This is a genomic window from Paenibacillus sp. 05T425 (genome assembly GCF_056396205.1).
In genome coordinates this window covers 1-115,343 of sequence record NZ_JBFTLA010000004.1, presented here as the reverse complement: position 1 = coordinate 115,343, position 115,343 = coordinate 1, and the positions used below count along the sequence as shown (strand labels likewise).

General features: G+C 52.0%; 97 protein-coding genes. 26 read left to right on the top strand and 71 right to left on the bottom strand.

What is annotated here, in order from left to right; all coding sequences use genetic code 11:
- Positions 1-42 precede the first annotated feature (42 nt).
- The 4 genes from AC1DF0_RS09565 (at position 43) to AC1DF0_RS09550 (ending at position 7,487) form a co-directional block, all read left to right on the top strand.
- Positions 43-1,221 (top strand): glycoside hydrolase family 130 protein, encoded by a 1,179-nt coding sequence (locus AC1DF0_RS09565; RefSeq protein ID WP_442048297.1) that lies wholly within the window; start codon positions 43-45, stop codon positions 1,219-1,221.
- Between the two features lie 222 nt (positions 1,222-1,443).
- Positions 1,444-3,243 (top strand): ABC transporter ATP-binding protein, encoded by a 1,800-nt coding sequence (locus AC1DF0_RS09560; protein WP_477573773.1) that lies wholly within the window; start codon positions 1,444-1,446, stop codon positions 3,241-3,243.
- Complete coding sequence (locus AC1DF0_RS09555) at positions 3,240-5,057, top strand: ABC transporter ATP-binding protein (protein ID WP_477573772.1); 1,818 nt, start codon at positions 3,240-3,242, stop codon at positions 5,055-5,057. The genes AC1DF0_RS09560 and AC1DF0_RS09555 overlap by 4 nt, the downstream gene beginning before the upstream one ends.
- Positions 5,058-5,414: 357 nt before the next feature.
- Positions 5,415-7,487 carry a transglycosylase domain-containing protein gene (locus tag AC1DF0_RS09550; RefSeq protein WP_477573771.1) on the top strand — a complete coding sequence of 691 codons (2,073 nt, stop codon included), beginning with the start codon at positions 5,415-5,417 and terminating at the stop codon, positions 7,485-7,487.
- A gap of 261 nt (positions 7,488-7,748) precedes the next feature.
- Here the strand turns inward: AC1DF0_RS09550 and AC1DF0_RS09545 are convergent, their stop codons facing one another.
- The 4 genes from AC1DF0_RS09545 to AC1DF0_RS09530 are packed head-to-tail and all read right to left on the bottom strand — an operon-like array spanning position 7,749 to position 12,795.
- Positions 7,749-8,828 carry a substrate-binding domain-containing protein gene (locus AC1DF0_RS09545; protein WP_475823743.1) on the bottom strand — a complete coding sequence of 360 codons (1,080 nt, stop codon included), beginning with the start codon at positions 8,826-8,828 and terminating at the stop codon, positions 7,749-7,751.
- A 14-nt stretch (positions 8,829-8,842) separates the two neighbouring features.
- Positions 8,843-10,129 carry an ABC transporter substrate-binding protein gene (locus tag AC1DF0_RS09540; RefSeq protein WP_477573770.1) on the bottom strand — a complete coding sequence of 429 codons (1,287 nt, stop codon included), beginning with the start codon at positions 10,127-10,129 and terminating at the stop codon, positions 8,843-8,845.
- Entirely contained in the window at positions 10,126-11,997 is a 1,872-nt protein-coding gene (locus AC1DF0_RS09535) for a cache domain-containing sensor histidine kinase (protein ID WP_477573769.1), read from the bottom strand. Before AC1DF0_RS09535 ends, AC1DF0_RS09540 begins: the two co-directional genes overlap by 4 nt.
- A gap of 36 nt (positions 11,998-12,033) precedes the next feature.
- Positions 12,034-12,795 carry an SDR family NAD(P)-dependent oxidoreductase gene (locus AC1DF0_RS09530; protein ID WP_442048304.1) on the bottom strand — a complete coding sequence of 254 codons (762 nt, stop codon included), beginning with the start codon at positions 12,793-12,795 and terminating at the stop codon, positions 12,034-12,036.
- A 207-nt stretch (positions 12,796-13,002) separates the two neighbouring features.
- On the opposite strand from AC1DF0_RS09530, the gene AC1DF0_RS09525 reads away from it, so the two are divergent.
- Positions 13,003-13,953, top strand: a complete 951-nt coding sequence (locus AC1DF0_RS09525) for an ArsR/SmtB family transcription factor (protein ID WP_442048305.1) — start codon at positions 13,003-13,005, stop codon at positions 13,951-13,953.
- A 64-nt stretch (positions 13,954-14,017) separates the two neighbouring features.
- On the opposite strand, the gene AC1DF0_RS09520 is transcribed toward AC1DF0_RS09525, so the two are convergent.
- From AC1DF0_RS09520 to AC1DF0_RS09500, 5 genes are all read right to left on the bottom strand, one after another.
- Positions 14,018-14,902, bottom strand: a complete 885-nt coding sequence (locus AC1DF0_RS09520; RefSeq protein ID WP_442048306.1) for an ABC transporter ATP-binding protein — start codon at positions 14,900-14,902, stop codon at positions 14,018-14,020.
- Between the two features lie 3 nt (positions 14,903-14,905).
- Positions 14,906-17,791, bottom strand: coding sequence for an ABC transporter permease (locus tag AC1DF0_RS09515; RefSeq protein ID WP_477573768.1), 2,886 nt, complete (start codon positions 17,789-17,791; stop codon positions 14,906-14,908).
- Between the two features lie 93 nt (positions 17,792-17,884).
- A complete protein-coding gene (locus AC1DF0_RS09510) occupies positions 17,885-18,907 on the bottom strand; it encodes an efflux RND transporter periplasmic adaptor subunit (protein WP_477573767.1) in 1,023 nt (340 codons plus the stop codon).
- Positions 18,894-19,586 carry an ATP-binding cassette domain-containing protein gene (locus AC1DF0_RS09505; protein ID WP_475823750.1) on the bottom strand — a complete coding sequence of 231 codons (693 nt, stop codon included), beginning with the start codon at positions 19,584-19,586 and terminating at the stop codon, positions 18,894-18,896. Before AC1DF0_RS09505 ends, AC1DF0_RS09510 begins: the two co-directional genes overlap by 14 nt.
- A 364-nt stretch (positions 19,587-19,950) precedes the next feature.
- Positions 19,951-20,901 (bottom strand): AEC family transporter, encoded by a 951-nt coding sequence (locus tag AC1DF0_RS09500; RefSeq protein WP_442048310.1) that lies wholly within the window; start codon positions 20,899-20,901, stop codon positions 19,951-19,953.
- 288 nt (positions 20,902-21,189) lie between these two features.
- Here AC1DF0_RS09500 and AC1DF0_RS09495 point away from each other — a divergent pair, with 288 nt between their 5' ends.
- Positions 21,190-21,993 (top strand): AAC(3) family N-acetyltransferase, encoded by an 804-nt coding sequence (locus AC1DF0_RS09495; RefSeq protein ID WP_477573766.1) that lies wholly within the window; start codon positions 21,190-21,192, stop codon positions 21,991-21,993.
- Positions 21,994-22,023: 30 nt separating this feature from the next.
- On the opposite strand, the gene AC1DF0_RS09490 is transcribed toward AC1DF0_RS09495, so the two are convergent.
- From AC1DF0_RS09490 to AC1DF0_RS09420, 15 genes are all read right to left on the bottom strand, one after another.
- On the bottom strand, positions 22,024-22,314 hold the full coding sequence (locus tag AC1DF0_RS09490; protein WP_475823752.1) for a hypothetical protein: 291 nt from the start codon (positions 22,312-22,314) through the stop codon (positions 22,024-22,026).
- A gap of 67 nt (positions 22,315-22,381) precedes the next feature.
- Positions 22,382-23,326, bottom strand: a complete 945-nt coding sequence (gene cysK, locus AC1DF0_RS09485) for a cysteine synthase A (RefSeq protein ID WP_337098336.1) — start codon at positions 23,324-23,326, stop codon at positions 22,382-22,384.
- Between the two features lie 31 nt (positions 23,327-23,357).
- Positions 23,358-25,184 carry an ABC transporter ATP-binding protein gene (locus AC1DF0_RS09480; RefSeq protein ID WP_477573765.1) on the bottom strand — a complete coding sequence of 609 codons (1,827 nt, stop codon included), beginning with the start codon at positions 25,182-25,184 and terminating at the stop codon, positions 23,358-23,360.
- On the bottom strand, positions 25,168-26,922 hold the full coding sequence (locus tag AC1DF0_RS09475; protein WP_442048314.1) for an ABC transporter ATP-binding protein: 1,755 nt from the start codon (positions 26,920-26,922) through the stop codon (positions 25,168-25,170). The genes AC1DF0_RS09480 and AC1DF0_RS09475 overlap by 17 nt, the downstream gene beginning before the upstream one ends.
- A 25-nt stretch (positions 26,923-26,947) precedes the next feature.
- Complete coding sequence (locus AC1DF0_RS09470; protein ID WP_442048315.1) at positions 26,948-27,862, bottom strand: carbohydrate ABC transporter permease; 915 nt, start codon at positions 27,860-27,862, stop codon at positions 26,948-26,950.
- Between the two features lie 261 nt (positions 27,863-28,123).
- Positions 28,124-28,990 (bottom strand): carbohydrate ABC transporter permease, encoded by an 867-nt coding sequence (locus tag AC1DF0_RS09465; RefSeq protein ID WP_477573764.1) that lies wholly within the window; start codon positions 28,988-28,990, stop codon positions 28,124-28,126.
- Positions 28,991-31,273, bottom strand: coding sequence for a DUF5696 domain-containing protein (locus AC1DF0_RS09460; RefSeq protein ID WP_442048316.1), 2,283 nt, complete (start codon positions 31,271-31,273; stop codon positions 28,991-28,993). It lies immediately after the preceding gene.
- On the bottom strand, positions 31,270-33,429 hold the full coding sequence (locus AC1DF0_RS09455; RefSeq protein ID WP_477573763.1) for a YIP1 family protein: 2,160 nt from the start codon (positions 33,427-33,429) through the stop codon (positions 31,270-31,272). Before AC1DF0_RS09455 ends, AC1DF0_RS09460 begins: the two co-directional genes overlap by 4 nt.
- A gap of 37 nt (positions 33,430-33,466) precedes the next feature.
- Complete coding sequence (locus AC1DF0_RS09450) at positions 33,467-34,354, bottom strand: carbohydrate ABC transporter permease (protein WP_442048318.1); 888 nt, start codon at positions 34,352-34,354, stop codon at positions 33,467-33,469.
- Positions 34,354-35,493: a carbohydrate ABC transporter permease gene (locus AC1DF0_RS09445; protein ID WP_477573762.1), complete on the bottom strand. Its 1,140-nt coding sequence runs from the start codon at positions 35,491-35,493 to the stop codon at positions 34,354-34,356. The genes AC1DF0_RS09450 and AC1DF0_RS09445 overlap by 1 nt, the downstream gene beginning before the upstream one ends.
- Positions 35,483-38,470, bottom strand: a complete 2,988-nt coding sequence (locus AC1DF0_RS09440; protein WP_477573761.1) for an extracellular solute-binding protein — start codon at positions 38,468-38,470, stop codon at positions 35,483-35,485. Before AC1DF0_RS09440 ends, AC1DF0_RS09445 begins: the two co-directional genes overlap by 11 nt.
- A gap of 27 nt (positions 38,471-38,497) precedes the next feature.
- Positions 38,498-39,613 carry an ABC transporter ATP-binding protein gene (locus AC1DF0_RS09435; RefSeq protein WP_442048321.1) on the bottom strand — a complete coding sequence of 372 codons (1,116 nt, stop codon included), beginning with the start codon at positions 39,611-39,613 and terminating at the stop codon, positions 38,498-38,500.
- A 77-nt stretch (positions 39,614-39,690) separates the two neighbouring features.
- Complete coding sequence (locus AC1DF0_RS09430; RefSeq protein WP_477573760.1) at positions 39,691-41,064, bottom strand: ABC transporter substrate-binding protein; 1,374 nt, start codon at positions 41,062-41,064, stop codon at positions 39,691-39,693.
- Between the two features lie 257 nt (positions 41,065-41,321).
- Complete coding sequence (locus AC1DF0_RS09425; RefSeq protein WP_442048323.1) at positions 41,322-41,909, bottom strand: thioredoxin family protein; 588 nt, start codon at positions 41,907-41,909, stop codon at positions 41,322-41,324.
- Between the two features lie 161 nt (positions 41,910-42,070).
- On the bottom strand, positions 42,071-43,396 hold the full coding sequence (locus AC1DF0_RS09420; protein ID WP_442048324.1) for an ABC transporter substrate-binding protein: 1,326 nt from the start codon (positions 43,394-43,396) through the stop codon (positions 42,071-42,073).
- 336 nt (positions 43,397-43,732) lie between these two features.
- Between AC1DF0_RS09420 and AC1DF0_RS09415 the strand changes: the two genes are divergently transcribed.
- The 3 genes from AC1DF0_RS09415 to AC1DF0_RS09405 are packed head-to-tail and all read left to right on the top strand — an operon-like array spanning position 43,733 to position 47,160.
- Positions 43,733-44,098: a 4Fe-4S binding protein gene (locus tag AC1DF0_RS09415; RefSeq protein WP_442048325.1), complete on the top strand. Its 366-nt coding sequence runs from the start codon at positions 43,733-43,735 to the stop codon at positions 44,096-44,098.
- A gap of 38 nt (positions 44,099-44,136) precedes the next feature.
- Positions 44,137-45,501, top strand: coding sequence for an ABC transporter substrate-binding protein (locus tag AC1DF0_RS09410; protein ID WP_477573759.1), 1,365 nt, complete (start codon positions 44,137-44,139; stop codon positions 45,499-45,501).
- A gap of 18 nt (positions 45,502-45,519) precedes the next feature.
- A complete protein-coding gene (locus AC1DF0_RS09405) occupies positions 45,520-47,160 on the top strand; it encodes an FAD-dependent oxidoreductase (protein WP_477573758.1) in 1,641 nt (546 codons plus the stop codon).
- 444 nt (positions 47,161-47,604) lie between these two features.
- Here AC1DF0_RS09405 and AC1DF0_RS09400 read toward each other — a convergent pair whose 3' ends face one another.
- The 8 genes from AC1DF0_RS09400 to AC1DF0_RS09365 all read right to left on the bottom strand — a co-directional run bounded on the left by AC1DF0_RS09400 (position 47,605) and on the right by AC1DF0_RS09365 (position 55,022).
- On the bottom strand, positions 47,605-47,790 hold the full coding sequence (locus AC1DF0_RS09400) for a YezD family protein (RefSeq protein WP_337098354.1): 186 nt from the start codon (positions 47,788-47,790) through the stop codon (positions 47,605-47,607).
- A 51-nt stretch (positions 47,791-47,841) separates the two neighbouring features.
- Positions 47,842-48,192 (bottom strand): 4Fe-4S binding protein, encoded by a 351-nt coding sequence (locus AC1DF0_RS09395; protein ID WP_477573757.1) that lies wholly within the window; start codon positions 48,190-48,192, stop codon positions 47,842-47,844.
- Positions 48,189-49,823 (bottom strand): FAD-dependent oxidoreductase, encoded by a 1,635-nt coding sequence (locus tag AC1DF0_RS09390; protein ID WP_477573756.1) that lies wholly within the window; start codon positions 49,821-49,823, stop codon positions 48,189-48,191. The genes AC1DF0_RS09395 and AC1DF0_RS09390 overlap by 4 nt, the downstream gene beginning before the upstream one ends.
- A gap of 50 nt (positions 49,824-49,873) precedes the next feature.
- A complete protein-coding gene (locus tag AC1DF0_RS09385) occupies positions 49,874-50,527 on the bottom strand; it encodes a nitroreductase family protein (protein ID WP_442048330.1) in 654 nt (217 codons plus the stop codon).
- A gap of 195 nt (positions 50,528-50,722) precedes the next feature.
- A complete protein-coding gene (locus AC1DF0_RS09380) occupies positions 50,723-52,213 on the bottom strand; it encodes a methyl-accepting chemotaxis protein (protein WP_477573755.1) in 1,491 nt (496 codons plus the stop codon).
- Between the two features lie 36 nt (positions 52,214-52,249).
- Positions 52,250-52,816 (bottom strand): GNAT family N-acetyltransferase, encoded by a 567-nt coding sequence (locus AC1DF0_RS09375; protein ID WP_442048332.1) that lies wholly within the window; start codon positions 52,814-52,816, stop codon positions 52,250-52,252.
- 185 nt (positions 52,817-53,001) lie between these two features.
- Complete coding sequence (locus tag AC1DF0_RS09370) at positions 53,002-53,382, bottom strand: 4Fe-4S binding protein (protein WP_442048333.1); 381 nt, start codon at positions 53,380-53,382, stop codon at positions 53,002-53,004.
- The gene (locus AC1DF0_RS09365) at positions 53,379-55,022 is read right to left on the bottom strand and encodes an FAD-dependent oxidoreductase (RefSeq protein WP_477573754.1); all 1,644 of its coding nucleotides are present in this window, start codon (positions 55,020-55,022) and stop codon (positions 53,379-53,381) included. The genes AC1DF0_RS09370 and AC1DF0_RS09365 overlap by 4 nt, the downstream gene beginning before the upstream one ends.
- A 271-nt stretch (positions 55,023-55,293) precedes the next feature.
- Here AC1DF0_RS09365 and AC1DF0_RS09360 point away from each other — a divergent pair, with 271 nt between their 5' ends.
- Positions 55,294-55,617: a YtxH domain-containing protein gene (locus tag AC1DF0_RS09360; RefSeq protein ID WP_442048335.1), complete on the top strand. Its 324-nt coding sequence runs from the start codon at positions 55,294-55,296 to the stop codon at positions 55,615-55,617.
- Between the two features lie 4 nt (positions 55,618-55,621).
- Positions 55,622-55,822: a hypothetical protein gene (locus AC1DF0_RS09355; protein ID WP_337098363.1), complete on the top strand. Its 201-nt coding sequence runs from the start codon at positions 55,622-55,624 to the stop codon at positions 55,820-55,822.
- A 72-nt stretch (positions 55,823-55,894) separates the two neighbouring features.
- On the opposite strand, the gene AC1DF0_RS09350 is transcribed toward AC1DF0_RS09355, so the two are convergent.
- The 3 genes from AC1DF0_RS09350 to AC1DF0_RS09340 are packed head-to-tail and all read right to left on the bottom strand — an operon-like array spanning position 55,895 to position 57,410.
- Positions 55,895-56,680: a sigma-70 family RNA polymerase sigma factor gene (locus AC1DF0_RS09350; RefSeq protein WP_442048337.1), complete on the bottom strand. Its 786-nt coding sequence runs from the start codon at positions 56,678-56,680 to the stop codon at positions 55,895-55,897.
- A complete protein-coding gene (gene rsbW, locus AC1DF0_RS09345; protein WP_442048338.1) occupies positions 56,677-57,126 on the bottom strand; it encodes an anti-sigma B factor RsbW in 450 nt (149 codons plus the stop codon). Before rsbW (AC1DF0_RS09345) ends, AC1DF0_RS09350 begins: the two co-directional genes overlap by 4 nt.
- A 35-nt stretch (positions 57,127-57,161) precedes the next feature.
- Positions 57,162-57,410 (bottom strand): hypothetical protein, encoded by a 249-nt coding sequence (locus AC1DF0_RS09340; RefSeq protein ID WP_442048339.1) that lies wholly within the window; start codon positions 57,408-57,410, stop codon positions 57,162-57,164.
- Positions 57,411-57,533: 123 nt separating this feature from the next.
- Here AC1DF0_RS09340 and AC1DF0_RS09335 point away from each other — a divergent pair, with 123 nt between their 5' ends.
- From AC1DF0_RS09335 to AC1DF0_RS09325, 3 genes are all read left to right on the top strand, one after another.
- Positions 57,534-60,260 (top strand): CHASE3 domain-containing protein, encoded by a 2,727-nt coding sequence (locus AC1DF0_RS09335; protein ID WP_477573753.1) that lies wholly within the window; start codon positions 57,534-57,536, stop codon positions 60,258-60,260.
- Positions 60,257-61,120 (top strand): CheR family methyltransferase, encoded by an 864-nt coding sequence (locus tag AC1DF0_RS09330; protein WP_477573752.1) that lies wholly within the window; start codon positions 60,257-60,259, stop codon positions 61,118-61,120. The genes AC1DF0_RS09335 and AC1DF0_RS09330 overlap by 4 nt, the downstream gene beginning before the upstream one ends.
- A gap of 166 nt (positions 61,121-61,286) precedes the next feature.
- On the top strand, positions 61,287-62,360 hold the full coding sequence (locus AC1DF0_RS09325) for an SDR family oxidoreductase (protein ID WP_477573751.1): 1,074 nt from the start codon (positions 61,287-61,289) through the stop codon (positions 62,358-62,360).
- 81 nt (positions 62,361-62,441) lie between these two features.
- Here the strand turns inward: AC1DF0_RS09325 and AC1DF0_RS09320 are convergent, their stop codons facing one another.
- The 3 genes from AC1DF0_RS09320 to AC1DF0_RS09310 all read right to left on the bottom strand — a co-directional run bounded on the left by AC1DF0_RS09320 (position 62,442) and on the right by AC1DF0_RS09310 (position 65,327).
- Positions 62,442-62,828, bottom strand: a complete 387-nt coding sequence (locus AC1DF0_RS09320; RefSeq protein WP_442048343.1) for a winged helix-turn-helix transcriptional regulator — start codon at positions 62,826-62,828, stop codon at positions 62,442-62,444.
- A gap of 20 nt (positions 62,829-62,848) precedes the next feature.
- Positions 62,849-63,658, bottom strand: a complete 810-nt coding sequence (locus tag AC1DF0_RS09315; protein WP_477573980.1) for a sugar phosphate isomerase/epimerase family protein — start codon at positions 63,656-63,658, stop codon at positions 62,849-62,851.
- Positions 63,659-63,842: 184 nt separating this feature from the next.
- Positions 63,843-65,327 (bottom strand): HEAT repeat domain-containing protein, encoded by a 1,485-nt coding sequence (locus AC1DF0_RS09310; protein WP_477573750.1) that lies wholly within the window; start codon positions 65,325-65,327, stop codon positions 63,843-63,845.
- A gap of 132 nt (positions 65,328-65,459) precedes the next feature.
- Between AC1DF0_RS09310 and AC1DF0_RS09305 the strand changes: the two genes are divergently transcribed.
- Positions 65,460-66,329 (top strand): AraC family transcriptional regulator, encoded by an 870-nt coding sequence (locus AC1DF0_RS09305; RefSeq protein WP_477573749.1) that lies wholly within the window; start codon positions 65,460-65,462, stop codon positions 66,327-66,329.
- A gap of 115 nt (positions 66,330-66,444) precedes the next feature.
- Entirely contained in the window at positions 66,445-67,248 is an 804-nt protein-coding gene (locus AC1DF0_RS09300; RefSeq protein WP_477573748.1) for an acyltransferase domain-containing protein, read from the top strand.
- An 86-nt stretch (positions 67,249-67,334) separates the two neighbouring features.
- Here AC1DF0_RS09300 and rsbW (AC1DF0_RS09295) read toward each other — a convergent pair whose 3' ends face one another.
- The 6 genes from rsbW (AC1DF0_RS09295) to AC1DF0_RS09270 all read right to left on the bottom strand — a co-directional run bounded on the left by rsbW (AC1DF0_RS09295) (position 67,335) and on the right by AC1DF0_RS09270 (position 70,765).
- Positions 67,335-67,775, bottom strand: a complete 441-nt coding sequence (gene rsbW, locus AC1DF0_RS09295; RefSeq protein WP_477573747.1) for an anti-sigma B factor RsbW — start codon at positions 67,773-67,775, stop codon at positions 67,335-67,337.
- On the bottom strand, positions 67,772-68,104 hold the full coding sequence (locus AC1DF0_RS09290) for an STAS domain-containing protein (RefSeq protein WP_442048348.1): 333 nt from the start codon (positions 68,102-68,104) through the stop codon (positions 67,772-67,774). The genes rsbW (AC1DF0_RS09295) and AC1DF0_RS09290 overlap by 4 nt, the downstream gene beginning before the upstream one ends.
- Before the next feature lie 40 nt (positions 68,105-68,144).
- A complete protein-coding gene (locus tag AC1DF0_RS09285; RefSeq protein ID WP_477573746.1) occupies positions 68,145-68,726 on the bottom strand; it encodes a hypothetical protein in 582 nt (193 codons plus the stop codon).
- Between the two features lie 115 nt (positions 68,727-68,841).
- Positions 68,842-69,984 (bottom strand): PP2C family protein-serine/threonine phosphatase, encoded by a 1,143-nt coding sequence (locus AC1DF0_RS09280; protein WP_477573745.1) that lies wholly within the window; start codon positions 69,982-69,984, stop codon positions 68,842-68,844.
- A gap of 152 nt (positions 69,985-70,136) precedes the next feature.
- Positions 70,137-70,535 (bottom strand): YflT domain-containing protein, encoded by a 399-nt coding sequence (locus AC1DF0_RS09275; RefSeq protein WP_337098376.1) that lies wholly within the window; start codon positions 70,533-70,535, stop codon positions 70,137-70,139.
- A gap of 65 nt (positions 70,536-70,600) precedes the next feature.
- Entirely contained in the window at positions 70,601-70,765 is a 165-nt protein-coding gene (locus AC1DF0_RS09270; protein WP_475823783.1) for a DUF1328 family protein, read from the bottom strand.
- 165 nt (positions 70,766-70,930) lie between these two features.
- Here AC1DF0_RS09270 and AC1DF0_RS09265 point away from each other — a divergent pair, with 165 nt between their 5' ends.
- From AC1DF0_RS09265 to AC1DF0_RS09250, 4 genes are all read left to right on the top strand, one after another.
- Entirely contained in the window at positions 70,931-71,809 is an 879-nt protein-coding gene (locus AC1DF0_RS09265; protein WP_477573744.1) for an alpha/beta fold hydrolase, read from the top strand.
- Between the two features lie 120 nt (positions 71,810-71,929).
- Positions 71,930-72,607 carry a GntR family transcriptional regulator gene (locus tag AC1DF0_RS09260; protein ID WP_477573743.1) on the top strand — a complete coding sequence of 226 codons (678 nt, stop codon included), beginning with the start codon at positions 71,930-71,932 and terminating at the stop codon, positions 72,605-72,607.
- Between the two features lie 22 nt (positions 72,608-72,629).
- The gene (gene uxuA / locus AC1DF0_RS09255; RefSeq protein WP_477573742.1) at positions 72,630-73,712 is read left to right on the top strand and encodes a mannonate dehydratase; all 1,083 of its coding nucleotides are present in this window, start codon (positions 72,630-72,632) and stop codon (positions 73,710-73,712) included.
- Positions 73,712-74,578 (top strand): SDR family oxidoreductase, encoded by an 867-nt coding sequence (locus tag AC1DF0_RS09250; RefSeq protein ID WP_477573741.1) that lies wholly within the window; start codon positions 73,712-73,714, stop codon positions 74,576-74,578. The genes uxuA and AC1DF0_RS09250 overlap by 1 nt, the downstream gene beginning before the upstream one ends.
- Before the next feature lie 77 nt (positions 74,579-74,655).
- Here the strand turns inward: AC1DF0_RS09250 and AC1DF0_RS09245 are convergent, their stop codons facing one another.
- On the bottom strand, positions 74,656-77,640 hold the full coding sequence (locus AC1DF0_RS09245; protein WP_477573740.1) for a hypothetical protein: 2,985 nt from the start codon (positions 77,638-77,640) through the stop codon (positions 74,656-74,658).
- A 181-nt stretch (positions 77,641-77,821) separates the two neighbouring features.
- On the opposite strand from AC1DF0_RS09245, the gene AC1DF0_RS09240 reads away from it, so the two are divergent.
- On the top strand, positions 77,822-77,947 hold the full coding sequence (locus tag AC1DF0_RS09240; RefSeq protein ID WP_477573739.1) for a DUF6254 family protein: 126 nt from the start codon (positions 77,822-77,824) through the stop codon (positions 77,945-77,947).
- A 64-nt stretch (positions 77,948-78,011) separates the two neighbouring features.
- Here AC1DF0_RS09240 and AC1DF0_RS09235 read toward each other — a convergent pair whose 3' ends face one another.
- Both AC1DF0_RS09235 and ssuE read right to left on the bottom strand, forming a co-directional pair.
- Positions 78,012-78,308: a 4a-hydroxytetrahydrobiopterin dehydratase gene (locus AC1DF0_RS09235; protein WP_442048358.1), complete on the bottom strand. Its 297-nt coding sequence runs from the start codon at positions 78,306-78,308 to the stop codon at positions 78,012-78,014.
- A gap of 31 nt (positions 78,309-78,339) precedes the next feature.
- Positions 78,340-78,903: an NADPH-dependent FMN reductase gene (ssuE, locus tag AC1DF0_RS09230; RefSeq protein WP_475823789.1), complete on the bottom strand. Its 564-nt coding sequence runs from the start codon at positions 78,901-78,903 to the stop codon at positions 78,340-78,342.
- A 238-nt stretch (positions 78,904-79,141) separates the two neighbouring features.
- Between ssuE and AC1DF0_RS09225 the strand changes: the two genes are divergently transcribed.
- On the top strand, positions 79,142-79,552 hold the full coding sequence (locus AC1DF0_RS09225) for a hypothetical protein (protein WP_475823790.1): 411 nt from the start codon (positions 79,142-79,144) through the stop codon (positions 79,550-79,552).
- Between the two features lie 104 nt (positions 79,553-79,656).
- On the opposite strand, the gene AC1DF0_RS09220 is transcribed toward AC1DF0_RS09225, so the two are convergent.
- The 3 genes from AC1DF0_RS09220 to AC1DF0_RS09210 all read right to left on the bottom strand — a co-directional run bounded on the left by AC1DF0_RS09220 (position 79,657) and on the right by AC1DF0_RS09210 (position 81,905).
- Positions 79,657-79,944 (bottom strand): HesB/YadR/YfhF family protein, encoded by a 288-nt coding sequence (locus tag AC1DF0_RS09220; protein WP_442048361.1) that lies wholly within the window; start codon positions 79,942-79,944, stop codon positions 79,657-79,659.
- 280 nt (positions 79,945-80,224) lie between these two features.
- Entirely contained in the window at positions 80,225-81,127 is a 903-nt protein-coding gene (locus AC1DF0_RS09215) for a sugar phosphate isomerase/epimerase family protein (protein ID WP_442048362.1), read from the bottom strand.
- The gene (locus AC1DF0_RS09210; protein ID WP_442048363.1) at positions 81,096-81,905 is read right to left on the bottom strand and encodes a phytanoyl-CoA dioxygenase family protein; all 810 of its coding nucleotides are present in this window, start codon (positions 81,903-81,905) and stop codon (positions 81,096-81,098) included. The genes AC1DF0_RS09215 and AC1DF0_RS09210 overlap by 32 nt, the downstream gene beginning before the upstream one ends.
- Before the next feature lie 176 nt (positions 81,906-82,081).
- Here AC1DF0_RS09210 and AC1DF0_RS09205 point away from each other — a divergent pair, with 176 nt between their 5' ends.
- Entirely contained in the window at positions 82,082-82,885 is an 804-nt protein-coding gene (locus tag AC1DF0_RS09205) for a helix-turn-helix domain-containing protein (protein WP_475823792.1), read from the top strand.
- Here AC1DF0_RS09205 and AC1DF0_RS09200 read toward each other — a convergent pair.
- The 8 genes from AC1DF0_RS09200 to AC1DF0_RS09165 form a co-directional block, all read right to left on the bottom strand.
- Entirely contained in the window at positions 82,864-83,748 is an 885-nt protein-coding gene (locus AC1DF0_RS09200) for an ROK family protein (RefSeq protein ID WP_442048365.1), read from the bottom strand. The genes AC1DF0_RS09205 and AC1DF0_RS09200 overlap by 22 nt on opposite strands.
- A 43-nt stretch (positions 83,749-83,791) precedes the next feature.
- A complete protein-coding gene (locus tag AC1DF0_RS09195; RefSeq protein WP_477573738.1) occupies positions 83,792-86,065 on the bottom strand; it encodes a GH32 C-terminal domain-containing protein in 2,274 nt (757 codons plus the stop codon).
- 16 nt (positions 86,066-86,081) lie between these two features.
- Positions 86,082-87,599, bottom strand: a complete 1,518-nt coding sequence (locus AC1DF0_RS09190; protein WP_442048367.1) for a glycoside hydrolase family 32 protein — start codon at positions 87,597-87,599, stop codon at positions 86,082-86,084.
- A 72-nt stretch (positions 87,600-87,671) separates the two neighbouring features.
- A complete protein-coding gene (locus AC1DF0_RS09185) occupies positions 87,672-89,276 on the bottom strand; it encodes an ABC transporter substrate-binding protein (protein WP_442048368.1) in 1,605 nt (534 codons plus the stop codon).
- Positions 89,277-89,377: 101 nt separating this feature from the next.
- A complete protein-coding gene (locus tag AC1DF0_RS09180; protein WP_442048369.1) occupies positions 89,378-90,274 on the bottom strand; it encodes a carbohydrate ABC transporter permease in 897 nt (298 codons plus the stop codon).
- A gap of 15 nt (positions 90,275-90,289) precedes the next feature.
- Positions 90,290-91,219 carry an ABC transporter permease gene (locus AC1DF0_RS09175; RefSeq protein WP_477573979.1) on the bottom strand — a complete coding sequence of 310 codons (930 nt, stop codon included), beginning with the start codon at positions 91,217-91,219 and terminating at the stop codon, positions 90,290-90,292.
- 144 nt (positions 91,220-91,363) lie between these two features.
- A complete protein-coding gene (locus AC1DF0_RS09170) occupies positions 91,364-92,368 on the bottom strand; it encodes a LacI family DNA-binding transcriptional regulator (protein ID WP_477573737.1) in 1,005 nt (334 codons plus the stop codon).
- A 299-nt stretch (positions 92,369-92,667) separates the two neighbouring features.
- Positions 92,668-93,636 (bottom strand): VanW family protein, encoded by a 969-nt coding sequence (locus tag AC1DF0_RS09165; RefSeq protein ID WP_442048371.1) that lies wholly within the window; start codon positions 93,634-93,636, stop codon positions 92,668-92,670.
- 146 nt (positions 93,637-93,782) lie between these two features.
- On the opposite strand from AC1DF0_RS09165, the gene AC1DF0_RS09160 reads away from it, so the two are divergent.
- Positions 93,783-94,970 (top strand): hypothetical protein, encoded by a 1,188-nt coding sequence (locus AC1DF0_RS09160; protein WP_477573736.1) that lies wholly within the window; start codon positions 93,783-93,785, stop codon positions 94,968-94,970.
- A gap of 159 nt (positions 94,971-95,129) precedes the next feature.
- Here AC1DF0_RS09160 and AC1DF0_RS09155 read toward each other — a convergent pair whose 3' ends face one another.
- Positions 95,130-96,995, bottom strand: coding sequence for an ABC transporter ATP-binding protein (locus AC1DF0_RS09155; protein ID WP_477573735.1), 1,866 nt, complete (start codon positions 96,993-96,995; stop codon positions 95,130-95,132).
- Between the two features lie 449 nt (positions 96,996-97,444).
- Here AC1DF0_RS09155 and AC1DF0_RS09150 point away from each other — a divergent pair, with 449 nt between their 5' ends.
- Positions 97,445-99,208 carry a glycoside hydrolase family 2 protein gene (locus tag AC1DF0_RS09150; protein ID WP_477573734.1) on the top strand — a complete coding sequence of 588 codons (1,764 nt, stop codon included), beginning with the start codon at positions 97,445-97,447 and terminating at the stop codon, positions 99,206-99,208.
- A gap of 58 nt (positions 99,209-99,266) precedes the next feature.
- On the opposite strand, the gene AC1DF0_RS09145 is transcribed toward AC1DF0_RS09150, so the two are convergent.
- Positions 99,267-100,199: a nucleoside hydrolase gene (locus AC1DF0_RS09145; protein ID WP_477573733.1), complete on the bottom strand. Its 933-nt coding sequence runs from the start codon at positions 100,197-100,199 to the stop codon at positions 99,267-99,269.
- Between the two features lie 147 nt (positions 100,200-100,346).
- Between AC1DF0_RS09145 and AC1DF0_RS09140 the strand changes: the two genes are divergently transcribed.
- Entirely contained in the window at positions 100,347-101,111 is a 765-nt protein-coding gene (locus AC1DF0_RS09140) for a helix-turn-helix transcriptional regulator (RefSeq protein ID WP_477573732.1), read from the top strand.
- On the opposite strand, the gene AC1DF0_RS09135 is transcribed toward AC1DF0_RS09140, so the two are convergent.
- From AC1DF0_RS09135 to AC1DF0_RS09085, 11 genes are all read right to left on the bottom strand, one after another.
- A complete protein-coding gene (locus tag AC1DF0_RS09135; RefSeq protein WP_477573731.1) occupies positions 101,106-101,693 on the bottom strand; it encodes a hypothetical protein in 588 nt (195 codons plus the stop codon). The genes AC1DF0_RS09140 and AC1DF0_RS09135 overlap by 6 nt on opposite strands.
- Before the next feature lie 52 nt (positions 101,694-101,745).
- Positions 101,746-102,978, bottom strand: a complete 1,233-nt coding sequence (locus AC1DF0_RS09130) for an MFS transporter (RefSeq protein ID WP_477573730.1) — start codon at positions 102,976-102,978, stop codon at positions 101,746-101,748.
- Between the two features lie 24 nt (positions 102,979-103,002).
- On the bottom strand, positions 103,003-104,037 hold the full coding sequence (locus AC1DF0_RS09125) for an ROK family transcriptional regulator (RefSeq protein WP_477573729.1): 1,035 nt from the start codon (positions 104,035-104,037) through the stop codon (positions 103,003-103,005).
- Positions 104,038-104,495: 458 nt separating this feature from the next.
- Positions 104,496-105,542, bottom strand: a complete 1,047-nt coding sequence (gene rhaS / locus AC1DF0_RS09120; protein WP_477573728.1) for a rhamnose ABC transporter substrate-binding protein — start codon at positions 105,540-105,542, stop codon at positions 104,496-104,498.
- Between the two features lie 70 nt (positions 105,543-105,612).
- Positions 105,613-106,605 (bottom strand): ABC transporter permease, encoded by a 993-nt coding sequence (locus tag AC1DF0_RS09115; RefSeq protein ID WP_442048381.1) that lies wholly within the window; start codon positions 106,603-106,605, stop codon positions 105,613-105,615.
- 2 nt (positions 106,606-106,607) lie between these two features.
- Positions 106,608-107,645, bottom strand: a complete 1,038-nt coding sequence (locus AC1DF0_RS09110; protein WP_477573727.1) for an ABC transporter permease — start codon at positions 107,643-107,645, stop codon at positions 106,608-106,610.
- Complete coding sequence (locus AC1DF0_RS09105) at positions 107,642-109,162, bottom strand: sugar ABC transporter ATP-binding protein (RefSeq protein ID WP_477573726.1); 1,521 nt, start codon at positions 109,160-109,162, stop codon at positions 107,642-107,644. The genes AC1DF0_RS09110 and AC1DF0_RS09105 overlap by 4 nt, the downstream gene beginning before the upstream one ends.
- A gap of 835 nt (positions 109,163-109,997) precedes the next feature.
- On the bottom strand, positions 109,998-110,324 hold the full coding sequence (locus AC1DF0_RS09100) for an L-rhamnose mutarotase (RefSeq protein ID WP_442048384.1): 327 nt from the start codon (positions 110,322-110,324) through the stop codon (positions 109,998-110,000).
- Positions 110,308-111,969 (bottom strand): response regulator transcription factor, encoded by a 1,662-nt coding sequence (locus AC1DF0_RS09095; RefSeq protein ID WP_442048385.1) that lies wholly within the window; start codon positions 111,967-111,969, stop codon positions 110,308-110,310. Before AC1DF0_RS09095 ends, AC1DF0_RS09100 begins: the two co-directional genes overlap by 17 nt.
- A 16-nt stretch (positions 111,970-111,985) precedes the next feature.
- On the bottom strand, positions 111,986-113,812 hold the full coding sequence (locus AC1DF0_RS09090) for a cache domain-containing sensor histidine kinase (protein WP_442048386.1): 1,827 nt from the start codon (positions 113,810-113,812) through the stop codon (positions 111,986-111,988).
- A gap of 4 nt (positions 113,813-113,816) precedes the next feature.
- Positions 113,817-114,848, bottom strand: coding sequence for a substrate-binding domain-containing protein (locus tag AC1DF0_RS09085; RefSeq protein ID WP_477573725.1), 1,032 nt, complete (start codon positions 114,846-114,848; stop codon positions 113,817-113,819).
- Between the last annotated feature and the right edge of the window lie 495 nt (positions 114,849-115,343).

The window sequence follows — 115,343 nt, the reverse complement described above, 5'->3', positions numbered from 1 at the left end:
CCGACTAAAAAATTGGCAATTAATGAAACGGAGGCCATCCTAATGTTAAATTTTGAACAACGCAAGCAGCTTCTTACGGAGCGTTATGAATCTCTCGTCGGTCGCAAAAACAGTCCGATCGAGCTCGGCAACGGCATTTTCGAACGTTACGAGCACCCAGTTCTAACGGCTGAGCATGCACCGCTTCACTGGAAATACGACTTCAACCCGGAGACGAATCCGTATTTCATGGAACGTATCGGCGTTAACTGCGTCTTCAACCCAGGAGCAATCTTCTTGAACGGCAAGTTTTTCCTTGTCGCCCGCGTAGAAGGCAATGACCGCAAATCGTTTTTCGCGATTGCCGAGAGCGATAACGGCGTAGACGGCTTCCGTTTCTGGGATCATCCGATTCTGCTGCCGGAGACATCCAATCCGGACGTTAACGTCTACGACATGCGTCTCGTTCAGCATGAGGACGGCTGGATCTACGGCTTGTTCTGCACCGAGCGCAAAGACCCGGAAGCGCCAAGAGGCGACCTCTCCAGCGCCGTTGCGCAATGCGGCATCGCAAGAACGAAAGATTTGAAGACGTGGGAGCGCCTTGACGATCTGAAGACGGCTTCCAACCAACAGCGCAACGTTGTGCTGCACCCTGAGTTTGTCGACGGCAAATACGCGTTCTATACGCGTCCGCAAGACGGCTTCATCGATACGGGATCCGGCGGCGGCATCGGCTGGGGCTTGTCCGACACGATCGAGAATGCCGTTATCGATCGCGAGATCATTATCGACGAGCGCCACTACCATACGATCAAGGAAGTGAAGAACGGCCAAGGACCCGCTCCGATCAAAACGGACAAAGGCTGGCTTCATATCGCTCATGGCGTTCGCAACACGGCTGCCGGCCTTCGTTATGTCATTTACGCGTTCCTATCCGAGCTTAACGATCCTAGCAAAGTGACGCACCGCCCAGGCGGTCATCTAATTGCGCCGGAAGGCATCGAGCGCGTAGGCGACGTATCCAACGTAACGTTCTGCAACGGCGTTATCGCGCAAGAGAACGGCGATGTGTTCATCTACTACGCATCCTCCGATACGCGCTGCCATGTCGCTGCGACAACTGTTGATCGTCTGCTAGACTATGTGATCAACACGCCGGAAGATCCGCTCCGCTCGTACGCATGCGTGGAGCAGCGTATCGAGCTCATTGACCGCAACTTGCAGCTGGCATCGAAGTAATACGGTTTAACATAACGAAACGAGCCTATCCTCGCTTTTATTAGCAGGATAGGCTCTTCCTTTTATCAGCATAAAATCCCCCTCCGCCTCCGCCCCTAGATGTAGACCGCTCTATTCCATAGGCCGATTGTCAATCGATTCCATATACGAAATAATAGAGAAAATAACATATATGTAATCCATTATTCATCAGCTACATTCACGGTTGGAGGAGGAAACGTATTGACCACCCAAGAGCAAGCTACAGAGTTAGATAAGCCTATATTGGTAGTACTTAAAATGCTGCGCTGGGCCAAAGCCTACTGGCTCGCCTACTTAGGCATTATTGCCATCGTCCTAGTTGCATCGTTGCTTCCTGTCGGCTGGGCCGAAGCGATGCGCCTATTGTTCGACGCGACTTCGCAGCTCAATATGGACGGCTTGCTGCAAGCCTCGATTTGGTTCGGCTCCCTGTTCGTTATCGAGGTTGCCGTCTCATTCCTGCAAGCGCTGCTCAATCAGCGGCTAAGCAATCGTACCACGCTCGATATGCAGCGAGGACTGCTTGGCGGGCTTTTCACAATGAAGCTTTCTCGTTATATGAAATGGCATACGGGCGATAAGCTCCAGCGGCTCAATAGCTCTGCACCGACCGCGCAGGAGGGAATCAATAAACGTATCCCCGAGCTCATTCACAACGTCCTTTCGATTCTGTTCCTATTCGTCTACTTAACGATTCTGTCTTGGGAGCTGATGGCCGGGGCGATCGTCGTCGCCTTGCTGCTTCCGCTGCTTAGCAATATGCTCGCGAAGCCGATACGCAGATGGCAGGACAAGACGAACGAGGGGCATGGCGAGCGCGACGCTATGCTGCTCGATCAATTGCAAGGCGCTGAGGTTGTCCGCAGCTATGGACTGCGCCCTTCCTTCAACAAAGCGTGGAGAGACAAGGTCGAGACGACAAGGCATCGTTGGCTGCGAACCGAGCTGCTGCGCGCTGTGAACGGCTGGGCTGTGTTTATCGGTTTTTGGCTTGGCCAAGTGTATATATTCAGCATGGGAGCTTCGATGGTCGTTAATGGGAGTCTCGCCGTAGGCGCCATAGCCGCTTTCATGTTGTCGTATGAACGGCTCGTTTTCCCTCTTGCGCATCTTATTCAGACTTGGTCCTCCGTCTCGGACTCCGTCGCACATGCAAAGCGAGTCTATGAGATGATCGATCCTGCCGAGGCAGAAGCAGCAACCGTTATGGATGCCACCTTGCCTTCAGCCGCCGCCTTGCCTCAGCAGGGCGATATCGTCTTGGATCAAGTCACATTCGCCTACAACGATCAAGACATTGTCCTCAATCAACTCTCGCTCACCATTCGGCAAGGTCAGGTTACTGCCATTGTCGGTCCTAGCGGGAGCGGCAAGAGTTCTCTCATTAAGCTCATTCTCGGTCTTCATTCCCCTTCTTCGGGAACGATTCGATATGGTGCACATGACCTGAACGAACGCAACGCTGAGTCGTGGAGACGGCTAACCGCCTATGTCCCTCAGGACGCCGCACTGTTCGATGCAACAGTCATGGATAATATCCGCATCGGCCGACTGGACGCTACGGATGAAGAGATTGCCGAGGCGGCTCACTACGCAAACGCCCATCCTTTTATAGAGGCGCTGCCTGAGGGGTATGCAACCCGTCTTGGAGAGAGAGGACAGCGCCTATCCGGAGGCGAGCGGCAACGTTTGGCACTGGCAAGAGCGTATTTGCGCAATCCTCGTATTTTGCTGCTGGATGAGCCTACCTCGGCATTGGACGGCATTAACGAGCGTCTCATGCAGGATGCGCTTCAAAGCGTAATGCAAGGAAGAACCGTACTCGTAGCGGCACATCGGCTATCAACCGTTGAGGACGCGGATTGTATCGTTTATATGGAAAATGGCAGCATCATAGAGAGCGGGACGCATGCCGGGTTGCTGCAGTTAGGCGGCAAGTACGCTGCGCTTGTCAAAGCGGGCGACTGGTCCGACCTGCGAGAGGAGAGTATGGCCCGATGAATTCACCAATCCCATTACGTACAACACCAACGCTCAGGCAGCTTATTGCTTTGCTGTGGTCGAAGCTGGGCAAAGGGAAAGTTCCTTTTACAGCGTCGGTCATCTTAACCCTCGGCGAAACGGTTGTCATGCTGCTCGTTCCACTGCTGATGGAAATATACTATAACCGACTAGAGCTAGGACAGTTAACCTATATTAACAATCTAATGATCATTTCTACCATTATCGTGATCGTCCTTCTCGGTCTCACTATTCTTGGATTCTACAATAAGCAAAATAGTATGAGCGCACTTCAACGCGACGTTAGTCTAGAGCTCGCCGACGAAGCGCAACGGCTGCCGCTGCAAGACGCCTCGGCATCGCACTCCGCCGACCTGGCCCAGCGGATATGGGCCGATGGAGACCGAACAAGCTGGATTCTCTCCACCTTGTTCCACGGCATCGGCAGCCAAGCGATTATGCTTGTGCTCGCCGCCATCTACATGCTGTGGCTGCAATGGGAGATTGCTTTGGCACTGTTCATCCTTATGCCGATTGGCATTGTTGGCAGCCACTTGCTTCGCAGAAGGCTCGGCGTCATCGGCCTTGCCGTAGCGGAGCAGGAAGCTGCCGTGCGGCAATGCCAGCAGGATGCGCTGCAAGGCATGGAGACACTGCGCGCCTTCGGCGCCGAAGGCTGGATGATGGACCGCTTCGTGGAGGAACGCCATAAGTTGAACAGGCTGTATATGCAGCGCATGTGGTGGAACGAGCTTGTGAACGGACTCACCGTCTCGCTCTCCCTTCTTCTCACCTGGGGTTCTGTACTCGCAGTCGCTTGGCTAGCCGTACAAGGAAAGCTTCAGATCGGCGCGTTGATGGCCTTCTTCGTGCTCGTCTGGAGGATCTACAATCCGCTCGTCAATATCGGCAGAATGTGGGGCGAGGTACAGCAGAACTTAGGGCAGACAGCACGTATATCCGCCCTTTGGGGGGCGAAGAAAGAGCCTAGCCATGCCGTCGATAGCTTCAGCGGCAAGCAGCAGCATGACATACGCTGGAGCAACGTATCGTTTCGTTACGATGAGCATGCAGGCGTTCATACCGATCAACAAACAACCGATTCAAACACCAATGCCGACATGTCCGCAGCCGGTCAACATTTGCTGCAGCGCTTCAACCTGGAGCTGCGTCCCGGTTCATTCACCGCTATCGTTGGACCAAGCGGGTCCGGCAAGTCAACAGCTGCCAAGCTTGGCGCGGGGCTGTTATTTCCCGACGAGGGTGAAGTAACCATTTGCGGTGCGAATCCAAGCCACCATGCGGAATTAGCTAGGCAATACGTCGCTTATGTTCCCCAATCCCCGTATCTGTTCGCGGGTACGATCCGCGATAATTTACTCGTCGGCAAGCCGAATGCTTCAGACTCCGATCTCGTTGATGCAGCCGTTGCCGCAGCCGCTCACGATTTCATCATGGCTCTGCCGGACGGCTACGATACGCCATTGAAGGAGCATGGCAGCTCTTTAAGCGGCGGACAGAAGCAGCGGCTGGCCATCGCCCGCGCCATGCTCTCAGCGCGGCCCATCTGGATCTTCGACGAGGCCACCTCGGCGCTCGACACCGATACGGAGCGCTACGTGATGGACAGTGTTCGCAAACGCACACTGCTGCAGGGAAGCACGCTGCTCGTCATCGCCCACCGGCTGACGACCGTGCAGGACGCAGACTCCATTATCGTCATGGAGAACGGCTTAATCGCCGAGCAAGGCGACCACGAGCAATTGCTGATGCTCACAGACGGCACCTATCGCAAGCTGTGGAATAAAACTTAACGAGCTTATTCGGACTGGGAGGGAGCAGCTCTATTAGCTGCTCCCTCCCGTTTCTTAACGGTCCGTTGATGCCCACCCCAGCTTCACACCCGCTTCGCTCCATAGCAACCTAAACGCCTCCCCCCTCAACATTTCGCTGCACTTTATGCAACTGATCACCTCTACACGGCGCTTCTACAAGTCCTCGTTGCATATTGTGCAACGGACCCTCCAATATGGAATTATGCAAGTTCGCCCATTCACGCCAAATTACGGCTACTCGTCCCCTCCCCCTGCCGAACGTACTAAAAATCGCTCCCCCTCCCGAAAGGTATAAAGAATGAAAGACAGCATGAATACGATCATGGGGGAACAGGGATGGAGACAGTAAAGAAAAAAACATACACAAGAAAAAAGGTCATTAACATCGTAACCGTTTTGTTTTTGGTTATCTTTATGATGGCTGTAGCCGCATGGGTAGCTTTCCGGATGCTCGTCGGCGCTCAGGATATTGGTCAGTTGGAGACTCCTCTTCCGGCTGCGACCATCGTTTATGACAAGGACGGCAAAGAAGCGAGCCGAATATCGTTTAATAAAATAGAGGAAATAGATTACGCAAGTATTCCGGCCCATCTCGTCCATGCGGTTATTGCCATCGAAGACAAGCGGTTTCTAACGCATGACGGCATGGACGTCCGGGCAATCGGACGCGCTTTTTGGACGAATGTATCAGCGGGCGGTACGATGCAAGGCGGGAGCACGATTACGCAGCAGCTTGCGAAAAATGTATTTTTGTCTCAAGAGCGAACATGGTCGCGGAAATGGAACGAAGTGCTTTTGGCCAAAAAAATCGAGGAAAACTACAGCAAGGAACGTATCATGGAAATGTATCTGAATCAAATTTACTACGGAGAAGGAGCCTGGGGAATTAAACGGGCTGCATACACCTATTTCGGCAAAGAGGCCGATCAGTTGACCGTCGCCGAGGCAGCTTTGCTGGCCGGTCTTATTAAAGCGCCTTCGGCACTTACACCGTATAAACATTTAGAGAAAGCCACAGAGCGGCGAAACCTTGTTCTGGAACAGATGAAGGAGCAAGCGTTCATCGACGCCAATACTTACAATGAAGCGGTTAAGGAGCCGGTTACGCTATTAAGCGCTAAGCCTAACCGCGTCGACGATATCCGGTTTCCCTATTATGTGGATCAAATGATTCGTGAAGCAATGACGCAGTACGGCTTATCGGAAAATGAAGTGCTCCTCGGCGGGCTACGTATCTACACCGAGTTGGATCAAGGCATGCAGCAAGCAGCCGAGCAAGTGTATGCGGAGGAGTCGTTGTTCCCGCAAAGCACGGAAGATCAATTGATCCAGAGCGGCGCATCTTTGATTGACCCGAGAACAGGCGGAATTAGAGCGCTCATAGGCGGCAGAGGCGATCAACCGTTCCGCGGCTTTAACCGCGCTTCGCAGCTTAAGCGCCAGCCTGGCTCTACGATCAAGCCGATCGCCGTCTATACGCCGGCATTGGAAGCGGGCTATCGTCCGATGGATACAATCGTTGACGAGCCGATCAATATTGGAGGTTATGAACCGCAAAATGCCGGCGGGGGCTATCACGGGAACGTTACGCTGTACGAAGCGCTCATTAACTCTTATAACATCCCGGCTGTTAAGCTGTTGAACGAGCTCGGCATTGACAAAGGTCTGGATGCGGCCGGTCGCTTCGGCATCCCATTGACCCCGGAGGATCGAACGCTCGGTCTTGCGCTTGGCGGTCTGCATGAAGGCGTATCTCCGATGCAAATGGCGGAAGCGTTCGGCGTATTCGCTAATGATGGCGTGAAGATGCAGGCACATTCGATAACGCGTATCGAATCCGCAGACGGCGTTCTGCTAGCCGAGGCAGCTAAGCCGGAAGGCACGCAGGTAACGGAGCCCGGAATTGCTCGGACGATAACCGCCATGCTCGAAGGTGTCATTCAAGAGGGAACAGGCACCGCCGCTGCATTGCAGGGACGCCCGGTTGCCGGCAAATCGGGTACGACCCAAATGTCGGGAGCAACCGAGCAAGGGGCCAAGGATAACTGGTTCGTCGGTTATACGCCGCAGCTTGTCGGGGCTGTGTGGTTAGGCTACGACCATAGCGACAGTATGCATTATTTAACGACAACATCGAAGGCGGCGGCTGCCGTATTCCAAGCTTTAATGGAGCAAGCGCTCAAGGATGAGCCTGTGCTGGCCTTTCCGCCCGCGCCTTCCGATATGTGGGGCAAGAAACAGAAGGAAGAGAAAAAGGAGTCTAATTCTGAAAAACCATCCAAAAATAAAGAAAAGAATAAAGAGAAACGAGATAGGAACAAGGAAAATAAAAACGACAATAAAAAATCAGACAAAAACGATAAGCAGAAGAAAAAAGAGCGTGAGCGTGAACGAGACCGCGATCGCTAAGCTCGTAACGGCATTTCGTCGAACTAAAAAGAGTAAATGGTGAAAAGGTCTGCGTATAGCGGCATTTCATCAAACTATTCAGCCGATTTTTGGCTATATTGCCAAAACCGCTTTATTAGTGGCCCTAAATCAAACTATATGAAGCAGTAATTGCGCAAACCCTACATTAGTTGCCCAAAATGCCTTTATAGCGCCGTATGCAAAAAACAGTGTTGGCCGAAGCAGCTGCTTCATGGCCAACACTGTTTTTCCGCGCAGCAGCTACTGCTGCTTCACTCCGCTCTTCACATGCGCAGTCGAATCGCGATACAGCAGCTCGCTCGAGAGCAATATTTTCTCGATCGGCGCTCCCTTCTTCACGATTCGTTCCATCAATCGCTCGACCGCGCGCCTTCCAAGCGCCTCCTTCGGCACATGCACGGTCGTCAGCGCCGGCTCCATCCGATAGGAGTCTTCGATATTATCGAAGCCTGTAACGGAGATGTCGTCAGGCACGGATATGCCAAGCTCCTGCAAGGCTTTGACCGCGCCGATAGCGATCATATCATTGGCGCATACGAGTGCGGTAGGCAGCTTACGGAGTTTCTTGCGCTTCATGGCCCACTGCTTAATCTGCTCCTCGAACGCCTCATGCTCATATCCTTCAACTCTTAGCAAATAATCGTCGCGCTGCTGCTCGGCGCCCTCCTGCTCCTCAATCGCATTGCGGAAACCGAGGAAACGGTCTTGGAAGCTGCGCGAATATCGGATATCGCCTACGAAACAGAGCTGCTTATGGCCGATGCCGATTAGATTCTTCGTCAGGCGATACATGCTCTCGAAGTTGTTGGCGAATACCGCATCGCTTGGAATAAGCATATCCTCATGATCGACCAGCACCATCGGCAAGCCGATTCGATGCACCTCAAGTAACAGCGACGTCGAGATTTCACCTACGCCGACCAGTCCTAGAATACCGTTCGGGTTCAGAAAATGAAGGAAATGCTCGACGCTTTGCTCGGATACGATCACCATGCCCAGCCCATCCTCTTCCAAGCAGGTAGAGATGCCGTCGAGGATCCGCCCCCAATATAGCGACTCCTTCGTCTGAAAGCGGATATTAGGCATAAGGACGAGCACCGATTGTTTGCCAGAAGCCGGCACCTTAGGCAGCTGCTCCAAGTTCATCGACTTCACGTATGCATTCTTTTGGGCAAAATACCCGAGCTGGGATGCGGCACTGATCACCCGCTCCTTCGTGGCGTCGCTAACGCCCCCCTTGCCCGAAAGCGCTTTGGATACGACAAACTTTGATACGCCTAAGTGATCGGCGATTTGCTGCATAGTTACCTTCTTTGACATCGGTTATGCTCCACCTAACTTTTTGATATGTTGCGCGCTTCCTTCCAGCGCTTGTTGTACTCGTCGAATGCCGATTGCAGGCTAGGAGCCGCAATCCATTCCTGAATGTAATCGCCGGACCAGAACGTCATCTGAGCGGCGGAGGCAATTTCGAGCAGAGTATCGTTCGGGACGCTTTTCTCCAGAAACTCGATGTTGAACGACAGGAACTCCTTGAATTGCGGCAGCATCGGCTCCTTCGAATTATCGACGGGCAAGAAGCCGGAATCGTCCACGTATCCTGATTCATGGACAAAATAATCGACCCATGCCTCGGCCAGCTCCTTGTTCGCGCTGAACTTGCTGACGCCTACGAACCAGTCGGGACTTAGCGGTGCGAACCTCTTATCGCTATTGTCGTAAGGGAACGGGAATAATCCGATGTCCTCTGCATCCGCACCTGCAGCGACGACTTGATTAATGACCCAATTGCCCATCAGATACATGCCGGCGTTGCCCTCGGCAAGCTCGCGCTTGGAAGCTTCCCACTGGTTGGACAGCAGCTGCTCCTCGACATACCCTTTATCAATAAGCGTCTTAACGATCGTAATCGCTTGACCCCAAGCATTGTCGATCGTCCACGGCTCATCGGTCAATACCATTTCGTTCAAGTATTCCGGATTGCCCGTCATGTAGCTGACGAGATCCTCCCCCCATGTCATGAGCGGCCACTGCGCGCCATAGTTCAGGAAGACGGGCACAACGCCAGCTTGCTTCAGCTTCTCGCATGCCGCATAGAACTCATCCAGCGTCGTCGGTACCTTCGTAATGCCTGCCAGCTTGAACGCTTCTTTGTTGTAGACGATTCCTGTCGTCGATGCGCCAGTCGCAATGCCGTACCTCTGCCCGCTATATGCCTTGAAATCGGCGAACCGTACATTCTCGAACAAATCCATGCTGAGCGGTTCAAAATAATCAGGCAGCGCCTCATTCTTAATGCTGTTCGGCACTAGCAGCACGTCGCCGATCGTCCGCGTCGACAGCCTGACCATAATGTCGCTGGCATAATTGGTAATGCCTTCGAACTTGACCGTGACGCCCGGATGCAGCTTGGCGAAGTCATCGGCATATTGCTGGAATACGCCGTTCTCGATCAGATCGACGCGATTGGTCAACACCTGAAGCGTAACGGGCTCCGTCTCTGTCTTCGACTTGTCGGTTGGGGCGATATTGTCCGGATTGCCGGATGTCCCTTGCCCGCATCCTGTAACGAATACGCCTAATAAAATTGAGATAACGAACAGAAGAGCGTATTTATTCATTCCGCTTCTCTCCCAGGTTCAAATGGAAGCTGCAGCACGACTTCCGTACCGTGCCCTAGCTGGCTGTACACTTTCAGTCCATAGCTGATGCCGTAATGGAGCTTAATTCGTTCATTCACGTTCTTGAGTCCGATGCCTCCGGACGTGCGCATAGACACGACCTCATCGCCGCCTGCGAGCGAGCGGTTAAGCCGCTCGAGCGTATCGTCATCCATGCCGACGCCGTCGTCCTTAATGTGGACAAGCATCCCCTGCATCGTCACCTCGACATGAAGGGCAATCGTCATGAGCGGCTTGGAGTCGTCCATGCCATGGTAGATCGCATTTTCCACGATAGGCTGCAGCACAAGCTTAATGATCGGATATTGCTCCAATGGCTTATCCAAGCCGCATTCGAGGACGAACCGGTTCGGATATCGGTAATTCAGCAGCTCTACGTAATTCCGAACATGGCCGAATTCTCTCGACAGCGTCACCTCTTCATGCAGATCGCTTATGCTGTAGCGCAGCAGCTTGCCTAATATGGATATCATATCAGCGGCCACCTGATCGTCGTTCAGCTCTGCAGCCATTCGGATCGATTCCAAACTATTGTACATAAAATGCGGATTGATCTGACTCTGCAGCGCTTGTAGCTCCGCTTCCTTCTTCTTCGTCTCCATCTCGTAAATGTCGCTAATGAGCTGACTGATTCGCACGATCATCCGATTGAACTGATTGCCGAGCTGACCAACCTCATCGCGCGACTTAACCGGAAACTGAACGTCGAAGTCTCCTTCCTGCACCGTCTTCATAAGCCTCATCATCTTGCGTAGCGGGTTCGTAAGCGCGAAGGAAAAGAATGTCGAGATGAGCAGCGCCACCAGAATGGTAATGAAGGTAGCGATCCAGGTCACGTTGCGAATGACGACCGCATCCTTCGTCAGCTCGCTGACCGGTATGGAGGTCATCACTTTCCAGCTTGTATTGGGCGATGTCGTATAAATGTTGAGACGCTTCACGCCTTCTTGCTCATCGTAAAAGCTGCCCTTGGCTCCGACCGCTTGCAGGACGGCAGGGTCGTCCTTAATGTTGGTTGAAATGCGCTGCCGGTCGCTATCGTAGATAACGTTGCCGCTCTCGTCGATAATAAGCGACTGGCCATTGGTCACCTTGTCCAGCTCGATGATTTGGTCCTCGATTACGCTAATATTGGCGTCAACCGCAATGACCCCGATCGGCTTAAGCGACTTGTCGATAACCTTGCGGACAACCGAGAACGCATATTTCTCGCTTTGCAGATTGCTCGTATACTTCTGCGTGCTGAACAGCATCGCCTCTCCTCCCGATGCCTCAACCGCTTCGCGCCAGTAGTCGTAGCTCTCCTTGACGTTAGACCGGATGCCGCCCGCTGCCGCTTGGAAATAGCTGTTGCCGAACTGATCGAAAATATATACAGAGTTTGCGCCGCGCTTAATGGTATTAATGAAAGAAATATTGCTTTCGATACCCCGCTGAATGGAGAGCAGCGTGTTGAAATCCTCAGGAATCGATTTGCCGCTTTCTCCAGCCGCCTGCTTCCGCTGCTCGTAATAGCTGTTTGAGCGAATCAAATTTTGCTTTATATCGTCCTGATAGGCCGGAATTGAAGTGATGCGTATCATATCCTCAATGTAGTCGTCGACCCGCACCATCATGTTTTCGAGCATTTTCGTCGAGTATACAATCGTCTTCTGCTCGATCGACAGCGAATAATTCGTATAAGAGATATAGCCAATGAAGGCTAAAGGCAGCGTAACAACGAGCAGAAAGACGACTATCAGCTTGCGCTCCATTCTCATATCGCCAAAAATCGACCCGACGCGCCAGAAGCGCCTGTTCAGCCTCATTGCTCGATTCCCCCGTTGCTTTGCTTAGATGTTAAGTTAGATGGCCGGCATTACGTTTCCGCCGTTCACAGGGATGTATGCGCCTGTTATGAAGCTCGCCATATCGGATGCCAAGAACGCAACCGCATTGGCGATTTCCTGATCCGTTCCTCTACGCTTGAGCGGCACCGTCTGTTCATAGCTCTCGCTATGCTCCGTATGATTCTCCCGGTCGCGGTCGCTGATCGTCCAGCCCGGCGCGATCTGATTGACCGTAATCTGGTGCTCCCCGACTTCCTTCGCAAGCACGCGGTAGATACCGTCCATGCCGCGCTTGCCAGCCGTATAGGCCGACTGCCCTGCGAAGTTCTGCATCGCACACTCGGTGTTGATTCCGATCATGCGGCCTTGCTTGCGCTCGATCATTGCCGGCACGAACGCCTTAGCCAAATAAACGCTTTGCATGACGCATGATTCGAACTGGCTGACGTAATCAGCCGTTGCCTGCTTCAGAATGCTCGTCCACTCGTATTGAATGACGGCGTTTGCGACTACGATATCGACATGCCAGCCCTGCCCGTCCAAATAGTCCTTCATATCGCCCATTTGCTTCTCGCTCGTCACGTCAGCCTTTACGATGAGCGCCTGCACGCCAATTTCCGACATTTCCCTTTGAAGCTCTTTTGCCTTTATCTCGTTACTGTTATAATGAAGAACAATGTTAGCTCCGCATTTGGCAAGCGTTCTAGCCATCACGCGTCCCAGATCGCCGGTCGCTCCTGTTATTAATGCGGTTTTGTTTGTGAGATCAAGCTTCATATCGTACGGACACCGTCCCTTTATTAGTTAGTAAGTAATTTGTTATATATTTTATTATTAGTTATGCTATCAAAAAGTCAATGTTTTTATGTTCTAATCTCACTCTTTCTGTTCCCCTCGCGTTTCCTTACATCCATCGAGGATCGATCTACCGAAACTCAAACGCCCTATTACCGACAAATATATCATTTTTTTGGAGGAATTCCATTGAAAATCGAACTGTCCGAAGAGCATCTGCCTATCTTCGAGGCAATCTCCAGCAATGTTCGGATTCAAATCGTCCATTTGCTTTCTAAGAAATCGATGAATATCCGCGAGCTTGCCGAAGCGCTTGGACTAAGCAGCGCCATTATGACGATGCATGTCAAGAAGCTCGAGAAAGCGAACATCATTAAGTCCGAAATGACGCCCGGCAAAGGCGGCGCGGCGCAGAAAGTATGCTCGCTTGCGATGGACGGCCTGGAGATTGAATTTCCGCATAAGGAGGTCATTCCCCGCGAATCGAGAAGGAGCGAGGTATCCATCGGTCACTACACCGATATCAATATCGTTCCTACCTGCGGCATCTGCACGCCGGAGAAAGTAATCGGCTTGTTCGACGACCCGCGATATTTCCTCGATCCCGAGCGGGTCCATGCCAAAATATTATGGTTCACGCAAGGTTATATCGAATACAAGCTGCCGAACTTTCTACTCCACAGCGAGCAGCCGGAAGAGCTTGAAATATCGATGGAAATATCGTCGGAAGCACCCTTTACGAACCGGAACTGGCCGTCCGATATTACATTCATATTCAATGACGTGAATGTAGGCATGTGGACAAGCCCCTCGGACTTCGGCGGCAAAGGCAAGCTTAACCCGTCTTGGTGGTTCGAAGAGGTCAACCAGTACGGACTGCTTAAGCGGCTCTTCATCCGGCGAGACGGCACTTATATGGACGGGGTCAAGCTGTCGAACGTGACGATCAACGACATCGATATCCGCAGCAAAAACTGGACGTTCCAAATTGCCGTGCTGGAGGACGCCAACCATATCGGCGGCGTCACGCTGTTCGGCGACGGATTCGGCAATTACAGCCAAGACATCGTCTTTAAGCTTTTTTATACGAAGCTTACCCCAGAGGATCAGCCCCAGCAGCCGCTTGCTGATAACGAATAAATGCAACAATGGCAGTCAAGAGTCTCGAACACGAGCTCCTGACTGCCATTGTTTTCGCTTAGGATTATTCCTTTTCCTTCGCTTCCGGCGGCAGAAGGACGATACGTCCTTCTCCCAACTCCAGACGCAGCTTATTCGAGTTTTTGACGCCGATCGATTCCAGGTAGCCCGCAGGCACCTGCAACCTTCCAGCCTTGTCAAGAATCGCATACTCGACATGCGTTTCTTCTGCTTCAGCCTCTTCGAGCTCGGCAAGCTCTTCCGCGTATGAGCGTCTCCGCAGCATTTCGGACGAGATTTTACCATCTCTTATCGCCGCTACGCGGTCAACTTTCTTCGCCAGCTCCGGATCATGCGTGACGATTACGATCGTAATGCCGATCGTCCGATTGAGCTCGCGGAACAGATCAAGGATTTGGTTCGACATCTTGGAATCCACCGATCCGGTAGGCTCATCGGCAAGCAGCAGCTTCGGATGGTTAGCCAGCGCGATTGCAATGGCAACCCGCTGCTGTTCACCTCCGGAGAGCTGATACAGCTTATTGTTGGCGCGGTGGCTTAAGCCTACCGCGTCGAGCAGCTCCTTCGCCCGCCAGCGCTTGCGCGCACCCGTAAGCAGGATCGGCAGTTCCACGTTCTCCTGAGCCGTTAAGTACGGAATGAGGTTTCGAGCGTTGTTCTGCCAGACGAAGCCGACGCTCTCCCGCTTGTATTTGACGAAATCCTTCTCCTTGAACTTCAACATGTCTTTGCCGTCGACCATCAGCTTGCCGGCGGTTGGGCGGTCTAGACCGCCCAGCATATTAAGCAGCGTCGACTTGCCGCTGCCGCTGTTGCCGATAATCGCCATCAGCTCGCCGCTCTCGACGTGCAGATCAAGCCCTTGCAGCGCGAACACTTCCAAATCGGCCGCTTTGTATATTTTCACTAGTCCCTCGCAATGAATCACTCGTTAGTCCTCCCCTAGCTTGATCGCTTGATGAATACGCAGACGGGACAGCATATAGGCTAGAATAACGAGGCCTACTAGGAGCATGATGCCGACCAGCGTATAAATACGAACCAAGTCCGAAGCTTCGAACATCACTTTGAATGGCGGAACGAGACTGCTCGGATTGAACGCGATTTGGAAATTCGGCACATACAGCTTGCTCGCCAAGTTGCCGATGCCAATGCCGATAAGTACGGCTACGCCAGACGTGAACAGCTGCTCTACGGCCAGCATCGTAATAAGCTGGCGAAGCGATAGTCCAATCGCTCGCAGAATACCGTTCTGCAGCGTGCGGCCGCGCAATGAAAGCACCCAATACAGCAGGAAGCCGATAAAGCTGACGAGAATCGAGAGCACGAAGCCGAGCGTCAATACACCGTTAAGCGCCATTAGGAACGGATCGTTTTTGGCGGTTGCCAGCTCCTCGCGCGTGTTGACGATTTTCGTAATCGACATCTTCTGTTCAGTGATTCCTTCATAGAATTCGGCGGTCGGCGTTGCCGTATCGAGCTTGATCCACACATCGTAAGGCTCAAGCGCAAGCTGCACCTGAATTCTAGGCAGATGGCCGACGATAAGCATCGGACCGTTACTAAACGACTCTTCCTTGCTGGCATCGACACTGCCGACCGGCGGGTTCGGATTGAACGTCGGGAAGTATTCGATAATGCCATACACCTTGAACGGCTGCTGCGGCACATCCTCCCAGCCTACCCATATCGTGTCGCCTGCCTTCACATTCTTCTGCTTCGCCAGCGTGCTTGAGATAAGAACCGCCGTAGGATCAGCGGCAATCAGATTTAAGTAATCATTCAACGGATAGTCCAGCAAGCTGTCTCTGAACCAAGTCGTATTGCCAAAGTCGAACGTATCGATGCCCATCAGCTTCGCTACGCCCGATTGATCGTTGACGGAGAAAGCAGCTTCGTTCTTCGTGAACACTTTGGCTGCATGCTCTACGCCCGGAAGCTTCGTGAATGGATCGAATGAAGGCTCTAAGTAATGAATGACCGGATCCGTTACCGTTGCCGCCGCACCGCCCGAAGGTGCGCCAGGCGGTGGCGGTGGCGGCGCATCGTTGATCCACTGCTGGGTAAGCACCATCTCCGCCCCATTGCCGTATTGAATGCGGTCTTCCGTATTATTGTTGATCGTTCTTGCCGCCGAAGCGCTGAACACGCCCGTTGCAATCGTCATAATAAGGAAGATCATTAGAAATTGATACTGGCTGCTTGAGCGCCCGACCTGAATGAGCGTCGCGTAGACCGAAGGCGGCCACCACTTCTTCCCGATCCAATAAACAAGCCGCAGTACCCATGGGTACAGTCGAAGCAGCAGCAAGCCGCCGCCCATGATGAATAAGGCAGGAACGACGAATTGCAGCGGATCGATCGTCAGATCGCTAGCATTCAGACCAAGGCTTTGAAGATCGGCAAGCCTTTTCTTGAACGTATTAAGTCCATACAGCGCCAATGCGATGGCAATGACGTCAAGAAAGATTTTGTGCCATAGCGGCGACTTCGTCAGCCTTGCCATCTGCTGCTTGTGACCGACAATCGTTACTCTTGTCGCAAGAATAATCGGGATGAGCATAATGACGAAGCATGCCCCTGCCGCGATCGCGCCGTATTGGTAAGCCTCATTCGTTACCCGAACAGGCAGTCTTACCCGCTGCACGAATTCCAAAAATCCGCTTGATGCGCCCAGCACCTCTGTGAGCACCATGCCCAGCCACGGCCCAAGGCCAAATGCAATCCCGCTTAGCAGCAAGCCCTCCACGGCATAGGAGGTAACGACCTGCCATCTTGCCGCGCCACGGCTGCGCAATACGGCAATTTCATTTTTTTGACGATCTGCAATCAGGTTCGAAACCATGAACATATAGAAACCAAGCATAATGAGTACCGGAACGTTAAGCGACCACATAAGCGTACGCAACTGTTCGGCTCTCTCCATATAGGTCGCGATCGCTTCAAGCGCCCTTGATTCGGATACCATTTGGTACATCGTCACGTTCTTGAGCATCGTATCGCGAATCATGTTGCTCGTCGCAATGAAGTCATCCACATGCTGGAGCTCCATCTTCGAGTAATCGACGACTATGAACCAGCCTGCTCCTGCTATTGGGATAATGTTGTCCTTCAACATCTGTTGGTAAGCGAACTGATCATTGATGACGAAGCTGTTCGTCAAGTCGCTTAAGTCGGTATCTCTGAAGTAAGCATCGTCATCCGCAAGCTTCTCGAACGTGCCTACGACCTTCAGCTTGATCGGCGCCGTTATTTTGTCGTCTTCAATAATGAAGATCGAATCAATGACGGTCTTATACTGAATGAGCGCTCTCTCCGTCAACAGCACCTCGTACACGCCGTCAACCGGCTGCGCCGAAGGCATACGCCCGTCCGAAATCTTGATGTGTTTCTCAAAGTCGGTGAAGGAGCGAAGCGCCACGCTCTTCACGTTACGCTTCGTATCCGGCTCGGGATCGTTCTGAGGCCGGATCTTGAACGACTTCGATTGCAGGTCGGTGACAACCTCCTGAATAGGAAGCTGGAAGCCCGGAGCTCCTTCCTCCTTAATAAACTTGCTGACGCGGTTGTAAATTTGATTCATCTTCTCGGGCGTTTCTTTCGTGAAAAACAACTTGGAATAATGAGTCCCGGGATAAGTGCCCGTCTTCGTCTGCATCGTCTCCAGGTCCTTGACGAGCATGCGGGACAGAATCGCTTCCGAATAGATCGGCATGCTGCTGACCAGGGCGACGGACATTAACAAGCCGATGAATAAGCTTGCGACGAGCCACTTGTTCTGGACCATCTTGCGTAATATCATGACAAACAAAGCCACTCGAAAACCTCCCACAAAAACAAGCGTTCACGGGCTAACGCCGTGTTACATCGGCAAAGCCGTCTCTCACCTTACATTCTTCGTCACATCAAATTACTGCAACACAACGATAGTCCCTTCTTCAAGACCTTTCGTAATTTCGATCTCTGTCGATCCTTTAATGCCTGTCTCAACGTCGATCTCGCGTACTTTATTGTCCTCGTCCAGCGTCCGAACGAACGTTCTTCCTAAGAAGTTGCGCAAGCCGCTGCGCGGAATCTTCAATATATCCTCGCGGTGCTGCAGGATGATCTTCACGTCCGTTAATGAGCCGATCTTAGCGCCTTCCGGCAATGTTGGCATTTTGATATACACGGTCTTGGAATACCGCTCCAGCAACTGAGGATTAAGCGTCTCCGGCGCAGATGAAGGCGTTTGCACGACTTCCGCGTCAATGGTCTGCGAACCGAAGATCACTTGTGCCGGGTAGCCTACGTCTACGCTGCTCATTGAAGTCGCATCCTCGACACGAAGCGCTACACGCAACTCATTCGGATCGGAAATAATGACAAGCGTTTGATAAGGCTCGACATAATCCCCTTCCTTCAATTCCTCAACGAAAGTGACTTGACCGTCCATACCCGCAACGAGCTGCTTGCTATTGAACGTGCTTAGAAGCCGTTCATACTTAATCGTATCGATCTCGAGCTGCAAGCTAGCCAGCTTCTGATCGTCCGTATTGTTATTTAGCGTAGCATTCTTCACCCATATCTTCGTCTTTGCAAGCGCAAGCTCCAGTTCCTTCAACTGCACATCGAGTCCATCGAGGTTCAATTGAATGAGCACATCGCCCTTCTTGACCTGATCGCCTGCATTAACGTTTACCTTTAGAACTCTTCCGCCTTGACCATTGAACTGGACAAGCTCTGTATTCGTCGACTCTAAACTTCCGCTACCGTTTATTTCCTGAGAAATACTGCCTTTCTCCACGGTCACTGTACGGTAATTTTCTTCGGCTGGCTTGACTAGCGGCGGCTTCAGCGCCTCTTCCTCTGCAGGCAGCAGCGAGCAACCCGTTAACGATGCGCCGAGCAATAGCGCACAAGATATACCTAGCAAAGGTTTAAGCTTTTGCAACAATTTGTCCATCCTCCAATTCGTAGACATGATCAACGATTTCCATAATGGCAGGGTCGTGCGTCGTCATAATAATCGTCATTCCGGCGTCCTCGACCAGGTCGCGAAACACCTTCATTATTTGCAACCCCGTTCTGCTATCCAGCTCGGCCGTAGGTTCATCCGCAAGCAGCAGCTTCGGCTTATGAGCGATTGCCCTGGCAATAGCTGTACGTTGCTGCTCGCCGCCCGACATTTCGAAAGGACGATGGTGCATGCGCGACTTCAAGCCGACTTGATCAAGCGCTTGCACGGCTGCGTCCTTGCGTCCGCTCGCCGGAAACCCTGATACACGCAATATAAACTCGACGTTCTCGTAAGCGGACATTAACGGAATGAGCGCGAAGGACTGGAAGATCAGTCCCATCTCCGTTCGCCGCACTTGATCACGTTCCCGATTCGACATAGCCGTCAGGTCGCGCCCTGCAAAATGGATCTGTCCTTCCGACGGACGATCAAGCGCGCTAAGCAGGTTGATTAGCGTCGTTTTGCCCGAGCCTGAGCGGCCCTTGAAGGCAATCAGCTTGCCGGAAGGAATGTGTAGGTCAACACCCTTCAATACCGTAACAGCTCCCGTACCCTTTCCGAAGGTACGTTTTAAAGCGTTTGCATGAATCATAGCGTCTGTTGCAGCCTGCATCGTTCTACTTACCTCCACATTCCGAGATTACTAGACATTATTTTGCTATAAAACGCTTTCAGTATTGTCGTTTCCATTTTAAACCTATTCTAGTAATCCAACAAGCTAAAATAGCCGCCCTTGAAGTATAAACGATCGATTAACCAAAATACATGTCACAATGCTGTATATTTATGTCATAATAGAGGTTTTGTTAGGCCCACTCCCCCTCTCCCATCCCTGTGAGTACATCCTATCATCGCTTAAATTGGAAATAAATAAGAATTTCCCAGCTTATCATGTGTTTTTTTAACCACTTATTCAAAAAAAAAAGCCGCCAAAGGGTGTGGACGCTGCCCTTGATTGCTTCGATTGCGGGTGTTAATCATATTTCCAGATTCAAAAAGAAGATGACGACCGTCACGGTAATCATACTGATAAGAGTAGATACGAATACCGACTGCGAGGCGAACTCGGCCTCATTGTCGAACTCTACCGCCAGCAGAACGCTGCTAAGCGAAGTCGGAACAGCCGACGATACGATCAGCGCCGCAGCCATCAGCTTGTCAAGCTCCATCGGCTTAATGAGACCCATCGTCCATACGATCAGCCAAGCGAGCAACGGACCCGCGACGAGACGAAGAATACCGGATATGCTGACGTCGATCGCAAGCGAGCGGCTAATTTTCCACTCCATATTGCCAAGCTGTACGCCTAGCGTAATGAGCGCCGTACCGATGAACGCCTTGGATAAATAGTCGATCGGGGTTGCGATCGGTCCAGGAATCGGAACGTGGAAGCCTCTTAGAAGGAAGGCGAGCGGAATGATATAGATGATAGGCATAGAAAGAATCGTCTTCATAATAGCCCGCATATCCGCTTTGTGAGCGTTAACGTTATAAATGCCGTACGTGTTCGGCACAAGCGATTGCATCATCATGATAAGCACCTGAATGGCCAGCGTTCTCTCGTTGCCGGAGAAAGCCAATTGATTCAGCGGTATGCCGTAGTTCGCGCTATTGTAGAACAAGACGCTGTTGCGCATCGCGCTTTTCATGCTTGGCTTATAGCCTCTGGCACGCACAACCGCCTCTACGATGATATATTGCGCCGCCATGAAGACGACGAAGAAGGCGAGCACCTGATAAATGACTTTAGCTGAAATTTCCGTCTTATAGAGGAGATCGAACATAATCGCAGGCGAGAACAAATAGAAGTTCAGCTTGGACAACGTCTTAATATCGAGCGAGAAAGCCCTTTGGATAATGATGCCCAGACCGATCATAATGCCCATCGGCAACACGTTCGTCAGTAATATATGTATGAAAATATCCATAGCTGCATCTGCTTCTTTCTATTAGGTACTCGCATGCCTCCATAACCTGGGAAACAGCGACCGCGCATGGCGTGCATATATTATTCTAGGGGCAGCGGTCTGATTAGGCAAGGATTCGGGTTACAATAATCCGGTTGCCGTGCTCCGCCGTTTCTCGTATACTGGTAAATACGAGAGTTATTCATACAATTTATGGGCAATGCTTTTCCGGCTCTATCGGAGACAACCCCTCTAATCCAGAGGGGTTGTCTTTTTTTGTGCCCAATTCAAGAATGGAGGAGCTTATTCATGAAGGAAACTAGCACCGCTCGATCAATCCTAACGAAGGAACAGCTTACCCGGCAATTGATAGACTGCGGCGTAGCGGAAGGACAATCGATCATCGTCCATACGTCCTTAAGCAGCATCGGTTTTGTCGTAGGAGGGGCCGAAACGTTAATACGAGCGCTCCTTGAGATCGTCGGAGAGGAAGGCACGCTCATCATGCCTTCCCAAACGTGGAAAAATCTCGATCCCGAGAGCGGCGTCCACTGGGAAGAACCGGCCGAATGGTGGCCGATCATAAGGGAGAACTGGCCCGCGTACGATAAGCATATTACGCCGGCCATCGGCATGGGCGCGGTCGCCGAGATGTTCAGAAAGTGGCCGGAAGCCCATCGCTCCGATCATCCGGCCAGATCATTCGCGGCCATAGGCAAGCACGCCGAATACATAACCAAGGAACATGATTTAAGCAATATATTTGGAGAAGGCTCCCCGATCGCCAAGCTTTACGAGTTGGATGGTTTCGTGCTCCTTATCGGGGTCGGCCATGACAAAAACACGTCCTTGCACTTGGCCGAAACGCGGGCGAGCTTTCCATCCAAGCGGTTCGTCGACGAGAGCAGCGCTATCATGACAAACGATGGACGAAGATGGACGACCTACAGTACCCAAGCCGTCGTTGATGACGATTTTGTCCCGCTTGGCTTAGCGTATGAGCAACAGCACGGCATCCCTATTCATAAGCTCGGTGACGCCTCCGTTCGATTGCTCAAGCAAAGGCCGCTTATCGACTGGGCCGTTGACTGGATGCAACTGCATCGACGCTAATGCAGGCAGCGATGCACTCATCCAGAGTCGCTACCCCACAGCCGGCGCCGCAAGCGACCAGAGGTAGAGCAGCAGGCCGAAAAGAAGCGCGTATTGCTTCGACTTCCGATTCCGCTTATTAGGCCTTGCCACGATAAACAATCCGATGAAGAAGCCCAAGGGTAGCTTAATGTCGTTCAAACCTAAGGAAAAAGCGCCAATAAAGGAATATACGAGCAGCTTCAGAAACAAGCCGTTCTCATCCTCCTGGCGCTTGCGGTAAATTAAATAGACGACGAATACGCATAGCGCTAATGACAATAGCCATACCATCATCAACATCACCCATCCCTCCTACGCAGTAACTGAATGACTACTACTTACTACTACGTATGGGGGAGGGTGGAAATTACAATTGTTGTTCTTCTTGATACAATACCGTCGACAAATAGCGCTCTCCGTTGCTTGGAATAACGGCGACGACTCGTTTGCCTTTGCCAAGCCTGCGGGCAACCTCGAGTGCCGCATGGACCGCGGCTCCCGAGGAAATACCGCCGAGAATGCCTTCCTCGCGAGCGACGCGGCGCGAAGCCTCGAAGGCTTGCTCGTTCGTCACTTGTATAATTTCATCGTACACATCGGTATTCAATATCGAAGGGACGAAGCCGGCTCCAATGCCTTGAATCTTATGCGGACCGCTCGCTCCGCCCGACAAGACGGGAGATGCGGACGGCTCGACCGCTACGATATGAATGGACGGGAAGCGCTCGCGAAGCACCTCGCCCGCGCCCGTAATCGTGCCGCCCGTGCCGATGCCGGCCACGAAGGCGTCCAGCTGTCCGTCAAGCGATTCGATCGCTTCGATAATTTCCGGCCCCGTCGTCTCGCGGTGGATTTTCACATTCGCTTCGTTATCGAACTGCTGGGCAGGATAGTAATGCGGGTTGCGTTCCCGTATTTCCTGAGCGACCCGAATCGCCCCTTTCATCCCTTCCGCGCCAGGTGTAAGCACTAGCTCCGCGCCGAAAGCTTTAAGCAGGCTGCGCCGCTCCAGACTCATCGTCTCCGGCATAACGATGATCGATCGATAGCCGCGGGCTGCCGCGACCATCGCGATGCCGATACCCGTATTGCCGCTTGTCGCTTCGATAATCGTATCGCCGCGCTTCAGCTTTCCTTCCTTCTCCGCCTCGACAATAATGCTTAGCGCAATCCGGTCCTTCACGCTGCTGCCGGGATTGAAAAACTCCAGCTTCAAATAAATTTCCGCGCTATCCTCCGGAACGATTCCATTCAGCTTGACGATCGGCGTTCCGCCGATTAGCTCTGTAATGTTCTGTACGGCTTTCACCATGCTCTTCCCCTCCAATTTCACAGTAATTTGATCAACCAGCCTCATGCATCGATTTGCCTTGCGAATGCCGATACAGCTCCTCATAATAGCCGCCGATATCGACCAATTCCGTATGCGTGCCTTCTTCCACGATCTCGCCTTTCTTCATGACGATAATACGATCGGCTTGCATGATCGTCGATAGCCGGTGGGCGATAACAATCGTCGTCCGTCCAGCCGATACGAGCTGAAGCGCCGACTGGATCAACTGCTCCGTATGCGAATCAAGATTGGCGGTCGCTTCGTCCAAAATTAATATTTTCGGCTCGAACACGATAATGCGGGCGAAGGAGATTAGCTGCCGCTCCCCTGCGGACAGGCCGCTGCCGCGCTCCGACAGGCGCGTATCGTAGCCGTCTTTCATTTGCCGGATCAATGAATCGGCCCCGACGAATTCGCATGCTTGAATGACGGCTTCGCGAGTGATCGTTTCATCAAATAATCGGACGTTATCGAGTATCGTACCGGAGTATAAGTACGGCTCCTGCTGTACTAGACCAATGACGCGATGCAGCGATGCTTGCGGAATATCCCGAATATCGGTGCCGTCTATCGTCACTTTTCCTTCAGACACGTCGTAGAACCGGCATAGCAAACTGATTAGCGAGCTTTTGCCAGCTCCGGTCGTGCCAACGATGCCGATCATGCTGCCAGCCTTAATATGAAGATCAAGATTACGTATAACGGGACTGCCTCCTCCGTAACCGAAAGTTAAGCCGTCAAAGCTAATATGTCCCTCAACGGAGGCAGGATCGAGCGGTTTAGCGCCCTTCCGATCGTCCACTTCCGGGTCGATCGCGAAGATGCCCCAAATCCGGTTCACGGCCACCGTCGCCGATTGCAGCGTATTCCACTGCTGCGTAATCGTATTAATCGGTTGGAAAAATTGGCGAATATACGTGATGAACGCATACAAGACGCCGAATTCAAGATCCGATCCGAGCACCGCTTTGCCGCCGAGCCAAGTGACGAGCGCTATCGAAATATTGCTTAATATTTCGAAGGATCGGTTGAACAGCACGTTCGTGCGAATCTCGCGCACGTTCGCTTGGAAGTAAGAATCATTCCGTTCCTTGAACTGCTTGCCTTGCTCCTTCTCTTGGTGGAACACTTGGATCAGGTTCATGCCCGACAAGTTCTCCGCCGTGAACGCAACGAGGCGGGACAACCGCGTCCGCGCCATCTGGTACGTCTTGCGCATGTAAGATCGGAAGCCGATCGCGATAAGCGCGATAACGGGAAGCAAAATCAAGCAGTACAACGTGAGCTGAACATCGAGCTGGAACATGAGCACGATGATGAACACGAGCGTCATGCCGTCTCTCAGCAGGCTAAGCAGCACTTGATTGAAAAACTGGTTGATCGCCTCCGTATCGCTCGATACATGCGTAATCAAGCTGCCGCTCGGCACGCGGTCGAAGTAGGACATGGACAGCTTCGAAATATGCTCGAACAGCTGCTTGCGAATGCGCGCAACAATGCTTTGTCCTGCGTACTGCAACACGTTGTTCTGCATGTAAGTGAACAGCAAGCTAAGCAGCGACAGTCCAAGGTAGACGCCGCCAATGACCAGCAAGCCGCTATAATCGCCATTCCCCCCGATCAGCTTATCGTCTATGGCGATCTTTACAAGGTACGGCTGAAGAAGCTCCGCCGCAATCGCAATTATCGTGAACAAGAATACACCGAGAAAAGCGAGCCAGTGAGGCTTCGCATAACCCCCAAGCGCCCGAAACGTCGATATATATTTTGGTTTCGCTGCCGGCTGGCTAAGGTCGGCCTTCTGATCCATCTGCCAGTTGTTAATGGCCTGCGGCATGCTGACTTCCCTCCTCTTGTATCGCATGAAGCGTTTTGTACAAGCCTTCCTGCGCAAGCAATTGCTCATGCGTCCCGCGCTGAACGATTTCTCCGTCGTCCATCACAATGATTTCATCCGCATGCTTAAGCGCGCTGATACGATGGGCGATTATAATCGTCGTCTTTCCTTTGCGGCCTGCCCGGATCGTTTCAATAATATCCGTCTCCGTCACTGCGTCTACGGCGCTGACGCTATCATCGAGTATCATGACCGGCGAATCCTTAATGATGCCCCTTGCCAGACTTGTACGCTGGCGCTGGCCGCCGGACAGTGTGACGCCGCGCTCCCCGAGCTTCGTCTCGAAGCGGTCAGGGAAGTCGATGATGTTGTTATAGATTTGTGCTTGCTTCGCAGCTGCCTCAACCTCTGCAAGCGAAGCGTCACGACGGTAGAACGCGATATTTTCGCGGATCGTCGTGCTGAATAAGAAGCCGTCCTGCGGCACGTAAGCAATCTGACCGCGCAAGCTCTCCAGCGTCAGCTCGCGAATGTCCGTACCGTCGAACCAAATTGTGCCGGGAGGCGCATCGTAGGTTCGAAGCAGCAGCTTCATGAGCGTCGTCTTGCCGCTGCCTGTTCTGCCGACGATGCCAAGCGTTGTTCCCGGCTTAATCTCTAGATCGATATTGCGCAGAGCCGGCCTTGAGGACTCCTCGTACGCGAACGTAAGGTCGCGAACATAGATGCCCGATTCGCGGAAGTCGAGCGACAACGCATCCTCAAGCTGCCTGATGTCCGGTTCGTTGCCAAGCAGGTCGTTCAGCCGCGCCAGCGACGCACGCGAGCGCTGCATCGTATTGATGACGTTGCCGATCTGCTGCAGCGGGTTCATCAGCATCCGGATATAAAGCGTCAGCGCAACGAAGCTGCCAAGCGAGATTTGTTTCGTAATCGTCAAGTAACCGCCAAGCGCAAGCGCGATCACGAGCGACAGAGAACCTAGGAACGGAATAAGCGCCTGGAAGATCGACGATACCCTCACCAGTTTCAACTGGTTGTCGCGAATCCGGTCTACCGTCTCGCCGAAGCGGCGGTTCATAATGCCCTCGACGGCGAACTTCTTCGTGACGCGAATGCCGCCGAACTGCTCCTCCGCCGACTCCGTCATCGTCCCGAGCGACTCCTGCACGGACATCGACCGTTTGCGAATGACCGGACCGAACTTCGTCACGATGACCGGAATGCTGAGCAGCGGCACAATGCAAGCAATAATTAAGTAATAAGGAATATCGCTCAGGAACAGCATCGTAACGGTAGATACGAGCAGAATCGTTGCGCCAGCCGTTTGGTTGACGCCCATCGAAATCGATTCGCGCACGCTCGTCACATCGTTCATGAAGTAGCTGAGCAGCTTCCCAACGCCGTTCTTCGAATAGAACCTTTCGCTTAAGCCCGTAAAATGCGTGAACAGCCGGCGCCTCGTCAGAAACTCGAACAGCCTGCCGACGTACATGACAAGGTATTGAGCGAGGCCCCCGATTAGCGCGAAGCCTACGCCGATGCCAAGCAGCAGCCAGCTGTAGCGGATGACCGAATCGGTCGTCAAGCTTCCGCTCTCCAGCTCGTTCGTAAAGTCGCCAAGCACCTTCGGAAAGTTAACGTGAATGATGTTGGCAATGAGATGGAACAGAATCGAGAACATGTAAATATGCCAGGTCTGTCTGAAAAAATCGGCTAACAATCGCGGTGATTTCAATTCCGTATCACTTCCTACCTTCGAATTACTCGACTAGCCCGGTACGCTCCACGCCCTCGACGAACCAGCGCTGCGTGAACGCGTAAAGCACGAGCAGCGGCAAAATAATGAGAAAAGAAGCGGCCATCTTGAGCGGCTCCACGAATACGCGCAAACCGCCTTGATCCGACTCCATGCTAAGCGAAGCATTAAGCTTCGCCATCCCGACCGACAACGGTACATCAGACGCGCCGAACATATACATTGATGGAAAATACGCGTCATTCCACGTCCATACGAAGGAAAATAAGAACACGACGATGATAGCCGATCGCGAGATCGGCAGCATGACGCGAAAGAAAATGCGAAATGCCCCTGCTCCATCTATTCGCGCCGCTTCCTCCATTTCCTTCGGAAGCGTCCCAAAAAACTGTCTGAAAATAATGACGAACAAAGCTCCCTTCAGTCCGTGCCCGAACAACGCAGGCACAACCATCGGCAGCACCGTATTGATCCAGCCAAGGTCCTTGAACATGAGAATGGAAGGCAATATCGTCACTTGGGGCGGCATGATGAACGTGAACAGCAGCGCGGCGAACCACAGCTTCTTAAGCGGAAAATCGAGCCTTGCGAACGCGTAGCCCGCCACCGCGCACGACAGTACCTGCAGTACTGCAACAAGCAGCGATAGCCCCGAGCTGAGCGCGAAGCTGCCCGCGTAATGCAGCATCCGTAACGCCTCGGCAAGATGCCCCCCGTAGATTGCGCTTGGCACCCAAATGACAGCCGGGTCAAGCAAATCGCCCGCATTTTTCACCATTGTCGTTACCATATAAAATACGGGCTTCAAATAAATAAATGCTACATCGATGAGCAGCACGTACATAAACAGCCGGAACAACAGCCCTCTATCAGCTTCCCGTCCAAGCAGCCTCATCCTAAGCCGAGCCAGCTTCCCCATCTCTATTCCACTCCCTTCTTGTATCGTTCTCTCCGCTTCCCTCGTCCCTTCGTCAGCAATAACGGGATTTTCTCCTGTTAATATTCGAGTTTGGACGCCAAATTGGCGATTAACAGGAAAAACTCCCGTTGTTAACACATCTGCTGCCCAAAAACTAGATTTACCCATATGTTAACGGTAGAAATTCCCTCTATTCTTTCTCCCAAACGTATTATGGAGAAAATAGAGGGAGCATTTCCCGTTATTTTTTTCCAACTCTGTCTACCGCCTCGCCGTCATCGACTTATTGACTCTTCCGTATAAGAACAGCGCGATGCCGATGAACAGCAGCACAATTATAAAGTACACCCATGCCAGCGCGCTTGAAACGCCGTAGTTCTCCGTCGTCACTTTGCCGATGATAGGATTCGAAGGGAAGGTGAACAGATCGACGATCGTGTAGATCACGTTCAGAAAAATAAACGGTGCGAGCCCCGGCAAAGTGATTTTCCAGAAGGTGCTCCACGGGTCAGCCCCGTCGATGCGCGCCGCCTCGTATACCGAAGCGGAGATCGTCTGACGCCCAGCAAGGAAGATTAGAATCTGTACGCCGGAATACCAGAGCACGAGCACGAACGAGCCGATGACGTTTTGGATCGGTCCGGCCCAGGACGCTGGAATATACTCGGCAAGGAACGTATCGATGCGCAAGTTCTGAATGATCGACAGCTCACCCTCGCCCTGCGAAATGAACTCGGTAATGATCTGACCGGAAGAGAAGATGACCGGCAGGAAAAAAATAACCCGGAACGCCGTTCTCCCGTAAAACTTCAAGTTCAACAAAATCGCGATCAGCAGCGAGAAGACGATAATGATTGGAATCATAACGAGCGCCTCTCGCAAGAACGGGAACAGATCGTCATAGAGCAAGCCGCCGTCCGCGAACAGAATTTCGCGGTAGTATTGGAAGCCTACCGGCGTCGTCTGCACGCCCGTTACGGTAATACGCACTTGATGGAAGCTCATATAGAACGAATAGCCAAGCGGGAATGCGACAAACGCAAGGAAGCCGAATACCCACGGGGCGATAAAGATGGAGCCTTCGATTTTGCGAAGCATAGCTGAATTCGGTTTGCGTCTCTTGCTCATCTATGCGCCACCTCCCGTCGTCACGATGAAGTCCTGTGCGGGCACGGTCACGCTGCCGCTTGCAATCGTGTACGGCTTCTCGTTGTAGTTAACGATAATCGTCTTGCCATTCTCGTAAATCGTTTCCTTCACGCCTTCGGCGAGCGTCCGATGACCAACGATATATTGGTCCTGCACGTCCCCGAGCGCTTCGTTCAGCCGCTTATACTGCTCGGCAGCCGACTGCTTCCAGTCGCGATAGCTCATGCTGTAATACCAGATCGAGTACGCGCGCTTGAACTTGCCCGATTCCGCCGCCGTGAATACGTAAGACGGGTAAGCGCCATATTCGACACTGCGCAGAAAATCGGAATTGTACTCGTCACTGAGATTTGCCCAGTCCGAGGAGTACGTAACGAGGCCATGCAGGACGATCTGCTCGAACGGTATAGCCTCATCGACGAAAATATCGTAGGAATAGTCATCCGCAATTCGGTGAATATGATCCACATTCGCGAGCGAGTAGAAGCTGCCATTCGCAACGCCTATCGAGCCAAGCTCCTGATCGGCTTTCTCGAGCAGCTTCTGCTGCCCTTCCAGCACCTCGGATCGGCTCGCCTTATGCCGATTGTTGAAGTCGGTATTCAGCGCGCTTCCGATTCCGCCCTCCAGCAGCAGGCCATCGGCGCCAAGCGACTTGTACGCCTCCAGGTCTTCTTCCGCCTCGCGAATGCCGTACAACGGACTCGTCAGCGTAACCTTATCATCGTTGTTACGGCCTCCGTACTGCTCCTGCAGAGTGCCGGCCAAATTGCGCAAGCCGTCATTCAGCTTCCAGAATCCGCCGCGGCCGCTGCTGTTCAGCGAATAATTCGCGGACAAGAATACCGACACATCCAGCTTATGAGCGGCGTCTATGAACGCCTTCATGCCGCTGTTGCCTCCAAGCCGCTTATCGACCGGGAACAAACCGCCGTATGAGCTATAGCCCCAGCGCTGCCAGCCGGCATACAGAACGGACAAGTTCGCGATGCCTGCTTCACGCAGCTCCTTCACCATCGTCTCCGCCTGCTTCGTCGTCGTGCCTTCGATGTAATCATCCCATAGAAGCCCTTGCTTCAGATCCGCACCGATAATATCGACGTAGAGCGGAATATTTTCTTTCGCCTGCTCCAGACGCGCAAGCCCGTTCTCTTCTATTAAATAACTCCGATAACGCTCTGCCATTGCGGCATAGTCCGCCTTCGGGCCGTCAATCGGATAATAACGGGTCGTACGCTCCCCTGCTACGAAGCGGTCTTTGCTGTACGTATAAAAACCTTGATCCCCCTGTTTATTCGTGCTTTGGAAAAACTTGATCCGATACTGCCACTCCGGCGTAATCCAGTTGGAAATGCCGAGCGCACCAGCAGGAGCGGCGAACAGCTTCGCATACTCCTCGCCATCCGTCATAACGGCAAGAAACGATTGGTCGCCCGACTTCAAGCCGAAGACCGGCATCTTCACTTCCTGCCTGCCGGTCTGCTCGTTATAGAACGATAGATCGGCGCCATACACATTTTCACGGTAAATCGATTTGTCGTTGCTGCGATTTTCATCGAACTTAATCAACGCGCCCGAACCGTCGGGTACGAGCATATAACCTTCCTGGCCGTGCGACGGCTCTGCCCCGAAGAGCGGGTACAGCTTCAGATTAAGCAAGCTTAAGTTTCCTTCGGCAATGCCTTCATCGATGACCTTCGTTTCCACATGATCGCCGTTCAAGGCTACTTCTACGGGAATGGTGAACTTCGTGCCCGGAAAATAAAACGTCGCCTTGAAGCCGTCGCCCGTCAGCTCATAGTTTTCGAGCACGCCCTTCTCTTCCATCCAGTTCGTCAGCTTCGATTGCGACTTTGAATTGGAAGCATCGATGTATTCGAGCATAACCGGCGATAGGAAGCTGCTCTTCCAAGTACCGGTTGTCTTCTCCAGCTCCCAGTATTCCGGGTTCGGATAGGAGCGCCACACTTTTCCCGTTTCCTTGCTTTCGATCTTAAAATGAGCCGTTACGGCGTCCGCCCACAACACGAAGCGTTCTGATTCCGCCGCTTTCACGAACGCGGCTTCTACAGGAAGCGCCGCTTCGACTGGCGAACCGCCGCTAGTCCCGCCCGCGCCATTATTGTTGTTCACGGCGGCATTCCCTTCATCTGCCGGCACAGCCTGCTGATCGGCATCACGCTGCAGCAGCAGGGCCCATCCGATCAGCAGCAGCACCGTAACTATGGCCGCCGAAAGCTTCACTATCGTTTTGCGTTTCATCGGATGGTCACCTCCTGATACACCGAGTAAATGAAATTGAAGAGCTCCGACGTTAAGCTGAATACGATAAATACAAGAACCGCGCAAATCGCCATCGTAATGATCGACAGCAGCAAATTAATGAGCGTCTCGCCGACGCTGTAATTCTGAATGCCTTGCACCATCCAGAAGAAGAGCAGCGCGACCCACACATAGAGGCCGTACTCGAGAAACGTGAAGATCGACTGCTCGCTTAGCGTCATTACGTTCGAGATAAGCGTAATCGGTATGCCGAGCAGGATGAACGGGAATAGCGCATACGCGCTGCCATACAGCACATCGCGGAAGCGGCCTTCCCCGTGGTACAACGAGCTGATCAAATAATTAGCGATCACGAAGCTCAGCCATACGACAATGAATTGGATAAGAATCGTGACGATTTGAACTTCTACAATAATAGAAGGATTGAAAATAAAGCTTATTGCCGCTCTCATAATGGCATATGACACTAGTGCCAGAACGAATAGTATCGTGCTGCTAAGCAAGCCGCCCTTCTGCTCGTAGCGAATCGAATGAAAGCCGTCGATCGGATGCTTCAGCACATAGAAAGCATGGCCGAGCTGGCGCAGTAACGGCCTCGCAGCAGCATGCTGCTGTTCGCTTCTCGCTCCCTTGCGCTGCACGCCGCCGAAGCCAAGTCTTCTAGCCGTGAACCTCGCGGCGAAGAAGATAAGCAAAGCCCCGATCACTACGTTCATGAGCAGCCCGAAGTTGGATTGAAACCATAGCAGCCGATTTTGCCAGAACGAATCCGAATAGCCCTGCGCCCAGCCCGCTTGCTTGAATAGCGCCTGCGCCCGTTCGTATTCGCCTTTCTTATAAGCGGCTTTGGCGAGGCCAAGCACGGCTGGCGCATAATAGGCGTTCAACCGATTAACCTCCAGCCATAGCGGCTCGCTCTCTTCGTAACGGCCATCCTGTGTCAACTGATTGGCCTTATGTACGAGCGCGCCGAATTCGGACAAGCGATACTTCTGCACGATATTGTTCTCGCTGTCCAAAATGAACAGGTCGTTCGCCGAATTCGTCTCGATGGCCGCCGGTATCTTCACGATGCCAAGCTTCGTCGTCGTATCCCCTACCGCTCCGCCCCAGAAGAACAGCAAATTGCCGTTGCCGTCATATTGGCTCACGATATTAAGCTTCGAATCGACGACCGTCATGTTGCCGTTCCCGTCGACGGTCAGATCGTTAAGCTGAGGGTAGCCGGTGCGTCCGGCCCGGTGAGTATATTCGCCGAAGCTGCCGTCCGTCATAGTATCGGCGAACTCGCCCTTGCCCGCGAGCTGGTCAAGCCCCGCGATATTGAGCTTCTTCAATTGCTTCGTGCGGACTTCCTTCGTCACCGTGTACACGAAGCCGTTCTCGTCCTTGTCGACGCTCGCGATCGAGCCCGGCAGCTTGCTGATCTCCCGCTCGTACATCTCGCGGGTATAGAGCAGCCGCTTGATCGAATCCGAAAAGGAGAAGCCGGTTTTGTTGGCGCCGAAGAAGCTTTGGAACTCGCCTTGCGGATCAAGCTGCAGCAAGCCTTGGTAACCGCCTAGCGTAGCAATGTACATGAAGCCGCGCTTGTCGACGACCAGCTTGATCGGATCGTATTTGAACGCTTCGGGAATGAGCTTCGATTCCGGCCTGCCGAACTCGGCAAGCAGCTCCCCTTCGCCATTCAATCGAACGACACGCTGGTTGCCCGTATCCGCGACGTAGATATCGCCGTTCGTGTCGACGAACACGCCCTGCGGCCGATTGAACGGGCTTCCTTCCAATGTCAGTAGCCCGGCAAGCCGCCCTTCCGCATCGAGATGCACGATGCGGTTATTGCCCGTATCCGCGATATAAATATGATCGCGGCTATCGATATACAGATCCTGCGGCTGATTCAGCGGGGAGTATACCGTTTGGCCCGGATTCGAAGGATCCGGAATGAACAGATCTTTGCCGAGCGCGCCAGCCGGCGTGTACGCCGCTTGCATTTTGAACAGCTGATTGTAATTGTCCTTGTAATAGGTTTGATATGGCACATCCGCGGATACCGATTCCGGGTGGATGGTTGCAAGCGCGGCTAGAGCCGCAACGAACAACAGCATCAGGCGTAACGTCAGCCGCTTAGGCATTCGCCCCCCTCCTTTCTCTCTCTTTCTCGTATCGGCATCACTTGATGCCGGAATGCGCCATCGTAGCAATCACTTTTCCTTGCAAAATAATAAAAACAATCAAGTTCGGAACGAACATAATGAGCGAAGCAACGGCCGCTGCGCCCTGCATCGCCACATTGCCCGCGAGGTTGTTCGTTAGCGTCGATAGGAAGAAGGCGAAGCTCTTCATCTCATCGTCGAGCATGAACAGCGAAGACGTCTCGACATTGCCCCAAGAGTTCTGGAACGCAAGAATGGCTACCGTCGCAATAGCCGGCATACAGACCGGAATGACGATCCGGATGAATACATAGAACTCGTTCGCTCCGTCGATTCTTGCCGCCTCCAGCAGCGCATCCGGAATTTGATCGATGAACTGCTTCAGCAGAAACACCCCGATCGGCATCGCCAGCATCGGCAGCAAATGTCCGAAATACGTGTTCATAATGCCGAGATTGCTGACGACCAAATACCGTGGAATTTGGATCACTTCCGGCGCGAACATAAGCGTCAGCAGAATCGTCGAGAACGCGAGCTTCGCCCCCGGGAACTTATGCTTCGAGATCGGGAAGGCGCATAACGCGCTCACGCCTGTCACGAAGACGACTGCCAGCCCCGATATGAAGACGCTATTGAACAAGTAGCGGATCATCGGAACGGTCGATCTGGAAGTTACCGACAGCAGCTCGTTAATATTTTGGAAGCTGGGCTCTCGCACGAAGAAGGTCGGCGGGTAGACGAACAGCTCATGGTACGGCTTGAATGCATGGTTGAAAATGTAGACGATCGGCAGCAGCATGAATACGGACAGCGCGATCATAAGAAGCGTCAGCAGCTTCTGAAAGCCGTCCATCGCCTGCAGCCTCGAGCCTCTCCATCGCAGCCCAAGAAGTCGTTGCACCATTACTCATCTCCCTTCGAGCCGAACAAGCTCCAGCTCAGTTTATTGGAAGCATACATAAGCAGAAGCAGAAATACCGATATCGCCGCCGCATACCCCATCTCGAAGCGGATGAAGCCGAAGTCGTCGATATGGTTAATAATGAGATGCCCGGCGTAACCCGGTGTCGGATTGACGCCGGACAGCTCAACGCCGATTGCGCCCGTCTTGAAGGTCGTTACAATCGCCATGACGGCGCCGAACAGCATTTGCGGCTTCATCGAAGGGATCGTAATATACCAGATTTCTTGCAGCCTGCTCTTCATGCCGTCGATCTTGGCCGCCTCGTAATAGTCGCGGTTCACATTGAGAATGCCGGCCAGCATCGCGAGGAATCCGACGCCCATGCTAGACCATAACGTAACGACGATCATCGAGTTCATGAGGTAAGACGGATCGGTCACCCACAGCTTCGGCACATCGATTAGGCCGAGCCGCAGCAATACGCTGTTGAGATACCCGATCCGATCGCCCGTGAGCATCGGTAGCCAGACGATCGACATGGCGATACCGATCGTAAGCGAAGGGGTATACATCGCAAGCGCGAACCATTTGCGCAGCTTGCCCGGAAGCTGCGAGATCAGCCAAGCGAGCAGGAAAGCGGCGATATAACCGCCAGGCCCGACGATAATGGCGAACTTGAACGTGTTCGGCAGCGCATACTTGAGGAACAGCAAGTCTTGCGAAATCAAATATTGAAAGTTTTGCCACCCGATGAAACGCGGGCGGCCGATAGCGTTAAAGTAAGTGAAGCTAAGAACGATGGCAGCTCCTACAGGTACAAGTATGAATGCGGCGAAGCAGAGCATGAATGGAGCAACGAATAGGTAGCTTAGGCGGAACGACCATATTTCTGCCAGCAGCCGCGCGAACCTGCCTCTGTTCCTGCGCTGCTGGGCCGCTTCAAGTGCCGCGAACGCCCTCGCTTGCGCAGCGCCAACATGAGGCGCTTGCGCAGGTGATGCTGGCGATGGCAAGGCAGTTACTCCAGCATCGTGCGCTATCTCTACGCTTGCCTCAGCCCGAGTGTTCTCAAGCTCGGGCGAAGCTGCAGTCGACTGCGGAACAACCGCGACGCTGGCGCCGGTTCCTTTACCTGACATATTCGTTCACTCCTTCCCACGGCTTATCGATATGCGGGAAGTCCAGCGTCTTCAGCGGCTTGCCCGTTTCGTCGATAAATCCGAATTCCTGCTGCTTGCGGCGCAGCTCGCGATTAATGTCCAGAATGGCCATCTCGAGCGACGCTCGGTAGTTCATTCCGTCGATAACCGCGCGAAGCCAAGCATTGTTAAGTTCCCTGCCCATGAAGTAACCTCCCGGCGGGTTCGGCTTCTCCTTGTACCACTTCCACTGCTCCAGAATGATATTCGCATCCTCGGTCTTCCATGGCAGTCTCACGAACGCTTCCACGTTCGACGTATTCCAACGGAACGAAACGCCGTTGATCGATTCGAGGTCGGAGCCGTAACGCTCTTGCGTCTCGGTGCTGATCCACCATTTCATGAATTGCCACGCTTCGTCTTTTTTATTGGAAGCTTCGAAAATGACGCCCGTTGTCTGGTCGCCAGCCGCCCAGCGGCTGATCGTCCCGTCCTGCTCCGGCATGCCCGGAATAAGCGCGATGCCCCAGCGTCCGTTAAGCTCGGGCGCTGCCGCGGCCAGCTGAACATACATGTTGTAATCCGCGATGCCGATCGGCATCGTCCCTGTCCGGAAGTGCTGATAGAAGCTCGGCACCTGCTTCTCCAGCGCATACGTATTGAACAGATCGGTCCATTGTTTGAACGCCTTGAACCCTTCGGGCGAATCAAGAGCCGTCGTGAAGCCGTTCGGCTGGAAGAATTCGACGCCGTTCTGATAGATGAACGGCAGGAACATTTGCGGGTTCACATAAAAGTTCATGAAGTTCTGCTGCAGCGTCGGCAGCATGTCATAGACATCCTGCCATGTCTGCGGAATGTCGAGGCCGAGCTCCCGCATAATATCTTTGCGATAGTAGAGCACTTGGAACGACTGCGTCTCCGGTACGGCATAGTAGCCCTTATCGTAATAAAGCGCCTGCCAAGAACCTGGACTGAATCGTTCGTACACCTCATTGAAATCCGGGAACTTGCTAAGATCGTACACGCTGCCCCGAATCGCGTAATCGACAGGCAAATCCTGCGACAATCCCAGCGCCACATCGGGCTGCAAGCCTGCCGCATTGGACATGACGAGCAGCTGCGCGTTCGGCAGCAGATTAACCTTCACCTTGATGCCGGTTGCCGGCGTGAACAGCTCGTCGGTCAGCTCTTGAAGCTGCGTCACATAGTCCCTGCCCCGCTGCACCCAGACGTTAAGCTCCTTGTCATCCATATCGCTTAAGCTCTCGCGGGAGTTGAATGAATAAGCGAAGTTCGCCAGCAGGCCAACGCCTTTATCCACAACGGATGCCGTCATATCGGGGAAAGACTTCTCCGCAGGGACGATATAGATCTCATCGAGCAAGAGCGGCTGCTTATACAAATTGACAACGAAATTGTTGATTTTCTCATCAATCGAAGTAATCTCATCGATATGGTAGGGAATATCGTCAGGCGTCTCCAACAAGGAACGAATATCGGAGGCGGACGATCGGAAGCCTTCGCTCGCGCTGTCCTTGCGCCCGTTCACTTCGGCCATTTCGTCAGCAAGCACGTCAAGATTCCCGGCTGCGACTTCCAGCCGCTCCTTCAAATCCGGCAAGTCGCGATCGATCTTCCACGTCCGGTTACGGTCCAGTTGACCTCCGGTGAGCGACTTCAAATCTTGATCAACCGTGCGCAGCAATGCGCTTAAGTTCTCGATCCCTCTAACAATCGGACTTACCGTCGAATGGGTTAGAGCAAGCGACAGCGTATGCGTCCCTTTCTCCAAGTACAGCTCATACGGCTCGCCATCGTCACCAGATAGCACCGTGCCCTTCCACGAAGCCGCATACGGGAATCGATAGGTTAGAAAAGCATCGAATGGCACTTTGCCGTCGATTAAGATCGTACGGAACGACGCCTTCTGCGAGAAGCGGTTTTGCAGCGTCCGCAGCGCAATTTTGTACAGCCCCGTCTCGGGCGCTTCGAATGTCCATGCCACCTCTTGGTTCGGCCAGTCCCAGCTCACGCCGCCGACCGTATTGTACGTAATACGCCCTTTCGCCAGCGGTTTCGTACGCCTGTCACGGTCCGACATCATTTGTACGGAAGCGTCGTTTTTGCTCGTCATCTGCTCCGCTTGCAGCGTAATTCCCTGAGCAGCAACAGGTTCGCTTGACGGATAAGCTGCCGCTACTTCCTCGTAACTAGGCAACGTCTCCGGCGGAACCAGCGATATCGTATTCAGCGCAACCGGTTCATACCCTTCGAAGCGCAGCGTATGCTTGCCTTTCGTGAAATGCCATTTCAACGGCCCGGCGTAATTGGCTCCAGAATCGATGAACGGCATGCTCGACCACGTTGATATATCCACCGAAGTTGGACGAATCTGATCCCCGTCGTCGTTAACCTGCGGCAATCCTTTATCCTTGAACTGACGGTATAAAGTAATCGAAGAAGCTTCGCGGAATGGCCGCGAGCCGTCGATCGTCACATCCCATACGACCGGGCGCGTATACCCTTTGCCGAGCAGAGGATGGTAATCGGCGAAGATCGTGTATATGCCATCCTGCTCCACATTGAACGTATATTCCACCCAATTCGTGTCGGTTGACTCCCAGATCAACACATTGCTTTTGCCTTCGTAATCGCCCGTACGAATGACCGAGCTATCCGATTGTCCGGAAGTAGCAGCCGCCTCGATGACAATCTCCTTATCGGCAGGCTTCACGCCCTGTTCTTCCAGCCCCTTGAGCACTTTCTCATAATAGGGCTCAAGATCGGCTGCGGCGAGCGACGTATCCTCCCACTCTACAAAGCCGGAATCGAAGCTGCTAAGCTTGAAAGGACCGGCATCGACCGTCGCGGTCGCGCTCGACGTCCATGCAACGAAAAACACTAGTAGTACGGCTGCCGCCCCTATCGGAAATAGCAGCTTGAACGTCTTAGAATGAATGATGGCGCGCAGCATCAGGCAGCACACTCCTTCCCGCCTTAATTAGATCTGAAAACGCACGCCGCTGTCCGCATCGAAGAACAGCGCCTTCGACATATCGGGAACGATGCGAATTTTTTCGTTTTCCTCGCAATGGTAATAAGCGTTCACCCGCACGACGAGCAGCTTATCCTGCCCGATGTCGAGATGGAGGAAGCGGTCCGCCCCCATGAGCTCGCTCACTTTGTATACGCCGGTAATAATCGCGTCCGAGAACAAGCCCTCAAGTCCGATGTTTTCCGGCCTAATGCCAAGGGTGACGCGCTTGTTCACCTTATTGTGGTGAACGAGTACGCGCGCCGCTTCTTGGGGAATCGGCAGCGAAAAACGCGATGTTTCGTACTTAAGCCTGCCGCTGCCCGGAATATCCTCCACGACTTTGCCTTCTATGAGATTAATTTGCGGCGAGCCGATGAAGCTTGCCACAAATGTGTTATTCGGGGTCGTATATACCGTCTCCGGCGTATCGATCTGCTGGATAACGCCGTCTTTCATGACGACGATCCGATCCGCCATCGTCATCGCTTCGATCTGATCATGCGTAACGTAAATAAACGTCGTCTCGAGCGTCTTGTGCAGCTTAATAATTTCCATCCGCATCTGCACGCGCAGCTTCGCGTCCAAATTGGACAGCGGCTCATCCATGAGAAACACTTGCGGATCTCGCACGATAGCGCGGCCCAGCGCAACGCGCTGCCGTTGTCCGCCAGACAGCTCCTTCGGCTTGCGGTTCAAATACGCTTCGATCTCCAGCACGCGCGCCGCGCGTTTCACCGACTGCTCGATCTCATGGCGCGGCAGCTTACGAAGGCGAAGACCGAACGCGATATTTTCAAAAACGGTCATGTTCGGGTAAAGCGCGTAATTTTGGAAAACCATCGCAATATCGCGATCCTTCGGCGGCAAGTCATTGACGAGCTGATCGCCTATGTAAATCTCGCCCTCCGTAATATCTTCAAGCCCGGCGATCATACGCAGCGTCGTCGATTTGCCGCAGCCTGACGGGCCAACGAAGACGAGAAACTCCTTATCCTTAATATCGAGGTGAAAATCGTTCACGACCGTTTGCTTATCCTTGCCGTATCTTTTGTACAGATGCTCAATGCGAATACCTGCCATAAGCCCACCCCCTATATTTCAAAAAAACGAAGGGGACATCCGCAATTAAGGAGACGCCCCTTCCTTACTATCGTTTGTTATTGCGTTTTGCTAAGCGTTTCGAGTTCTTTCTCGATCGCCTCTTGCGCCGTTCGCAGCGCCGTATTGACGTCCTGACCGCCTACGGCAACATTTTTCGCCGCTTCGTTGATGAATTTGCGCACTTTGCTCTCGAACTTATGAGGGCGTACGATGCTGCGCGGCTCAGCCTTGAAGATGTTCTCGACCTTCTTGCCTGCTAATACCGGAATATCCGCGCCGTACACTTTCTCCCAAGCTTCGTTCGCTACGGTCGGAACGCGTCCGCCACGGGACAGTATTTCCTGCGATTCATCGGACAGTACGTTCGCGATAACGTTGAACGCCTCTTCCTTGTGCTTGCTCGACTTCGTCACGAACAACGAGTGAACGTTGATCGCTTTGCCCGTTCCGAGATTTTCGGTGAAGTTCGGGAATGGCGCGAAGTCCCAGTTCAGCTCCGTGCCTTGCTGGCGAAGCTCTTCAAGCGGACCTAGCAAATGTGCAATATTATAAGGAAGCATCGCTAGATTTTGTTCGTTGAAGAAAATATCGTCGTCGTTCGCATATTCGAATCGGCCGTCTTCACCGATATAATTTGGCACCTCGTAGCTTTTCTTTAACGTCTCGAACACCTTTTTCCAACCGTCCGTTGTCACGTCTGCCTTGCCCGTCGCCGGATCGACGATGTTCAGATCAAGTCCTGTGTTAATGTTCGTAGGTCCGAACAAGTCAATGCCGATGTAGTTCACGCCGTTATCGTTTCTCGTCACTTGCTTGCCAAGCTCGATAAGCTCATCCCACGTCGATTGATCGTCCTTCGGGTACGAAACGCCGAATTTATCGAAAATATCTTTGTTGTAGAACAATACCGGCACGTTGATCGAGAACGGAATGACCGACAGCTCGTTTTCCGGCGAATATTTGGTGATCGCATCTAGAACAGCTGGCTTTAAGCGGCTTAGGTCGACTCCGTTTTTGTCTACGTATGGCTTCAGATTCTCGACCAGGTCCAGATCCTTGTAAGTCGTTGAGACTGCCGATGTCGATGCGAAAATAATATCAGGCACAGTGCCCGCTGTAATGAGCGGCTCTAGCTCTACATCCTCTGGCGCATCTACCCATTCAAGCGTAATGTTTGGATATTTCTTCTTCGTCGGTTCTACGAGAAACTTCTGAAACTCCGTTTCCGTTACGGTAATGCCCGCGCGAAGCACCTTCAGCGTAATCGGCTCCGTGCTGACTACCTCGGTTTTCTCTGTTTCCTTATTCGTACTAGAGCTTTGATCACCGCCGTCGGTCGCTGCCGGCTTATTGCCGCTGCCCGAAGCGCATGCCGTAAGCGACGTCACGACAACCATTATACTGATAAGAAGAACAACAAATTTTTTCATTCCCAAAACCCCCATTTTTCATTTTCGATGTTTGTGGACAAATAAAAAGAAGACGCACTTCGTTTCGAAGCGCGTCTCCGTTTATACGGTCGACTCACATTACCAATAATTCATATTGTATTAGTCGGTTTTAAATTAGGCTTATAATAGCATCCTGCACGAATCGTGTCAAAGCCTTTTTTTTGCGAAAAAAATCCGCTACCGAGGCATTGTTCGCGTCAGTAGCGGATGTCCTCACATGCTGCTGTTCACTAGCCTTAGTTTAATACGAGATCACATGCTTCTTCCGGCATCCAACGCTTGTCTTTGCCTTCCCACTTCACATTGCAGCCAATCGGATTAGTGAGCGGCACCGCCACCTCGCGGCCTGCCAAGTAATCGTTAAGCGCGTTTTCCAAATCATAGGACGTGATTTTGTCCGCATCCTTCGGCGAATCGACAGCGCGACCCGTGTAGATCAGCTTGCGCTCTTGATCGAACACGTAGAAGTGCGGCGTTCTAAGCGCACCGTAGGCAAGCGCTACCTCTTGCTTCTCATCGTATACATACGTCCAAGGGAAGCCATGCTCCGCAATTCGCTCTACCATTTTCTCGTAAGAGTCGTCCGGATACGCGGTAACGCTATTGGAACTAATGCCGACGAATGATACGCCCTGCGGCGCGAACTTCTCCACCGTTGCGCGAGTCACTTCATCCGAGCCCTTAACGAACGGACAATGATTAGCCGTGAAGAACACGACCAACGCTTTTGAAGCGGTGAAATCCGCTAAGCTGTAATGCTTGCCATCTGTAGCCAGCAAGTTGAAATCCGGCGCTTGCTCGCCAATTTGTAACGTAAAAGCCATGAATACGTTCATCCCTTCTGTTATGAAATAAAATAAAAAAAGGAGACACTCCTTTGGTAGGAAAGTGTCTCCGGTTGACCGGTAGGCTGTGCTAATCCGATAATAACACATTATCCCTACCTGTCAAGTGTGGTTTTAATCTTGCGTATCGTGCTCTTTGATTAAGACTTCGTAGTTTCCAGCGTCTCCAAGTCTTTGTCGATTTTCTCCTTCGCCGTTCGGAGCGCCGTGTTAATGTCGACGCCTCCTATGGCCACATCTTTAGCAGCATCGTTAATATATTTGGTGATCTTGCTTTCATAAATGTTCGGCTTATGGATTTGGCGAGGCTCGGTTTTGAAAATATTCTCGATCGTCTTGCCCTTCAGCACCTCGATATCCGCGCCGTATTCCTTCTCCAGCTCCGGCAGATCGAGCACTGACACGCGGCCGTTGCGAGTTATGATCCGCTGCACTTCTTCCGACAGCATATATTCAATCACCTGATAGGCTTCATCCTTATGCTTGCTCGCTTTCGACAGCGTTAACGTATGAACGTTAATCTCGATGCTTGTGCCAAGCGCGTCCTCGAAATTCGGATGCGGCGCGAAGTCCCAGTTGAGCGTAATGCCCTGCTTGCGCAGCTCCTCAAGCGGACCTACAAGCTGAGCTAGATTGTGCGAATATAGCGCCAAGTTCTGATCGTTGTAGAACACATCGTCCTTATCCGCGTATTTGTACTTATCGTCTGTGCCGATAAACCCAGGAATGCTGTATAGCTTCTTGAGTGTCTCGAATACCTTCACCCATTCGGGCGAAGTGACTGCCGCCCTATTCGTAGCAGGATCGATAATATCGAGCGATAGGCCGCTAGCCAGTCTCGCCGGCTGCAAATCAATGCCGATATAGTTAACTCCGGCGTCCGCTCTTGTCAGCTGCTTCGCCGTATCAAGAATTTGATCCCAGCTCTGCACCTCCGTCGGATACGGCACGCTGAATTTATCAAAAATATCTTTGTTGTAATAGATAACGGGCAGATTAACCGAGAAAGGCACCTGATTGCCGCCGCTCTTCAGCTCGATCGATTCGTTCACGCTCGGCTTGATCTTCTTGTCATCGTACCCGAATTTTTTCTTGAACGGGGCGAGCTCTTCAGCTAGACCAGCCTCCTCAATAGCGGTGTACGAGCCGCCGAAAATAATGTCCGGGATAATGCCTTGCGTAAGCAGCGGTTCGATTGGATCGCCCTCCGGCACGTCGATCAGCTTCACCTTGATATGGGGAAACTTTTTTGCGATCGGCTCATTAAAATACTTATCGACCTCCGTTGCAGTAAGCGTCACTCCGCCCCACTTGAATACAAGCAACTCGACAGGCTCTTGGGACGGTTTATCCGTAGCGGCCGGCGTCGGCGTTTTCTGCGTCCCTTGCGCGCAAGCCGTTACCCCTACAACAACCATCACGATTAAGATAGGCATCAACCATTTTGCAATCTTACTTTTACCCATTCCTCAACACTCTCCTTTTGGCCAAATACAAACAAAAAAGACGGAGGCATACTTCCTGCTAGGAAGCACATCTCCGTCCGAACGGTCGAAACCGTATGCCATTTGGTAATACCAAGTTCTCTTGTGGGATTAAATATAGTTTCTTGGCAATCGAATTGTCAACCACAAAAATTATGCTTGACCTTCCAAAACTCGGGATGCTACGATTGTTGTCATAAATTCCAACTAAACAACTATGAATAATAATGTTTAGTTTCATATTCGACCGTTCTAACGGAGAAACACGATCCTTGTGCTTCTCCGTTTTTTTGTGTTGCTAAGGGAGGTGATGACAACATGATAGAGCTGGTTAGCGCCGAGCGCTGCATCCAATGCGGGCTCTGTGTGAAGGTATGTCCAACGAACGTATTCGATGAGGACGATAACGGCTTGCCCTATATTGCACGGCAGGAAGATTGCCAGACCTGCTTCGTATGCGAGGCGCATTGCCCAGTAGATGCGCTATACGTATCGCCTCAGGCTGATGTGCAAGAAGCAGTCGATGAGGAGCAGCTTATAGCATCCGGCCTGCTTGGCAGTTGGCGCGCAACGATTGGCTGGGGGCCCGGGAGAACGAAGCTTGCATCCGTCGATACGACGGAATTTATCAATCGGATTTTGCCTCCACGACCTGCCAGACCCAATTATAACAATCGAACATGAGAGATAAAACGATCTATTAGAGAGGGGCTATATGCCATATGAAACTGCGTTTGCTGACTGTCATTTCTTTAGCTGCAATATTGCTTGTAACCGGATGCTCCGCGAAGAGCGGAACTACAGAGGGACAGGCGTCGAATAAGCCCGCTGATGCCGCCGCTGCCCAGACCGATAAACCTAAGGAAGAAGCTCCTGCCGCTGCCGAACCCGTAACCCTATCGTTCTATGTAGGCGGAGGCACGCTTACCGATACGGAGTTCAAAATCTTCTTCGAGGAGCCGGTGAAGAAGAAATTCCCTCATATTACGCTCAAGCTCGTCAAACCTGCGGAAGGCGTTACGCCTGCTGAGGTGCTCACTTCAAGCGACGTTCCCGACATCGTTTACTTGACGAGCGGATCCTATCACGCGTTCCAGGATCTTGGCGTCATGGAAGACTTAACACCTTACATCGAGAAATATAAGTTCGACACGAAGCGCCTAAAACCGGTGCTTCTGGATACGATCATCAACTTCTCAAAGCAAGGCGAAATCTTCACGCTGCCGTTCTCCTCCAATGTCGCCGCTCTGTTCTATAACAAAGATATTTTCGATAAGTTCGGCGTGCCTTATCCTGGCGACGAGCAATTAACTTGGGAGCAAGCGCTTGAAATCGGAACGAAGCTGACACGTTCGGACAACGGCGTTAATTATATTGGCATTGACGTACAGAACGGCCCAGCCTCGCTGCAGCGCAGCTATGGTATCGCCGCTCTTGATCCGAAGACGGGATTGCCTGCGCTGCAATCGGAGCATTGGCAGAACGTATTCCGGATTTTGAAACAAAACTATGACATTCCAGGTTTCGTCCAAGGCGACAAATATACGTACGATCGCGATGCGTTCCTCGTCGACCAGAACGTAGCGATGCGCCCGACGCTGCTGGCGAATCTAATCGGACCGCTCGAGGAGCTTCGCGCACAAGGCAAACCGCTTAACTGGGACATCGCGCCGATTCCGAACTTCAGCGATAATCTCGGCGTGAACAAGGAAGCGAACGTTCACTCGCTCGTCATTTCCAGCGTCAGCAAACATAAGGATGTTGCATTCCAGGTTCTTGATTATATTCTATCCGACGAAGTGCAGCGCATCGTTGCACGCAACGGCCGCGTGCCAGCTATTGTTGCGCCGGAGCTGGAGAAGGAATTCGGTGCGGACATCGAGGTGCTGAAGGATAAGAAGATCGCTAATATTTTCACAACCCAGCCTTCGGTTCTTCATCTTGATCCTAACGAGAACTACGTTTCCCAGCATCTGAACAAAGCGATTGAGGACATCGCGCTGCGCGGAGTCGACATCAATACGGCTGCAAGAACAGCGGAAGATCTCATTCTGAAGGAGCTCGAAACGGTTAAAAAGACTAAATAACAGCAGGAGGCGATAAGGATGAGCTCGAACGTTACGAAGCAACTAACGGCCGATGTACTCGTCATCGGCGGCGGTCCTGCAGGGGCTTGGGCGGCGTGGAGCGCCGCCTCGAAGGGGGCGAAGGTCGTGCTCGCCGACAAGGGTTACCTCGGGACGAGCGGCGCGACTGCGCCCGGCGGCACGAATCTGCTTTACTTGCCGCCGGATCAGGCGCTGCGCGATCAAGCGGTCGAGCACCGCTTGAAGGGGGGCGGCTTCCTATCGGAGCCGTCCTGGACGTATCGGGTGCTCGATCAGGTCTATATCAATCTGGAGCGGATCGAGAAGTGGGGTTACCCGTTCGTCCGCGACGAGAACGGCACCCCGATGCGCGGTCATCTGCAAGGACTGGAATATATGAATCTGATGCGGAAGGTCGTACTGAAGGCAGGCGTTAAGGTGCTTGACCAGTCGCCGGCGCTAGAGCTGCTAACCGATGAGCACGGTGTAGGCGGGGCGCGGGGCATCTCGCGCCTAGACGGCAAAGAGTGGGAGGTACGAGCGAACGCCGTCGTCATCGCGACCGGCGGCTGCGCCTTCCTTAGCAAGGGTCTCGGCTGCAACGTGCTCACCGGAGACGGTCTGCTCATGGCCGCCGAGCTTGGCGCTGACTTGTCGGGCATGGAATTCAGCCGCGCTTATGCGCCAAGCGCCGCCTTCGGCACCATCACGCGCGGCCGCTTGCTCGGCTGGGCTACTTATTCCGACGAGGAAGGCAATATATTGAACAGCGACGGCAATCGTGCCGGCATTCTGCAAAAATATATAAGCGAGGGCAAGAAAGTATACGCCGTCCTCGATAAAGCAGATACCGAAGAGAAGCGCAATATTTTGCGCCACTCCCACGCCGTATTCTTCCTGCCGTATGACCGTTCCGGCATCGATCCTTTCACGCAGCGGTTCCCGTTGACGCTGAGGTTCGAGGGAACGGTTCGCGGCACGGGCGGTATCCGCATCGTCGGCGAAGATTGCAGCACGACCGTAGCCGGGCTCTATGCGGCTGGCGATGCCGCTTCTCGCGAGCGACTAATGGGCGGCATGTCCGGCGGCGGCGCCTTCAACGCTTCATGGGCCATTTGCTCCGGCACATGGTCGGGCGAGGCTGCTGCCGCTCACGCGCTGCGTCAAGAGCGCGATGCAGACCAGCGCAATCTACGCGCTGCCGGTCGCTATGGCATCCGCCAAGCTAGCGACGACAGCGACTCCGTTAATGAGCGTACACGCTCTTTATCGCAAGCGGAGCAAAATGAGCTAGTGAAGGCGTTGCAGCAAGAAGTATCGCTGAACATCAACTACTTCCGCAGCGTACCTGGACTACAGGCATCGCTTGCACGATTGCAACCTCTTTGGCAATCAGCTTCCGCCCGCTATGCAGGATCTACCATCCAACAGCGTCTCCGCTCGCGCGAGCTCGCTGCGATGGCCGCAACGGCACGATGGATGCACACAGCCTCCCTCGAACGCAAAGAGTCGCGCGGCATGCATGCACTGAGGGAATATCCCGAACAAGATCCTAGCCAGCTTCATCGCATCATCTTGTCCGGAATCGAAACGATAAACATCAGCCACGAGCCCGTACCCGGCTCCATCAAAGATAGAGTCATCCGAAGCATCGGCTAACCCAATCCCCCTCGAAGTCACGCCGTCTTCGAGGGGGAAACTCACAGACTGATATATCCTCATTCTGCACTTCGCACACACGGACTACCGCTCTCTTATTCACCCTTTAGCACACTCTCCCCTCTACTCAGGCCCCTGCCTTTTACACCCTTTAGCACACTCTCCCCTCTACTCAGGATATCAACAATCTCCTCAACCTACCTCCTGAGCTGATGGGACAGTGTGAGAAAGGAAATAAAAGCGCCTTATTTGTAATACATCAATATCCAGAAGACAGGAGGAAGAGGTACATAGCGAAGCTTGCGTACTATTTCTGAGCTGATGGGAGAGTGTGAGAAAGGAAATTATGAAGCATGAACGTTAAAGAAGGATGTTCCGGGGAGTCTTCGATCTTGCGAAGACGTGGAACATCCTTGCTCTGTTATTGATGGGTTGGTTGGTACGTTAGCGGCGTCTGGATTGCGAGGAGTGAGAGGTTTGAGGCGTGTCGTAACGCTTGCGCTCCGAACGCTCGATTTGTATGATTTTTCCGTCATGCACCGTAATGACAATCGAACCATACTCCGTGCCGTCCACCTGTGCTTTGACCCGTCTCAACCACTCGTCTGTCACTTCAAACGGTTTCCCCATTAGCTATTCCTCCTGAACGTAAAATAAAGGCTCTCTCCCCTTGCTTCCAACTTACTCCGAGGCTACTCTTGCCGGTCTTATCGATCGCAAGAGTGGCGTCGTATCATAGGAAGCCATCGATACTTTGCCGTTGGAGCCAAATCCGATCGCTGCTCGCCAACTGCCGAGCAGCCCCTTGTCGATAAGCTCCTGCTCATTCACTTCAATCGGCAAATCGGCATGATGGGCAACGAACAGCGCATCGGCTGGACAATACGCCTCGCACATGAAGCAGGTCTGGCAATCTTCCTGCCTTGCAATGACGGGAATACCGTCATCGCCGCTGTCGAATACATTCGTCGGGCATACTTTGACGCATAGATTGCATGATATACAACGCTCCGCGCTTACGAGCTCAATCACAGCCTTGCCGCCTCCTTCTCGACTACCACTGGAGAAACGATGTCATAGGAGCGCGGAGGCACTTGTTCCGGACGTATCGTAATATGCTCGATACCCGAAAGCAGAAGACGATGCGAAAGCGCTGGGTTCAGATTCGGATATTCGCGAAAACCATGCATCCCTCTTGTCTCCTTGCGCGCGAGCGCAGCCGTATACATCCAACGGGCAGTAGCAACCATTGCTGCCGTCTCCCGCGCTCGCACTCTTCCTTGAATCGTATTCGGCACAGACCCTTTAATAGCGGGCCAAAGCGAGTGAAGTCTCTTCAGCGACGCTTCCAACACCGGCTCGCTTCTGAAGTAGTTAATGTCCAGCGGGAACACTTCCTGCTGCACTTGCTCAACTACTGCCCTCGTATCAATTAACTCGGTGGACTGCGCATTTCGCTCTAGACCATAAGCTCCGGCAGGGCTCAATTGCCGTACTCTCGCGTCCTTCGCTTGCGCGAGCGCAAAGTCGGCCGCTCCTTTGCCTGACCATGTGCCCGACGCGATAGCCCATGAGGCGTTATACGCGCCGCCACCCGACCTTGCGCCGGCAGTCTTCTCGCGCGAGGCCGCGTCGCCGGCCGCGAACAGTCCGGCAACGGTAGTCGAACAGTCATAATCGATAAGCCTTAACCCGCCTGTCCCGCGAATCGTTCCTTCAAATCGCATCGTTAGCGGAAACCGCTGCGTGAAAGGATCGATACCGGCGCGATCGAAGGGCAGAAACCATACAGGCGTGGAGAGCCTTAAGATGCGGCGCTTCTCCTCGGTATCTGCATGATTAAGGATGGCGTATACCGGCCCCTTCAGCAGCTGCTTCGCCATAAAATCAGATTCGCGCGGCCCGCCTTCGTGCAGCACATGGCCTTCTTCATCGTAAAAGGTCGCCCACCCGAGCATCCGATTGCGAGTTATGGTGCCGAATGCTGCCGTCGTCGCATACTGTCTGCTGAACTCCATACCGGATAGATCCGCGCCGAGCTCGGCTGCCATCAATAAACCGTCGCCTGTCTGTACGTTACAGCCAAGACCTTTGCTTAGAAATGCGCAGCCTCCTGTCGCAATGACGACAGCGTTCGCGCGGACCTCCCAGTCTTTACCGTCCAGGCGCGAGATGCCGCGTGCTCCGCCTACGCCATGCTCATCCGTCAGCAGTTCCAGCGCGGGACATTGATCCAATATCCGCACGCCTGCCTTCAAGACAACCTTGCGCATAATTTGCATATATTCCGGCCCTTGCAGATGCGCTTTGAACAGATTTCCATTACCATCAAGAGGAAAACGATACCCCCATTGCTCCAGCAGCTCGATATTCAGGTACGCTTGCTCCATTAAGCGGTGGATCCACGGCGCTTCCGACAGATTGCCTCCGCCTTCAAGCCGATCCTCCACCGCCTGCTCCCGCTTCTCCTGATTCGGGGGCACATACAAGAAGTTCGTTCCGCCTGGGGCGGTTGCTCCGCTAGTCCCTAAATACCCTTTGTCGACTAACACCGTACGTGCGCCATGTGAAGCCGCGCTCCATGCAGCCCACGCACCTGCAGGACCTCCGCCGATGATCAGGACGTCCGCATCCAGTTTTACCGCAGCTTCTGTGGCTCCCATATCGTTATCCCTCCTCTCCACTCTGAATAAAAGTCGACGATAGTCTGCTTCTATTCTTGTTCGGACTGGCCTTCGCCGCTAACCAAAATCGGTAGAATGCTCTCACCTAGAGGACGGCGCGTATTCGGCTTCTCCTGCTCGTGGAATGAAGGATCGAGCGAGTCCAAATCTCCACGATAGCCTAGCGCTATAACGGCGTGTAGCGAAATATTCGCAGGCACCTGCAGCAGCTCACGTGCTGCTGCCTGGTCGAAACCGCCGATCGCACGCGTCGAGAGGCCAAGCAGTCTCGCTTGAAGCGCGATAGACGCCCAAGCTGCGCCCGTATCGAACGCATGCGCTCCGTTCGGATCCCCGTTTTCTTTCACATTTTGCGATGCGACTAAAATAAGAACCGGCGCGTTAACCGACCATAGCTTGTTTCTCGGCTTAATAAAGGACTGGAACACCTCATGCTCCGCTTGCTCCTTCGCCACATAGAACCGCCATGGCTGCTGATTGCTTGAGGATGGGGCCCACCTGGCCGCTTCCAATACCGTGTATAGAACCTCTTCGCTCACCGGACGGTCTGCGTATGATCTTGGCGACCAGCGATTAAGGAATAGCGGATGCACCGGGTATTCCGGTTGTCTCGTCTTCGTTACATCAGGGCTATATGCCTGCTCAATGGGTTGATCCTCTGTTGTGATAGGTGTTGTACTCATTTCCTTCATCTCCTGTTCGATTAAAAATGCAAAAAAGACGCATAACAATCGAAACGAATCTCGATTCTCATGCGCCTCCAGTTTACTAGCGAGCGCTATTGCTTATTCACTCCATATATCCGACTAATACAATAGGATTAAATATAATTTATCATGAGACTACGAATTCGTCAATAGTCCGAGACGCCTGAACCATTAGTTTTTGCCAACCATTTGCTTCAGTTCAGATAGAAGCTGATCCAACTGGGCGTACTGCTCAACCATCGTATGAATCTTAAGATCTTGCGTCTCCATGCTTGCATGTACTTCTTCTACGGACGCCATATTCTGCTCCGTCGTTGCAGCAATATTGACCATTTCGTCTGCCATGGCGGCATATTGCTCGTTCAAGCGCGCTGCAGAGCTGCCCACCGTAATGGAATGCTCCTTAACGAGACCTGAATTCTCATTAATTTGACCGATTAGCGACTGTACCTGTTGTGAAGCTTCCTTGCTTGTCTGCACGGCGGACTGACCGCGCTCTACCTGCTCATGCACTGCGCTGATCTGCGTCCTTATGCCCGACAAAATATCGGCGATCTCATTCGTCGCCTTGCGGGAATTGTCGGCCAGCTTACGTACCTCTCCCGATACGACGGCAAAGCCTTTGCCATGCTCGCCTGCTCGCGCTGCTTCTATCGCGGCGTTAAGCGCAAGCAAGTTCGTCTGCTCCGAGATGTCGCTGATCGTGCCTACAATCGAACTGACGCGATCGTTCTGCTCGCTTAACAGCTTCATCATCTCTACCGTATGACCGATAATGACGCGAACCCGCTCAACCTCTGTGCTAAGCGACTCCATCTGCTCGCTATTCCGCTCAGTGAGCTCAGCGTTCTCCGTGGAATAACGCTCCAGCAGCGTCGTGCCGTCTAGCAGCAGCTTCACGTCATTGTCAATCGATTGGGTCGATTCATTAATATTCAGAATCGTTCCCGTCTGCTTCTCGATCGCCGCCGACATCTCGCTGAAGGTTGCCGTTACTTCGCGGGATATATCACCCGTTGAACGAACGGTCGATTGCTGGCTGCTGCTGAATTCAGTCAGCAACATAATGGATGACTTCATTTTGTCCAATAGCGCTTCGGCCATGTCCTTGGATGCTACTGCTTCCTTCTGCTTCTCCATCACCTGGAGCTGCAGACGTCTGCTGAAATTCGACGATACCGCAAGCGCCGCCGTTGCGAAGATGAGATACAGATACAAATAAACGAGCGACTCGTCCGGGAACAACCGCGGCTGCAATTCCGAATCGAGGAAGATATATGTACTGAGAGCTGCACCTAGAACACCAGTCAATATAATGGCTTTGTAGTCCGCATACAGCGTAATCACGGCGATATTGACATACACCATGAAGTAGGTGCTTACGATCGGATTAGGGTCTGAGACAATCAGCATCGTAACGAGGAGCGTCATAATGAACGGAATGATGTACTTGATTTTGTCCGGCATAATTCGCTTGTAGGTCAGGAACGTCGTGCCGCCGCAAGTGATCAAGCCTACGCCAGCCAGAAGCAGCACTAATTGCGCCGATAGTCCGATGGCTAGATCAGTTAGAACGCCTAAAGCGAGCAACCCCCACAAAATTTTAATTAATAATCGGTTACGCTTGTCCAGATCTGTTAGCTCAACAACTGATTGTTTCATAACTTTTCCGCCTTTTCGCTATTTGCTATTATTGTACTATTCTGCGACTAATCTTCTTCTCGGCAGAATGTCTTGCGGACTAATCATCCATTCGAATCGATGTTTATTTTGATAGACTTGCTCCACGTCAATTAACACCGGATTCACATAATCGCCTTTATAAAAAATTTTGTCGCCCAGCTTCTTCAGAGGCACTTGGAACGTGACCCTAAGCGCGCGCATGAATACTGGCTCCATTAGAGAAACATAATATTTGATCCGCTCTCCTTCGGCAAAATATACGCAAGCGGATAGCAAGTCCGCAATATATCGTCCTCGAAAGGAGCGCAGAATAGCCATTTTGTCGATTTCGGCTACCTCGGATGCCGCTGCTATAACGTCGGGATGCTCATGAAAGGGAGCTGTTGCATTAATCTGGCTGTCAGTAATGCTATACGGCTTAAATTCGGTAGTGCCTACATATTGGCCTTCATCGGTTACGATGATGTATTTGGCAAGCGACTTGTCCGAAAACTCAAGTTCGTAACCTTTCTCTCGCCAGACGGTTGTCCAGATGCCGTTGAACATGGCCAGCTCCAACTCATTTTCCACACGTTTAAACATGGTTTACACTCCTTTATGTCTATTTTCCTACTTTTTCCACATATTTGAACCCACAACAGGTTTATCGGAATAAACAACTGAAAATTTTACCATTTACAAAAAGAAAACCCCCGCCTTAATTTGGATAAGCAGACCTATCCAAACCAAAACGGGAGTAATCCGTGCACGTTTCTATGCATCAATAACTAGGTCGTTTGAACTTTCACGTCCGATATTCCCGCCACCCGGACTGGGCGCGGAGGGAGAATACGGTCGATGAACGGGGTCTGATCGAGTGCAGCAAGCTTCTGCCTGCCGGGACCCCAGCCAATCGTCTCACGCCAGCTGCCGAGAATGCCTTTGGATGCCAGTTCGCCCTCATCTACCTGTATCGCTTCATCGGTGAAAGGAGATACGTAGAGTGCGTCTACCGGGCAATAGGCTTCGCATATGAAGCAGGTCTGGCAATCCTCCTGCCGCTTAATGACGGGAGCCCCGCCTTCCGTCTTGTCGAATACGTTCGTTGGACATACCTTCACGCATAAATTGCACCCAATGCATCGTTCTGCGCTTACAAGCTCTATCATCCTGCCTGCACCTCCTTAACTGCGCTCTGCACGGCTGACGCGTCATTCGCCGCTGCAGGAGCAGCCGATTCCGGACGCGTCACAATCTGCTCCAATCCCGATACGAGCAGCCGATACTGCTGATTCGGATCGACCTCCGGATATTCGGCCAGCACATGGAGACCTGCGCCTCGCGACTCCTTCCTTGCGAGCGCAGCGGTGTACATCCATCTGGCCGTTGCGGCCATCGCTGCCGCCTCGCGTGCTTGAACGCGCTCCGTAGCCGTCTCCGGCTGCTGCTCGTTCACCTTCGGCCACAGCTCATTCAACCGACCCAGCGACTCGGTCAATCCCGCTTCCGTACGGAAATAGTTGATCTGAAGCGGAAGCACCTCGTCCTGGATCGCCTTGACAAGCTCGCGCGTATCGACCGGCTCTCCTTCGTTCGCGAGCTGTTCCTGCTTCCGCAGACCATATCTGCCTGCTGGCTGAAGATTGCGTTCGCTCGCGCTGCGGCTCTGCGCCCGCGCATACTCTGCCGCTCCTTTGCCCGACCATGTGCCGGAGCAGATCGCCCAAGAAGCATTGAACGCGCCGCCGCCGGACGCGGCGCCCGTAATGCGCTCGCGTGTCGCAGCGTCTCCGGCCGCATACAGGCCGTTCACCGTCGTTGCGCACTGCTCGTTCACGATACGGATGCCGCCAGTACCGCGCACCGTTCCTTCATAACGAAGCGTGAGCGGGAACGGCTCGGTGAACACGTCAATACCAACACGGTCATACGGAAGGAAGAAGATCGCATGCGACTTGCGCAATATCGCCTGCTTCTCCGGCGTATCTGCCTTATTCATAATGGCGTACACCGGTCCCTCAAGCAGCTTCGAAGCGAGAAAATCGCCATTTCGTTGACCGTTCAGCGGGTTGCCGTCTTTATCATAATAGGAAGCCCAGCCAAGCAAGCGGGAGCGCGTATTGGAGCTGTAAGCCGGACTTGGCGCATACCGCCGAGTAAACTCCATGCCAGACAGCTCCGCGCCTAGCTCGGACGCCATAAGGTAGCCGTCTCCCGTCAGCACGTTGCATCCGAGCCCCTTGCTCAAAAAGGCGCAGCCGCCGGTCGCAATAACGACCGCATTCGCCCGCACTTCCCATTCACCCTCGTCCTGCCTCAGGAGGCCTCGCGCACCGCCGACGCCATGCTCATCGACTAACAGCTCAAGAGCAGGAGCTTGGTCTAATATTTTGACTCCGGCACGCTTCACGACCTTCCTCATAAGAGCCATATATTCCGGCCCTTGCAAATGATCGCGCATCGGCGTACCGTTCTCATCGCGTACGAATGGATAACCCCATTGCTCGACCAACTCCAGGTTGATATACACCTGATCGAGCACTCGGTGAATCCAATCGGCCTCAGCCAAGTAGCCGCCTGACTTCAGCCTCGCCTGAACAGCCGCTTCCCGCAGTTCCTTGTCCGGAGGCAAATATAACAAGTTCGTTCCTCCCGGCGCCGTAGCTCCGCTCGAGCCCAAGTATCCTTTGTCGACGAGGACGACCTTTGCTCCTTCATTAGCTGCGCTCCATGCAGCCCATGCGCCGGCCGGCCCGCCACCGATGACAAGTACATCCGCCGTTACATTCACGTTTTTTTGTTTGCTCATTGCTATGCCTCCGTATCGTTTGATGATTGCGGGTATGAAGTCATGTTGACCAAGCCACAAAAAAAAAGGAGACGTACATTCGCCGTAACGAATTGCACATCTCCATTTGTATGGTCAATGACTAGAAATCACTTACAATCCCTAGTGGTATAGTATGAAATTAATTTGTATCTTATCATCTTGCCTCATGGTTGTCAATGATTCAAAACGGCTTACAGCGGTTATATATAAGCAGCATTACTATTTTCTAACGATAAGGAGTGGGTGGCAAATGGCAAAGATGAATGCAAGCAGCGGTGTGTTGATAGGATCACTGGTAGGTGGCGCCATTGGCGTCGTATCCGCATTGCTTTACGCTCCAAAATCAGGCGCTCAGACGCGGGAGGCGCTAGCAGGGAAAATCCAGACTGTCAAAGCAAAGTCGATGAATCTCGTCGCTGCCGCTGGCAACCACACGAAATCGATTGGACGAAGCGTAGCCGAGGAAGCTACGGATTTAGCCAGTCATGCGAAGCAATCAGGCGAAAAAATAGTAGAGTCGATCCACTCTTCCAAGGAGGAAGTTAAGCATGCAATGAACGCTAATGGGAGGTAATCGAATGAATAGCTTATATTTTCTTCGTGCACGCATTAAGCACGAAATGGACAAAGAAAAGCAGGCAGCGAAGGTGAAGTCCATGCCAATGAACACCATGGCGCCCAATGAGCAGGAGATCATCCGACTAGGCCTGGATATGAAGCATATGAAGACGAACAGTGAGATTATGGAGGAAGGATTGGTCCCCGATCCGATCCAATAATTCGAAGAGAAAGCTCCCTTTGGGAATGCAAGTTGCATTCCCAAAGGGAGCTTTCTTATAGAGGGGACAGAACTACTTGCCGTCCTGTCCCTCTTCCCGCTCCTCCAACAGTTCCTTCAGCTTCCCGATTGCACGCTTCTGAATCCGGGACACGCTCATCTGCGAAACCCCAAGCCTGGCAGCGATATCGCGCTGCGGAAGCCCGTTGTTATAAGCGAGAAGGAGCACTTCCTTCTCCTCGTCCTTCAGCTGTCCCAGCGCTTCTTCCAGGTCAAGCCGGATGTCAACGGTTTCATATTCATTCTGCTCGGTAACGATAAAATCACCAATGGTGGCGTTGCTGTCTCCTTCGTTCGAAAGAGGCGTATCCAGCGAAACATAGTTGTACGCTTCTCTGCTCGAGAGCACCTCGATCGTCTCTTCGACCGTCAGCTCCAGATGAACGGCAATCTCTTCGATCGAGGGGGAATGTCCACGCTCTACCGTAAGCTGATCAATAGCCTGCTGAATAAGCAGGCCTTTCTCTTTGATCCGCCGCGGTACTTGAATATACCAAGATTTATCGCGCAAATAATTTTTTAGATGCCCCACGACGCTTTTCATCGCATACGCTTCGAACGGTATCTCTCTGCTCGTATCGTATTGCTGGAACAATCGAAGCATCGATAATTGGCCAACTTGAAATAGATCCTCATATAAATCGGGACGACTGCGCGACAGCCTGGCTGCCGCCATCCTTACGATCGGTTCGTAATTGGCTAGCAAAAGCGTAGCTGTATCATTGCAAGCCGTAGCCTGGTAAACCAGCATTTTCTCAATAGCTTCCTTGGCATCCAGGCTGGATGAATTCGAATTCATGCCATCTCCTCTTTCCTACCAATCTGCTTGGTGAGAATAACCTCCGTACCTCTATCGGTGCGCACCTCAACATTATCCATCAGCGCATGCATTAGAAAAAGGCCGAGGCCGCCCGCCTTGACGTCGTTCAAGCTTTTGAGGTGATGGGAAACAAATTGCTGTGTGGCATTGTCGTAATCAAAGCTGTTTCCATCGTCCTTGACTCGGATGCAAATGCCTTGCTTATCAAGTTCAATACGAATGTGGATCATTCCCGACTGTCCGCTCTCATAGGCATGCAAAACGGCATTCGTGCACGCTTCGGTAACGGCCACCTTCATATCTTCCATTTGCTCGAACGAGAATCCGGCTTTCTCTGCAATCCCATACAGGGCAAGCCGGACTATGTTGATGTATTGTGCTTCAGCGGGTATCGTAACCGTTATGCTGCATGGAGTCGTATTCATTTCTTCTCCCTTTCCTTTATGAATTCTATTATAGCTCATATTTTTTTGATTTTTGTCCATATTCTGACCGTCGAGGCAATTCCGTCGCATACGGCGCCAACGATTCCTTCCTCTGCCCTAGCCTCCGTGCTTATAAGGGCAACCTGTGTTCCCAATCGGCTTATCGATAGTCTCATATCCTCGAGAGCAGCTCTTACCAGCTTCAACGTTCGATACAGCGCGTACAACAGGATAACGAAGGAAACAGCTATAACGGCAACACTGATCGATAGCAGCAGATCCATCCTATTATCACATCCCTTCTATCAGTAGTTACCCTCTCAGGGATGTTCTGAAACAAGGTCATGCTATAATAGATACAACATACGATCTTGTAAGATCATAAAATCACAAACAAGAAGGTGTTAATGATGCTACAAGCTATACGATTTCCTATTCGATTGAAAATTGTCGTCGGCTATTTTCTCATCGTTTTATGTCTAGGCGTCTCTATCGTAATCGTCACTGACAGAATCTCTTCCTTGCAGCATGAGATTGAAACAATAACGAGTCATGACATCGAGGTTCATAACCTCATTAACGGGATCGAGAACGATATCATCAGTATGGAGACGGCGCAGCGCGGCTTTATCATTACCGGCAACGAGTCGTATCTCAAGCCTTATCAGGAAAGTATTACGACATGGAAAGCCAACTATAATAGTCTCACCGGGCTCATCGCATCGAACCCTAGCGTGCAGAAGGATTTGGAAGGCTTAGGGATATCCATTCAGCATTGGATCGACACGTCCGGCGAACCCGTCATCGCGCTTAAGAGAGCGGGTGACGAAGAAGGCATCCTTGCTTTCTTCCGCAATGACGTCGGCAAGCAGGATATCGACCAGCTTCGGATTCTTTTCGACAAGCTGCGAAGTTCAGAGGTCGAAGCAACGAAGACGCATATTATGCAACTAGAAAACCGCAACGATCTGCTTGCAATCGGCCTGTACGCCATGCTTGTAGTCGTTGCCGCCGTCGCCTTCCTTATCGTTTATATGATTTCCGGATCCATTGTAAAAACCATTAAACAGGTATCCCAGACGATTACGGAAATCGCTTCAGTAGGCGGTGATCTTACGACGCGAATCAAAGTGAAAACCCGTGACGAAATAAGCGAATTAGCAGATGCCACCAACACGCTGCTGACAAGCCTGGATATGCAAAATTGGATTCAGAAGATGGTTGCGGAAGTTGCGACCATGACGCAAGGCATTAACGATATGCAGACGCTTGCCGGGTCGTTCATGACCAAAGTCGCTCCGATGGTCAATGCTGCCTACGGCGCTTTCTACGTTCGTCAAGGGACGGGAGATAGCGGGCGGCTTGTGAAGATTAGCACCTATGCTGCTTACGGCGAAGACCAGGCGATAGAAAGCTTCCGAATTGGAGAAGGGCTTGTCGGTCAATGCGCGTTAGAAAACCGGACGTTCTTGCTTAATCACCCAGCCGAATACGGAGCTAAGATTACTTCGGGACTGACGCAGACATCTCCGCAAAGCGTCTTGCTCGTGCCGGTTGAGTATGAAGGAAAGGTCGAGGCCGTCATTGAATTCGCTTCGCTTGAGCCCTTCACCTCCATGCACCTCAAGCTGCTTGAACAGATCGAGAACCACTTCGGCGTGTCGGTCAACAATGTTGGCGGACGCATGGAAGTCGAGAAGCTGTTGCGGGAATCGCAGTCTCTGACCGAGGAACTGCAGACACAAACCGAAGAGCTGCAGGCGCAGTCCGAGGAATTACAGATGCAGCAAGAGGAAATGCGCATGACGACGGAGCATTTGGAGGAACAGAACTTATTCGCTGAACAGAAGACGAAGGAATTGGAGCTGGCGAAAAAAGAGCTCGAGGAGTATGCGGACAAGCTGCGCACAAGCTCGCAGTACAAGACGAACTTCTTAGCCAATATGTCGCACGAGCTGAGAACGCCGCTTAATAGCATACTGATCCTTTCGCAGATGCTGTCCGAGAATGACAATGATACGCTGACTGCCGAGGAAGAAGGCTACGCTCGCGTTATTCATACGTCCGGCACCGATCTGCTAATGCTGATCGACGATATTCTTGACTTGTCCAAAATCGAGGCTGGCAAAATCACGCTGATGATCGATGAAGTGAACGTAACCGAAATTCCCGAGCTGATGAGGCTGAGCTTCGATCCCATTGCGGAGAAGAAGGGGCTTGCTTTCTCCACCACGATCGAGGGAGCCGTTAGTTCTATGCTGCATACGGACGGGCAAAGGCTGCAGCAAATATTGAAAAATCTGCTATCCAATGCTTTCAAATTCACCGATCGCGGCTCGGTTGCGCTGACTATTCGAGAAGCAGACATCAAAGAGATCGGCGAGCTGCTTCCCGAGTATCAGCATGCTGAGGTGCTCGCAATCTCAGTCACGGATACAGGCATCGGCATCCCTGCAGACAAGCAGCGGCTTATCTTCGAGGCGTTCCAGCAGGTCGACGGCAAGACGAATCGACAGTATGGCGGTACGGGGCTCGGCCTCTCGATTTCAAGCGAGTTCGCGAGGCTGCTGGGCGGATGCATCACGCTGCATAGCGTACCGAATCAAGGCAGCGTATTCACCTTATATTTGCCGAGCCTTCAGCATGCCGAAGTCGGGCAAGAGGTTTTGGCCGCATACGAGGAGGTCGCTGTCGCTATAACGGAAGAGCCCGTTCTGACAGCAGCGGCTAAGGAAGATATAGACGTGCTTGCAGGCAAAAAAGTGCTGCTCGTAGAAGACGATGCCCGCAACGTGTACGCCCTCAGCAAGTCGCTCGAGCAAAAGCAGCTTACGGTTGCCGTTGCCGGCAACGGCAAGCATTGCTTGGAGCTGCTTGAGAAAGGCAACGACTTCGATCTTATTCTTATGGATATTATGATGCCGGTCATGGACGGCTTTGAGACAATGCAGGCGATTCGTAAGCTTCCTAGTCTGAAGGATACGCCAATCATTGCTTTAACGGCAAAGGCAATGAGAAGCGACCGCGACAAATGCCTGGAGGCGGGAGCCTCCGACTATATCAGCAAACCGATCCAGACAGACCAGCTGTTCTCCTTGATGCGAGTATGGCTGACGAGGCAGGTGGGACAATGAGTCATGAGCTCGAGCAATCCGATGAGCTGCAAGAGGAACTGGCGCAAACCGAAGAGCTGGCATGCATCGAAACCGAGCTCCTCTTGGAAGGAATCTACCGAAAATACGGCTTTGACTTTCGCCATTACTTGCGGTCGTCACTGCTGCGTCGTATTTACAACCGCATGAGCTTGGACGATCTGCCGACCATCACCTCATTATTGAACAAAGTGCTGCATGAGCCGGACTATTTCGGCATCCTGCTTAACGACTTCTCGATCAAGGTGACGGAGATGTTCCGCGATCCCGAATTCTTTTACGCTTTCCGCCGGGATGTCATTCCGCTGCTGAAGGATTTGCCGGAAATCCGGATATGGAGCGCGGGCTGCGCCACCGGAGAGGAAGTATACTCGCTTGGCATACTGCTGCACGAAGAAGGATTGCTGGACAGAACAAAGCTGTATGCAACGGATATGAGCGAGCAGGCGATTCAGACAGCGAAGCAGGGCAAGTTCCCGCTTAAGCGAATGCAGTCGTTTACGAAAAACTATATGCAAGCCGGCGGCGACAAAGAGTTTTCCGCTTATTATACCGCCGACCATGAATATGCGCATTTTCACTCCTTTATGAAGGAGCATCTCGTGTTCGCGCAGCATAATCTCGCGACGGACTGCTCCATCAACGAATTTCACGTCGTCCTGTGCCGCAATGTACTCATCTACTTCGATTCCGTCCTGCAGCATCGCGTGCACGGTCTGATCCATGACAGCCTCAGTCCGTCAGGCATATTGGCGCTAGGCGCCAAAGAGTCGTTCCTGACGCCGTTCAAATCGCGTTACGAGGTGCTGTCGGCAACCGACCGAATCTTTCGCAAGCTGTAGGACTAGCACGGAGATCACCAACAGTAAGGAGCAGACCAAAGCGGTCTGCCCCTTTCGTTACTTTGAAGTTACTATATCACTCTAAAGTGCGTACTTTTTATTTACCGCTGCTTGGCGCACAATGATGTTAATTCATTTAACACATCATATAGAGGAGTGGTACGTAATGAAAAACACAGAAGCTTTGGTACGCAAAAAAGCGCTTGTAGTCGGAGCAAACGGCGTTATCGGCAAAAATTTGATCGACTATTTGGAACAACTCCCCGACTGGGATATTGTCGGATTGTCACGCCGCGGCGGCGTCTCTGACAGCCGCACCCGTTACGTTGCCGTCGATCTGCTGGATGAATCGGATACAAAAGAAAAGCTGAGCACACTTACGGACGTTACCCATATTTTCTACGCCGCCTATCAGGATCGTCCTACTTGGGCCGAGCTAGTCGCTCCGAACGTCGCCATGCTCGTCAATGTCGTGGATGCGATTGAGCCCATTGCTCCAGGACTTCAGCATATTAGCCTGATGCAAGGCTACAAAGTGTACGGCGCTCACCTGGGCCCTTTCAAGACCCCGGCCAAAGAAACGGATGCCTACCATATGCCTCCTGAGTTCAACGTCGATCAGCAGCAATTTTTGGAACGCAGGCAGCTAGGAAGCAGCTGGACATGGTCGGCGCTTCGCCCTTCTGTCGTATGCGGATTCGCGCTCGGCAATCCGATGAACCTGGCCATGGTTATCGCCATTTATGCTTCTATATCGAAGGAACTGGGACTCCCGCTTCGGTTTCCCGGAAAGCCTGGCGCCTACAACAGCTTGCTCGAAATGACGGATGCAGGGCTGCTAGCCAAAGCTACCGTCTGGGCAGCGACGGATGAACGCTGCGCGAACCAAGCGTTTAATATTACGAACGGTGATTTGTTCAGATGGAACGAGCTATGGCCTAAGATTGCTACCAGCTTCGGACTGGAAACCGCGCCTCCGCTGCAAATGTCATTGGAATCGGTTATGGCTGACAAGGAAGCGTTGTGGAAGGGGATGGTGGAGAAACATGGCTTAGCGAACAACAGCTACAAGGACGTGTCCTCATGGCATTTCGGGGATTTCGTATTTGGCTGGGATTACGACTTCTTCGCCGACGGCACGAAAGCGCGCCGCTTCGGCTTCCATGAATTCATGGATACCGAAAGCATGTTTCTGGATATCTTCGAGGATTTGCGTAGACGTAAAGTTATTCCCGCTTAAGTGAACAATGGCAGCAGAACAACCGGTCCTGATCCATAGCGATCGTGGGTCGATTGTTCTGTTGCCATCCTGCATGTTTACTTATGAATTGTCGTCGTCCCCCTGCGCCATCGGCGCTGCGGACAATATTTTGATACGTCCGCCAAACGCGCGCTCCGCATGCCGGTCTCCCCATCTGCACAGAAGATGAAGGATTTCTTTCAAGCTCCAGCCATATTCCGTAAGCTCGTACTCGACTTTGGGCGGTACCTGATTGTATATAATCCGGCTAATAATGCCGTCGTCCTCCAGCTCGCGCAACTGCTGCGTAAGCACCTTTTGCGTCACCCCCGGCAGCAGGCTCATTAACTCGCCATTTCGTTTCTTGCCGAACGTCAAGTGGAACAAAATAACCTGCTTCCACTTTCCGCCGATTACATCAAGCGTTACCTCAACGGCCGTATTGTATGTTTTTCCCGCTTCCAGCATCGATCGATCTCCTCTCTTCGTTATAGCTCGATACCTATATCCTTAGCCGTCCTGCGGATATATTGCGCAGCTTCAAGGTACTGCTCGTTCGTTGACAGATGCTCGATAATCAGCGTCGTATCGGGGTGCAGCTTGTTCAGTTCTGCAAGGAACGTCCGGTAATCGAGCAGGCCTCTGCCCGGAACGACTTCATCGAGATGAACGGTCAACTTGCCTCCCAGCAAAATATCCTTCGCATGGCAATTCCGGATATGCGGACCGAGCTTGGCGAAGAAATCTCTGATTATTGCCCCATTGTTATAATAAGCCCGCGGGCTGCTGATGATGTTGACGGGGTCGAAGTGGACCCCGAACCCCTGACGGTCGATTGCCTTGTGCAAAGCAAGATACGTATCCGCGGAATCGGGAAACACCCACGGCATCATTTCCTGCGCAAACACAGTGCGTTCCGGCTTAACCGCATCAATAATTTCTCGCGTCGTTTCCACAATAAGATCGAATGTTTCGTCGATGAAATTATCCGGATCCGGTCCATCCCATTGCTCGCCGCGAGAGCCTGCAATGTTCACGCAAGCCTGCGCGCCGATCCGTTCGGCAAGCTCCAGACGCTGGATGCAATAAGCGATCGCTTCGCGCCTTGTCCGCTCGTCCCGGCTAATCGGATTGCTCCAGGCACCGACCTCGGAAATCAATATATCGTTGTCGCTGGCCGCTTTCAGATAATCGTCCAGCGCAGAAAGGTCATCATCTACCGGGCAAGTCGTTGCGCGGAAGCCTGCCTCCCGCAGCGCCTTCGCCCAGCTGTCCGGATTTTTTTGATCCAAAAACACTTGTCCTCCAAGCCGCATTTCTATCCCGCCTCTTCGCCAAGGTTATTCACATCCCGCTGCTGCTCCAGACTTGTGAACACGCGACAATTATAGCATGAACGCGGCGGCGAGCGGCACTTTCCTTCGCAACAAAACTTATGTCGCAAGGGACGGCGATAGCCGTTTACGTCTGTCTATGAGATGTTTAGAATGAAGAGGCCTTATGCGTATCGGGGCACCAGCGGGCCGTCCGGTGATACCGGAGCAAGACGTCTACCGCCTCTGCCGACCGCAGGAAGGTCAAGGCTTCGAAGGCATACGCACGGACATACCGATCGGAACTGTCGAGTGCCTGCTCCAAGGCCTTTACAACGACGTCCGCATTCCCGTATTTGCCGATGCGAAGCAGCGAAAGAGCTGCCGTATACCCGATCTTATTATGAATGTAATCCTGATTGGCGACAAAATCTTTGTCCGCGTACATGCTGGCCGACTCTTGCGTCTGGCCCGTCGTTTCTTGCCATACCGACTCTTGGAGCGTCCGGGATAGCGACTCGACTGCAAGAGCCGATGGCGACGCGAGCAGACCGAGCGCTTCGGCGGCGTTCCGTCGTACCCATATGCTTTCATCAGCAAGGGCGCGAATGAGCGCTTGCTCCGTACCGCCGTCATGACTGCCGATCATGCCAAGCGCAAAGCAGGCCAGGGCGCGTCTTCTCTCCTCCGAATGTTCAAGCAATGCAATTAAACCGTCAATTGCCGAAGAGCCTGCTGCCGGGAGAGCGTAAGCAGCGCGCAGCGCGGATACGTTCGTTCCGTCGCGAATAACGCCAAGCAGTGCCTGAACGCCCGCATCGCCCATTCCCGCAAGACGATAAGCGGAATCTAGAGCGTCGTCTTCCGAGGATTCTCCGAGAAGACCCGCGATCTGAGACGCGTTTCCATCTGCCTGCCCTGCTGCTTGCATCTCTGCTCCACGGAGCCACTGCCATACATCCGACCAGATGCGGGGGAACGGATATTCCTGTTGTCCGGCAGGAACCGGGAATTCCGTTTCCTGATTGTTCCAGCTTGGAGAAGCCGGCGGTCTCAGTCTGGCGAATTGGAATTTCAACATATAGCGGTCCGTTGTGGACGTGTTCAACGAAGCCTTATGCCAGAGGTCGAAATGAACGAGCACCATCGTGCCCGCAGGACCGGTCGGCAGCGAAAAAGGTTTGTCCTTGCCTGGGAATTTCTCCTTGTATTGAGAGCCGGGCATAATAGCGGTCGGACCGAGCTGCTCGGTGACAGGCTGCGTGTAATAGAAGATCATCGCCCACCAAGGACGGTGGCTTCGCATAGCGCTCCAGTAGCCGTCCTTATGCCATTCGCCGCCCCCCGGCTTCTGATTGTGCGGCTGGTTGTAGTGGCAATGCCGATGCGGGTGCAAATAATAGTCCGGGCCGAGAATGCTTGTTAAAGCTCCTTGGACGACCGGCGTTTCAAAGAACTTCTGGATGTCCGGCACTCTTGGCAATATGTTATTGCCCGGGTTGCCTTCCTCCATCAACGTATAATGAATTTGATTCATCACTTTCTCGTGAAGCGAATTCGGAAGATCGTTTCGTAGCACTAAATACCCCTGCGTAATAAACTGAACCATTTGTTCGTCAGTCAGCAAATGCGAAGTTTCTTGCAAGTTGATCACTCCTTGGATAATGTTGTAGTTGATGTACTTATCTTAGCCGAGCGGCTTTTTATTGTATTTAGCAGAAGGTCATGCTTTTGCACAATCGTCTGGTGAATTGTCGCCAATTTATCGTTCTGAGGGGGGAGTGAAATGGACTTTTCCACGTTACATCCGTATGTGTACTACGCAACGAGATATCCGTTCGCCAAGGGGCAGTCAAGCCTTCCGCGGATTTGTTATCAAAGTTCCGTCTATCTGATCAGCGAGGGACACGGGGTTCTGCACACCTGCGGCCGAACCTACGAGACGGGTCCTGGTTGGCTCATCCATATACCCGCCGGACAACCCCATGAGTGGATTGCCGACGACCTCGATCCGATGGTTCATATTTGCTGTTATTTCGACTGGCATTACGTAGACCGAAGAAATTTATCGGAAGGAGCATCACCGATCTGTTACCAGCTGGACCGGCTACAGCACGCATTTGTCGGACCGGCTTTTCCCTATCCGATTCTCGAGATAGTGGAGGTTGATTCCCTCCGCCCATGGATTGATCTGTTCCAAAGCTTTTACAAACCCGGCGAATACACGAATGAACGAACCTACATGCGGAACTTGACGACGCAGCGGAATTTCCAGACCTTTATCGAATATTTCCTGACGTATATGCTGAAGGATGAGCATATCCCGGACCCTCGAATAAGCCGTATCATCGAACGGATGGAAAAGGATTTGCTGGACGGTACCGCGAAGCCGTTGAAGCTTTATTACGAAAGCATTCATATGAGCCGGGGGCATTTTTTCGATACGTTCAAAAAAGCAACGGGATATTCCCCGGTTCAATACATGAACAGGTTCATGATTGGCCGGGGGATGGACGATCTGCTCCATACGCGCTTAAGCGTTACGGAGATTGCCGATAAATATCACTTCAGCTCCGTCCATTATTTCTCCCGATTGTTTCATAAACAAACCGGCTATTCACCCCGCGAATTCCGGGCTGCCGGACAGCTCAAATAGGTAGCGCCTAATAGGCAGGAAAGGTTAGCCGCTTCGCGAATAGAAAAACATAGGTTTCTAAATTCAAAATGAACCGTTCGTTCGGTCATCAAGTTCTCTGAAGGAGATTAACACAATGAATGTGGATCAATTATGCGAAGGCATACGCTTGGATGAAGGCGCCAGACAAACGATCAAACAAATGGACATCGACGATAATCGATATAGCAGCCTGAAGCGGTTATTAACAAGCGATAAGCAAGCTTTTTATGCGGGCGTCAAGCAATCGCCATGCTATCGTCAACTCTTTTTGGCCTTATTCGCCAGGTTCGCGGTTGACGCCTATGCGGATTATGCCGCCAAGGGCATATCGGACGACGTTTATTACGATACGTTCTCCGACTTGCAAATCTGGAGCAGGAAATGTTATCAGGATTACGGGGTCTACGGCATTGAAGAATATGGGTGGCTGCAGGAACATGTGCAGCTTGCTTTGTTCCGCTTGGGCAGACTGCAATTCCAGCCCATTGCGCTGGATCATGACGTTGAGGCCAGTGGGAGAACCTTTGGCAAAGGCCAGCTTGTGCTTAACGTTCATATTCCGGAGGGAGGGCCTTTGGATGAACAAAGCGTTGGGCAATCCTTCGAACAGGCCAAGACGTTCTTTAGGGGCATCCGAGCGGTGTTCGTATGCCAGTCATGGCTGCTCTTCCCGCAGCTCAGCGAAGTCTTGCCGCCGGATTCGAACATTCTCAAGTTCCAGCGAAGTTTTACCGTCTATCAGACGGATACAGACTCGAAGCAAGCAGAGGAACGGATATTCGGCCAAGTATGCGCAGACCCGTCGCTCTACGAAGAGAGGACCTCTCTGCAACAAAGCTCGAAGGCGTATCTCATGGCCGGCAATAAGCTTGGTAGTGGATACGGAATTAAATTTTAAATAGACATTGCCGTTAGAAAACAAAAGAGAAACCCAACGTTTTGAAAAAAAACGTGGGTTTCTCGACAATCTAACTAGCTGATCGGCTAGTCTTCTTCCGTAGCAGCAGCCAAAAATTTGGTCATGACAACCTCGGTAACATTGCCCGTCGTATAGATGGCGACCTCATCCATCAAAGCTTGGATCAGGTATATGCCTAATCCCCCGACACGCAGGTCGCTAACCTGCTCAGCGGCAAGCGGAGCGGACATATCGAGCGCATTGGGATAAACAAAGCCGGGGCTGTTGTTTTTGATTCTGATTTTCAAACTGTCGTCATCTGTTTCATAGCAGACGTCAATAACCTCGTCTCCCGTATTATGGCCGCCATGGAGCACCGCATTGTTGCATGCCTCCGATACCGCTACCTTCATATCCTCGATGTCTTCATAGGAAAACTTCATCTTCGAGGCAATGCCGTAGAGACAGATTCTAACCATATCAATGAAGTCCGCATGGGCCGGTATTTGTAAACGAATGGCTTTCATGCTTCACCCTCTATCCCTTCTTTTAAATATCGGGAAATGCCTGTTAGATCGAATAATCGTTTGATGGCAGGCGGTATTTCTCTTACGAAGAAGGGCGCCTTCATTTCATCGCGATACTTCAATACCGATACAATGATGCCGATACCCGTACTGTCTATATAAGTTAAGCCTCTTAAATTCAGTATAAGCGCCTTGTCTGAACGGTTCATGACCTGCTCCAGCGCCGACCTCAGCTGCGGCACGATCGATAGATCAAGATCCCCGCTCAGATGGAGGACGTAAGCATTCGGATTCTCTTCCTGCACGACTTGAAATGGATCTGCTTTCATTCATTCACTCCGCTCCGCTATATTTATTGAATCGTTACACTTAGACGCTTGCGATATGAAAATAATGAATCGCGTTCAACTGTCCGCTCGACTCGCCGAAAAACAGCTTCAATACGGCCTCGCCTCGCTGATACCCTATGCCGTCTTCCGTCTCGAAGTCAGACTCGCCGAAAGCGTCCTTCATTCCTTCGAACGACGCCGGAACCCGTACGCCGTCGACCAGCACCGAGCCGATGCTCGGCAGAACTTCCACGAAATTAACGACACCCTCCGTAAAGACGATGTTCATGTGCTCGTAGTGATACGTTTCAGATCCGGCATTATAAGGATCTGTCGTTATCTCTAAGGGCTGGCCAAGCTTCGTTATCGCATCCTGCTGGCTGTCGTAAAGCGTAATGCCCTCTACGCTGCCTAGCTGTAACTGCTGCTTCTCTGCAGGTGCCGCTGGACTCATGGATGCTGTCGTTACCTTGTTTGCTGCCGCAGTTAGCGTTACTACGGATTCTTTGTTTGCTTGGTTCGCTTGCGCCTGCGGGTCGATTGACGCCATGGGCAATTCTCGTACGTTTGCAAATCCGATCAAGCTTCCTACTATACAGCCAATCAAAATAATGTTTTTCATATGAGCTCCCTCCCGCAAAAAAATCGGTTACGGTTACGTTAACGTTCCTCCCTTTACTCTTACCCCCGATTACGAGCTTTGAAACAGACAATCGCATTTTTATTAAATTATCGATTTATTTTTTGGCCGCAATCATCACAAGGCATATATCATCCCGCTGATTGTCGCCGATCTGCTCCGGAATGAGCGCTTCGCACATCCCTTGAATCCCGTTGCCGCTATGCTCTGCGAGTAGTTGTTCGATTCGGTTCGAGGCCTCTTCGCTTCCTTCATAATCTATCGTATCCAAGAGCCCGTCCGTGAACAGGACGAGCTTCATACTGTCGTCGTATTGAATTATGCCTTTCTGAATATCGATCGTATCGAACAGGCCGATTGCGCAGCAGCCCTCCGTTAGCCTAATCGTCTTGCCCTGCTGAAGCATTATACCGGGAGGATGACCGGCGTTGACATATTCAATCGTCCGCTCTTCCGTATCCAGTACTAAATAGATCGCCGTAAAATAGTAATTCAGCAGCTCGTCCTTCATATACAGCCGCTTCATATAGCGGTTCAGCTCGCGCATCACCTGCTCCGGGTCCGAAACTCGCGTAATCATATCCCTTAAGACGGATGAGATGTACATGCATACGAGCGAGGACGCGATGCCATGACCCATCATATCGAGCAAAATGACGCCGTACCTCGTTTGATCGATGCGATACCAGGCGTAGAAGTCGCCGGCCAGCTCCGAGGAAGGCTGATAGATGGCGTTGATCTCCACATTGGCGTCATCGATTGGCTGACTGAGCACGTTGCGCTGCACCTGCTTGGCAAGCTCCAGCTTGTACTTAATTCGCTTGTCCCGCTCCTTGTGCCAATCAATCTCTTTCTTCAGCCTCAGCGCGGAGCGTATGCGCGCGAGCAGCTCCATCTTATTGATCGGCTTCATTACATAGTCGCTGGCTCCCGCATCCATCGCCTCCGCCATTTTGGAGGAATCACCGACTGCGGTGACAAAAATGATCGGAACATCGCGATAACGCTCGTCCGCCAAGATGCGCTTGCACGCCTCCAAACCGTCAATCTCCGGCATCATCAAATCCATTAATATTAATTCGGCTTGCGCCTCCGGGTCAACGTCGTTTCCGATTCCGAGCAGGCCGTACAGCTCCATCGCCGAAGAAGCCATTCGCAAATCATCGTATCCCGCTTTGTTCAAAATTGCCTTCACGATAAGCTGATTCGTAGCATTATCATCTACTATTAAGATACTCATGCGTGCGTGCCCCTTATCAAGTGGTATCCAATATATTCTATACCATTTTCTAGTCGGATGTCGCCCTTAAGAAGCAGCTTGCAGCCCAAAAGGCCTATCCGTTAGGATAGGCCATCTATGTTATATGGCAGCCATGCCGTTATGGCCCGCTATTAAAAGACATAGTTAGGATAGTAGTACACATAGGGATCATAATCTTCCCCATCGTATTCCCTTCCGCCCCAAGCAATGACTAATATTTTATCTTGATCGAGCTCCCGTTCGAGGCGCTCCGCATCCGTCTTGGAGAGACCAAGCGACCTCATCTTCGCGCGCAGCTCATCGCCGCCTGAACGGAATATGTTCGCGATCGCCGTGCCGAGCCCTTCCTCCGCAACGCCGATCTTCTCAGCATCCGTCCTTTCCGCAAGCCGGTTCGTTCTGCCTTTGTCATGGGTCAGTACGAAAATATTTTCTTTCGCATAACCTTCAGTTTGGAATCGATACACCTGCTCTTGAACCTCCACCGCGTTATTCACCGTATGAACCTTCGTTTTCAGATCAATAGTCATTGTAATTCCTCCCTTTATTCGTTTGAATTTGAGTTGCTGGCGTTAGACTTCCTAGTCCGTGTTAGTTAGCCCACTCGTCTTCGACCAAAGATAAGCGATGCCACAAATAAGATAAGAAAGACAACGAATAAAATTTTGGCGATACCCGCCAGCGCAGACGCAATGCCCATGAAGCCGAATATCCCTGCGACGATCGCGAAAATAAAGAAGATAAAAGCCCATCCTAGCATTGAAACCACCTTCTCTCTCACAAATTGTTTTGGCGAGCTTGTTACGTTATTAAACGGATCAAGGATAATTGAATCAGCTTACTTGCATTTGTTTCAAAAAAGAGCCATGCGTTTAAGAACAATCACGCAAGCGCTACTAATAAATGAAAAGGCTGGTGAGGATCGATGAGTAAACAACGTATTCACGTAAATGGCATCGATTTAGTCTATGAAGAGTGTGGAAGCGGCAACGCCATCGTCTTGCTTCACGGTTTCTGCGGCTCCTCCCGATATTGGCAAAAAATATGTCCCATGCTGGGCGACAACTATCGCGTCATTATGCCCCATCTGCGCGGGCATGGCGAATCCGACTCGCCGGAAGGCGTCTATTCAATGGAGGTAATGGCAGATGACATCGCTGCCCTGCTGGACGAGCTGGACATCGGACGTGTCGTAATGTTCGGACACTCGCTCGGCGGATATGTGACTGCCGCATTCGCGGAGAAGTATCCAGATCGATTGTCTGGATTCGGACTCATCCATTCAACCGCCCTTCCAGATTCAGCTTATACGAAGCAGAAACGGCTCAGCGATATGTCCGTCATTCGCGAACAAGGGCTTTCGGCCTTCATGAAGGAGCGCATCCCCGGGCTGTTCTCGAATGCGAAGCTTCGTTATATGGATGAAGAGATCGGGCAGCTCATCGAGGTCGGACTTCAGATGACGCCGCAGGGCGCGATTTCGGCTTTGGAGGGCATGCTCCAGCGTCCCGATCGAAGCGATGTCCTTACCGGTGCGAAGTTCCCCGTATTGATCGTCGCCGGAGGAGAAGATAACGTTATTCCACCCGAACGGTCTTTCTCCGTCACCTGCAACGGTGCGCCGCGCACGACGTATGCGTTTCCCCATATCCTGGAGACGACGTTCGAAGGCTCCGCCCATATGAGTCTCGTCGAGGTGTCCGACCAGCTCGCCCGGGTTATGGCTACCTACCTTCGCACCCTTGACGAACGGGAGCGGACGAGAGACGACGGAAGCAGAGAAGCCGCGGCTGAAGAAGCTTAATCGGTGAGTCAGATAACCGGAGTCCCTTATGGGGCTCCGGTTTTGTGTTGAGCAAAAAGATATTCTCTTTTTTTAACTTGTATGGTAGTATGGCAGTATTGAAACAAAGGAGGCGAGCGCATGAATTATACGATACGCACGCAGCCCGCTTCTACAAGAGATGCTGTCTATCTGAAGCTGCGGGAGCAGATTATGAAGCTGGAATTGCCGCCCGGAACGCCGCTGTCGGAGAATGAAACATCCACCTTGTTCCAGGTAAGCCGGACACCGGTTCGCGAGAGCTTCCTGCGGCTGGCGCAGGAGGGGCTTGTACAAGTACTGCCTCAGCGCGGCACATTCGTATCGCTCATCGATACGGAGCTCGTCGAGGAAGGCCGCTTTATGCGGGAGCAGCTCGAGCGTTCGGTCATACGGCTGGCATGCGACTATTTTCCAGAGGCGTCACTCGCACAGCTTGAGCTGAACCTTCAGCAGCAGAAGGACTGCATGGCCAGACAGCAGGACAAAGATATGTTCGAGCTTGACGAGGCGTTCCACCGCATTCTGTTCGAGGGCTGCCGCAAGAGCAACATTTGGCGTGTCGTCGGTCAGATGAATATTCACTTGAACCGAAGCCGTATGCTTCGGCTTGCGGACGACCATCACTGGGAGCATCTGTACGATCAGCATGAACGAATGGCCCAAGCGATCCGGGAGCATGATGCGGACAAGGCGGAGCAGCTCATGAAGGAGCACCTCAGCCTCAACATCACCGATCAGGCGCTGCTCAAGCAGAAGTACCCGAATTACTACAAATAACGATGACAGGAGAATGTCCACGATGAGAATGACGTTCAGATGGTTTGGCGAGAACAACGATACCGTCCCGCTGCGTTACGTAAGGCAAATTCCCGGCGTAGAAGGCATCGTCTGGTCGCTGCATGACGTACCGGCCGGCGATGAATGGCCGATGGAGAAAATTCTCGAAGTCAAACGTCAGGCTGAAGAAGCCGGTCTGCACATTGACGTTGTTGAAAGCGTTAACGTTCATGAGGATATTAAGCTTGGTTTGCCCTCCCGCGAGCTGTACATCGACAATTACAAGAAAACGATTGTGAAGCTTGGCCAAGTTGGCGTAAAAGTGATTTGCTACAACTTCATGCCGATCTTCGATTGGCTGCGCACCGACCTGCATAAGGAAATGGCTGACGGTTCGACGGCGCTTTTCTACGAAAATGCCAAAATCGAAGGCGCAGATCCGTTCGAGCTCGTCGAGCGAATCAATGCCAACTCGGCGTTGACGATGCCGGGCTGGGAACCGGAGCGGCTGCAGCATCTCTCGAAGCTGTTCGAGGCTTATCGTGGCGTTACAGAGGAGCATCTGTGGGAGAACCTGCGCTACTTCTTGAACGAAATCGTTCCCGTCGCCGAGGAGAACGGCATCCGAATGGCCATTCACCCGGACGATCCGCCGTGGCCAATCTTCGGCTTGCCGCGAATCATGACGACGCAAGACAACTTCCGCCGTTTCTTGAAGCTGCATGACAGCCCTTATAACGGCATTACGTTGTGCAGCGGCTCGCTAGGCGCCAATCCGAATAACGACATTATCGGGATGATTCGCGAGTTCGCGGACCGCATTCCGTTCGCTCATATCCGCAACGTCAAAGTATACGATAACGGGGACTTCATCGAGTCTTCCCACCGTTCGCAGGACGGCACGGTCGATATCGCAGGCGTCGTAGCCGCTTATCATGAGACTGGATTCACTGGCTATGCGCGACCTGACCACGGCCGCCATATATGGGACGAGCAATGCAGACCAGGTTACGGCCTCTATGATCGTGCGCTCGGCATTATGTATTTGTGGGGCGTATGGGATTCACTTGTGCGTGAGGCAGCGGTGAAAGGAGCGAATTCGTAATGGCAGAACAACAATTGCAGTTGCCGAAGCATGAGACTCTGAACGGCAAAGTAGCCGTCGTTACGGGCGGCGCGGGCGTTCTATGCCGGGTCATGGCAATCGAGCTTGCCCGTCAAGGCGCAAAGGTCGCTATTCTGAACCGTACCGCAGCCAAAGGCGAAGCGGTCGTCGAAGAAATTCGCGCCGCAGGAGGCACGGCGATTGCCGTCGCTTGCGACGTGACGAGCATCGAAAGCACGCAAGCTGCTGGCCGCAGCGTGCTCGAGCAGCTCGGACCTTGCGATATTCTCATTAATGGCGCAGGCGGCAACCATCCGAGCGCCAATACGACGCATGAGACGTTCAAGCCGGAGCATCTCGGCGCAGAAGGCGTTACGACAATGTTCAACCTGAGCGTCGAAGGCTTCCGCAGCGTCATGGACTTGAACTTCGTCGGCACGCTTATCCCGACGCAAGTGTTCGCGGAGCAGATGCTTGGCCGCTCCGGGGCAACCGTGATTAACATTTCGTCGATGGCCGCTCCGTCTCCAATGACGAAAGTGCCTGCATATGCCGCCGCCAAGGCTGCTATCAACAACTTTACGCAATGGCTTGCCGTTCATCTCGCTGAATCCGGCATACGTGTGAATGCGATCGCGCCAGGCTTCTTCCTTACGGAGCAGAACCGCAAGCTGCTCACGAATGAGGACGGATCGCTTACGGAGCGCTCGGGCAAGATCATCTCGCATACGCCGATGCGCCGCTTCGGCAAGCCGGAAGACTTGCTCGGCGTGCTGCTATGGCTCGCCGACGAGACGACGGCCGGCTTCGTGACCGGCACGACCATTCCGGTTGACGGCGGCTTCCTATCATACTCAGGCGTCTAACACAACACATACTGTCGCCTATAACTATAAGCCCCTTGCCTGCCATACTTGGCTGACAAGGGGTTTTGTTATTGTCGCTAGCGTCGTTGTTTCTTGTTGTTTTGTTCATGTGAGTTGTACCCAGCCATGTAAGCGGCGTTTGCGTTTTGCGGATCGCGATCAAACTCTGCGGCAACGAGGCCCTCCGTATATTCTGAATAGCCGCTTGAATAAGATTTGGTTGCATGCTGTCTATCCATATCGCCTGCAGCGTCGTTCATGCCATCGTTATATTCGTCATACGCAGTCATATAAGACTCGTTCGCACTTTGCGAAGCGAGTCCGTTCTGCGCATCGGAATGGCCGTTCGTATATTCGTTATACCCTTCCAAATAGGCATGATGATTCATTTGCGCTACATTATCTGACTGGCAATCCGTCATGCCGTTAAAATATTCCCGATAGGCTGCCGTATAAGGAGCATCGTTTCGCTGCAGAGCTTGCCCGTTCTGCGCGTCGGCCAGGCCATTGCCGTATTCGGCATGGGCTTCCGCATAGGCGGCATACGCAAGCTGGGCCGCTTGTCCTTGCTCTGCGTGCTGCCAGCCCTGCTTATAGTCGTCATAACCGGCCATATAGGAAACATCCGCTTTCGCGGCCGGCTGGCTCTGTTTGGCGCTGTCCCATCCTCTGCCGTAATCGTCGTGAGCCCCCGCATAGGCGGCATGGCCGTTTTGCGCTGCCAAGCCCTGGCGGGCGTCCGACAGACCATCCGAATATTCGTCCATCGCCAGACGATAGCCATCGTTCGTGCTCGCCGCCGCCTGACCGCTGCGAGCATCCCCCCATCCGGAGCCGTACTCGTCGTAGCCTGCACGATATGCGGCAGCATCGTTCTGCGCAGCCTCTTCCTGCTGCGCGTCGGCCAAGCCGCTCTTATACTCGGCATAGGCAGCTTCGTAAGCCGCATCCGCGCTTTGCGCATCCTTCGACGCTTGGGCGTCCTTAAGCCCTGCGGCATACTCGTTATATGCAGCCGCATATGCGGCCTTGTCGCTAGTTGCCGACTTTCCTTGTTTGGCATCGGCCAAGCCAGCTTCGTAACCTTTATAAGCGTCGGTGTAAGCTGTGTAATTCTGTGACGCAACGGCCCCTGTCCTCGCATCCGACAGGCCTGCGCCGTAATCTTCAAACCCCGTCCGATATGCGGTATCAGCTCTATCGAGGTCGGCCCCGCTTCCCGCACGGGCACTGCCCGCACCGTAGTCGCCGTAGGCTGACTCATAGCGTAAGTTTTTCTTCATGCTGCGTCTGCCCGCACGGGCATGCTCCAAGCCAAGCGTCTCGAATTCCTTATTCATTTCTTCAATTGCGTTTTCCACGCCTGGATAGTTTTCAATCATTTTCGCCAGAAGCAGCTGCTCCTTGCATTTATAGGCGACATCAGCCAAAAACGCTTTCTCGTCATCCGAAAGCGAGTTGTACGTATCCACCACCGCGGTCATTTCGTCCAGAGAATCGGCAATTTTATCTTTATGCTTGGACAATTGATTAATGATCTGGTTCCACTTTCCGACATTGGAGAACTTGTCGATTTGCAGCTGCTCGATTTCCGAGCTCCTTCCTGCCGTTTCCATCGTAATAGCCTGCAGAACGAACTTGACGTTCTGCGGGCTCGTGCTCTTGAAGAACTTGTCGAACTCCGTGGCGATCAACGTTAGGATTGTATCGGATTTGAGCTTATCCTCGACCTCGCTGTAAAACTCCATAATGCCGTCGGCCACTTCTTCCGCAACCGGGTCGAAATCTTTTTCGCCCTTGTTTTTCGTGACGGACAGCTCGACCCATTTTTTAGTGACGAATGCATGATGGCTCTTGTCGGCCGCGTCGCCTGTCTTCGCCGTCGTCTCGGCTTGCGCGTCCTGCCCGTTATCCTTACCGTGCTCCGACTTAATTATCGTATTTACGTAATGACCCGTATTCGCTCTGCCTCCATTGACGGAGAGAACGTACGCTTCGCAGTGCAAGTCCCCGTCGACGTAATTTGTGCTGTCGTCGGTTAACGTCTTGTCCAAGCTTTTGCGAATATTTTTGACTTCGACGTGGTAATACACGAAATAGCCCAATTTGTTGACCCAGTCCTTCACTTTGCTTTCGACGTGCATCTCATGGTCTTTGTTGGCCCTTTCCGTAATCGGGAACAGGTTCTGCGCAAGACCAGGCCCGCCTAGACTGTCGTTGAGCAGATGGCCTCTGATATAACGGTTCTCAAGGCCCGGATGATTGGCGCGATTGGTCGGCAAATGCTTCATGAGCCCCCGTTGCTCCGTCGGGCCAAAGCCTTGCGGATGGTTCGGGCCCAGCTGGCTTGCCGTCATCTCCACCCCCCACTTATCTCCAGTCGGACTCGTTCCGGTCTTGAACTTCACGTCCTGCTTATCGGACATGCCGTGGTTCGCGCCCTTGTTCAACGTGTACTCGTTCCCGTTCACTAGGAAACATGCGGCCTTCGGGTTGATTTCCAGCGTCACTCTGGCTTCCGGCGATCCCACATCCTCAAAGCCGATCCGCTTCAATCCGAATCGCAGCGTCATACGGGGAAAATAGCTCTCAAGCTCGGAAAGATCGTCGTTTTCCCGTACAATTTTGTCCATTGTCTCTTTGGCCAGCGTTACGTCCCGCAGCTTCTCCTCATAGGTCCTCTCCTCCTGTGGAGGAGCCATTGCCAAAATACTTTCTACACCCATGCTCCCGACCGCTTCTGGCGTCAGTTGAACGCTCTCATCGACAGACTGTTCCTCTACTAATTCTTCTTCTTCGGTAACGGGAGAATTACGCGCCTCCGAACGGACGATATTCCGGTTCGCCGCAGGAGAATGCGCCTTTCGCGCACCGAACATGGCGATCACGGCCTGATTTCCGATCGTCCGCTGCAGCTCCAGTATGCGATCGGCCGACAGACCGCCTACTTCCTCAGATCCCCTCTCCTCCTCCTGCCGCTCGCCATCCCGAACGTTCCGTGGAACGGACTTTGGAGTGGGCTTGACCGCCTTATTCCCTTCAACCTGATTCCATCCAGACATGTAGTTTCTACTCCTTATACTCTCGATTATCGGCAATAGTCCGTTTGATGCCTTTTAGATTACATTATGGCATAAATCTCCAATAAGCGGCAGCACCCCATGTATTCGCTTAGGATCGCCGAAGGTCATAAATCATTGGCTTCTTTGGCAAACTAGTTGCTGGAAAGGAGGATGCCCGAATATGACATCGTCGAAAAATCGCCGCGAGAACGCTTGGAATCAGCGCAAGCATACGCAGCAGCCGCATGGCAAAGTGAAATCGCTCGAGGAGCTTAGCAAGGAAACCGAAAGCAAGGACAAAGAGTAACATCCAAACATGACAAAAAGAGCCAATCAAACGGCCCCTATGGCGTTTGATTGGCTCTTTTCCGTTAAATTTCCTCGAACAGGGTATCGAATTCGGCGGCCGTCTCGAAGTCAAGCTCGGTTAGACCGCCCGCATGCCATGAGGTTAACTTTAAAGTAATAAGCTTGTATTCAATAACGATGAATGGATGATGATTCAGCCTCTCCGACGCTTCGGCTACTCGATTGACGAACGAAATGCCTTCCATATACGTCTGAAATCGATACTTGCGAATGATCCACTTCCCATCAGTGAGCTTCCAAGCCGGTCTCACCTCAAGCAACTGTGCAACTCGCTCTTCCGATAATTTCGCAGCAGCCATATTCAGCTCCTCCCATCGCCATGACCTTTATTTATTGATTCGCGCGGCTCTCCGCACGGACAGTCTGCCAATGCAATTCCTCAATGAATTCGCCTGTCGAACGATCCAAGCGTTCGATCAGCTCTTCGGACAAGCCGTAGCCGCCGCCTTCCAGACGCTCGATCCATGGATCGATCGCGTAGACGCCGCCTAATACAACACGCCCGCCTAATGCTGCAATAACCGGCTTGAGCGCAAAGTCGATGCTAAGCAGATGAGCGATTGTTCCGCCAATGAACAGCGGATAAGTAATTTTTCCCTTCAAGCCAGTCTGAGGCAGCAAATCAAGGAACGTCTTCAGCAGACCTGTGTACGAAGCCTTGTAGACGGGACTTGCAATCACAACACCGTCTGCATCGTTAACTAAGGCTGTAGCCCGCTGCAGCTCCTCATTGCCGAATTGCGCTTTCACCAGCGCCTCAGCAGGCAAGTCGGCTACGTTGATGCGAATAACTTCATGACCTTCCGCAGTTAGCTTTGCTTCTACGTATTCAACGAGCCCATACAGACGCGAGTTTGACGTTGGGCTACCGGATATGACAGCTATTTTACTCATGAATAATTCCTCCGCTTGGTTCGTATTTTCATTCATTTTAACATATTTCATTATGAAGTAAATGCATTTGGCACAAAAAAACATACTAAATAGGTATGAATTATAAGGATTATATAAAATGGATGCCCAAACTGCCGAACAGACGATGAATTGTCTCTTTTAACGCAACTAAACCTACTCACTTGCGTCTTCATTATCGGCAGATGTTGGTAAGCATGCAAGGAAAGGGCGGAACAAGGTGACACGGCAAAGTAAAAGGATCATATTACTTGGTTCGATATTCGTGCTTGGATTCATTATTTTCTCGGCCTACTCCCTATTGAAGAGCAATATGGATTTGATCAGGCAATTCCAGCGCTTCTCAGTAACGGTAAGCAATCAGACAGATAGTGATATTATCGCCTTAGAAGCAGGCATCGTGAATGGCGACTCCAAGCAGCAATTCGAGCAAACGATTCGAAGCGGGGAGGAAATTAAGATTAAGCCGAAGCTCAGCTTAGCTGGTGAGGGCGGTATCTATATCAAATACAAGGATGCCAGCGGCGAAACGAAGCAACAGGCCGTCTGCTCGTATACCGAATCGCTGTCAGGTTATTCAATCGTTACGATTGAGCCGGAAAAAGTGATCGTAAAAGAAAAATGTATGTAGGTTAAGACATGAAAAAACCTCCGCGTCAGGTCGCCTAATCGGCTGCCTGGTTCGGAGGCTTGTTTATGTTTAACGGCTTTAATGGCTGAATCATCAAACTTCGCTTACTGCACTTTCATCATAATTTCTTCGAACTTCTCGTTGAACGAGATTCGGAGCTCTTTGTTATCCAAGTACCATAGGTTATCTTCTTCCATATAGAAGGTTACGCCGTCCACCGTATGCGACAGTCCAACCTTTCTCGGAGTCTCCTTCGTAATCCCAAGCGACAGTCCCGGATGCACGCTGCCGCAGCCGCCCAGCCGCACGAAAATACGTACGTGATCGCCCTCCGATAAACCCATCTCGCTCTTATACCAGCTAGCCGCCGGCTGCTCCACTACAATATTCATTGTTGTCAGCTCCTTATTGTAATCATTCCTAATTGTATGGATAGTTTGTTCTATTCTTTTAGATGGATAAAGTTATCGAACTATTATCATCCATCATTGCGAATTAACGTCTTTCTGTCAATCCTTCGCTTGAGCGAGATTGGACAAAAACGCTTATATACTATTAAACGCAGGTGAAGCCGATTTGGCTTCAAGCTTGCCATTATTTTTTTACAATAAATTAAAAATAAACAAAAACAGGACCATCTCGCAGTTTGGATGCTGCGGGACAGTCCTGCTTCTATTCGCTTAAAGCCTCCGACCATGCTCGGCGCAATATATCCTTCAATAGCAGAGATTGCTGCCAACGGTCGCTTATTTCCTTCGTACGCCCCGCATACTCGTCAATCGTTATCGCATATCCGGGTGGACCTAGCTCGCACACGGCTGTCAGCGTAAGTTCCTGTTTATCCCGGGATCGCAGCCATTGCTTCATGCCTTCCTTCCACCACCGCTTGAAATGCGGAACCATCGGATGCTCGCCATTGTCGCCAATGCTGACCTGCACCTGCTCGCCGTTCGAGACGCGCGCATGTATGCTCGCCGTATGGACGAGCAACTCACCGAGCAGCGCCTCTGCTTCATTAGAGATCGTATGAAGCTCGCCAGCGACAACGTAATGGGAGAAATCGATCGTCAGCGGCAGACCGCTTAATTGATGGACATAATCTGCAGTGCGGATCAGATCCTGCGTAATCGTACCGCGATGCGTTTCAATATGGACGGGGAGCTCATACGCTTCTCCAAGTCGCTTCAGCTCGCCGAGCAACGATATTGCTGGTTCGTCAATCAGGAACGGAGTCATCACCTGGGCATTGATGAATGATATATCGCCATCATAAGCGTGCACCTTTTGCAGAAACTGTTCTAGATCTGCAGCTGTCCTTGGATACGTGTTGACGCTTAGCGCCAGCTCGTACTTGGCAAGCAGCCTGCGCCACTCCGCTGCTTCTTCAGGCGCCGGGATGAAGCCGTCAATGCCGTCGAAGCCTGCCTCCGCAATCTGAGCAAATCTCTCCTCAAGCGACCATTCGCGATTACGTTCGCCCAGGCCGCTCATTCCCCACCATGACATATGAACTGCGAGCGTAGGCTTCTCCCAATGTATGTGATCAGTGTGGATAGACGTTCTCGAATTCGACACCGCAAGGTCCTCCGTCCGGATTGTCTTCCAAAATAACCTCCGAGCCGTCGGCACGGAACAGTGGTTTGTAGTAATGTGAAATCTTCGTAGCCGACTGGTTCGCATAGTGACAAATAAAGGCGCGGCGGAAACGATCCTTCGTTTTGTTACGGTAAGAGCCGTGTATCAGATTGCCATTGAAGAACAGCACGTCGCCTTTATCCATAATGGCGGGGATTGCTTTCTCGTCCTTCGGCGGCTTCACGTAATGCGTCGTGAATGACTCTTTGGAATCGGCGATGTCAGGGCAGACGATCTCGTAATCATTCGTCTTCGGCACGATAAGCAAGCCTCCGTTCTCCTCATCCGCAGCATCGACCGCCGTCCATGCGGCAATGCAGTTGCCCGGTTCTACCTGGAGGTAGAAATTGTCTTGATGGAGCGCCTGACCGCGCGAGCCTGGCGGCTTATAATAGAACATGCTTTGGGCAGCGTATGCTTCCTCGCCGTACAAATCCGCCAATATGTCAAGCACCGGCTCGTGAAGCATGTAACGCTTCGCCGCTTCATTGAATCGATGCGGATGCATGACTCGCGGATAGCGGGTAAGCGGATCTGTCACCTCTGAATCAAGCTTAGGCTCGAAATACCCTGGAATCGTCTTCTGGCTGATATCCTCGAAGGTTGTCTCGATCTCCGCGAGTTCCTCTGGCTTGAACAAACCTTTCACAATCAGATAACCCTGCTCCTCGAAAAACTGTTTCTGCTCCTGCGTCAACGCTCGTAAAGCTGTACTCATTGCGTATCCCTCCATCGTTTTGCTGGTATGCTCTCAGTATAGGAAATTGAAGCATATCGATGAAGTAACAATGATGCTCTCTTATCACACAATTCTGCTATCACACTAGTTTTTAAGAACAAACAGCGTTATGCTTTGAATATAAATTCTGTTGTGAGAGGAGAGGAATTGAGGGCATGCTTAAATTGAACGTTCCAACGGAATACAACGGCTCTGCGGCAGGAATTGTGTTGTCCGGTCACTTCGATGAGCCGGATACTTATGCAGCCTCCCGGCCGGCAGGCATGGGCGATTGGCTGATTACGTATACGATCGCGGGCGAGGGGTACTTCCATATTCCCGGTGAGGAGCTCAAATGCAAGCCCGGCGATGTCACTTTGATGAGACCGGATACGCCTCATCAATACGGAACGGCAAAAGGGATGCGCTGGCACTTTATCTGGGCGCATTTTCCCGATCATGCCATACAGGCCAATCTGCTGCCGGAAGCGAAGCTGTTTAATGAAACGGTTGCGGGGGATTCGGCTCGCAAGCGAATATATAGGGCGTTCTCCCGAATACTATCGGACTCCAGGGAACGCAGCAGCTATTGGAACGAGCTTTGCCTCGCCTCGCTTAGCGAAGTGCTTATTCTGCTCGCACGCAGACGGAAGCAGCATTTCGACAGCCGTGTCGAGGAAACCTTGAATCGCATCTCGCAAGGGATGCGCGAGCCGCTCAAGATCGAAGAGCTGGCTTCAGCCGTCCAGCTCTCGTCATCGCGCTTGTCGCATCTGTTCAAGGAGAGTACCGGACTATCGATCATTGATACGCTGAATCAAATGCGCATTCGCCAAGCTGCGCTGCTCCTGGAGCATACGGATAGAAGCTTAGCCGACATCGCGTACGACGTCGGCTATCAGAATTACAATCATTTTATTAACCAGTTCCATAAGTGGCAGGCAGTTAGCCCCAGCAGTTATCGCAAGGAAAGGCGATGAGCCTCTAACCCGAGTGCGAGCGAGCCGCATAATCCGGCATTGTCGCCAAGACCGGGAGGTACGATATAGCTCTCGATACCGCTAAGCAGCGGCTCCGCGCTCACATACCCGTTCAGATTACGCTGCACCTCGGCGCGAATTAGCGGGAATAGCTGCTCCTGATGCATGACGCCGCCTCCGAGTATAATCTTCTCGGGAGACAGCAAGAGGATCGTAGACGTCAACGATTGGCCGATATAATAGGCTTCCATCGCCCATGCCTCATGATCAGCGCCCAGCTCGCTGCCCTTCACGCCCCAACGCTTCTCGATGGCTGGTCCGGCTGCCATTCCTTCCAGGCAGTCTCCGTGATACGGACAGCAGCCCTCGAAGCGATCATGACCATGTCGGCGCGTCAGTATATGGCCGCCCTCCGGATGAACAAGGCCGTGAATGGGCTTGCCCTCGGCATAGACGCCGACACCGATCCCTGTCCCTATTGTGTAATAGACGCAGCTGTCCAGCCCTTTCGCTGCACCCCACTTGGCCTCGCCGTAGGCTGCGGCATTCACGTCGGTATCCCAGCCTAGCGGTACGTCGAACTCCGCTCGCAACGCTCCCAGAAAGTCGAAGCCTGACCAACCTGGCTTTGGTGTCGTCGTTACGTATCCATACTGCCCGCTGTGCGGATCAAGGTTGATCGGACCAAAGCTGCCGATACCGATCGCCTCTACGCCTTTGCCGCTAAAGTAAGCGATCGCCTGGGCGAGCGTCTCCTCCGGCTGCCCGGTCGGGAAGCTGATTCGATCCGAGATGACGCCGTTCTCGTCGCCTATTCCGCAGACGAACTTCGTCCCGCCCGCTTCTATCGCACCTATTCGCATTGCCTTATCTCTCCTTCATTTCATGACAACGTCGCTGCGATTACTATGATTCGTACGCGGACGCCATCCTCCAAATATCAATCGACTTTATCATTATGGAAGGTTCGCCCGAAAGCTGCAAGCCAAGCGCGTCTTCACGGCTCGGATACGCTCTCGTCGTCACGCTCTTCAACCCGTTCGCGTACGCTTCGATCATCGAGCGGTCCAAGTAAACCCGCAGCCGCAGCGCTTCGCCGGCCAGTTCCAGCTTCCCGCTTTGGACGCCTCTCGAACGCGCCTCGGGATCTAGCGTCGACTTCGTGCGATCCACGCCGAGCTCGGACTGATTCCTATCATAATAAATCACCGTCTCTTCTTCTCCGTCCGGTGATCTCCTTACGCCAATCCCGATATCGTTTTCTTCCGCCTCGGCAAGCTCGAACACAACTTCAAGCATATCGCCCTTCACATTCGCAAGCCGCTCGTTGACCTCGGTAAGCGATACGTTCGCTAACGATACCAGATGCTCGCCGCGCAGCGACTGCAGCTCCTCTATAGGCTCAACGCCAAGCTGTCCATCCTCCCGAAGAAACAGGCAGAGCGGCAAACCCGCATTATGCGCCCAGCCCGAATCATAGTCTACCTGCGGCGTCCGTTCGCCCTGCGCGATCGTAAACACGATATTGCGCCCCGTCCTCGGATCTACCATGCCGCTTGGCCCGGTAAAATGGAAGTCACCGACATCGATAAGCTGCGGCTCTTCGCGATCGGGCTTGAACCGAAATGCTTCAGTATCGAATGTCCCGATCCAATAGAACACCTCTACGTCCGCCCCCGGTCCTAGCGGGCTGATAAGAAATACATGCTTCTCCTTGCCCCCGCCATCCTTGCCAAGCGGCAGCAGCACAGGCAGCTCCCACATATTGCCGAGATACGGATAGACGGCCGGATCAACCGTGAAGAACTCACCCTTATAAGACCAGTCCGTCATGTTCCGAGACGTGTAGGCCAGCGCCGTTCCTCCGCGCCCGTCGTCCGTTCCCGTACCGATAAGCAAATACCACAACTCGCCTTCCTTCCATACGAACGGATCACGGAAGTCTCCGAACATGCCCTGGCCCTTCTCCTGCACGATTAAAGGCGCCGGATGCTTTACCCACTTCGCAAGATCGGAATCGCCGTCCTGCAAGAACGTACTGCGAGCTAGACCGACACGCTGATTAGGCGACGCGCTATCGTCCCCCGCCGTGAAGAAAAGCGCGGGCACGCCGTTCTCGTCATATGCGGCGCTGCCCGACCAAACGCCATCGGGATCGACTTGCCCCTTCTCGGGCGTAAGCGCAACCGGCAAGTCCCGCCAACGCACCAAATCGTCGCTCACCCAGTGACCCCAATGAATTTGCGACCAATAAGGCCCTTGGGGATTGTGCTGATAAAAAAGATGATATTTCCCTTCAAAATAGATCGGAGCATGCGGCTCGTTCATCCAATGCGCCGGCGGACTCGCATGATACTGCGGCCGGTGCCGGTCCTTCAGCAGCGGCGTGCGGTCGAGCCGAATATCCGCTTCCGCGATCGCAGGCACGACTCCGCCGTAAGGCGCAAGATCCATCTCAACGGAATACGCGATCTCCTCTGCCGTCAGAGCTCGTCGGTATATCTTCACCTCGTCCATCAGACCGCCGAATAGATGATGCCGGAACGCTTCCGCCAGCACTTTAGCCTGATTATTCCGGCCGATGAGCAGATCAGTACCGCACGAAGTAATCGGCGCATGTGCCGGTGTAGGATGTGCGGCAACCTGAACGCCGTTCAGGTAAAGCCTCATCATCGATTGATTACTATCGAAGGTTGCCGCCACATGCGACCACTTGTCCTTCTCAAGCGGCTCATCTTCGCACCAAAGCTCGATCCATCGGCCTTCAATGCCGACCTGAAGCGACCATGAGCCATGCCGATACATGCCGAGTATAAAACCTTCTCTCGCTTCCCTGTCATGCCGGTTCACGATCGCCGAAAGCCGCTGATCCTCCCCCCACTCGTAAGAACGGGGAGCTACCCATGCCGTAATGGTCAGCGCTTCAAGCGGCTGCTCTACGGCATCCGCCGTACGGCTAATCCAGGTTGAATAGCCGTCGAACAGCAGCGCGTTTCCCGAAATGCCTACGACGCGCTTCGGATCGGCAGATTCCGTAAATCTCGCATCCAGCAGAGCATATGAAATCTCGTCTTGCCTTCCGCTGACGACATCCAGGACGGTTCTGCCATCCGTCTCATCTAAGGGCCAATAACCGATTAGATCGCCATCCAGCGTCGCCTTGTCTCCTTTTTGAACCATAAATGCTCCCCCTTGCTTATTTTTGTACCGTTTCCTTTGTCGTTGACGAGGCATACACGGACTGCAGCGGATAGTACTGCAGAGAAACAACGCGTACACTTCCCCCTGTCGCATACAGCTCGATAGAGTCATTCCCGGCATGAGGGAACAGCTGGTCCGTCATGACCAATCCGCCTTCGTCCGCGAATAGCTCGACCGACGACCGGTCTACCCATAAGCGAAGCTTGACTCGCCCGTTCGGAGCCGCAAGGGAGGCGCCATGCTTGCAAGCGAACTGGGGATGAAACGCCGAGTCGCCCGCCTTCGTTCTATCGATAAACAGTTCACCGGCTGCAGCATCGTAGCCGACGATCGTTTCATATTCTACGTCGCCGCGAGTACCGGACTTAAGCTTAATGCCGAATTCGGCTGCTGTTCCGAGCTCGAACTCCACTGCCATCTCTAGCAGTTCGCCTTGCTCTGCAAGCAGTTGATTATGACCCGACTCTATCGTCAGATCGCTCCATTCGGTTCCCCCTAGACGAAGTCCGTCAAGAGCATCAAGCGTGTGCTGGATCAGGCGAATGCCTCCAGCCCGTTGCTCCAGCGACAGCTTGCGGGGAAGCGTCATCGCGCCGCGCCATTCGCCCGTCGGAATAAGGTTCGCGTATTTCCAATTGTTCATCCAGCCGATAAGAAGCCGATCTTCGCCATTGCCTGGCGCATCCGACCACGTCACGCCCGCATAGTTGTCGCGGCCGTGATCCATCCATAGAATCGTCTCCGGCGAATTGTCGTTCACGAAAGTTCGACCGTCGAACTCTCCGACGAAATATTGCGTACGGGAGCCTTCCGGCATCTGCTCGTTGTCGCCGATGCTTACAATCATAACCCACTTCTCATTGCCCTTCCGACCATCGACGGGCAGAGCGAACAGATCGGGGCACTCCCAGACGCCGTCATGCGATCCATCGGCAGCACCGAATTCGCTTGCGAATGTCCAGTCCTGCAAATTGTTTGACGTATAAAGAAATAAACGATCGCCGGCCGCAAGTACCATGACCCAATGCTTCGAAGCTTCATGCCAGAATACTTTCGGATCGCGGAAGTCGGGGCATCTCTCGTCCGCCAGCACCGGATTACCCGCAAATGCTATCCAAGTACGACCGTTATCTCTGCTGTACGCGATGCTTTGTCGCTGCTTGGATTGGTCCGAGCCTTCAATCATCTCGGTCTGCGTATAAATCGCAACGAGCCCTGCGCCGCCATCAAAAAATCCGCTCGTATCGTGCCAATCGACTACTGCGCTGCCGGAGAAAATCGTACCGTTGCGATCGGGGTAAAGCGCGATTGGCTGGTGCTCCCACCTTACAAGATCGCGGCTTATCGCATGACCCCAGTGCATCGGTCCCCACACCGTGCTCTCCGGATGATGCTGGTAGAACAAATGGTACTCGCCATCGAAGTACACCATGCCGTTCGGATCGTTCAGCCAATGGGCTTCGGACGTAAAATGAAATTGAGGTCTTAGCGGGTGGTTATACGTATGCTTCATTCGGTTCTCTCTCCTTAATGACGTCGACGGAACATTCGGATGGAATGCTCCGTCGACGCCAATCCTTATCTACTATTTCTGAGCTTCTTTATATCTGTCTAGCGCCGTTTGGTAGATCGTCATCAGCTTGCTAAGGCCCATATCCTCGACCTTCTTCACATAGCCGTCCCATGCTGCGTCCGTCACGCCGTCGACGATAAACTTCGCTCTTTGCGTATTGACGTATTTCATTAGCTCCGGCTCGATTTGGTTAATTTGATCAAGCTCTTCCGGCTCGAAGAAAATCGTCGGATAGTTTTCCTTCTCCATGAACGGCTCGTAGGTTTGCTCCAGATCCTTCTTCCGCTGCTGCGCGCGCGGCTCCATATCCACGATCGTCTTGAAGTGGTCCTTCGTGATCACGCCCGCGCCGTTCGGAGCGACCTTCTGGCGGAATTCGCCCATCGATACGCCTTCCTCAAGCGGGAGGTTGACCAGCTTGCCGCTAGCATCCTTCTCGTAAATGACGCCGATCGGGCCCCAGTGAATTTGCGCTGCCATGTACGGCTCGTATTGCTGGTCGATCCAGCGCATCGTGACTTCCGGATTTTCGTTGTCCTTTGTAATAACGAATGCGTTGCGGCCAGGTCCGCCGCCGTTGCCGCGACCGATCGTCTTGTCGCCGTTAGGTCCCGTAAGCGGCGGTACAAGAGCGTAATTTTTAGCCTGCTCCGTGCCTACAACCTCTTCGATTTCCCACCATACATAAGAGCCAAGCGTAGGCTCAGGCGTCTTGCCTTTGGCCAAATATTGCGGAGCGTCCTGTGTGAACGATTCGGGATCGATGAGTCCTTGTTTGTACCATTTTTCGTTGAAGTAAGTCAGCGCTTCCTTATACTGCGGCTGCGTAGCCGTGAAGATGACTTTACCGTCGCGTACGATACGATGCTCCAGATTGTCAGGCATGCCGAACGCGCCGAACAACCCGCCGATATCCATGCACCATTGCATATGCATGAAGCTGAGAGGTACTTCGTCAGCTTTGCCATTGCCATTCGGATCGAGCGTCTTGAAGGCGACAAGCGCAGCCGTATACTCGTCAAGCGTTTCCGGGAATTTCAAGTTCAGCTTGTTCAGCCATTCCGTATTGATGACGTGGAAGAACGGATTCGTTCCGAGCTCGTTCTCCTCCCAAGTCGGCAATCCGTAGATATGTCCGTTCGGGGCTGTAATGGCCGCCTTGACATCGGGCCTTTCTTCAAGCAGCTTATTCAAATTCGGCGCGTATTCTTTGATCAAATCCTCAAGCGGAATAATCGTGCCGTCTTCCCCGTACGTAATCAATTCATAATCGGAAAATTGCGAAGCATAGAACGCATCCGGCAGATCGCCGCTTGCCAGCAGCAAGTTTTTCTTCTCCCCGTAATCGGTGTCGGGAATATTATTCCATTCAATATGAACGTTCGTATCGGTTTCCAGCCGCTTGAATATTTCCATCTCGTTATATTCCGGAGCAAGCTGAGCCTTCGGCGACACGATCGACAGCGTTACTTTCTCGTTTACGATCGGTAGCCCTTCTTTGTTGATCTCTGTGCTCGGCGTTTCTTTGCCTTTGTTCGCATCGTTGCTTCCGCAAGCGGAGAGCAGCAATCCGGCGCTCAGCATGACGCTTACGGCAATCGACCCTGCTTTTTTCATTTGATGAGATCCTCCCTTTTTAATATCGCTTTTTATCTATTATCAACCGAGTCCGATCCGCGGAAATACGGAGCCCGGAGACAACCGCTAATACAGAGGCGTTAGCCCTTGATGGAGCCAATCATGACCCCTTTGACAAAATAACGCTGCAGGAACGGATACAAAATCAGCAGCGGAAGGCTGGCGATGATAATGACGCCGTATTTGATCAGCTCGGTTACCCTTAGCTTGGCGGCATACGATTCCACGTCGATCATCATGCTTCCGTTCACTTGATTTTGCACAAGAATATTGCGCAGGACGAGCTGGAGCGGATACTTCGACTCCTCGTTCAAATAAATCATAGCGTCGAAGAAACCGTTCCAGAAGCCGACCACGTGATATAGCACCATAACGGCAATAATCGGCTTCGACAGCTGAAGGACCATGCTGAAGAAAAAGCGCGTATTCGAGCAGCCGTCGATGAAAGCGGCCTCCCGCATTTCGTCGGGAATCGTGCTTTGGAAGAAGGTGCGCACGATGATGATGTTGAACACGCTTCCCACGCCCGGAATAACGAGCGCCCATATTGTATTGATCATGTGCAGGTCTTTGATCAGCAGGTAGGTCGGTATGAGTCCCCCGCCGAAAAACATCGTGAACATGAAGAACCACATAAACAGCCCTCTGCCGACAAAGTCTCTGCGTGCCAGCGGATACGCGGCGAGCAGCGTGACGGCCACGCTAATAAGCGTGCCGACAACGGCATACAGCAGCGAATTGCCGTACCCGATCCATATCGTCGCATCCGCGAAGATCCGCTCGTAGCCGTCAAGCGTAAGCCCCTTGGGCAATAGCCAGATTTGGCCGGAATAAATCATATTAGGATCGCTGAACGATGCAATGAACACGAAATAGAGCGGATACAGGATTAACAGCATCGCGATCGTAAGCAGCGTGTAATTGGCGATATCGAACGCAAGATCGCCTTTGGATTTTCTTCTTAGCAGCGCATTCATGTTTAGTTAGCCTCCTTACCATAAGCTCGTTTCCGTTAGCTTCTTGGCTACACGGTTCACGGTTACAAGCAGCACGACGTTGATGATTGAATTGAATAGACCGATTGCGGCAGAGAAGCTGTACTGCGCCTTCTGTATCCCGAGTTCGTACACGTAAGTCGGAATAATGTTGGATGTTGCATAGTTTAAGTCGCTTTGCATCAGATAGGCTTTCTCGAAGCCGATACTCATAATATTGCCGACCGCAAGAACCATCAGGATGATAATTGTCGGAAGTATGCTTGGGATATCGACATGCTTAACCCGCTTCCACTTGCTCGCCCCGTCCATAATCGCCGCCTCGTGCAGTTCGGGGTTGACGCCGGCCAGCGCGGCCAAGTAGATAATCGTTGCGAAGCCGGTCTCTTGCCATATGCCTGACAATACGTACAGCGGTCGGAACCAGCCTTCGTCGGCCATGAACAGGATTGGATCCCCGCCAAAGAAAGCGATGACGTGATTGACGAGCCCGCTGTTCGGAGATAGAAAGACGTTCAGCATGCCGATCAATACGACGGTGGAAATAAAATGCGGTGCATAGATAACGGTTTGCACGAACTTCTTGTACCGCTTCGCCATCATCTGATTGAGCATAAGCGCAACGAGTATCGGGACCGGGAAGCTGAAAAATAGTGAGTATACGCTTAGAAGCAGCGTATTTTCCATAATAGGCCAGAAGTTATACGCCTCGAAAAACCGCTGAAAATGCTCTAAGCCTACCCATTCGCTGCCCCAAATCCCTTTGCTTGCGCGAAAATCTTTGAAAGCGATTTGAACGCCGTACATCGGGTAATACTTAAAAACGAGATACAATAAGACCGCCGGCAAAATGAACAAGTACAGCTCGTAGTTTTGCCTGATCTTCGGCCATAATCGATTGCCCTGCTTGTTGGTCGGACGATGCATGCCTTGCGGCAAAGCAGCGGTGTTATCAGATTTCTTCATACGTCGTTTGCACCCACCCTCTCGCACGTAATCGTTTACGTAAACGATTACGTAACACTTGTAGCTTTCAGCTTTATCGTTTACAGACTAGAGTAGGTTCTTCGTTTAAGAAGAACCTCTTATGACAAGCTCGGTCGGAAGTCTGACTTCCTTGTAATCCGCATCGGGATTCTCGATCCGCTCCAGCAAAATATTCGCGGCTGCCTCTCCAAGCTCGAAAGAAGGCTGTTTGACCATGGACAATGCCGGCCTTGTTACTCTGGCCCATTCATAATCGTCGAAGCCGATGATCGCGATATCGTCCGGAACGGCAATGTTATTTTCCTGCAGATAATGGAGCGCTCCCATAGTCATGACGTTGTTCGCTACGAATAATGCCGTTATCCGATGATTCGTAATGAGCGTCTGCGTCAGCCGATATCCGCTGTCAAAGCTGGAATTGGTGGAATCCGCTACCTGTATTAATTGTTCCTCGATTGTCAGTCCGTTATCCGACAATGCTTGCTTAAATCCCGCTAACCGTTCGTCGCTTGTCGTTAACCCAAGCGAGCCGGTGATGAAGCCGATTCGTTCATGCCCTTTACCGATTAGATGGCGGGCCGCCTCGTATGCCCCTCTCGCTCCTTCGGTCAACACGCAGTCGCCTTGAGCTTCAGTTGGCTTGCGGTCGATGAAGACGACTGGATAATCGCCGGTTCTCAGCGTATCCAAGTACGCGTGCTCCTCGTAGGTCGGAGCCATGATCAGCCCGTCGATCAATTGAGAATTGAACATCGTCACTTGCGCCTGTTCGGTTGCGATATCGTCCTTCGTATTGCTTAGGATCAAGCTGTATCCCTTCTCCATAAGAACGTTTTCAATCCCTTGCGCAATGGACATGAAGAAAAAGCTCGCCGTATCGTTGGGCATAATCGGCACCATCAGTCCGATAATCTTAGACTGCTTGCTGCGCAAGCTTCGCGCGACGCTGTTCGGCTGATACTTTAATTCCTTCATGACCTCCAGCACTCTCATCTTCGTCTCGTTGGCGACGTATCGGGTTCCGTTGATCACATGGGATACGGTGGCGGTAGATACATTGGCTCGTTTGGCCACTTCCTTAATGCTCATCGGTATATCATTGTCCCCTTAGGTAATCGTTTACGTAATCGTTTAACTGAATTATAAGCGTTTTCATCGCAAGTCGTCAATACCAAAATGAGAAAAACTCCTATCGGAGTACTTCGAGGATGAGCGACCGCGTTTAAGCGGAAGTTTTTATCGCCAATCAGAATGATTTCCTTTACGCTTTATCGCTATAAAGCACTTAAACATTCTGTTGTGGTAAAAAAGGTTGTCCCGACTATCGCCATGCAGTTTGTACGCCTTTCGAAGGACAACCTTCCCGGAATGAATTCACTTTTCTCCGCTTAATGGCCAACCGTGTTCAACTCAGTCATAATTTCCTCCGGCAGCTTCTTGGAAGCGCTCGGCACTTCTCGTGGCTTGTCGTTGACGGTTTCCGAGGAATAGATCATGATGCTGACCGTTCCGTTCCTTGCATATGCGCGGATCAGAATCGGCTCGTTATACCTGTTTTTAAAAACAAAGTCGGGTCCCTGCCAGCTTACCGTCGCGTCGCGGCCAGGCGGCACGTAAGGAACATTGCGGCTATGAGAGTAACGGTTCACGATTTGCAGGCCAGCGCGATCAGCGGCGTTGAACAGCGTGGAAGAGATTTGGCAAATGCCGCCTCCGATTCCTTCCGATACCTCTCCCCTTACGATGACTGGGGCGCGCATATAGCCCTTGGTTTCGGTGCGCTTGCCGACCGTTTCATTGAACGAGAAATTTTCGTTCGGGAATACGACGCGGTTGTTAATCGCATTGGCCGCAAGCTGGATGTTATGCGAACGGTTTTTGTTGCGGCTATTGTAATACGTCGTATATAGTCCGATTTGCTTAACCCGAATAGAGGACATCAATTCACTGTCAACACGTGGATAGACCGGCTGCATAGGGACTTCCAAGGTGAAGTTTGCCCCTTCGAAAATGTAGCCATAGAATTGCTCTTCGAATAAGGCTCGATCAAGTCTGTAACCCGTCTTCTCCGGAACGATTCCGCCCCATCCGTCAAGCGATGCATCGACAGGCGGGGTGAAGGTACGCTTGTCCACTTCATCCATAAGTGAAATAAACTTCGATTCATTCACGATCGGAACGCCCGGCAATGGATGTGTATATTCCGAGCTCCTAGCTTCCTTAACTTGTTGACCATGACGCTCGATAGACAAAGGCGCTTGCCGCTCGGCTTGTGAGCCTGCATCGGAATTATAATGTTCCGCAATACCAACAGGTTGAATAAGCATCAGAATAGCTAAAGCCATATGGTACAACAATTGTATGCTCCCCCTCTTAGCTATTTATCCGACATAGTATGGTGAAAAAATCGGCTCTTCATGCATAATGACTCATCACATAAATATGAGCATCGCAGCCAATTCTATAAACGGACATTTATGAAGCGGAACGGAGGCAGCATTTGATGAGACAATGGACAATTACTTCGCGATTAGCGATAACTATAGGGACTGCTGCCGTACTGCTTGCGTTGCAGTTTGCAGTTGTGTTGGCTCCTGTTGAGGCACTTGGTTATGCAAGTAAAAAAGCGCAAGCATTAGCATCGTTAACGATTGCGGTTCATGCCAGCCGGCAGGCTGCTTTGGAGAGCACGCTCGATATAACCAGCGCTGAGTTCACGAAGGCATTGAAGCAGTCGAAGGTCGAATCGGCGGAAAAAGTCGTACTTGTGCCTGATGTCGAGGTTAAAGTGCAGCTATCGCAGGAAAGTAATCCCGTGCATTACCGGTTGGAGGAGACAGGCAATCTGTGGCGAGAGGATGCACACACAAGGCTGCTTCTGCCATCCGATAGTTCGGACATGCTGCTGCGGCTTGCCGAAGGTCTGCGCAAGCACCATTACGGCGGTATGACATCCTGGGATTCAGTGAAGCAGACACTCCCTAACAAAAGTATCTTTGCCGTGATCGATCTCGAATCGGGCTTATCATTCCGCGTGCAACGCCGAGCCGGCAGCGATCATGCCGACGTACAGCCGCTAACGAAAGCCGATACGGCAACGATGAAGCAAATTTACGGCGGCAGCTGGAGCTGGAAGCGCAAGGCTGTTCTCGTCCAATCCGAGCAAGGTTGGATTGCGGCATCCATGAACGGCATGCCGCATGGCGGCGACGGCATACCGGAGAACGGCTTCTCCGGCCACTTCTGCATCCATTTTCTCGGCAGCAGCACGCATAAGTCAGAATTTCCGGACTTGGCCCATCAGCTTATGGTGCATAAGGCAGGAGGAGAGCTGCAAGCTTTGTTCGACGCCGCTCCCCCTGCTTCGCTTGCCAAGTTATTCGTTGTCGTATTGAACCATCAAGACGAGCATATGTTGAGGCAGCTTGCCAAGGAGGTGCCGGAAGAGGAAGTGACGAAATGGGTCGAATTAATGGGGACTCTCGTGTCAATCAAAGAACCGCTTCGGAAGAAGAGTGAAGGAGGCGGGCTTCATTCGGATTCGTCCGAGCAACCCGCCCTATCCGCCCAAGTGACGCTGCCGATTACGATAGTGACGAAGAACGTGCCGGAGCGCAACACCGCCTACTCCTTCACCTTTCAGCGAACGACTAAGGATTCGCCATGGCGATTAATCGGAGTCGTCAATTGAGAATTCATTGTAAAACTTCGAAGGACCGCCTACCTTCCCTCGCGGACACAGCACTGGCTGCTATTTCAAGCTCGAGCGGCTAGCTACTGGCACGTCCCTATGGGGTCTATGGAGAAAAAAGCCTGAAGGTCTGTTTCCCCTTCAGGCTTTCTATCTTGTTTATTGAGCTAGACCTGTCAGTTCTTCCGGTTTCATCGCCTTTAGCTGCTGCTCGTAAAGCTTACGGTAGAGCCCTCCTTCGCGAAGCAGCGCGCGATGACTGCCTCGCTGTACAATCTCGCCATGATCGATGACGAGTATTTGGTTGGCGCGTACGACGGTTGCTAGCCGATGGGCGATGATGAACGTCGTTCTTCCTTCCATCAGACGCTCAAGCGCTTCCGTCACCATGGCTTCCGATTCCGAATCGAGTGCGGAGGTCGCTTCGTCCAAAATCAATATTTTCGGATCCTTCAGAATGGCTCTCGCAATCGCCAGCCTTTGCTTCTGTCCTCCCGACAGGCGCATGCCTCTCTCGCCAATGACCGTATCGTAGCCATCTTGAAATTCTCGAATGAATGCATCGGCGTTTGCTGCCAGCGCAGCTGCAATAACTTCTTCCTCGGTCGCTTCAGGCCTGCCGTAAACAAGATTTTCCCTAATCGATCCGGAAAATAAAATATTGTCCTGCAGCACTAAAGCGATATGCCGGCGAAGATCGTCCAGCTTGTAATCGCGCACATCGTTGCCGTCGATAATGACTGAGCCTTCGGTTGCGTCATAGAATCTAGGGATCAAATTAATCAACGTCGATTTGCCGGCTCCGCTCGGTCCAACAAGCGCAATCACTTCGCCGGATTTCGCTTCGAACGTAATCTCTTTAATACCCTGCCTTTCTTCATATGAAATTTGCGGCGGGAGCGGATTCACGTTCGTAGGTTTCCAAAAAAATCGTTTCGGCGCATGTTCCCGCTCAATCAAATCCGGATTGTTCGTTCCGCCTCCCGGCTGCTGGAAAGTAACGTTCCGGGTCATATAGTTGTAAGAAGCATTAATGAACACGACATGCCCCTCACAAGTCGGCATCGGCAGCGCCTTCTCCGACTCGACGATTGCGGGCTTCTCGTCCAGCACCTCGAAGATTCGCTCGATATTCGTAATCGAGTTCTGAATCGTTACGTTCACGTCCGCGAAGCGTTGAATTGGACCGTACAAATTGCCCAGTAACATTTGAAAAGCAATGATTTCGCCTGCCGTCATTTTGCCGGCCAGTACCAGGCTTCCGCCGACAAGCCAGATCATAACGCCGCCGATATGGGCAAAGGTCTCGCTAAGTCTGCCTAATATATTGGAGAAGAAATGGGCCGACAACGTAAGCTTGTAGTGCTGCTTCCCTTGCTTGCCGAACCGCTCCCGTTCCTGCCGCTCGCCGTTGAACGCCTGCACGATTCGAACGCCCGCCATCCGCTCGACAAGCGTTCCCGATATGCGCTCCATCTGTCTATGGACGGAACGCCATGCCAGACGGATATGAACATTCATATTCGTAAAGGACAAATAGTAGAAAGGCAAGATGGCAAGAGACAATATAGCCAAGAAGGCATTCATTCGAAATAGTAGAAATCCTGCGAAAAGGACCATTAACAAATCGAGCACGAGGTTGATAATACCTCCGCCAATCAAGTTTTGCGCGCCACCGATATCATGAATGACTCTGGAGGAGATGCCGCCTACCTGACGTTGGTCGTAGAAGCTTACAGGCATCTTTTGCAGATGATAGTAGAGCTGATCCCGAAGATCCTTCATCATCCGATTGCCAAGAATGGCCGAGTAGTAATGTCTGCCGAAATTGACGATTACGCCGATCAACAAAATAGCGAGCATGATGCCAATAATTGAATAGAGCCCCACCCCGCCTTCTCCGGCGAGCACGTCATCGATTAAAATTTGCGTATAAATCGGAGCAGAGAGCGGCGCGATAAACTGAATGATGCCGAGCAGAATGATAAAGCCGATCGTCCCCCAATACGGTTTGGCCCAAACCAAGTAACGCTTAACCGGACTAATTCGAATCCCTCCCCTTCACATCTATAAACTTTTTCCATCTTAATTCATGAAGAAAGGGTTTACAAAGTCCATTGGGCAACGGATATATCCGTTAATCGTCAGGAAATGGAGAAATACTCCTATGCCGCCCTTGAGGTGAAGCCATTTCAAGTAATTCAAGGGTTTACAGGGAATACCTACCTATTTTCCGATTTACATCATCCTTCAAATAAGGTTTAATATAAGATTGCTCTTTTGCAGAATCGGCACGTGTTCAGTCATTTTTATTTAAATTAACATTAAAGTTAATCATATAAACGTATTTTACTTGAAGTTTGCTAATTGACAGCTATACAATCGTTTATTTATACTCTTTTTAAGTGGAAACCATTTAATATGCAGTTTTATATTAACTTTTAAATTAACTACTTACTTTAAGGAGGATTATGATGTCAGCAACCAATTATTCCATACCCCGACCCGAATATCCGCGACCGCAGATGGTCCGCTCCGAGTGGCTGAACTTGAACGGCGAATGGGAATTTGAAATCGACCATGGCAAAAGCGGGAAACATCGCAATTTGTTCGAAGCTTCCGCGTTAAAGGACAAAATTATCGTTCCTTTCTGTCCGGAGAGCAAGCTGTCGGGCATTGAGAACAAGGACTTCATGCCTGCCGTCTGGTATCGCAAGGCAATCCAAGTTCCGACGGAGTGGGAGGGCAACCGCATCCTGCTACATTTTGGAGCGGTTGACTACGAAACCGAGGTTTGGGTGAACGGCAAGTCAGCCGGCACGCATCGCGGCGGTTACGCCTCCTTTTCGCTGGAGATCACGCATCTGCTTCATGCCGGCATCAACGTATTGACCGTATGCGCAGAGGACGATGTGCGTTCCGGACTTCAGCCCCGCGGCAAGCAATCGAGCATGTATCATTCGCATGGATGCGACTATACGAGAACAACGGGGATTTGGCAGACTGTGTGGCTGGAGTCTGTGCCCCAGCAGTATATTCAGTCGTTCAAGCTGACTCCGGACGCCGACAATCAAGCGCTTCATGTTGAAGGCGAATTCATCGGAGCCGATGGTCTCACGTTTGCTGTGGAAGCGCAATTCGGCGGCCAAACGGTAGGCAGGCAGTCTGCTGTCGTGAATGGCAAACAAGGACGCCTAACGGTACAACTGTCGGAAAGCCATTTGTGGGCTATCGGTTCGCCGAACCTTTACGATCTCACCTTGTCCATCCAGCATAACGGCAATACAATCGATGCGGTAACAAGCTATTTCGGCCTGCGCTCCGTGAAGTGGGACAATAACGCGATCCTCATTAACGGTAAACCCGTATTCCAACGTTTGGTGCTGGACCAAGGCTTTTACCCGGAAGGAATTTATACCGCTCCTACGGATGAACATTTGAAGAGAGACATTGAATTGTCTATGAGCCTGGGCTTTAACGGCGCACGCCTTCACGAGAAAGTTTTTGAAGCGCGCTTCTTGTATTGGGCCGACCAATTGGGTTACATCGTATGGGGCGAGCATGCGAATTGGGGACTTGATATTTCGACGGCAAGGGGGCTGCAGCAATTTTTGCCGGAGTGGATTGAAGTCGTTAAACGCGACTATAACAGTCCTGCTCTCGTGGGCTGGTGCCCGTTCAATGAAACATGGGATGGTCCGCAGGGAACCCGCCAAAATGACGAGGTGCTTCGCATCACTTATCAAGTGACGAAGTCGCTTGATGCTACCCGGCCGGTTATTGATACAAGCGGCAACTTCCATGTCGTTACCGATATATTCGACGTTCATGACTATGATCAGGATCCAGTCGAATTTGCCAAGCATTACGAAACGATGCGGAGCGGCGGAGACAGGTATGTCACCTTCTCGGATCGTCAGAAATACGAAGGTCAGCCTTACTTCGTTAGCGAATACGGCGGCATTTGGTGGAATCCGGGTCAGACCGATCAGAAGAGCTGGGGTTATGGCAACCGCCCGCGCTCGGAGGAGGAATTCCTTAGCCGTTATGAAGGCTTGACGCTGGCACTGTTGGAAAACCCTTATATTTGCGCTTTTTGCTATACGCAGCTTTATGATGTCGAGCAGGAAGTTAACGGCCTTCTCACTTACGAGCGTCAGCATAAATTCGATCCCGAGCTCATCCGCCGTATTAATGCCACGGTGGCCGCAATCGAGAAGCAGCCGGTTCGTGCGTAGCGATAATAGTCCATCGAGAAAGGGCGGTACAGGTAAGCACCTGCACCGCCCTTTCTCTTCATTTCCGGCTGGCCAGCTCCAGCTTCCTGAACAAATCGCTGAACACGGCATCGCGATCGATATAGGAGACGTAACGGATCAAATGTCTTGTCGAATCGAAACTCCAGCGATAGTCGTCCGATATGCGAGGACTCTGAATCAAGTGCGATGGAACCCACTCGGGTCGAACAAGCCAAGCGACGACGGAAATATCCCAGATCACCCTCGAGTAGCCGTAGTGATCTTCCTTGCAATTGCGATAGGTTTCGTAGAGGTATTCGCCGACTGCACCGGACGGTCTTACATAATCCCGCACCTCCGATAGCGTCGTCCGCAAGTTGGAAGCAACGCCCATGCACGGTATGACAACGAGCGGAACGCCGCAATCGAATACGATTCTGGATGCATGCAAGTCCTGCTGCAGGTTGAACTCTCTCGTATCCGGCCATTCCAGCGCATGTCCGCCAAGCCAGACGACAACGATTCTTTCGATGATGGACGGCTCTAGCAAAATCGCGCTGGCGATATTCGATATCGCCCCGATACCCACGACGTAGAGCGGATCACTCGGCTCGCAAGCCATCGCACGACGGACGAGATCATTCGCCGCATCGCTGATTACGGGCTTATTCGCCTCAGGCAGATAGCTGTCCGAGCCATGGTAGACGGGCACGTCTTCACGGTCCATCAACTTCAAGATGCGTATGATTTCATGATAGCTCTTCTCCATGCCGTCCTTCGGTCCCGTGGACAGGTCATTATAGAACGGAGCGGCATAAAGCGCTTGCAATTGTATCCGTTCAGGCGACAGCAAGGAATAGATGACCGCGAATTGGTCGTCGATTTCGTTGAACGTGTCGGTGTCGAGCACCATTTTCACCTTGCCGCTTGGCCATTCGAGCTTCCGCACGCGTTGTTCCGTAGAAAAGTCAGGGAATTTTTTTTGCATCATTGCAACCTCCATTCGTATCATGAACGATCTCATCCAGCTATGGTATACTGATCTCATTCTACGAATATTTGGGCAACGGCAGTAGTATTAACAGGTTACGATCTATCACGAATTGGCTAATTCGTACGGAGATAGGAGAAGCGATCTATGACAGTGTCGTTTGATTTTTTTTATCAGGCTATACGGGCCAAGCAGGAGTTTATCGGACCGCATTACCATCCCTGTTACGAAATTGTTTATTACGTGAACGGGCATGGAACAACGAGGATTGGCCAAGAGGAATATAGCTTCTCCTCCGGAGATTACGCCATTATCGCTCCCTGCACGGTCCATGAGGAGCGGGCAACGTCGCAGCTGAATGTGATGTTCACCGGTCTCATTAGCAGCGATTCGCCGCAGCTTGTCGAGGGAGTATATCGTGATGCGCCTTCGAGGCCCATCCTTCACTTGCTGCATAAACTCGACTTTGAGCTTCAAAACAAAAGAAGCATGTATAAGCAGATGTTAAATACGATAGCTTCCGAGCTATTCATAGAGCTATTCCGCACGCATCCTTCCGAGGAAACGGATGATCGCGGAGATATTATCCGTTACGCGCAAGCGTACATGGATGAATATTCACTGCAGAGGGTCGATCTGCAATCGCTGGCCGCGCAATACGGCTATAGCTATGACCGCTTCCGCCATCTCTTCAAGGAGAAGCTTGGCGTCTCGCCGACTCAATATATTTTGCTTCGCAGGCTGGAGCGTGCGAAGACGTTGCTGCACCATTCCCCGCTTCAGGTGTCGATCATCGCGATGGAATGCGGCTTTTCTACCGATGCTCAATTTTGCAGTTTGTTCAAACGCGAAATCGGTATCACGCCGGGGCAGTACCGTATGTTAGCGGAGCCGAAAATCTCGAACCTATAGCACGTCAGACAACGGAACGATCGTCTCGGTATCACTCTCGATAATGACGACTTCTCTGATAGCCTTCGATTGCTCCTTATTAAGCTCGATCACGAACGTCCTTGGCCTTGCATCGGCCGTGCAATAGCTTCCTGTTCCAACCAGCATGACAACGAGCGCCTGTCCGTCTGCGCGAAGCGAAACTTCGCCTGTCTCGTATGGACAAGTTCCCGATTCGTGAACGCCGATGAAGTAGATATCGTTTTGCTCATGGTTCACTTCTGGCTGCTTCTCTTCGAACCTATAGTAGCTCCACGCCTTCTCATATTGCGTTTCATCTGTTGATTTCGTCGCCATATATTCGTAGTGCGGCGCGATTTCTCGTCTGAATGAAGCCCCATTGAAGTCCTCAGGCAGCACCTTCTCGCTTGCCACGATCTTCGTTGTAACACTCGTCCCCTCGATCGCCCGATTGTCCTCTGTCATCTTCGGCTTCGGCTCATCCGATGGCAAGACCGATTCGTTATGATTCGATGCACAGCCCGCGACTGTCAAAGCTGACCATAGAAGAACAACGATACTTATCGTTCTGAATTTCGGCATGAAGCCACCTCCTGCATTCAAAGACGACTTAGCGACAAATTATGTTACATGCCTACGTGGTAATACTATTGCGGTTATTCGCTCTAGTGTGGCGTTTCTTCTTCAGCATAACGTTCAGCCGCTCCGAGAATAACAGCATCGCTAGAGCGCAAATGACGATATACGCAGGGAAAATGCCGATTGTCGCGAACGCGGCCAGAAACCCGAGCAGCGGCGGCATAAAGGTGCTTCCCGTATAGGCTACGGCCATTTGGTAGCCCATAATCGTCTGGGAATTTTTCTTCCCGAACCGTTCAGGCGTCTCGTGCAGCATGCATGGATAGATCGGCGCAAGACCGAGGCCTACGATCATGAATCCCGCAAGCGAGAACATCGTCGGAAGCGGCAGGAACATGAGCGCCGCACCGATTACAGCGGCTGTCTGCCCTACCCGGATGAGCATGCGGTTACTTATCTTGAACGTGATGAAGCCGGTTATAAACCTGCCAATCGTGATGCCTGCGTAAAACAAAGAAACCCATTGCGCCGCAGATGCCGCGGTCATGTCCTTCACATTAACTAAAAAGCTGGCTCCCCATAGACCCATCGTTGATTCCACTGCGCAATAAAACAGGAAGGAAAGCAGTCCCAGCTTCACTCCCTTTACCTGCAGCGGCTTAACAGGAGCGTCGCCTTCTTCATTCTCCTCAGTCATTGCATGTTCTGCCTCTTCATGAGACGCTGCATGACCGTCCTTGCCTGCACGTTTCCATAATGGCAATGTGACAAAGAGGATGATTACGAGTACAAATTGAATGCCCGCAACCATAAAGTACCCTTGTCTCCATTCATTCTGCCCAGCGATAAAGGGAGCCATAATGATCGGCCCAAGCGTTGCTCCTACTCCCCAAAAGCAATGCAGCCAGCTCATGTGATGCGCTTTATAATGGGCTGCCACGTAGTTGTTCAGCCCGGCGTCTACCGAACCTCCGCCTATTCCGAGCGGTATCGCGCACAGCATTAACCATACAAGCGATGGAGATACGGCGAAGCCAAGCAGGGCGCCAGCTGTCATGATGCAGCTGACAAGCGTTACTTTGCCCGTTCCGAATCGTCGCAGCACCGTCCCGCTTATAAGGCTGGACACGATCGTACATGCCGCTATAACCATAAAAATGACGCCTGCCGTTTCAAGCGGCGCTCCAAAGTCCTTCTGCATAATCGGCCAAGAAGCGCCGAGCAAGGAATCAGGCAGTCCCAAGCTGATGAAAGCCAAATAAATAATAATTAAAAATATCGTTGCCATATTGTTTTCTTCTCCTGTTATCTATTATCCTTTAGTTCTCGAAATCATAAGATCAAGTCCTAAGTGCTGCAAGCCATACAAATAATCTTGCCGCCAATCGCTTGCCGCGAGCTTAGGGAGATGCTCTGCCGGTATAAATGACGCGCTGCTTGCCGCAATGCGGCTAATCATCGTTTCATTTACTTCGTCATCGCAGAAAATAAACGCATGCGGGTTAAGAATCGCCGAGAACGCCGCAACAAGCCGACTAATCGCATCTACTCTTGCTGTTTCACGCTCCTCTTCCGTCTCCAAGCCGCTTCCCTTATCCAAAGCTTGCAGGAAGTTGCTTTTATCATACTGAGGTACAAAGGATACTTCCCCTGAGAAATAGGAGCTGCCACGCACCAGTACGCCATTCATCATAATACCGGCACCGGGGCCGTTGTTGCCAAGGTACAAGTAGACTAAGGAGGAGCCATCATCCTTCACTCCCCGAGTGTCGTTGTAACCAAGCACAGCCGCGTTCATATCGTTCTCTACGACGACCGGAATGGATAAACGATCCTCGAAATGCTTTTTCAGATCAAAATCTTGGAACTGCGTATAGCCGGGAATGTAAATAAGCCGACCATTCCGAACCGAAGCCGGCACACCGATGGACAGTGACTTTATTCGCGGCTCGCTGCGCACGATCTCCTCGATCCGGAGAGTCAGACTCTCGATATTATCAAGCAGGAAGCTCGACGTTTGCCCCTGTTCCTTCACTTCGCCTATACAATTAAAGATCATGTAGTTCGTCTCTGTTCGCTCTAGAAAAATCGCCAGCCCAAGCATATGCTCCGGATTGTACGCATATCGCTGCGCTCTTCTCCCGCCGCTGGAATCGTCAAGACCGACGGCCAGCAGCTCCCCGTCCCGCTCCATCTGGGTCAGAAACTTGCTGATGGTCGGAAAGCTTATTCCGAGCTTGTCGCTCAGCTCTGCTTTAGTGGCACTCCCGAGCGCCAACAACGTGGAGCGTATTCCGCGCAAAATCGTTTTTTTCGTCTCTTCTGGAGTCGCAAGCAACTCGTTCACAAGGATCACCGCCTTCTATCACGACACTTATTAAACGTGTTTAATAAGTTATTGCCATCCTATCATAGCAGATCAAGTACGCTGAGGAAACCATTTTTTCGCAAGCTGATTTGCTGAATTTGCATGGGATTGTAGCCCGCCAGCGGGCATCAACGTCGAACACCGTTCGATAGTTGCATTTTGAGCAACTAATACATCGTTTTCGCATATATCACCTCATTTAGTTTGATTTCAGGAAACTAATGAGGCGGTTTTAGCTTCCTGGTTACAATAGGCTGATTAGTTTGACGAAACGCAACTAAATGCGACCTTGTCGGCAAACTTACTATATTAGTTCGACGAAATGCAATTACACGCATCTTAGACATCCCAGCATGAAAAAAACAGGCTGCCTCTGCAGCCTGTTCTTTGAAATTTAGGAAAGTATATCGTTTCAATGTTTCAATTCGATACTCCTATTAATAAACGGTTTTCCATTCCGCGATATTGCTTGCATCGAATTTGAACGGATCGCCAAGCATAATTTGCGTGCCGTCGCCGTCTTGTACGATCTCTTTCTCGCCAAGTGTACCCGCGCTTACTTTCTCTCCTACTTTGCCGGTAATTTTACCAATAACAAGTCCGTCTGCTGCATAGCCCGCCAAATAACCTACATCGATCGGATTCCACAGGTACATCCATTGGCAGATGCCTGTCTCAATGTATTCCGCCATCTCGCTCGGCAGCCCAAGACCCGTCAGCTGCACCTTGCCTTTCAAGCCTTTGTCCGTAAGCACTTTGCCGGCTGCCGCGATACCTACCGTCGTCGGCGCAATAATGCCCTTCAGGTTCGGGTACGATTTCAGCAGCGCTTCCGTCTCGGATACGCTCTTATCGCGCAGGTCGTCGCCGTAAGCTACCTTCACAAGCTTAACATCCGCGTACTTCGGATCCTCCAGTTCCTTCTTCATCCATTCGATCCATGTGTTCTGGTTCGTTGCTTGCGATGTTGCGCTCAAGATCGCGATTTCGCCTGAACCGCCGATCATCTCTACAACGCCTTGAATGAGCGTGCGGCCAATTCGTTCCGGGTCGGCTTGATTGACATGGACGAGACGGCTCTTCGCATTAACCGCGGAGTCGAGCGACAGCACTTTAATGCCGGCTTTCATCGCTTTCTCCAGCGCGGGCTGAAGCGCATCGGGATCGTTGCCGACAATTGCAATGGAGTTCACCTTCTGCGAAATAAGCTCATCGATCATCGTAATCTGCGCTTCGGCAGTCGGCTGATCAGGCGCCTTCAAGATCGCTTCGTAGCCAAGCTCTTCGATCGCTTTCTTGTAGCCATCCATTTCCTTCTCGCCGTAGGGGTTGCCCGTATTTTTGAATATGATGGCATATTTCTGTTTGCCCCCTGCGCCTTCACCCTCGCCATTCGAAGAGCCTTCCCCGGAGTTGTTGCTGCATGCTGCGATAAGAGTCATTAACATTACGGTAGCCACGATGATGGATAATACCTTTTTCACATTTGTTTCCTCCCTTTTTCTACTCTTATTATATATACAATCGGCTGCAATAGCCGAATCGTATCGCGGATCAAGTCGTCTTGCGGCTGGCGCCGACGCGCATCTTCAATTGCGGAATGGCAACCGCGACGATTAACAATAAGCCTAAAATAATGAGCAGCGACTGGGCCGATACGTTGACAAGACCGAGCCCGTAACGAAGGAAGCCGATCAGGAACACGGCAAGTATCGCGCCGATCATCCTTCCTTTGCCTCCAGCCGTGCTTATCCCTCCGAGTACAACCATCGCAATCACTTCAAGCTCATAGCCTGTTGCAATATTGGGGCGAGTACTGCCCATGCGGGAGGTAAGGAACAAGGCAGTAACAGCCGCCATTAGTCCGGCCAAGGTGAATACGATAACCTTAATTCGGTCTACGGGAACGCCGGAATACAGCGCGGCCGTCGGATTGTTGCCAATGGCGTATACTTTCCTGCCGAACGTTGTCTTGTGCAGCAAATAAGCGAATATAATAACGGCTGCCGCGAACGCAATAAGGATGAACGGGATGCCGCCGATATAATCCCAGCCAAGAAACTTGAACCATGACGGGAAGCTGCCCGACGCCTGGTCTTCGAGCAAAATATAGGCGATGCCGCGATAAATAATCATCGTTGCGAGCGTGACAATAACCGAAGAGAGCTCCTTGAACCTGACGATCAGCATGCCGTTAACCCAGCCGCAGAGCGCGCCGACAGCGAGACAAATCAGTACGGCCAGCTCCATCGGAACGCCGTGGTTGTACAGATCGGCCATCATAACCGACGACAACGCCACGATCGATCCGACGGAAATATCGATATCTCCCATCAAAATAATGAACACCATCGGCAGCACGATGAACGCTTTATCCAGAAAACCCATCGTCGCGTCGCGCAGATTGTTATAGTCCAGGAAATATTCCGATAGATTCATGTTCATAATGAACACCGCTATTATGATCAGAACAAGCAGCCACTCCCATTGGAGGAAAAACCCCTTCAGAGAAAAATCTTTTTTGCTGGCAATCACTCGAGGTTCCATCGCTAGATTTTCCTCCTCATCAGGTTATTTCGGTCAAGCCCGCGCTTTACCATGGCGTTAATCAATACGGCGATCAGGATGATCGACCCTTGTATGAACATTTGCCAGAAGGGAGAGATGTTGATCATCGGCATCGCGTTATTCAGAATGCCAAGCAATATCGATCCAAGGATAATGCCCGATATTTTGCCGACGCCTCCAGCGATGCTGACACCGCCAAGGACACATGCAGCAATGACGCTGAGCTCATAGCCCGAAGCCGTATCGCCCTGCGCCGAAGCGAACTTGGATACCCAGAGAACGCCGGCAAGTCCGGAGAGCCCGCCCATGATCGTGTAGACTAGCCACAGAATTCGTCCCGTACGAATGCCGCTTATAATTGCTGAATCGGGGTTGCTCCCGATCGCATAAATTCTTCTTCCCGTTCGCGTGTAGCTTACAAAATAGTAAGCGGCGATATAGATGACAATGGCGATGGCAATGAGGTTATTGATGCCAAGCAAGCTTCCTGTAGCGATCTCCTTGAAGCTGGCAGGCATTTGATGGGCACTGACCCACTTGCCTCCGCTCGTCTCGAAGGTTAAACCGCGAAATACGTTCATCATCCCGAGCGTCGCGATAATCGGAAGGATATTAACCCACGCTACTAGGAAACCTAGCACCATGCCGCATAAGAGCCCTACTCCAATACCGATTGCTAATACGAGCGCTGGATGCATATCCGGCATTTGCTTAACCGTAAGCGCGGCAACCATGCCCGATAAGGCAAGCGTTGCGCCGATTGAAAGGTCGATCCCGCGCGTAATGATGACGAGCATCATGCCTACGGACAGAATAGCGAGAATGGCCGTATTCGTTGCAATGTCATTAATGTTCTCCCAAGTGAGGAAGCTTGGATTACGAAGCTGTACGCCAAGCGACATCAGAATGATGAAGAGGAGCAGACCGAGCTCCCTGAACTTCGCAATCATAGCGCTTACAGATGATTTCTCAGGATGGGTTCCAGCAATGGGAGCGGCAGGTTGTGTTATTGGTTTCATGCGCTCGCCTCCTCGTCTGCTGTTCCGTCCATCGAGGCCGACAGAATGGCTTCCTGCGTCAAGCCCTCGCGGTCAAGCATAGCTGTAATGCGTCCTTCTCGCATCACTGCTACCCGATCGCACATGCCGATGATTTCCGGCATTTCGGATGATACAAGAATGACCCCGTAACCTGAGCATGCGAGATCGCTGATCATTTCGTAGATAGCCGACTTCGCCCCTACATCGACCCCTTTGGTCGGTTCATCAAGGATGAGTACGTCCAGTTCGGCATTCAATAACTTGGCGAATACGACCTTCTGCTGATTGCCGCCCGATAACGAGCTGACCAGATCGAACACGCTCTTCGCCTTGACGTTCACCTTCTCTGCCAAGCGCTTCGCCGACTCCAGCTCCTTGCGGAAGTTAATCGCACCTTGAGCGGCGAACTTCTCAAGCGTCGGCAGCGATACATTGCGTCCGATCCCCCATTGCAGGACGAGCCCTTGCTTCTGCCGATCCTCCGGCAAGTAGCCGATGCCGTGGCGCATGGCTTCGCGCGGATTTCGAAGCTGCAGCGGCTTACCTTTGTACTGGATGCTGCCTTTGTCATGCTTCTCGATCCCAAATAGCGCTTGGCATACTTCTGTTCTCCCTGCGCCGACGAGCCCCGTCAAGCCGAGTATCTCTCCCCGCCGAAGCGCAAAGGATACGTCAGCGTAATAGCCGGTTCTCCCAAGTCCCTCCACGCGCAGAAGCTCTTCGCCGAGTACGGCTTGCTTCTTCGGGAACAGCTGCGAAATCTCTCTGCCTACCATAGCGATAATTAAGTCATGATTCGAAATTTCATCGACATTCCATGTGCCGATATATTTGGCATCCCGGAATACCGTCACTTTGCTGGCAAGACGGTACATATCCTCGAACCGATGCGAGATGAAAATAATGGCTGCGCCCTTATCCCTCAGACGCTCCGTTATCCGGTATAGCTCTTCGCTCTCGTTTTTGGTCAACGCCGCAGTCGGTTCGTCCATAATAATAATCTTCGCATCCACCGACAGCGCCTTCGCAATCTCGACAATCTGCTGCTCCGCAACGCTAAGCGCGCCCATCATCGTCTTAGGACTGAAGGCTGCGCCAAGCTCCCCCAGCAGCAGCCCCGCCTCCTCGTGCATTTCCTTCCAAAGAATACGCCCCGTACCTCGCTGCACTTTCTCGTGGCCCATAAATATATTTTCGGTAACGCTCAGATCAGGGTAACATGTAACATGCTGGTAAATAGCCGCGATCCCCCGTTTCTGTGCATCCGTCGGGTGGTGAAACTCCACCTTCTCCCCGTCCAGATACATCTCGCCACCGTCAGGCGAATAAACACCGGTTATTACTTTGATGAACGTTGACTTGCCCGCTCCGTTCTCCCCCATTAATGCGTGAATCTCACCCGGTCTCAGCTTGAAATAAACGTCATTAAGCGCCTTTACCCCAGGAAATACTTTCGTAATTCCACTCAGTTCAAGTACATATTCTGTATTCGCCATCCCCGGCTTACCCCCTTATGTCTGTCGTTACGCTTGGCACTCCGGCCCTTATGGCTACATCTTATCAGCAACAAAGGAAGGTCATAAGGTGACAATGCTCGGGTTGGGGGGAGAGGATTCGGGTTCTAAAACAGCCCAGTCAGGATAGGCAGCTAGACGTGCTTCCTCCTAAACTTTAAAGGTTTGAACGGTATAAAAAAAAACTACGATAGCTCCTTTAACGAAGGGAAGGGTCAGTCGTCGTTTTTTTGCATGGCTTACGGTCACAAAGGACTCTAATTACCCTTATTCGGTGGCTGCTGCATCGTTACGGACACGACAGGCGCTAATTGCGCCAATCGAAGCGATTTCGCTGCCAAACACACCTGTTAGAGTCTTATGTGTCCGTAAATACAGTTAAAGTCGCAAATCAAACCTATAAGGGCCTCTGGTGTCCGTTAGCAGGAGCAGCAGCAGCCAAACTTCGTACACGGATCGATCCCATGATCGAAATGGGGGATCCCATCGTAAGTATTGTAAGCGACGGACAGGTTTCCATCCGGCATGCTTTCGAATCACTCTTGCTTGATGTGCCGTATCTGTTCTGCTAGTGCCATTACATGAAGGATATGGCGAAGACTGCCGTAGATGCGGATCGAAAGCTGCAACAATTGAATGCTCAGTGGTATCAAATCACGCTTGTTTGTTAATTGTGCCAGTGTAGAAAAAAAAGACCCGAGCATCCGCAGCAAGCTTCATTTGCTTGAACGGGTGACAGAGTCTCAGGTCTAACTCATTCCTTGGTTGGATATTATTTTCAATTCGTTAACTGTCGCCGTCCTTTGGCGGCATACGTTTAATTCAAGTAAAATACTTCTCTCATCGGCTTGATCGGCTCTGCCTCATGGAAGTCGAATGATCCCTCGACCATCGTCGACGTAATCGCATTCCAGCGATTGCATGCCTCGCTCTCCGCGATGAGCCGGAACGCCTCTTCCACATCGTCGCATTCAAAGCAATAGAAAAACTGATTGCCGTTCTGGAAAATTGAATAATTGCGTATGCCTGCCCGGGAATGCTCGCTCATGATTTCCGGCCAAGGGTCCAGATGCATCCTCACGTATTCCTCCAGACATTCCTCCTTGATCTTCCATGTCCATGCGAATTTATTGCTCGTCGTCATCTTTGCCTGCTCCCTTCGGTTCAATATTGGTAGATTCTCTATATTGGGATGGCGTCATCCCTAGCTTCTGCTTGAACAGCTTGCTGAAATATTTCACGTCTTGATAGCCTACTCTACCGCTAATATCATGCAGCTTAAGCCGCGTGTCCCGCAGCAGCTCTTTCGCATGATCAATGCGAAGCCGCGTGAGAAAATCGAGCACCGTCTCTCCGGTCTGCATTTTGAAATATTCACTGAAGTAAGTCGGATTCATATAGACGTGATCGGCGATTTTTTTTATCGTGATATCCTCAGCAACATGATCGGTGATCCAACGCTTAGCTTGATCGATCACCTTGACGTTGCTTGTCTGTCGCGACTTGATGATGTCATGAATGACCGACTCGGCCAAATGCCAGGTGCAAGATTTCAGCTCATGAAGGCTGGCTGCTCTCTTAACCATCTGAATCTCTTCCATAATCGCTGACGAATCGGGCAAGCCCCTCGTATTCTCCAGCAGGGCCGAATGAATCAATATAACCGCATGGAGCACAGCCGCCTGGATACGGGAAGGACTCTCCATCATCTCTACTTGTTCAAAAAATTGCTTGCAAGCCTTCAACGCATCAGCCTCGTTAGCCTGATCAACCGCCCGCTTGAGCTTCTGAGAGAGAATGGCCGCTTCCTTCCCATGCTGATCGGCATCGCCTTCCTCGGACCGTTCGGCCGAATGGAAGATTTGGTTGCCGCCATACACATAACGGTAGTTCATACGCGCGAGTGATTGACGCTTAGCCTCCGGAAGAAGATATAGCTCCTCGATCGTCTGACCATAGGCGATCGATACCGTGAAGGGAGTGTACGCTCGAATCGAGGCTCGTATTTGCTCTGCCAATTGGCGGGCCGTTGCCTCTATCGCAACGTCCGACTGCTCACCCTGAACGAGCACCCAAAAGTCTGATTCCCCGCCGAAGTAACACCATCCTGTTCGACCGGAATGAGCCAGCTCCGTCTCAACGACCTCCGAAATAATATTTTCGAGCGCATAGAAGTACGCTTTCCAGTCACTGGACGTATATGTTCTCGTCTTGACAGGCAGCGCGTCCAGACGGACCAGCAGAAGAATATATTGACCGCTCGGGAACTCATCCACCCAGCAGCCCAGATTCGTCATGTTAATATCCGCCGACGTAATATAGCTTAAGGTCTGAATTTGACGTGTCTTCGCCAGCTTCTCCGTATCCCGCTCCAGCTCGCCTCTCGTCAAGGCATGATAGCGATCCCGTGTAATAATGTCGCGCAGCTCCAGCATCCGGTGGCGGAACTGCTCCCGGTCGAGCGGTTTCAATATATAGTCGAGAGCCCCTTCCCGCAGGGCGGTCTGCAAGTAAATGAAGTCGTCAAAGCCGCTTATGAGGATAGGATAGATCGGGTACAGCTTCTTCGCTTCCTTGATTAAGGTAAGGCCGTCCATCTCCGGCATCTTCACGTCGGTAATTAACAGATCGACCCCTCCCTCATGCTCCTGCAGAAGCTGCAGCGCCTCCCGGCCGTCCCCCGCCGTCGCTACGACCTCCCAGCCTTCCCCGAGAGACTGGACATGGCGCTCGATCCCCCTCCGAATGCGAGGCTCGTCATCCACAATTAACGTTCTGATCGTTCTCATCGTTCACCTCTCACCCTCACCCCGGAAGCTCATTCTGATCGTTCTCATAAGGCTGCGTATTCATCGGTATACGTATGATGATTTCTGTTCCAAGCCCTTCTATACTATGCATTTGCAGACCGTATTCCGAACCATGCATCATCTTGATTCTCGCATTCACATTGCTTAAGCCGAATTGCGAGCTCTTGTGCTGGAACGATTCGTTCTTCAGCAGCTTCTCCAGCTCCATGAGGCGCTCTGCCGATATGCCCGGCCCATTGTCTCGAATACGGAATACCATTTCCACATTGCCCGACTGTGCGCCGAATTCCTGTCCAATCGAAATTTGGATTTCGAGCTTTCTGCGCTTTTCCAGCCCGTGCTTGATCGCATTCTCTACAACCGGCTGAAGGATGAACTTGGGCGAATACAGGTTCTGCAAATCTCCTGCGCGCTGCTCGACGATCTCGAAAGCCAGCCGATCCTCGAAGCGGAACTTCTGAATCGTCAAATAATCCCTCACATGCTGCACTTCTTCCGCGATCGTGACCGATCTGCTTAGGTTGCTGACGGAGAAGCGCAGCATGCGGCCAAGCAGCGTAACCATATCGACAACCGCTTCGGTCTCGCCCTCTTCCACGGCCATGCCGATCGTCTCCAGCGTATTGTACATAAAATGGGGATTGATCTGCGATTGCAGCGCGTACAATTCCGCTTCTTTTTGGCGAATTTCGATTTGGTAGTTTTTTTGAATCAAATCCCGGATCGTCGTGATCATCGAGTTCAGGCTCGTTGCGAGCGTGCCGATCTCGTCCCTGCTTTGCAATTCGTAATTGACCTGGAACTTGCCCATCTCCACGTTCTTCATCATACTGCTAAGCCGTTTAAGCGGCTGGATGAACTTCCACGAGAAATAGACGAAGACGACCGCCGTAAGCAGGAAAATACTGAGCAGGAGTACGCCGTTCCACTTCTGAATCGCGTCCACCTCGCTCGTCAGCTTCTTTATCGGAAGACTGTGTACCAGTATAAACCCGCGTGAGGACTGATTGAGACTAATCAATGAAGGAGTGTCCGGACCTTTCGTACGGAAGCTTCCGTTCAGCAGCGGATAGGACTTCTTATTCGTATCCACCGTTCCGATCATAGCTGGATTCGTATGATAGACGATCAATCCCGATTCGTTCATCAGCCACATCTTGCCTTCGCCTTCTTCATCGCTTTCGATGTTGCGGAAGATGCGGTCAATAAACGAAAGGTCGATGGCAATGAACATGCTTCCTAACATTTTGCGGTTATCGGTATCGAAGAGCTGCTTCTTAATCATGACGTACGGTATTTTATTGGCGAAGTGAAGCTTCACTTCCTCCTGCTGAATAAGCCGCCCCTGCCACTGCGTCGGTTCAGATCCGCTATAGCGCCTAAGCTGCCATTTCCAATCCTGCTCTTGAAATACCCATTTGGAGCTATAATAGAGCTGATCGCCCAAGAGCACGTACACGCCGAGCACATCAGGATTGCTGCCGTTCACGTACGTTTGGCTCAAATAATCATTCATATAGGCGGTGTCTCTTTCCAGCAGCGCCCTGTCCGATTTATCCTCACGCCTCAGTATCGCAAGCGCTTGCTCGGAGTCCGATATCCATTCCGAAAGCCCGCCGAGCTGCTGAATATGCTGTTCGATATCATGGTTCGCCTGATTCAAAAACTTAGGCATATATTCACCGAGCGGATCTTGGACCGACTTGGCATAATGCGAATACGAAAACAATCCAATCAGCGCAATAGGTACGACTGTCAGCAGCAAGTAAGTGATTAGCAGCTTGGAGCTTAATCTCAGCTCGCGAACTCGAAACTTCCTCATCCTACTAAAAATCATATTGATTCACATTCTCCCGGGTAAAATCAATCGGCTCATCCATAATGACCGTATTGCCGAGCATCCGTATAGTACCGACACCTGGAACATCCTGACCGTCTGTCGGATATATACCGCTTGCCAAACCATTGGCTAGCGCTACCGTTACATAACCCAGCTTCTTGGGACTCCATAGCGTCGCTGCCTGCACTGAACCGTCCCGCAAGTATTTGCTAATCACTGACGGTGAATAAAGTCCGGTTACTTTCACATTGCCGGCTTGGCCTGCTTGCTTAACCGTCTCCGCTGCAGCCGCTTCGTCCATCGAATAAAGATCAATCACGCCTTCGATGTCAGACTCGCTTGTCAGCACACCCTTGAGGTCTGCCGCAACCTTTACAAGCTCAAGCTTCATATCGGGATAGTACTCGTCAGCTTGCACTTCAATCCACTTGAGGAGCTCAGTGGATTTCGCATCGTTATGCGTTCCGCTAAGGACAACAAACTTCCCTGTCTCTCCCATTGCCTGTGCCATATTATCCATCAGATGTCTGCCCAGTGCTTCTGTATCAACTTGATTGACGAAGAAATCCCGGCCCTTCAGCATTGTATCCGCATCCCATGTCACTACCCTTATTCCATGATTCTGAGCTTTCACAAGAACGGGGATAAGCTTCTCCGGGTCTATGGCAGAGATCGCGATGACATCAACTTCCTTCTTTATTAACTGCTCGACAACTTCAATCTGCTGCTGCGCAGTTGGCGGCTCTGGATTATCGAACGTTACCTCTACATTTAATTGAGTAGCTGCCTCCCTAGCCCCTTCTTCGGCATTGGCGAAATAAGGTCCGTTATTCCTTCCTACCATCGCAATCATATGAAGGCCTGAATCGTGTTGTTCTTCAGGTTCAATGGCAGCCGGGCGAGAGTGCGATTCCAGCGTGTATACGACTTCATAGCCGTTAGCAGAATGTGCAGCGCAGCCTGTGATCATAGCCATGGCAACGATTAGCCAAATAAGCTGCAGTGGTTTGTATCCCAACTTCCACTCCTCCCTCTTAGAGCTCCGTTTAAACCTCAAAAATGTAAACGCTATCAAATACATAAGCACGTTTCTTTGTTATGTCTAATTATAAGAGCATGATTGAAGACGTAAAGCTTTTATTTGATTCGTGAGAAAAGACTCGCAGCGTAGAGGCTGCGAGCCTTTGTCTAGGTGAATGAATTTCCTATTCGCAATTTGATTGGATTTCATACAGGCTAAAGAGCTGAATAATGATAATTAAGCATTTTGATTGGATTTCATACAAGCTAATGGGGCTATATTAGCGGAAATGAGCAAAATGGGCGAATTAGGTTGTATGTTTTCCAACCAAAGGTACTTAATTAGGTAGCGTCAAGAAGTTTGTGTAAGAAGGTAGGAATATCCATTGGGGAGACGGGTGTGAGTTGTGTTTGAATATTCTGAAAAAATAGTCGGTAGGGGCTTAGCTCCTATTCGACTGGAACTTATTGGTTAACCAATGGCCTGTGGATA

What these genes read in the sequence shown, in the direction of transcription:
- AC1DF0_RS09565 (WP_442048297.1), top strand. Translation starts at nt 43, where the DNA reads ATGTTAAATTTTGAACAACGCAAGCAGCTTCTTACGGAGCGTTATGAA.
- AC1DF0_RS09555 (WP_477573772.1), top strand. Translation starts at nt 3,240, where the DNA reads ATGAATTCACCAATCCCATTACGTACAACACCAACGCTCAGGCAGCTT.
- AC1DF0_RS09550 (WP_477573771.1), top strand. Translation starts at nt 5,415, where the DNA reads ATGGAGACAGTAAAGAAAAAAACATACACAAGAAAAAAGGTCATTAAC.
- AC1DF0_RS09545 (WP_475823743.1), bottom strand. Translation starts at nt 8,828, where the DNA reads ATGTCAAAGAAGGTAACTATGCAGCAAATCGCCGATCACTTAGGCGTA.
- AC1DF0_RS09540 (WP_477573770.1), bottom strand. Translation starts at nt 10,129, where the DNA reads ATGAATAAATACGCTCTTCTGTTCGTTATCTCAATTTTATTAGGCGTA.
- AC1DF0_RS09535 (WP_477573769.1), bottom strand. Translation starts at nt 11,997, where the DNA reads ATGAGGCTGAACAGGCGCTTCTGGCGCGTCGGGTCGATTTTTGGCGAT.
- AC1DF0_RS09530 (WP_442048304.1), bottom strand. Translation starts at nt 12,795, where the DNA reads ATGAAGCTTGATCTCACAAACAAAACCGCATTAATAACAGGAGCGACC.
- AC1DF0_RS09505 (WP_475823750.1), bottom strand. Translation starts at nt 19,586, where the DNA reads ATGCAGGCTGCAACAGACGCTATGATTCATGCAAACGCTTTAAAACGT.
- AC1DF0_RS09500 (WP_442048310.1), bottom strand. Translation starts at nt 20,901, where the DNA reads ATGGATATTTTCATACATATATTACTGACGAACGTGTTGCCGATGGGC.
- AC1DF0_RS09495 (WP_477573766.1), top strand. Translation starts at nt 21,190, where the DNA reads ATGAAGGAAACTAGCACCGCTCGATCAATCCTAACGAAGGAACAGCTT.
- AC1DF0_RS09490 (WP_475823752.1), bottom strand. Translation starts at nt 22,314, where the DNA reads ATGTTGATGATGGTATGGCTATTGTCATTAGCGCTATGCGTATTCGTC.
- cysK (WP_337098336.1), bottom strand. Translation starts at nt 23,326, where the DNA reads ATGGTGAAAGCCGTACAGAACATTACAGAGCTAATCGGCGGAACGCCG.
- AC1DF0_RS09480 (WP_477573765.1), bottom strand. Translation starts at nt 25,184, where the DNA reads ATGCCGCAGGCCATTAACAACTGGCAGATGGATCAGAAGGCCGACCTT.
- AC1DF0_RS09470 (WP_442048315.1), bottom strand. Translation starts at nt 27,862, where the DNA reads ATGGGGAAGCTGGCTCGGCTTAGGATGAGGCTGCTTGGACGGGAAGCT.
- AC1DF0_RS09465 (WP_477573764.1), bottom strand. Translation starts at nt 28,990, where the DNA reads ATGAGCAAGAGACGCAAACCGAATTCAGCTATGCTTCGCAAAATCGAA.
- AC1DF0_RS09460 (WP_442048316.1), bottom strand. Translation starts at nt 31,273, where the DNA reads ATGAAACGCAAAACGATAGTGAAGCTTTCGGCGGCCATAGTTACGGTG.
- AC1DF0_RS09455 (WP_477573763.1), bottom strand. Translation starts at nt 33,429, where the DNA reads ATGCCTAAGCGGCTGACGTTACGCCTGATGCTGTTGTTCGTTGCGGCT.
- AC1DF0_RS09450 (WP_442048318.1), bottom strand. Translation starts at nt 34,354, where the DNA reads ATGGTGCAACGACTTCTTGGGCTGCGATGGAGAGGCTCGAGGCTGCAG.
- AC1DF0_RS09445 (WP_477573762.1), bottom strand. Translation starts at nt 35,493, where the DNA reads ATGTCAGGTAAAGGAACCGGCGCCAGCGTCGCGGTTGTTCCGCAGTCG.
- AC1DF0_RS09440 (WP_477573761.1), bottom strand. Translation starts at nt 38,470, where the DNA reads ATGCTGCGCGCCATCATTCATTCTAAGACGTTCAAGCTGCTATTTCCG.
- AC1DF0_RS09435 (WP_442048321.1), bottom strand. Translation starts at nt 39,613, where the DNA reads ATGGCAGGTATTCGCATTGAGCATCTGTACAAAAGATACGGCAAGGAT.
- AC1DF0_RS09430 (WP_477573760.1), bottom strand. Translation starts at nt 41,064, where the DNA reads ATGAAAAAATTTGTTGTTCTTCTTATCAGTATAATGGTTGTCGTGACG.
- AC1DF0_RS09425 (WP_442048323.1), bottom strand. Translation starts at nt 41,909, where the DNA reads ATGGCTTTTACGTTACAAATTGGCGAGCAAGCGCCGGATTTCAACTTG.
- AC1DF0_RS09420 (WP_442048324.1), bottom strand. Translation starts at nt 43,396, where the DNA reads ATGGGTAAAAGTAAGATTGCAAAATGGTTGATGCCTATCTTAATCGTG.
- AC1DF0_RS09415 (WP_442048325.1), top strand. Translation starts at nt 43,733, where the DNA reads ATGATAGAGCTGGTTAGCGCCGAGCGCTGCATCCAATGCGGGCTCTGT.
- AC1DF0_RS09410 (WP_477573759.1), top strand. Translation starts at nt 44,137, where the DNA reads ATGAAACTGCGTTTGCTGACTGTCATTTCTTTAGCTGCAATATTGCTT.
- AC1DF0_RS09405 (WP_477573758.1), top strand. Translation starts at nt 45,520, where the DNA reads ATGAGCTCGAACGTTACGAAGCAACTAACGGCCGATGTACTCGTCATC.
- AC1DF0_RS09400 (WP_337098354.1), bottom strand. Translation starts at nt 47,790, where the DNA reads ATGGGGAAACCGTTTGAAGTGACAGACGAGTGGTTGAGACGGGTCAAA.
- AC1DF0_RS09390 (WP_477573756.1), bottom strand. Translation starts at nt 49,823, where the DNA reads ATGGGAGCCACAGAAGCTGCGGTAAAACTGGATGCGGACGTCCTGATC.
- AC1DF0_RS09385 (WP_442048330.1), bottom strand. Translation starts at nt 50,527, where the DNA reads ATGAGTACAACACCTATCACAACAGAGGATCAACCCATTGAGCAGGCA.
- AC1DF0_RS09380 (WP_477573755.1), bottom strand. Translation starts at nt 52,213, where the DNA reads ATGAAACAATCAGTTGTTGAGCTAACAGATCTGGACAAGCGTAACCGA.
- AC1DF0_RS09375 (WP_442048332.1), bottom strand. Translation starts at nt 52,816, where the DNA reads ATGTTTAAACGTGTGGAAAATGAGTTGGAGCTGGCCATGTTCAACGGC.
- AC1DF0_RS09370 (WP_442048333.1), bottom strand. Translation starts at nt 53,382, where the DNA reads ATGATAGAGCTTGTAAGCGCAGAACGATGCATTGGGTGCAATTTATGC.
- AC1DF0_RS09365 (WP_477573754.1), bottom strand. Translation starts at nt 55,022, where the DNA reads ATGAGCAAACAAAAAAACGTGAATGTAACGGCGGATGTACTTGTCATC.
- AC1DF0_RS09360 (WP_442048335.1), top strand. Translation starts at nt 55,294, where the DNA reads ATGGCAAAGATGAATGCAAGCAGCGGTGTGTTGATAGGATCACTGGTA.
- AC1DF0_RS09355 (WP_337098363.1), top strand. Translation starts at nt 55,622, where the DNA reads ATGAATAGCTTATATTTTCTTCGTGCACGCATTAAGCACGAAATGGAC.
- AC1DF0_RS09350 (WP_442048337.1), bottom strand. Translation starts at nt 56,680, where the DNA reads ATGAATTCGAATTCATCCAGCCTGGATGCCAAGGAAGCTATTGAGAAA.
- rsbW (WP_442048338.1), bottom strand. Translation starts at nt 57,126, where the DNA reads ATGAATACGACTCCATGCAGCATAACGGTTACGATACCCGCTGAAGCA.
- AC1DF0_RS09340 (WP_442048339.1), bottom strand. Translation starts at nt 57,410, where the DNA reads ATGGATCTGCTGCTATCGATCAGTGTTGCCGTTATAGCTGTTTCCTTC.
- AC1DF0_RS09335 (WP_477573753.1), top strand. Translation starts at nt 57,534, where the DNA reads ATGATGCTACAAGCTATACGATTTCCTATTCGATTGAAAATTGTCGTC.
- AC1DF0_RS09330 (WP_477573752.1), top strand. Translation starts at nt 60,257, where the DNA reads ATGAGTCATGAGCTCGAGCAATCCGATGAGCTGCAAGAGGAACTGGCG.
- AC1DF0_RS09325 (WP_477573751.1), top strand. Translation starts at nt 61,287, where the DNA reads ATGAAAAACACAGAAGCTTTGGTACGCAAAAAAGCGCTTGTAGTCGGA.
- AC1DF0_RS09320 (WP_442048343.1), bottom strand. Translation starts at nt 62,828, where the DNA reads ATGCTGGAAGCGGGAAAAACATACAATACGGCCGTTGAGGTAACGCTT.
- AC1DF0_RS09305 (WP_477573749.1), top strand. Translation starts at nt 65,460, where the DNA reads ATGGACTTTTCCACGTTACATCCGTATGTGTACTACGCAACGAGATAT.
- AC1DF0_RS09300 (WP_477573748.1), top strand. Translation starts at nt 66,445, where the DNA reads ATGAATGTGGATCAATTATGCGAAGGCATACGCTTGGATGAAGGCGCC.
- rsbW (WP_477573747.1), bottom strand. Translation starts at nt 67,775, where the DNA reads ATGAAAGCCATTCGTTTACAAATACCGGCCCATGCGGACTTCATTGAT.
- AC1DF0_RS09290 (WP_442048348.1), bottom strand. Translation starts at nt 68,104, where the DNA reads ATGAAAGCAGATCCATTTCAAGTCGTGCAGGAAGAGAATCCGAATGCT.
- AC1DF0_RS09285 (WP_477573746.1), bottom strand. Translation starts at nt 68,726, where the DNA reads ATGAAAAACATTATTTTGATTGGCTGTATAGTAGGAAGCTTGATCGGA.
- AC1DF0_RS09280 (WP_477573745.1), bottom strand. Translation starts at nt 69,984, where the DNA reads ATGAGTATCTTAATAGTAGATGATAATGCTACGAATCAGCTTATCGTG.
- AC1DF0_RS09275 (WP_337098376.1), bottom strand. Translation starts at nt 70,535, where the DNA reads ATGACTATTGATCTGAAAACGAAGGTTCATACGGTGAATAACGCGGTG.
- AC1DF0_RS09270 (WP_475823783.1), bottom strand. Translation starts at nt 70,765, where the DNA reads ATGCTAGGATGGGCTTTTATCTTCTTTATTTTCGCGATCGTCGCAGGG.
- AC1DF0_RS09265 (WP_477573744.1), top strand. Translation starts at nt 70,931, where the DNA reads ATGAGTAAACAACGTATTCACGTAAATGGCATCGATTTAGTCTATGAA.
- AC1DF0_RS09260 (WP_477573743.1), top strand. Translation starts at nt 71,930, where the DNA reads ATGAATTATACGATACGCACGCAGCCCGCTTCTACAAGAGATGCTGTC.
- uxuA (WP_477573742.1), top strand. Translation starts at nt 72,630, where the DNA reads ATGAGAATGACGTTCAGATGGTTTGGCGAGAACAACGATACCGTCCCG.
- AC1DF0_RS09250 (WP_477573741.1), top strand. Translation starts at nt 73,712, where the DNA reads ATGGCAGAACAACAATTGCAGTTGCCGAAGCATGAGACTCTGAACGGC.
- AC1DF0_RS09245 (WP_477573740.1), bottom strand. Translation starts at nt 77,640, where the DNA reads ATGTCTGGATGGAATCAGGTTGAAGGGAATAAGGCGGTCAAGCCCACT.
- AC1DF0_RS09240 (WP_477573739.1), top strand. Translation starts at nt 77,822, where the DNA reads ATGACATCGTCGAAAAATCGCCGCGAGAACGCTTGGAATCAGCGCAAG.
- AC1DF0_RS09235 (WP_442048358.1), bottom strand. Translation starts at nt 78,308, where the DNA reads ATGGCTGCTGCGAAATTATCGGAAGAGCGAGTTGCACAGTTGCTTGAG.
- ssuE (WP_475823789.1), bottom strand. Translation starts at nt 78,903, where the DNA reads ATGAGTAAAATAGCTGTCATATCCGGTAGCCCAACGTCAAACTCGCGT.
- AC1DF0_RS09220 (WP_442048361.1), bottom strand. Translation starts at nt 79,944, where the DNA reads ATGAATATTGTAGTGGAGCAGCCGGCGGCTAGCTGGTATAAGAGCGAG.
- AC1DF0_RS09210 (WP_442048363.1), bottom strand. Translation starts at nt 81,905, where the DNA reads ATGAGTACAGCTTTACGAGCGTTGACGCAGGAGCAGAAACAGTTTTTC.
- AC1DF0_RS09205 (WP_475823792.1), top strand. Translation starts at nt 82,082, where the DNA reads ATGCTTAAATTGAACGTTCCAACGGAATACAACGGCTCTGCGGCAGGA.
- AC1DF0_RS09200 (WP_442048365.1), bottom strand. Translation starts at nt 83,748, where the DNA reads ATGCGAATAGGTGCGATAGAAGCGGGCGGGACGAAGTTCGTCTGCGGA.
- AC1DF0_RS09195 (WP_477573738.1), bottom strand. Translation starts at nt 86,065, where the DNA reads ATGGTTCAAAAAGGAGACAAGGCGACGCTGGATGGCGATCTAATCGGT.
- AC1DF0_RS09190 (WP_442048367.1), bottom strand. Translation starts at nt 87,599, where the DNA reads ATGAAGCATACGTATAACCACCCGCTAAGACCTCAATTTCATTTTACG.
- AC1DF0_RS09185 (WP_442048368.1), bottom strand. Translation starts at nt 89,276, where the DNA reads ATGAAAAAAGCAGGGTCGATTGCCGTAAGCGTCATGCTGAGCGCCGGA.
- AC1DF0_RS09180 (WP_442048369.1), bottom strand. Translation starts at nt 90,274, where the DNA reads ATGAATGCGCTGCTAAGAAGAAAATCCAAAGGCGATCTTGCGTTCGAT.
- AC1DF0_RS09175 (WP_477573979.1), bottom strand. Translation starts at nt 91,219, where the DNA reads ATGCATCGTCCGACCAACAAGCAGGGCAATCGATTATGGCCGAAGATC.
- AC1DF0_RS09170 (WP_477573737.1), bottom strand. Translation starts at nt 92,368, where the DNA reads ATGAGCATTAAGGAAGTGGCCAAACGAGCCAATGTATCTACCGCCACC.
- AC1DF0_RS09160 (WP_477573736.1), top strand. Translation starts at nt 93,783, where the DNA reads ATGAGACAATGGACAATTACTTCGCGATTAGCGATAACTATAGGGACT.
- AC1DF0_RS09150 (WP_477573734.1), top strand. Translation starts at nt 97,445, where the DNA reads ATGTCAGCAACCAATTATTCCATACCCCGACCCGAATATCCGCGACCG.
- AC1DF0_RS09145 (WP_477573733.1), bottom strand. Translation starts at nt 100,199, where the DNA reads ATGATGCAAAAAAAATTCCCTGACTTTTCTACGGAACAACGCGTGCGG.
- AC1DF0_RS09140 (WP_477573732.1), top strand. Translation starts at nt 100,347, where the DNA reads ATGACAGTGTCGTTTGATTTTTTTTATCAGGCTATACGGGCCAAGCAG.
- AC1DF0_RS09135 (WP_477573731.1), bottom strand. Translation starts at nt 101,693, where the DNA reads ATGCCGAAATTCAGAACGATAAGTATCGTTGTTCTTCTATGGTCAGCT.
- AC1DF0_RS09130 (WP_477573730.1), bottom strand. Translation starts at nt 102,978, where the DNA reads ATGGCAACGATATTTTTAATTATTATTTATTTGGCTTTCATCAGCTTG.
- AC1DF0_RS09115 (WP_442048381.1), bottom strand. Translation starts at nt 106,605, where the DNA reads ATGGAACCTCGAGTGATTGCCAGCAAAAAAGATTTTTCTCTGAAGGGG.
- AC1DF0_RS09110 (WP_477573727.1), bottom strand. Translation starts at nt 107,645, where the DNA reads ATGAAACCAATAACACAACCTGCCGCTCCCATTGCTGGAACCCATCCT.
- AC1DF0_RS09105 (WP_477573726.1), bottom strand. Translation starts at nt 109,162, where the DNA reads ATGGCGAATACAGAATATGTACTTGAACTGAGTGGAATTACGAAAGTA.
- AC1DF0_RS09100 (WP_442048384.1), bottom strand. Translation starts at nt 110,324, where the DNA reads ATGACGACGAGCAATAAATTCGCATGGACATGGAAGATCAAGGAGGAA.
- AC1DF0_RS09095 (WP_442048385.1), bottom strand. Translation starts at nt 111,969, where the DNA reads ATGAGAACGATCAGAACGTTAATTGTGGATGACGAGCCTCGCATTCGG.
- AC1DF0_RS09090 (WP_442048386.1), bottom strand. Translation starts at nt 113,812, where the DNA reads ATGAGGAAGTTTCGAGTTCGCGAGCTGAGATTAAGCTCCAAGCTGCTA.